The 115,343-nt window shown below is 36.8% G+C and carries 108 protein-coding genes and 1 other annotated feature (2 of these 109 running past the window's edge); of the genes, 79 read left to right on the forward strand and 29 right to left on the reverse strand.

Annotation, left to right across the window (positions count from 1 at the left end; all coding sequences use genetic code 11):
• The 5 genes from addA to MKX57_RS03455 all read left to right on the forward strand — a co-directional run.
• Positions 1–503, forward strand: partial view of a helicase-exonuclease AddAB subunit AddA gene (gene addA, locus MKX57_RS03435; RefSeq protein WP_089986727.1) — the 3' portion only. 3,214 nt of this gene lie to the left of the window's left edge; the window shows 503 of its 3,717 coding nt (coding positions 3,215–3,717); its start codon lies beyond the left edge, outside the window; it ends in the stop codon at positions 501–503.
• 83 nt (positions 504–586) lie between these two features.
• Positions 587–1,750 carry a DUF418 domain-containing protein gene (locus MKX57_RS03440; protein WP_089986726.1) on the forward strand — a complete coding sequence of 388 codons (1,164 nt, stop codon included), beginning with the start codon at positions 587–589 and terminating at the stop codon, positions 1,748–1,750.
• A gap of 127 nt (positions 1,751–1,877) precedes the next feature.
• Positions 1,878–2,780 (forward strand): fumarylacetoacetate hydrolase family protein, encoded by a 903-nt coding sequence (locus tag MKX57_RS03445; protein WP_025116790.1) that lies wholly within the window; start codon positions 1,878–1,880, stop codon positions 2,778–2,780.
• A gap of 186 nt (positions 2,781–2,966) precedes the next feature.
• Positions 2,967–3,335, forward strand: a complete 369-nt coding sequence (locus MKX57_RS03450; protein WP_012292941.1) for a YisL family protein — start codon at positions 2,967–2,969, stop codon at positions 3,333–3,335.
• Positions 3,336–3,534: 199 nt separating this feature from the next.
• On the forward strand, positions 3,535–5,001 hold the full coding sequence (locus MKX57_RS03455) for an alpha-amylase family glycosyl hydrolase (RefSeq protein WP_089986725.1): 1,467 nt from the start codon (positions 3,535–3,537) through the stop codon (positions 4,999–5,001).
• A 101-nt stretch (positions 5,002–5,102) separates the two neighbouring features.
• Here MKX57_RS03455 and MKX57_RS03460 read toward each other — a convergent pair whose 3' ends face one another.
• Positions 5,103–5,960, reverse strand: a complete 858-nt coding sequence (locus tag MKX57_RS03460) for a DegV family protein (protein ID WP_090003096.1) — start codon at positions 5,958–5,960, stop codon at positions 5,103–5,105.
• Positions 5,961–6,104: 144 nt separating this feature from the next.
• Positions 6,105–6,914, reverse strand: coding sequence for a Cof-type HAD-IIB family hydrolase (locus MKX57_RS03465; RefSeq protein WP_342532006.1), 810 nt, complete (start codon positions 6,912–6,914; stop codon positions 6,105–6,107).
• Between the two features lie 121 nt (positions 6,915–7,035).
• Here MKX57_RS03465 and MKX57_RS03470 point away from each other — a divergent pair, with 121 nt between their 5' ends.
• Positions 7,036–7,800 carry a prolyl oligopeptidase family serine peptidase gene (locus MKX57_RS03470; protein ID WP_342532008.1) on the forward strand — a complete coding sequence of 255 codons (765 nt, stop codon included), beginning with the start codon at positions 7,036–7,038 and terminating at the stop codon, positions 7,798–7,800.
• A gap of 53 nt (positions 7,801–7,853) precedes the next feature.
• Complete coding sequence (locus tag MKX57_RS03475) at positions 7,854–8,162, forward strand: metal-sulfur cluster assembly factor (RefSeq protein ID WP_036123413.1); 309 nt, start codon at positions 7,854–7,856, stop codon at positions 8,160–8,162.
• Between the two features lie 59 nt (positions 8,163–8,221).
• On the opposite strand, the gene MKX57_RS03480 is transcribed toward MKX57_RS03475, so the two are convergent.
• Entirely contained in the window at positions 8,222–8,908 is a 687-nt protein-coding gene (locus MKX57_RS03480) for a Crp/Fnr family transcriptional regulator (RefSeq protein WP_342550794.1), read from the reverse strand.
• A gap of 269 nt (positions 8,909–9,177) precedes the next feature.
• On the opposite strand from MKX57_RS03480, the gene MKX57_RS03485 reads away from it, so the two are divergent.
• On the forward strand, positions 9,178–11,304 hold the full coding sequence (locus MKX57_RS03485; RefSeq protein ID WP_107921572.1) for an AAA family ATPase: 2,127 nt from the start codon (positions 9,178–9,180) through the stop codon (positions 11,302–11,304).
• Positions 11,305–11,353: 49 nt separating this feature from the next.
• On the opposite strand, the gene MKX57_RS03490 is transcribed toward MKX57_RS03485, so the two are convergent.
• Complete coding sequence (locus MKX57_RS03490; RefSeq protein WP_025116798.1) at positions 11,354–11,548, reverse strand: YjzD family protein; 195 nt, start codon at positions 11,546–11,548, stop codon at positions 11,354–11,356.
• A gap of 385 nt (positions 11,549–11,933) precedes the next feature.
• Here MKX57_RS03490 and MKX57_RS03495 point away from each other — a divergent pair, with 385 nt between their 5' ends.
• Positions 11,934–12,872, forward strand: a complete 939-nt coding sequence (locus tag MKX57_RS03495; RefSeq protein ID WP_008181752.1) for a beta-ketoacyl-ACP synthase III — start codon at positions 11,934–11,936, stop codon at positions 12,870–12,872.
• Positions 12,873–12,902: 30 nt separating this feature from the next.
• Positions 12,903–14,144: a beta-ketoacyl-ACP synthase II gene (fabF, locus tag MKX57_RS03500; protein WP_090003095.1), complete on the forward strand. Its 1,242-nt coding sequence runs from the start codon at positions 12,903–12,905 to the stop codon at positions 14,142–14,144.
• Between the two features lie 337 nt (positions 14,145–14,481).
• On the opposite strand, the gene trpS is transcribed toward fabF, so the two are convergent.
• Complete coding sequence (trpS, locus tag MKX57_RS03505) at positions 14,482–15,471, reverse strand: tryptophan--tRNA ligase (protein ID WP_008181516.1); 990 nt, start codon at positions 15,469–15,471, stop codon at positions 14,482–14,484.
• Positions 15,472–15,532: 61 nt separating this feature from the next.
• Positions 15,533–15,758, reverse strand: a binding site (T-box leader).
• A gap of 487 nt (positions 15,759–16,245) precedes the next feature.
• Here trpS and spxA point away from each other — a divergent pair.
• From spxA to pepF, 4 genes are all read left to right on the forward strand, one after another.
• Positions 16,246–16,641, forward strand: a complete 396-nt coding sequence (gene spxA / locus MKX57_RS03510; protein WP_025116803.1) for a transcriptional regulator SpxA — start codon at positions 16,246–16,248, stop codon at positions 16,639–16,641.
• Between the two features lie 435 nt (positions 16,642–17,076).
• Positions 17,077–17,745: an adaptor protein MecA gene (gene mecA / locus MKX57_RS03515; RefSeq protein WP_008181512.1), complete on the forward strand. Its 669-nt coding sequence runs from the start codon at positions 17,077–17,079 to the stop codon at positions 17,743–17,745.
• Between the two features lie 179 nt (positions 17,746–17,924).
• Entirely contained in the window at positions 17,925–19,046 is a 1,122-nt protein-coding gene (locus MKX57_RS03520; protein ID WP_342550795.1) for a competence protein CoiA family protein, read from the forward strand.
• A 53-nt stretch (positions 19,047–19,099) separates the two neighbouring features.
• A complete protein-coding gene (pepF, locus tag MKX57_RS03525; RefSeq protein WP_089986716.1) occupies positions 19,100–20,917 on the forward strand; it encodes an oligoendopeptidase F in 1,818 nt (605 codons plus the stop codon).
• 385 nt (positions 20,918–21,302) lie between these two features.
• Here the strand turns inward: pepF and MKX57_RS03530 are convergent, their stop codons facing one another.
• The 4 genes from MKX57_RS03530 to MKX57_RS03545 form a co-directional block, all read right to left on the reverse strand.
• Positions 21,303–22,112, reverse strand: coding sequence for a DsbA family protein (locus MKX57_RS03530; protein ID WP_008181503.1), 810 nt, complete (start codon positions 22,110–22,112; stop codon positions 21,303–21,305).
• The gene (locus tag MKX57_RS03535) at positions 22,105–22,512 is read right to left on the reverse strand and encodes a hypothetical protein (RefSeq protein WP_008181502.1); all 408 of its coding nucleotides are present in this window, start codon (positions 22,510–22,512) and stop codon (positions 22,105–22,107) included. The genes MKX57_RS03530 and MKX57_RS03535 overlap by 8 nt, the downstream gene beginning before the upstream one ends.
• A 216-nt stretch (positions 22,513–22,728) precedes the next feature.
• Entirely contained in the window at positions 22,729–23,496 is a 768-nt protein-coding gene (locus MKX57_RS03540; RefSeq protein ID WP_253734931.1) for a lytic transglycosylase domain-containing protein, read from the reverse strand.
• Positions 23,497–23,524: 28 nt separating this feature from the next.
• Complete coding sequence (locus tag MKX57_RS03545; RefSeq protein WP_008181498.1) at positions 23,525–24,112, reverse strand: CYTH domain-containing protein; 588 nt, start codon at positions 24,110–24,112, stop codon at positions 23,525–23,527.
• A 127-nt stretch (positions 24,113–24,239) separates the two neighbouring features.
• Between MKX57_RS03545 and MKX57_RS03550 the strand changes: the two genes are divergently transcribed.
• From MKX57_RS03550 to MKX57_RS03575, 6 genes are all read left to right on the forward strand, one after another.
• Positions 24,240–24,623, forward strand: a complete 384-nt coding sequence (locus tag MKX57_RS03550) for a hypothetical protein (protein ID WP_036123426.1) — start codon at positions 24,240–24,242, stop codon at positions 24,621–24,623.
• 53 nt (positions 24,624–24,676) lie between these two features.
• Complete coding sequence (locus MKX57_RS03555; protein WP_008181494.1) at positions 24,677–25,348, forward strand: GTP pyrophosphokinase family protein; 672 nt, start codon at positions 24,677–24,679, stop codon at positions 25,346–25,348.
• The gene (locus tag MKX57_RS03560) at positions 25,345–26,139 is read left to right on the forward strand and encodes an NAD kinase (protein ID WP_025116813.1); all 795 of its coding nucleotides are present in this window, start codon (positions 25,345–25,347) and stop codon (positions 26,137–26,139) included. The genes MKX57_RS03555 and MKX57_RS03560 overlap by 4 nt, the downstream gene beginning before the upstream one ends.
• A 1-nt stretch (position 26,140) precedes the next feature.
• Complete coding sequence (locus MKX57_RS03565; protein WP_303622088.1) at positions 26,141–27,049, forward strand: RluA family pseudouridine synthase; 909 nt, start codon at positions 26,141–26,143, stop codon at positions 27,047–27,049.
• A 284-nt stretch (positions 27,050–27,333) separates the two neighbouring features.
• Entirely contained in the window at positions 27,334–28,710 is a 1,377-nt protein-coding gene (mgtE, locus tag MKX57_RS03570) for a magnesium transporter (RefSeq protein WP_089986713.1), read from the forward strand.
• Positions 28,711–28,763: 53 nt separating this feature from the next.
• Positions 28,764–29,168 (forward strand): hypothetical protein, encoded by a 405-nt coding sequence (locus MKX57_RS03575; RefSeq protein WP_258954813.1) that lies wholly within the window; start codon positions 28,764–28,766, stop codon positions 29,166–29,168.
• Between the two features lie 65 nt (positions 29,169–29,233).
• Here MKX57_RS03575 and MKX57_RS03580 read toward each other — a convergent pair whose 3' ends face one another.
• Complete coding sequence (locus tag MKX57_RS03580) at positions 29,234–29,758, reverse strand: CotY/CotZ family spore coat protein (protein ID WP_008174263.1); 525 nt, start codon at positions 29,756–29,758, stop codon at positions 29,234–29,236.
• A 125-nt stretch (positions 29,759–29,883) separates the two neighbouring features.
• Between MKX57_RS03580 and MKX57_RS03585 the strand changes: the two genes are divergently transcribed.
• The 6 genes from MKX57_RS03585 to MKX57_RS03610 all read left to right on the forward strand — a co-directional run bounded on the left by MKX57_RS03585 (position 29,884) and on the right by MKX57_RS03610 (position 32,741).
• The gene (locus MKX57_RS03585) at positions 29,884–30,285 is read left to right on the forward strand and encodes a YhcN/YlaJ family sporulation lipoprotein (RefSeq protein ID WP_225316259.1); all 402 of its coding nucleotides are present in this window, start codon (positions 29,884–29,886) and stop codon (positions 30,283–30,285) included.
• Positions 30,286–30,741: a stage V sporulation protein AC gene (spoVAC, locus tag MKX57_RS03590; RefSeq protein WP_008174259.1), complete on the forward strand. Its 456-nt coding sequence runs from the start codon at positions 30,286–30,288 to the stop codon at positions 30,739–30,741.
• Positions 30,735–31,730 (forward strand): stage V sporulation protein AD, encoded by a 996-nt coding sequence (locus MKX57_RS03595; RefSeq protein ID WP_008174258.1) that lies wholly within the window; start codon positions 30,735–30,737, stop codon positions 31,728–31,730. Before spoVAC ends, MKX57_RS03595 begins: the two co-directional genes overlap by 7 nt.
• A gap of 16 nt (positions 31,731–31,746) precedes the next feature.
• Positions 31,747–32,106: a stage V sporulation protein AE gene (gene spoVAE / locus MKX57_RS03600; RefSeq protein ID WP_008174255.1), complete on the forward strand. Its 360-nt coding sequence runs from the start codon at positions 31,747–31,749 to the stop codon at positions 32,104–32,106.
• Between the two features lie 65 nt (positions 32,107–32,171).
• Positions 32,172–32,354 (forward strand): YjcZ family sporulation protein, encoded by a 183-nt coding sequence (locus MKX57_RS03605; protein WP_012292972.1) that lies wholly within the window; start codon positions 32,172–32,174, stop codon positions 32,352–32,354.
• Between the two features lie 138 nt (positions 32,355–32,492).
• Positions 32,493–32,741 carry a stage VI sporulation protein F gene (locus MKX57_RS03610; protein ID WP_008174251.1) on the forward strand — a complete coding sequence of 83 codons (249 nt, stop codon included), beginning with the start codon at positions 32,493–32,495 and terminating at the stop codon, positions 32,739–32,741.
• A 119-nt stretch (positions 32,742–32,860) separates the two neighbouring features.
• On the opposite strand, the gene MKX57_RS03615 is transcribed toward MKX57_RS03610, so the two are convergent.
• The 3 genes from MKX57_RS03615 to MKX57_RS03625 all read right to left on the reverse strand — a co-directional run bounded on the left by MKX57_RS03615 (position 32,861) and on the right by MKX57_RS03625 (position 34,609).
• Complete coding sequence (locus MKX57_RS03615) at positions 32,861–33,289, reverse strand: GNAT family N-acetyltransferase (RefSeq protein ID WP_008174248.1); 429 nt, start codon at positions 33,287–33,289, stop codon at positions 32,861–32,863.
• Between the two features lie 3 nt (positions 33,290–33,292).
• Positions 33,293–33,808, reverse strand: a complete 516-nt coding sequence (locus MKX57_RS03620) for a YjcG family protein (RefSeq protein WP_008174247.1) — start codon at positions 33,806–33,808, stop codon at positions 33,293–33,295.
• 81 nt (positions 33,809–33,889) lie between these two features.
• Positions 33,890–34,609: an alpha/beta hydrolase-fold protein gene (locus MKX57_RS03625; RefSeq protein ID WP_096363628.1), complete on the reverse strand. Its 720-nt coding sequence runs from the start codon at positions 34,607–34,609 to the stop codon at positions 33,890–33,892.
• Positions 34,610–34,722: 113 nt separating this feature from the next.
• Between MKX57_RS03625 and MKX57_RS03630 the strand changes: the two genes are divergently transcribed.
• Positions 34,723–35,304 carry a phosphatidylglycerophosphatase A gene (locus tag MKX57_RS03630; protein ID WP_008174245.1) on the forward strand — a complete coding sequence of 194 codons (582 nt, stop codon included), beginning with the start codon at positions 34,723–34,725 and terminating at the stop codon, positions 35,302–35,304.
• Between the two features lie 117 nt (positions 35,305–35,421).
• Here the strand turns inward: MKX57_RS03630 and MKX57_RS03635 are convergent, their stop codons facing one another.
• Genes MKX57_RS03635 through MKX57_RS03645 form a run of 3 tightly spaced genes read right to left on the reverse strand, consistent with a single transcriptional unit; the run spans position 35,422 to position 40,186 of the window.
• Entirely contained in the window at positions 35,422–37,233 is a 1,812-nt protein-coding gene (locus tag MKX57_RS03635) for an ABC transporter substrate-binding protein (RefSeq protein WP_096363630.1), read from the reverse strand.
• A 12-nt stretch (positions 37,234–37,245) separates the two neighbouring features.
• Positions 37,246–38,742 (reverse strand): ABC transporter permease, encoded by a 1,497-nt coding sequence (locus tag MKX57_RS03640; RefSeq protein ID WP_342550796.1) that lies wholly within the window; start codon positions 38,740–38,742, stop codon positions 37,246–37,248.
• 13 nt (positions 38,743–38,755) lie between these two features.
• Entirely contained in the window at positions 38,756–40,186 is a 1,431-nt protein-coding gene (locus MKX57_RS03645; RefSeq protein ID WP_342550797.1) for an ABC transporter permease, read from the reverse strand.
• 112 nt (positions 40,187–40,298) lie between these two features.
• Between MKX57_RS03645 and MKX57_RS03650 the strand changes: the two genes are divergently transcribed.
• From MKX57_RS03650 to MKX57_RS03710, 13 genes are all read left to right on the forward strand, one after another.
• The gene (locus MKX57_RS03650; RefSeq protein ID WP_272898254.1) at positions 40,299–42,047 is read left to right on the forward strand and encodes an ABC transporter ATP-binding protein; all 1,749 of its coding nucleotides are present in this window, start codon (positions 40,299–40,301) and stop codon (positions 42,045–42,047) included.
• 644 nt (positions 42,048–42,691) lie between these two features.
• Positions 42,692–43,414: a thermonuclease family protein gene (locus MKX57_RS03655; RefSeq protein WP_342550798.1), complete on the forward strand. Its 723-nt coding sequence runs from the start codon at positions 42,692–42,694 to the stop codon at positions 43,412–43,414.
• A gap of 823 nt (positions 43,415–44,237) precedes the next feature.
• Positions 44,238–45,389 carry a Gfo/Idh/MocA family oxidoreductase gene (locus tag MKX57_RS03660; protein WP_043989712.1) on the forward strand — a complete coding sequence of 384 codons (1,152 nt, stop codon included), beginning with the start codon at positions 44,238–44,240 and terminating at the stop codon, positions 45,387–45,389.
• 18 nt (positions 45,390–45,407) lie between these two features.
• Positions 45,408–46,400 carry an ABC transporter permease subunit gene (locus MKX57_RS03665; protein ID WP_089987225.1) on the forward strand — a complete coding sequence of 331 codons (993 nt, stop codon included), beginning with the start codon at positions 45,408–45,410 and terminating at the stop codon, positions 46,398–46,400.
• A gap of 13 nt (positions 46,401–46,413) precedes the next feature.
• Entirely contained in the window at positions 46,414–47,292 is an 879-nt protein-coding gene (locus MKX57_RS03670; protein WP_036226084.1) for a carbohydrate ABC transporter permease, read from the forward strand.
• A gap of 24 nt (positions 47,293–47,316) precedes the next feature.
• A complete protein-coding gene (locus MKX57_RS03675) occupies positions 47,317–48,927 on the forward strand; it encodes an extracellular solute-binding protein (protein WP_089987233.1) in 1,611 nt (536 codons plus the stop codon).
• A gap of 174 nt (positions 48,928–49,101) precedes the next feature.
• Entirely contained in the window at positions 49,102–49,770 is a 669-nt protein-coding gene (locus tag MKX57_RS03680; RefSeq protein ID WP_237068732.1) for a DUF624 domain-containing protein, read from the forward strand.
• Positions 49,767–50,945: an N-acetylglucosamine-6-phosphate deacetylase gene (gene nagA, locus MKX57_RS03685; protein WP_008174231.1), complete on the forward strand. Its 1,179-nt coding sequence runs from the start codon at positions 49,767–49,769 to the stop codon at positions 50,943–50,945. The genes MKX57_RS03680 and nagA overlap by 4 nt, the downstream gene beginning before the upstream one ends.
• A gap of 69 nt (positions 50,946–51,014) precedes the next feature.
• Positions 51,015–51,746 (forward strand): GntR family transcriptional regulator, encoded by a 732-nt coding sequence (locus tag MKX57_RS03690; protein ID WP_008174229.1) that lies wholly within the window; start codon positions 51,015–51,017, stop codon positions 51,744–51,746.
• A gap of 71 nt (positions 51,747–51,817) precedes the next feature.
• Complete coding sequence (locus MKX57_RS03695; protein ID WP_008174227.1) at positions 51,818–52,660, forward strand: class II fructose-bisphosphate aldolase; 843 nt, start codon at positions 51,818–51,820, stop codon at positions 52,658–52,660.
• Positions 52,657–53,595, forward strand: coding sequence for a 1-phosphofructokinase (pfkB, locus tag MKX57_RS03700; RefSeq protein WP_089987223.1), 939 nt, complete (start codon positions 52,657–52,659; stop codon positions 53,593–53,595). The genes MKX57_RS03695 and pfkB overlap by 4 nt, the downstream gene beginning before the upstream one ends.
• Before the next feature lie 10 nt (positions 53,596–53,605).
• Positions 53,606–54,622: an SIS domain-containing protein gene (locus MKX57_RS03705; RefSeq protein ID WP_239354212.1), complete on the forward strand. Its 1,017-nt coding sequence runs from the start codon at positions 53,606–53,608 to the stop codon at positions 54,620–54,622.
• 99 nt (positions 54,623–54,721) lie between these two features.
• Entirely contained in the window at positions 54,722–55,597 is an 876-nt protein-coding gene (locus tag MKX57_RS03710) for an ROK family protein (RefSeq protein ID WP_090003295.1), read from the forward strand.
• A 293-nt stretch (positions 55,598–55,890) separates the two neighbouring features.
• Here MKX57_RS03710 and ugpC read toward each other — a convergent pair whose 3' ends face one another.
• The 3 genes from ugpC to MKX57_RS03725 form a co-directional block, all read right to left on the reverse strand.
• Positions 55,891–56,988, reverse strand: coding sequence for a sn-glycerol-3-phosphate ABC transporter ATP-binding protein UgpC (ugpC, locus tag MKX57_RS03715; RefSeq protein WP_342550799.1), 1,098 nt, complete (start codon positions 56,986–56,988; stop codon positions 55,891–55,893).
• An 82-nt stretch (positions 56,989–57,070) separates the two neighbouring features.
• Entirely contained in the window at positions 57,071–57,976 is a 906-nt protein-coding gene (locus tag MKX57_RS03720; RefSeq protein ID WP_008174212.1) for a helix-turn-helix domain-containing protein, read from the reverse strand.
• 631 nt (positions 57,977–58,607) lie between these two features.
• Complete coding sequence (locus tag MKX57_RS03725) at positions 58,608–59,480, reverse strand: glycine betaine ABC transporter substrate-binding protein (protein WP_342550800.1); 873 nt, start codon at positions 59,478–59,480, stop codon at positions 58,608–58,610.
• Between the two features lie 242 nt (positions 59,481–59,722).
• Between MKX57_RS03725 and MKX57_RS03730 the strand changes: the two genes are divergently transcribed.
• The 8 genes from MKX57_RS03730 to srtB all read left to right on the forward strand — a co-directional run bounded on the left by MKX57_RS03730 (position 59,723) and on the right by srtB (position 67,471).
• Entirely contained in the window at positions 59,723–60,295 is a 573-nt protein-coding gene (locus MKX57_RS03730) for a manganese efflux pump (RefSeq protein WP_036147235.1), read from the forward strand.
• A gap of 229 nt (positions 60,296–60,524) precedes the next feature.
• A complete protein-coding gene (isdC, locus tag MKX57_RS03735) occupies positions 60,525–61,142 on the forward strand; it encodes a heme uptake protein IsdC (protein ID WP_237068730.1) in 618 nt (205 codons plus the stop codon).
• Between the two features lies 1 nt (position 61,143).
• Positions 61,144–62,568, forward strand: a complete 1,425-nt coding sequence (locus MKX57_RS03740) for an NEAT domain-containing protein (protein WP_089987219.1) — start codon at positions 61,144–61,146, stop codon at positions 62,566–62,568.
• Positions 62,569–62,651: 83 nt separating this feature from the next.
• A complete protein-coding gene (locus MKX57_RS03745) occupies positions 62,652–63,929 on the forward strand; it encodes an NEAT domain-containing protein (RefSeq protein WP_342550801.1) in 1,278 nt (425 codons plus the stop codon).
• Positions 63,930–63,944: 15 nt separating this feature from the next.
• Positions 63,945–64,850 (forward strand): heme ABC transporter substrate-binding protein IsdE, encoded by a 906-nt coding sequence (gene isdE / locus MKX57_RS03750; RefSeq protein WP_090003291.1) that lies wholly within the window; start codon positions 63,945–63,947, stop codon positions 64,848–64,850.
• A 94-nt stretch (positions 64,851–64,944) separates the two neighbouring features.
• Positions 64,945–65,910, forward strand: coding sequence for an iron ABC transporter permease (locus MKX57_RS03755; protein ID WP_089987217.1), 966 nt, complete (start codon positions 64,945–64,947; stop codon positions 65,908–65,910).
• A gap of 5 nt (positions 65,911–65,915) precedes the next feature.
• Positions 65,916–66,686, forward strand: coding sequence for an ABC transporter ATP-binding protein (locus tag MKX57_RS03760; protein ID WP_090003290.1), 771 nt, complete (start codon positions 65,916–65,918; stop codon positions 66,684–66,686).
• 11 nt (positions 66,687–66,697) lie between these two features.
• On the forward strand, positions 66,698–67,471 hold the full coding sequence (srtB, locus tag MKX57_RS03765) for a class B sortase (RefSeq protein ID WP_237068728.1): 774 nt from the start codon (positions 66,698–66,700) through the stop codon (positions 67,469–67,471).
• Positions 67,472–67,611: 140 nt separating this feature from the next.
• Here the strand turns inward: srtB and MKX57_RS03770 are convergent, their stop codons facing one another.
• Positions 67,612–68,049, reverse strand: coding sequence for a VOC family protein (locus MKX57_RS03770; RefSeq protein ID WP_008174192.1), 438 nt, complete (start codon positions 68,047–68,049; stop codon positions 67,612–67,614).
• A 391-nt stretch (positions 68,050–68,440) separates the two neighbouring features.
• On the opposite strand from MKX57_RS03770, the gene MKX57_RS03775 reads away from it, so the two are divergent.
• From MKX57_RS03775 to ssuE, 7 genes are all read left to right on the forward strand, one after another.
• Entirely contained in the window at positions 68,441–68,968 is a 528-nt protein-coding gene (locus MKX57_RS03775) for a YceI family protein (protein WP_008174190.1), read from the forward strand.
• 188 nt (positions 68,969–69,156) lie between these two features.
• Positions 69,157–70,083 (forward strand): NAD-dependent epimerase/dehydratase family protein, encoded by a 927-nt coding sequence (locus MKX57_RS03780; protein WP_008174188.1) that lies wholly within the window; start codon positions 69,157–69,159, stop codon positions 70,081–70,083.
• Positions 70,084–70,184: 101 nt separating this feature from the next.
• Positions 70,185–71,465, forward strand: a complete 1,281-nt coding sequence (locus MKX57_RS03785) for an ATP-binding protein (protein ID WP_342550802.1) — start codon at positions 70,185–70,187, stop codon at positions 71,463–71,465.
• Entirely contained in the window at positions 71,462–72,037 is a 576-nt protein-coding gene (locus MKX57_RS03790) for an RloB family protein (protein ID WP_342532063.1), read from the forward strand. The genes MKX57_RS03785 and MKX57_RS03790 overlap by 4 nt, the downstream gene beginning before the upstream one ends.
• Positions 72,038–72,162: 125 nt before the next feature.
• Positions 72,163–74,244, forward strand: a complete 2,082-nt coding sequence (locus MKX57_RS03795; RefSeq protein WP_175445572.1) for a catalase — start codon at positions 72,163–72,165, stop codon at positions 74,242–74,244.
• 210 nt (positions 74,245–74,454) lie between these two features.
• Positions 74,455–75,792 (forward strand): dihydrolipoyl dehydrogenase, encoded by a 1,338-nt coding sequence (gene lpdA, locus MKX57_RS03800; protein ID WP_090003287.1) that lies wholly within the window; start codon positions 74,455–74,457, stop codon positions 75,790–75,792.
• A 165-nt stretch (positions 75,793–75,957) separates the two neighbouring features.
• On the forward strand, positions 75,958–76,491 hold the full coding sequence (gene ssuE / locus MKX57_RS03805) for an NADPH-dependent FMN reductase (protein WP_090003286.1): 534 nt from the start codon (positions 75,958–75,960) through the stop codon (positions 76,489–76,491).
• Between the two features lie 46 nt (positions 76,492–76,537).
• On the opposite strand, the gene MKX57_RS03810 is transcribed toward ssuE, so the two are convergent.
• Positions 76,538–76,690: a hypothetical protein gene (locus MKX57_RS03810; RefSeq protein ID WP_170844193.1), complete on the reverse strand. Its 153-nt coding sequence runs from the start codon at positions 76,688–76,690 to the stop codon at positions 76,538–76,540.
• 204 nt (positions 76,691–76,894) lie between these two features.
• On the opposite strand from MKX57_RS03810, the gene MKX57_RS03815 reads away from it, so the two are divergent.
• The 6 genes from MKX57_RS03815 (at position 76,895) to MKX57_RS03840 (ending at position 87,231) form a co-directional block, all read left to right on the forward strand.
• The gene (locus MKX57_RS03815) at positions 76,895–78,283 is read left to right on the forward strand and encodes an aldehyde dehydrogenase (protein WP_008174173.1); all 1,389 of its coding nucleotides are present in this window, start codon (positions 76,895–76,897) and stop codon (positions 78,281–78,283) included.
• Between the two features lie 323 nt (positions 78,284–78,606).
• Positions 78,607–80,073, forward strand: a complete 1,467-nt coding sequence (locus tag MKX57_RS03820; protein WP_342550803.1) for a UDP-N-acetylmuramoyl-L-alanyl-D-glutamate--2,6-diaminopimelate ligase — start codon at positions 78,607–78,609, stop codon at positions 80,071–80,073.
• A 135-nt stretch (positions 80,074–80,208) separates the two neighbouring features.
• Entirely contained in the window at positions 80,209–81,786 is a 1,578-nt protein-coding gene (locus tag MKX57_RS03825) for a peptide chain release factor 3 (RefSeq protein ID WP_008174169.1), read from the forward strand.
• Positions 81,787–81,978: 192 nt separating this feature from the next.
• Positions 81,979–85,032 carry an efflux RND transporter permease subunit gene (locus MKX57_RS03830; RefSeq protein ID WP_090003284.1) on the forward strand — a complete coding sequence of 1,018 codons (3,054 nt, stop codon included), beginning with the start codon at positions 81,979–81,981 and terminating at the stop codon, positions 85,030–85,032.
• A gap of 19 nt (positions 85,033–85,051) precedes the next feature.
• Positions 85,052–86,137 (forward strand): SDR family oxidoreductase, encoded by a 1,086-nt coding sequence (locus MKX57_RS03835; protein WP_008174165.1) that lies wholly within the window; start codon positions 85,052–85,054, stop codon positions 86,135–86,137.
• Positions 86,138–86,475: 338 nt separating this feature from the next.
• The gene (locus MKX57_RS03840) at positions 86,476–87,231 is read left to right on the forward strand and encodes a TerC family protein (protein ID WP_008174164.1); all 756 of its coding nucleotides are present in this window, start codon (positions 86,476–86,478) and stop codon (positions 87,229–87,231) included.
• A gap of 76 nt (positions 87,232–87,307) precedes the next feature.
• On the opposite strand, the gene MKX57_RS03845 is transcribed toward MKX57_RS03840, so the two are convergent.
• Positions 87,308–88,665 (reverse strand): IS3 family transposase gene (locus tag MKX57_RS03845; RefSeq protein WP_085961709.1). Its coding sequence is split into 2 segments (ribosomal slippage): positions 87,308–88,212 and positions 88,212–88,665, totalling 1,359 coding nucleotides; the frame shifts between segments, so codons are not numbered across the junction.
• Positions 88,666–89,091: 426 nt separating this feature from the next.
• Positions 89,092–89,388 (reverse strand): hypothetical protein, encoded by a 297-nt coding sequence (locus tag MKX57_RS03850; protein ID WP_342550804.1) that lies wholly within the window; start codon positions 89,386–89,388, stop codon positions 89,092–89,094.
• Positions 89,389–89,538: 150 nt separating this feature from the next.
• Between MKX57_RS03850 and MKX57_RS03855 the strand changes: the two genes are divergently transcribed.
• On the forward strand, positions 89,539–90,894 hold the full coding sequence (locus tag MKX57_RS03855; RefSeq protein ID WP_008174151.1) for a potassium transporter TrkG: 1,356 nt from the start codon (positions 89,539–89,541) through the stop codon (positions 90,892–90,894).
• A 724-nt stretch (positions 90,895–91,618) separates the two neighbouring features.
• Here the strand turns inward: MKX57_RS03855 and MKX57_RS03860 are convergent.
• The gene (locus tag MKX57_RS03860) at positions 91,619–93,358 is read right to left on the reverse strand and encodes a B12-binding domain-containing radical SAM protein (RefSeq protein WP_090002018.1); all 1,740 of its coding nucleotides are present in this window, start codon (positions 93,356–93,358) and stop codon (positions 91,619–91,621) included.
• Between the two features lie 310 nt (positions 93,359–93,668).
• On the opposite strand from MKX57_RS03860, the gene MKX57_RS03865 reads away from it, so the two are divergent.
• Together MKX57_RS03865 and MKX57_RS03870 are read left to right on the forward strand one after the other, a co-directional pair.
• The gene (locus MKX57_RS03865; RefSeq protein ID WP_237068727.1) at positions 93,669–95,036 is read left to right on the forward strand and encodes an ATP-binding protein; all 1,368 of its coding nucleotides are present in this window, start codon (positions 93,669–93,671) and stop codon (positions 95,034–95,036) included.
• A 121-nt stretch (positions 95,037–95,157) separates the two neighbouring features.
• Positions 95,158–95,604 (forward strand): MarR family transcriptional regulator, encoded by a 447-nt coding sequence (locus MKX57_RS03870; protein ID WP_008174146.1) that lies wholly within the window; start codon positions 95,158–95,160, stop codon positions 95,602–95,604.
• Between the two features lie 121 nt (positions 95,605–95,725).
• Here MKX57_RS03870 and MKX57_RS03875 read toward each other — a convergent pair whose 3' ends face one another.
• The 3 genes from MKX57_RS03875 to MKX57_RS03885 all read right to left on the reverse strand — a co-directional run bounded on the left by MKX57_RS03875 (position 95,726) and on the right by MKX57_RS03885 (position 97,368).
• Positions 95,726–96,421 (reverse strand): hypothetical protein, encoded by a 696-nt coding sequence (locus tag MKX57_RS03875; protein WP_342550805.1) that lies wholly within the window; start codon positions 96,419–96,421, stop codon positions 95,726–95,728.
• Between the two features lie 61 nt (positions 96,422–96,482).
• Positions 96,483–97,100 carry a CPBP family intramembrane glutamic endopeptidase gene (locus MKX57_RS03880; RefSeq protein WP_043989700.1) on the reverse strand — a complete coding sequence of 206 codons (618 nt, stop codon included), beginning with the start codon at positions 97,098–97,100 and terminating at the stop codon, positions 96,483–96,485.
• Positions 97,101–97,179: 79 nt separating this feature from the next.
• Positions 97,180–97,368, reverse strand: a complete 189-nt coding sequence (locus MKX57_RS03885; RefSeq protein ID WP_004224583.1) for a DUF2187 family protein — start codon at positions 97,366–97,368, stop codon at positions 97,180–97,182.
• Positions 97,369–97,491: 123 nt separating this feature from the next.
• On the opposite strand from MKX57_RS03885, the gene MKX57_RS03890 reads away from it, so the two are divergent.
• The 3 genes from MKX57_RS03890 (at position 97,492) to MKX57_RS03900 (ending at position 99,111) form a co-directional block, all read left to right on the forward strand.
• Complete coding sequence (locus MKX57_RS03890) at positions 97,492–97,680, forward strand: hypothetical protein (protein ID WP_008174143.1); 189 nt, start codon at positions 97,492–97,494, stop codon at positions 97,678–97,680.
• Positions 97,681–97,772: 92 nt separating this feature from the next.
• Positions 97,773–97,949, forward strand: a complete 177-nt coding sequence (locus MKX57_RS03895) for an aspartyl-phosphate phosphatase Spo0E family protein (RefSeq protein ID WP_008174142.1) — start codon at positions 97,773–97,775, stop codon at positions 97,947–97,949.
• A 295-nt stretch (positions 97,950–98,244) separates the two neighbouring features.
• Complete coding sequence (locus MKX57_RS03900; RefSeq protein WP_043989698.1) at positions 98,245–99,111, forward strand: NAD(P)-dependent oxidoreductase; 867 nt, start codon at positions 98,245–98,247, stop codon at positions 99,109–99,111.
• Positions 99,112–99,177: 66 nt separating this feature from the next.
• Here the strand turns inward: MKX57_RS03900 and MKX57_RS03905 are convergent, their stop codons facing one another.
• Positions 99,178–99,570, reverse strand: a complete 393-nt coding sequence (locus tag MKX57_RS03905) for a DoxX family protein (RefSeq protein ID WP_008174140.1) — start codon at positions 99,568–99,570, stop codon at positions 99,178–99,180.
• A gap of 154 nt (positions 99,571–99,724) precedes the next feature.
• On the opposite strand from MKX57_RS03905, the gene MKX57_RS03910 reads away from it, so the two are divergent.
• The 6 genes from MKX57_RS03910 (at position 99,725) to MKX57_RS03935 (ending at position 108,430) form a co-directional block, all read left to right on the forward strand.
• A complete protein-coding gene (locus tag MKX57_RS03910; protein ID WP_043989697.1) occupies positions 99,725–100,045 on the forward strand; it encodes a helix-turn-helix domain-containing protein in 321 nt (106 codons plus the stop codon).
• A 197-nt stretch (positions 100,046–100,242) separates the two neighbouring features.
• Positions 100,243–101,565, forward strand: a complete 1,323-nt coding sequence (locus tag MKX57_RS03915; protein ID WP_089985199.1) for an MFS transporter — start codon at positions 100,243–100,245, stop codon at positions 101,563–101,565.
• A gap of 65 nt (positions 101,566–101,630) precedes the next feature.
• Positions 101,631–102,533, forward strand: coding sequence for a chemotaxis protein (locus MKX57_RS03920; protein ID WP_008174137.1), 903 nt, complete (start codon positions 101,631–101,633; stop codon positions 102,531–102,533).
• Positions 102,534–102,694: 161 nt separating this feature from the next.
• Positions 102,695–104,248: a Ppx/GppA family phosphatase gene (locus MKX57_RS03925; protein WP_239354224.1), complete on the forward strand. Its 1,554-nt coding sequence runs from the start codon at positions 102,695–102,697 to the stop codon at positions 104,246–104,248.
• A complete protein-coding gene (locus tag MKX57_RS03930; RefSeq protein WP_342550806.1) occupies positions 104,238–106,394 on the forward strand; it encodes an RNA degradosome polyphosphate kinase in 2,157 nt (718 codons plus the stop codon). The genes MKX57_RS03925 and MKX57_RS03930 overlap by 11 nt, the downstream gene beginning before the upstream one ends.
• A gap of 29 nt (positions 106,395–106,423) precedes the next feature.
• Positions 106,424–108,430: a bifunctional diguanylate cyclase/phosphodiesterase gene (locus MKX57_RS03935; protein WP_008174133.1), complete on the forward strand. Its 2,007-nt coding sequence runs from the start codon at positions 106,424–106,426 to the stop codon at positions 108,428–108,430.
• 45 nt (positions 108,431–108,475) lie between these two features.
• Here MKX57_RS03935 and MKX57_RS03940 read toward each other — a convergent pair whose 3' ends face one another.
• Complete coding sequence (locus MKX57_RS03940) at positions 108,476–109,087, reverse strand: TetR/AcrR family transcriptional regulator (protein ID WP_089985203.1); 612 nt, start codon at positions 109,085–109,087, stop codon at positions 108,476–108,478.
• A 235-nt stretch (positions 109,088–109,322) separates the two neighbouring features.
• Here MKX57_RS03940 and MKX57_RS03945 point away from each other — a divergent pair, with 235 nt between their 5' ends.
• From MKX57_RS03945 to fadH, 6 genes are all read left to right on the forward strand, one after another.
• Positions 109,323–110,216 (forward strand): NAD(P)-dependent oxidoreductase, encoded by an 894-nt coding sequence (locus tag MKX57_RS03945; RefSeq protein ID WP_090002009.1) that lies wholly within the window; start codon positions 109,323–109,325, stop codon positions 110,214–110,216.
• A gap of 15 nt (positions 110,217–110,231) precedes the next feature.
• Positions 110,232–111,752 (forward strand): CoA-acylating methylmalonate-semialdehyde dehydrogenase, encoded by a 1,521-nt coding sequence (locus MKX57_RS03950; RefSeq protein ID WP_043989693.1) that lies wholly within the window; start codon positions 110,232–110,234, stop codon positions 111,750–111,752.
• 66 nt (positions 111,753–111,818) lie between these two features.
• Positions 111,819–113,135 carry an SLC13 family permease gene (locus MKX57_RS03955; protein WP_342550807.1) on the forward strand — a complete coding sequence of 439 codons (1,317 nt, stop codon included), beginning with the start codon at positions 111,819–111,821 and terminating at the stop codon, positions 113,133–113,135.
• A gap of 12 nt (positions 113,136–113,147) precedes the next feature.
• A complete protein-coding gene (locus tag MKX57_RS03960) occupies positions 113,148–113,909 on the forward strand; it encodes a 3-hydroxybutyrate dehydrogenase (protein WP_089985208.1) in 762 nt (253 codons plus the stop codon).
• Positions 113,910–113,925: 16 nt separating this feature from the next.
• Positions 113,926–115,110: an iron-containing alcohol dehydrogenase gene (locus MKX57_RS03965; RefSeq protein ID WP_342550808.1), complete on the forward strand. Its 1,185-nt coding sequence runs from the start codon at positions 113,926–113,928 to the stop codon at positions 115,108–115,110.
• Between the two features lie 152 nt (positions 115,111–115,262).
• Positions 115,263–115,343, forward strand: the beginning of a protein-coding gene (gene fadH / locus MKX57_RS03970; protein WP_008174119.1) for a 2,4-dienoyl-CoA reductase. It continues 687 nt past the right edge of the window; 81 of the gene's 768 nt are visible here — the first part of the coding sequence; it begins with the start codon at positions 115,263–115,265; the stop codon falls past the right edge of the window.

Raw genomic sequence — 115,343 nt, forward strand, 5'->3', positions numbered from 1 at the left:
CCGAAATAGGAACGGCTGTCCATACAGTGATGCAGCATATTCCACAGTTTGGCTTTGATGATATTGGAGCTGTAAAAGGCTTTGTAGCAGATTTAGTAGCAAAACAGCTACTGACAGAGGCAGAAGGAAAAGTGGTCCCTATAGCGAAAGTTTTTCATTTCTTTCATACCGAAATTGGGCAACGCTTTAAGCAAGCAAGACAGATTCGTAGAGAAATGCCATTTACTATTAGCAGAGTAGATGAAGATGGGGATGCTCAAATCGTCCAAGGGATTATCGACTGTTTGTTTGAGGATGAATATGGCAACTGGGTCTTGCTAGATTATAAGACAGACCGTATTTTGCCTCATTTTGCAAAGGAGCCCGCTCTGACAAAAGAAATAATGGGGCGTTATGCTGTTCAGCTTCGTGTTTATAGTGAGGCTATTGAGTCCATTTTACAAATTAAAGTAAGCGATAAAGTGCTGTATTTATTCGATAATGAACAAACTGTACAGGCATAAGTTTTTGTTATGGAAAAGCGGAGGATACAATTTTTTGCTTGCTCTGCTTCAACCATAGCTGCTATTTAAGAGGAGGCTATTTTGTGGAGTTCAAACCGACAATGTTGCAGGATCGACTAGCAACATTAGATATTTTACGAGGTATTAGTTTAGTAGGCATTTTGCTCGTAAATATGTATACCTTTTATTTGCCAATGCCACATATTGATTTAGCATCTTGGTTTACAACACCATCCGATATCGTATGGCAAAAAAATTTAGATATTTATGTACAAAGTAGCTTTTACCCACTGTTTGCGATGCTATTTGGATATGGGCTTGCCATGCAGTGGCAAAAAGCACAAAGTCGTGAGCAAAATTTCTATACGCTAGGATTACGTAGACTTTCTGTATTATTTGCCTTTGGTTTCATACATGCCGTGCTAATATGGTGGGGCGATATTTTAATGATGTACGCCTTTTGTGGGATATTTTTAGTGCTTTTACTACGTTTAAGCCCTATTTGGTTAGTGGTTAGTGCAGTTATGATTAACGGTTTGATGCAAGTTTTTATGTTATTTGTCATTGGGATTATGCAATTTAATACGAAGGTGGATGACTATTTAGATATTGTATCTGTAGAGAAGGCGATTACAGCTTACGGTACAGGAAACTGGCTAGATGCTTTTATGCAACGCTTAACAGACTTATCGACACAAGCAGGTATAGGAATGTGGTTTGCGGCATTGTTTACTATTTTACCGTATATGTTAATAGGGGCAGCTGCATCAAAATGGCGACTAGTAGAGCGAGCGAAAGAATTAAAATGGCTATGGCTAGCACTTGCGATTACTGGGGTGATTATAGGTATAACGATCAAAAGTTTACCCATCATGTTTACACGGACGTATTTATTTGATTATTTAAAGGTATACATAGGTGGTCCTATCCTTTCAGTGGGTTATGCCGCGGTCATAGTGCTACTTTGCCTGTTACCAATTGTACCCAAGCTACTTAGTCCTTTTGGTAAAATCGGACGGATGTCGTTAACGATGTATATTATGCACTCCATTATCGGCACGTGTTTATTCTATCAATTTGGCTTTGGCTGGTATGGGAAGATAAGTGTAGAAACAGGCGTACTCATTGCCATTGGAATAATTGTTGTGCAAATGATCATCGCCGAAATTTGGTTAACAAAATGGAAGCAAGGTCCTTTAGAGGCTTTATGGCGTAAATTAACGTATAAGGAAAAAGTAGAAATGTGATAATATATTCCGCTTCACATGCATAATCTATGAAGATATAACAACTTATAAAATTATTGTCGCAAAAGTGAGGCAATTTCTATCATATTGTTGTATCATGTAGAAAAAAGAAGGAGCTCTTTCAATCATGAAAATTTTATCATTCAAATTAGGTGGACATGTAAGCTTTGGACCAAAAGTAAAAAAAGAAGAAGCGGTATGGGATGTACTCGCTATTCAAAATGAACTTCAAGTTCTCCCTTCTTTTTCAAGTTCTATTGTAGATGGTATTGCACTAGGCTTTGATTTCGTTGAACAGATTCGTAAATTAGTAGAAGCAGCTGAAAAATCAGATCGTGCTAATAGTTTTAAACGTGAATTTACAGAAATCGAGTGGCTTTCACCCATTCCACGTACACCCAAAAATATTATGTGTATAGGTAAAAATTATAATGAACATGCCAAAGAAATGGGTGCAGAAGCAGCACCAACGGAATTAATGGTATTTACAAAATCGCCAACGGCTATTGCGGCAGATGGACAAACACTTTCCATTCACGCGGACCTTTCATCGAAAATGGATTATGAAGGGGAGCTTGCGATTGTCATTGGAAAACGTGGTAAAAACATTCCGAAAAACTTAGCATATGATTATGTATTTGGTTATACAATTGCCAATGATATAACAGCTCGTGATTTACAAGAGAAGCATAAACAATTCTTCTTAGGTAAAAGCTTGGAGGGCACTTGTCCGCTTGGACCATATCTTGTGACAAAGGATGAAATTCCCAATCCTCAGGACTTAACAGTAGTCACAAAGGTAAACGATGAAGTGCGCCAAAATGGCTCGACGAAGGACATGATGTTCTCAGTTGAAACTTTAGTATCTATCCTATCTCAGCATGTAACACTTGAGCCAGGGGATGTTATTTTAACAGGTACACCAGCTGGAGTTGGAAAAGGCATGAACCCGCCACAATTCTTAAAGGCTGGAGATACGGTAAAAGTATCTATTCAAGGCATCGGTACTTTAGTCAACCATTTTGAATAATAATAGGGAATCCGCGTGAGTCTTTACTCCGCGGATTTTTTTAATACTTACCGTGTAAGTTGTTTTTTAGGGAGTTTCTAAGTCACAAATGGTGTAAATTATGTGAACACTATTGTAATGTTTGAAACCCTTTCCATCGCATGGTAGGATAGAGTTTGATAGAAAAATGAATGAGGTGGGACAAACATGGGTTTTTTAACTAGCCAAACGCATTTGCATATTACTACTTGGGTAGTAGCTATTGTTATCTTTTTAATCGCTGCGCTAATGGGCAAGCAATCAAAAGGCTTACATATGACATTGCGTCTATTTTATGTACTAATTATCATTACAGGTGGGGCATTATTCATTGAAGGCATGAATTACAACATGGGCATGCTTTACGGCTTTAAATTCATAGGCGGTATTCTAGTAATTGGTATGATGGAAATGGTTTTAGTACGCCAAAAGAAAAATAAACCAACTGGCATGTTTTGGATTTTATTTGCAGTATTCTTATTGATTACATTGTTCCTAGGCTTCAAGCTACCAATGGGTCAAAACTTCTTAGCATAATATTTGGTGAAAGTCGTGAAGTATTTGCTTCGCGGCTTTTATTTTATTAAAAACAGCGATCATACTGAAATGGAAGGGAACGGACACCTTTTTGCCGTAATTCCTTCCGCATTTTCGTAAAATCTTTTGAAAAGATAGCGACGTGACAGTGATATTTGGTAAAATGACGATGGATTGGTTTGAAAGAGAGGGAATAACAGTGAAATTCAAGAAGTGGATAAGTGCGACAGCTGCATCACTTTTACTAGCTACTACATTCGTAAGTACTACACCTGTAGCGCATGCGGATGAAAAAGCGACAACATCGATTGCAGAAGAGAGCATCTATGATTTACTCGTTGACCGTTTCTTTAATGGCTCGGGCACAAACGATTTTGATACAAATACGCAAGACCCTTCGAAATTTGCAGGAGGGGATTTTACAGGTTTACAAGATAAATTAAAATTTATCGATGAAATGGGCTATTCGATTGTTTCCATTGGACCTATTTATTCTACAGAGAAATATGATGGATCCATGCTAACAAGCTATTCTACGATTGAACGCCATTTTGGAACTGCAGAAGAATTCCAAAGTGTTGTAGAGGCTTATAAAGCTAAAAATATGTCTATAATGGTGGATTTTCCACTCAATGATGTAAGTCCTAAACATGAATGGGCAAAGGATGCTGCGAAAGCAGACTGGATTGCTTCTACGAATAATGGACAAGTTCAATGGGATTTAACGAATACAGATGTGCAAGAAGCACTTATTCAATCTGCAATCGATTTTGTTTCTACATATGATATTGGTGGAATTCGATTAACTCATATTTCAGATGCTGATACGGATTTTATTAATAAAATGATAGCGGCATTAAAAGAGTCAAAAGCATCTCTTTATGTCATAACAAATGAAGCGAGCGAGGCTGATTTTGATGCAACCTTCTCACCAGCGACAGCAGAAATTTATCGCAATATCTTTAAGAATGTTGATATGGACTCATCTAAATTGACAGAACCGTTTTCAGGCGAAAAGCCGACGCAAATTATGGTGGATTCTTTAGAAACACACCGTTTTACATTCGATTCTGCGAATGAAAACATGTTCCCACCTACACGTTTAAAAATGGCTATGGGTGCTTTATTTATGATGCCAGGAACTCCAGTTGTCCAATATGGTACAGAAATTGCGATGAACGGGGAAGCTAAACCTGATACACATCAACTTTATAACTTTAAAACAGATGAAGAATTAATTGACTATATTAAAAATGTTCAATCCTTACGAAATCAGTCTGCTACTTTACGTAATGGTGATTTTAACATCATTACTAATGAGAATGGTTTACTTGTCTTTACACGTACTTCGGATGAAGAGCAATGGGTAATTATGGTCAATAATACGAGCAAAACCCAGCGAGTGGACTTAACACCTGAACAACTGGGTGAAGGGAAAATGCTAAACGGGATTTTACATGAGGAAAAAGTTCGTATAAATGAAAAGCAAGTGTATCCAGTCATTTTAGACAGAGAAATGGTAGAGATTTATCAGGTTCGCAATGATGAGGGGCTAAACGTGCCGTATATGGTTGCCCTTGGTTTAGTTTGGGTCATCTTTATTGGCTTTGTTGTAATCATCATTAAACGAGGAAAAGTTCGTCGTCAAGAACAAGACGCTTCTTAATATCTACACAAAAAATAGCATGCTAGGAATCATCCTAACATGCTATTTTTGTTTTCATTTACGGATGCTCCAATAGCTCGGCAATTCCAAGTTATCATAGTTTAGCCTTCATAGCTTTTATTCGTGAAGAAAATCGCGATAGTACCCGGCCCCACATGTGAACCGATGGCTGAGCCAATCATCGTAATTTGAACAGCCTGTGGAGAAAAACGCTCCTGAATGGATGCTTTTGCTTCATTAGCAAAAGCCATATCATCACTATGACTAATACCAACAATTTTATTCGTAAAGTTACCTCCACGCTCCTGCATTAAATCCAGCATACGATTAAGTGCTTTTTTACGACCACGTGATTTTTCTATCGGTACAAGTTTGCCATCTTCTACATTTAAAATAGGTTTAATGCTTAGAAGGCCACCTAAAAAGGCACTCGCTTTTGAGACACGGCCACCTTTAGCGAGGTAGTCCAAATCTTCAACTGTAAATAAATGCTCTATTTGAGGAGCGAAAGCGCTAATTCTAGACGCTACATCTTCAAATGGGGTACCTAAATTTCTAAGCCGAACAGCCTCTTCCACAACAAGACCATGTCCTAGTGATGCACATTTAGAGTCGATAATGACTAACTTCAATGAAGGATATTGTTCTAATACTTGATTACGAATCATTTGAGCAGTACTATATGTGCCGGATAATTCTGATGAAAAGGCAATATAGATACCTTCTTCTTCATTTTTAGCTAAATCTTCAAAGTGCTTCAAAAAAAGCTCTGGCGATACTTGAGATGTTTTGGGTTGGGCACCTTGACGGATTCCATCATAAACCTCTTTGGAATCAATGGAAATGACATCTTCATATTCTTTGTTGTTCAATTGCACTCGTAAAGGGAGTAGCACGACATCATTTTCTTCATAGTAAGACTTTGGTAGATCACATCCACTATCCGTAAAAATCTTCATTCTCTTGTCCCCCTAATTTCAACTTACTTTTTAAAGCCTTTTTAGCTTTATTCAGCCGGTACTCACTTAAATCAACCGGAAGGGGTACCACTGAATAAAGTTAAACTGGTAAAAATGGTATGGTAACTTGAACTTACTACGTAACTATGATAATTTCAAGCGTTCGATGAGTATTTTTGCAATCCCATCATCATTATTTGTAGTAGTTATTTCATTGGCAATATTTTTAAGGCTTGATATACCATTCCCCATCGCTACGCCAAGTCCAGCATATTCGATCATCTCTAAATCATTGTCTTCATCACCAAAAGCAATAATACGTTCACGTGGAATACTTAAATCCTTTGCTACGTGTGCAATGCCTACTGCTTTATTTAAGCCACGTCGAACAATCTCTATAATATGAAGAGGTGCACCCCAACGACGATGTTCAATCACTTCAGCGTGCACTGCCTGTAAGTGGTCGCGAATAATGACAGAATTGGCTTCATTTGCCTGTATCAGTAAACTTGTAGGATTATCTAAGAGATGTGTATATAAATCCCCAAGTGTAATTTTCGGATTACCCATATTAAAAATATTTAAGATGCGTTCATCCTCTGTGTGTACATAGATATCATCCTTCACCTCAGCAATGATATTTTCATACTCGTAACTATTAATGGAATTAACGACATCATGGACAACACTTAAATCAATGGGAGTGTGCATATGCTGCCAAGAGACATTTTTAGGGTGATGCACATAGGCTCCATTAAAATTGACTATTGGTGTTGTAAGCCCAAGCTCATGATAATAAATATCACTGGCACGGTATGGACGGCCAGTTGCAATCATTACTTGATGTCCTTGTTCCTTAGCCTGCAATAATGATTTTTTTGTTTTTGCGGAAATTTGTTGTTGGTCTGTTAATAAAGTACCATCTAAATCCAATACGATTAAATGCGGTTTCATAGCTTGTTGCCCCTTTCCTATAGTTTGAATAGTATCTCTTTGTCTTTCATTCGTCAAAATTTTGTCACAGTGAAAAAAGTTTGCTAACATAAAGATGAGACAAGAGTTGGGAGTGACAAGAATGTTTGTAGAAAAAGAAATGTGGGGAAATATTCCTTTATTACATATACATACAGACAATATGAATGAAGATACCCCGGTAGTGATCTTTTTACATGGCTTTATGAGTGCAAAAGAACATAACTTACACTATGCATATCAGTTGGTGCATAAAGGGGTGCGTGTCCTATTACCAGATGCAAAATTTCATGGTGACCGTAGCGAATGCCTCACAGAGATGCAAATGAACTTGAATTTTTGGGACATTGTTATAAATTCTATTCATGAAGTGGAACAATTATATAATGAATTAAAGAATAAAAATTTATTAGCTCATCATAAAATTGGCATAGCAGGTACGTCCATGGGTGGTATTGTGACATCAGGCTGTCTTAAGCTTTATGATTGGATTCAATCGGCTGCAATATGTATGGGTGCGCCTGGTTTTATAAAATTGGGTGAATACCAATTGCAGCAATTTATAAAAAATGGTGTTAATTGGCCCATGACAGAGGATGATGTGCAAAAGATTAATGAGGTCCTCGCAACCTATGATGTCAGTCTAACTCCTGAAAAATTTGCGGGACGCCCGGTTTTCTTTTGGCACGGTGAATTAGATAAAACTGTACCTTTCCATGAAACCTATAAATTTTATGAAACATTACGGGAATACTATCAAGCAACCCCTGAAAATTTAACATTCATGGTGAATAAAAAGGCTGGACATGCTGTACCACGTGACGGAATGGTAGCAGCAACAGATTGGCTTGCAGAGCATTTGGCATAATATGATGCATCTGCTATGATAAGGTTAACACTATGATGGAAGGAGAAATGAGAATGGATCAAGATATGAAAGATAGCATGTTAGGTGCATTAGAAAACGTAATTGACCCTGAGCTTGGAATTGATATCGTCAACTTAGGTTTAGTATATGATGTAGAATTAGATGATGAAGGTGTAGCGACGGTTACAATGACGCTAACATCGATGGGGTGTCCACTTGGCCCAGTAATTGTGGATCAAGTGAATACAGCATTAAATGAACTTCCAGAAGTGAAAAGTACAAATGTAAACATTGTATGGAATCCACCTTGGTCAAAAGATAAAATGTCACGCTATGCAAAAATGGCATTGGGTGTACGCTAATAGTGGCTATTAAAAATCCCTGCTTATAAAAAATAAGCAGGGATTTAGCATGTAACGAATTAATCGATACGGCATACTTGTAATGGACAATTTTCGCAGGCAATCTCATTTTTTAAAAATTGTAAATCATGAATAGTAATAAAGCCTTTGTCAAAAGTCAAAATGTCATGTTTTTTTAAATCATTCAACATACGATTAATCATTTCACGACTAGTCGCACACAAATTGGCAATTTCCGTATTTGTTAGTTGAAACTCAATAAAAATGGAACCATCCTCTAAAGGTTTACCATACGTGTTAGATAGACGAATGAGTGTTGAAAACAAGGCACCCTTTTTCCCATTTAACACTAAATCACGCAAACGACTCTGATGCTTTAAATTTTCTGTCTGTAGCCACTTCATGTATTCCACCATGATTGTAGGCTGTTCTTCCAGTAAATGTTCTAATGACTTTCGACTTAAAACATATAGCGTAGCAGGTTCTAAAACTTTTGCAGTCATGGAGTTATAGACAAGGTTACAAAATAATGAACCCTCTCCAATGATACTATCAGGACCACATATACGAATCGTCAATTCCTTGCCAGCCTCAGTTTCTTGACTAATCGATATAACACCTGACTTAATATAGTATATTTCCTTTGACCGTTCACCTTCTAGAAAAATTTTATTCCCTTTATTTACTTTGATAAAAACACCATGCTTTTGAAAAAGGTCCATAATTTTTTCAAACATATTATCCATTGAAACCATATCTCCAACACATCGCTTTCTTTTTGTAATAAATGGCGATTATTACAAAAGGACAGTGGATTTTTCGATACTAAAACATAGAAACATACTATTATTATAACGTAAATTTTCATGAATAAGTGTAAAAATTTAGTGCTATTTCTTTGCGAAGAACTGTCGAGTGATGTAAAATAAAGTTAGTCAAAGAAGGTCAAACTTTTAAAAAGAACCAGAATGGGTATAAAAATTATGCGAAATATTAAAGTAAAGGAGTGCTAGTTATGCAATTTCAACAAACAGATAATCAAAAGCCATTAGAGCAATTCGGCCGTAATTTAATAGAAGAAGTTAAAAATGGCAAAATGGATCCTGTCATTGGGCGCGATGAGGAAATTCGAAATGTCATTCGCATTTTAACGCGTAAAACAAAAAATAATCCTGTATTAATTGGTGAGCCAGGAGTTGGTAAAACAGCGATTGTAGAAGGTTTAGCTCAACGTATTGTGAAGGGTGATGTACCAGAGGGCTTGAAAGAGTGCGTGCTATACGAGCTGGATATGAGTGCCTTAATTGCAGGTGCAAGCTACCGTGGCCAATTTGAAGAGCGTTTAAAAGGCGTGTTAAAAGAAGTGAAAGATTCAGAAGGTCAAATCATTTTATTTATTGATGAAATTCATACAATTGTAGGCGCAGGCAAAACGGATGGCGCTATGGATGCAGGAAATATGTTAAAGCCCATGCTAGCTCGTGGTGAATTACATTGTATCGGTGCTACTACATTAGATGAATATCGTATGTATATTGAAAAAGATCCTGCTTTAGAACGCCGGTTCCAGCAAGTTCTTGTACGTGAGCCTTCTATTGAGGATACTGTGTCTATTTTAAGAGGCTTAAAAGAACGCTTTGAATTACATCATGCAGTACGTATTCATGACCGCGCGATTGTGGCCGCAGCTGAACTCTCCAATCGTTATATTACAGAGCGATTTTTACCAGATAAGGCGATTGATTTAATTGACGAGGCATGTGCAATGATTCGAACAGAAATTGATTCAATGCCACAGGAACTTGATGCCGTGACTCGTCGTATTATGCAGCTAGAAATTGAAGAACAAGCGTTGCGTAAGGAAAAGGACGAAGCAAGTAAAAAGCGTCTGGAGCAATTACGAGAGGAATTGGCAAAATTAAAAGAGTCCTCTGAAGGAATGCGGCAACAATGGGAGGCAGAGAAGGAAAAGCTACATGATATTCAGAAAAAACGGGAGACATTAGATAAGTACCGTCGTGATTTAGATGAAGCGGAAAGTAAGTATGATTTAAATAAAGCCGCAGAATTACGTCATGGTAAAATTCCAACACTTGAAAAAGACATTCAAGTGCTCGAAAAAGAATTAGAAAGCGGCGCAGAGTCCCGTATTTTACGTGAAGAAGTGACAGCTGAAGAAATCGCAGCAATTGTTTCTCGCTGGACAGGTATTCCTGTGACAAAATTAGTGGAAGGCGAGCGAGAAAAACTATTACGTTTAAAAGATACATTACATGAACGCGTAGTTGGCCAAGATACAGCTGTTCAATTAGTAACAGAGGCTGTATGGCGTGCTCGTGCAGGCATTAAAGATCCGCATCGTCCAATTGGTAGCTTTTTATTCTTAGGTCCGACAGGTGTTGGTAAAACAGAGCTTGCTAAGGCACTAGCTGCTCAATTATTTGATTCAGAGGATCATTTTATTCGAATTGATATGAGCGAATATATGGAGAAGCATAGTGTGTCTCGCTTAGTTGGTGCTCCTCCAGGGTACATTGGCTATGAGGAAGGCGGTCAATTAACGGAAGCTGTCCGTCGTAACCCTTATTCTGTAGTGTTATTAGATGAAATTGAAAAAGCACATCCAGATGTGGCTAATATTTTATTGCAAATTTTAGATGACGGTCGAATTACAGATAGTCAAGGACGTATGGTCAATTTTACAAATACCGTAGTGATTTTAACATCGAATATCGGCTCTAGTTATTTAATGGAGGCAAAAGATGACGATCCAACCGTTGAAGACTTGGTTATGACTGCTCTCAGACAGCATTTCAAACCAGAGTTATTAAACCGTATGGATGATATTATTTTTTTCCATGCCCTATCAAATAAACACTTTACAGCGATTGCTTGGAAGTATGTAGAGCAGTTAATTAACCGTGTGGCTGAACAGGAAATTACATTAGCTGTCGACCATGAAGTTATTGATTGGGTTGTCCTACAAGGAGCAGATGCTCAATTCGGGGCAAGACCACTAAAACGCTTCGTACAACGACATATCGAAACGGCTGTGGCTAAGGAACTGCTACGAGGCGAGGTATTGCCTGGAGAAACATTGCATGTAAAAATGCGTGATGGCCATTGTATAGTGGAAAAATAACAGAAAAAACCTGTTTCGCATAATGCGGAACAGGTTTTTTCTAGCTGAATTAATGATGGTCTGCAGCCTCTGGTGTAGGATCGTTTGGAATGATTGCTCCAATAATAAAAATTAAGATGGAGAATACAACTGAAACGATTGCCCCTGTCTTAAAATCAAATGGTGCACCAAGTACAGAGCTGACTACATAGTTTAACATTGAAACTAGTAGGAATGACCATACGAACGTTACGATATATTGCATTAATTTCACCTCAACCGAACTTTTTTCATCATAAGTTTTTACTCATATTCATTATCATATCATAACATAAATCGAAAAAAAATGAATCTTTTATGTGAAACATGGCGAATTTGTCACAACAAATACAAGGTTTTGCATTTTATAATTCTCATGTATTTTTTGCGGCATTCATTTTGCCAAAGTATGCAAACCTGAAAAAGGGAATTTGGCAACTCTATAGACTTCACACTATACGGAGTATAAGCCTAAGCTTACTTTCAATAACAAAGAAACGACTCGTTCCATACACAATAATTTTAAATCATCTTGCGTCATTCCTTTACTATGCGTTATAATTATGACCAGTTACTAATAATTGATAGTAAGAAAGCTGAGGGGTTGCTATATGAACGCTGGTATTTTAGGAATAGGCAAATACGTTCCTGAGAAAGTCGTGACAAATTTTGATTTAGAAAAAATAATGGATACTTCGGATGAGTGGATTCGTACGCGAACAGGCATTGAAGAACGTCATTTTGCGGCAGATGATCAGGAAACTTCAGATTTAGCAGTAGCCGCTGCTAAAGAAGCTATTGCAAAAGCGGGTATTACGCCTGAGGAGATTGGGTTAATACTTGTAGCAACTGTCACACAGGATCAAACTTTCCCAAGTGTAGCATGTATGGTTCAGGAACAACTCGGAGCAGTAAATGCTGCGGCGATGGATCAAGCAGCCGCATGTGCAGGATTTATATATAGTTTAGTGACAGCTAAACATTTTGTAGAGGCAAACACTTATAAATATGTCTTAGTAGTAGGTGTTGAAAAGCTGTCAAAAGTCATTGATTGGAATGATCGTAATACAGCAGTATTATTCGGTGATGGCGCGAGCGCAGCAGTTGTAGGGCCAGTATCTGAAGGCAGAGGTATTTTATCATTTGAGCTTGGTGCAGATGGCACAGGCGGTAAAAATCTTTATTTAACAAAACAAGACACGATTGCCATGAATGGTCGTGAAGTATTTAAATTTGCTGTACGTCAAATGGGTGAATCGGCTGTAAGTGTGTTAGATAAAGCAGGATTAACAAAAGAAGACGTAGATTTTTTAGTGCCGCATCAGGCAAATATACGTATTATGGAATCTGCTCGTGAGCGATTAGAGCTACCACCAGAAAAAATGTCAAAAACGATTCATAAATATGGGAATACTTCTGCAGCATCGATTGGTATTTCCTTGGTAGATGAGCTTGAAGCAGGTAAAATTAAAGAGGATGATTTATTAGTCCTTGTTGGTTTTGGTGGCGGCTTAACATGGGGTGCCGTAGCCATGAGATGGGGAAAATAAATAGGAAAAATGCTTGAGGGGAGTATGACAATGAGTAAAAGACGAGTAGTAATTACAGGAATTGGCGCAGTTACACCACTAGGAAATAGCATCGAAGAAACATGGACGAACATTAAAGCTGGTAAATCTGGCATTGGTGAGCTAACACGTTTAAATAAAGAGCTTTTTGCAGCCAAAATTGCAGCAGAAGTGAAAGATTTTGATATTGAAAAATATATTGATCGTAAAGAAGCTCGAAAGATGGACCGCTTTACACATTATGCATTAGCTGCTTCAATCATGGCTATGGAAGATGCACAGCTAACAATTGATGAGGAGTTAGCTCCACGTGCGGGTGTTTGGATTGGTTCGGGTATTGGTGGAATGGAAACCTATGAGCAACAGTTTTTAACATTCCAAGAGCGCGGGGCAAGACGAGTTAGCCCATTCTTCATTCCAATGATGATTCCTGATATGGCTTCAGGTCAAGTGTCGATTCATTTTGGTGCAAAGGGAATTAACTCTTGCTCAGTAACAGCATGTGCTTCTGGAACAAACTCAATTGGAGATGCTTTTAAAGTTATTGAACGTGGGGATGCAGATGTTATGATTTCAGGTGGTGCGGAATCACCAATCGTAACGATGGCTGTCGCAGGTTTCTGTGCCAATACTGCATTATCTTTAAATCAAAATCCACAAGAAGCATGCCGTCCATTTGATAAAAATCGTGATGGATTTATTATTGGTGAAGGCGCAGGTATTGTCATCTTAGAAGAGTACGAACATGCAAAAGCTCGTGGCGCAAAAATCTATGCGGAAGTATTAGGTTATGGTGCAACAGGAGATGCTCATCATATTACTGCTCCAGCTCCAGAGGGTGAAGGTGCGGCACGTGCAATGATGCAAGCATTGACAGATGCTGGTGTAGAGGCATCTCAAGTTGATTATATTAATGCACATGGCACTAGTACGCCATATAATGACTTATTTGAAACACAAGCTGTTAAAACTGCTTTCGGTGACCATGCTTATAACCTAGCTATGAGTTCTACAAAGTCTATGACAGGACACTTATTAGGGGCAGCAGGGGGCGTAGAAGCTATTTTTACCGCTCTTGCGCTTAAAGAAGGTATATTACCACCAACAATTAATTTAACAGATCCAGATCCTGATTGTGATTTAGATTATGTTCCAAATGAAGCGAGAGAAGCAAACATTCAATATGCAATGAGTAATTCTCTTGGTTTTGGTGGGCACAATGCAAGTCTTCTATTTAAAAAATATGAAGCATAAATAGTACATCTAAACTCAAAAAACGTCAGCCAAATTTAAACGGCTGACGTCTTTTTTTATAGTTTTGTGAATAAATGATAAGTAAGAAGAAATAGAAAGGATGCCGTTACATTGTTCCGTCTCTTTTTATTTTTAGTAAGCTATGGTCTCATGATCCTCTCATTAGGGAATCTTATATTGTATTTAAATTACCGTACGCTAGGGTATTCTTGGAAAGTTGTGTTCAAATTTATGTTTCAAACAACGGAATTTTATATGGCGGTTGGTGCTTGTATCATCATATGCGCTGTCGTTCTTGATATAGGCTTTGATCGAACGTCAGATAAGCTATAAATGATTAGCGGCGTGCCCGACCGAGGCCCATTGCCTCTTCCATACGTTTTAATGTGGCACTGGCAATTGCATTTGCTTTTTCAGCACCTTCATCAAGGATGACGTCTAATTCAGAGGATTCTACTAAATGATAGAATTTTTCTTGAATTGGCGTCAGGTGATCGATTACAGCAGTAGCTACACCTTGCTTGAAGCCACCATAACCAATGCCTTCATATTTTTTAACTAGATCATCAATAGAAATACCTGAAATAGCCGATTCAATCGTCAATAAATTTGAAACACCTGGTTTATTTTCTACATCAAATGCTACAATCCCATCAGAATCAGTTACAGCTGATTTAATTTTTTTCTCAATGTCTTTTGCTGTATCTAGCAATCTGATTGTCGCCTTTGTATTGGGATCAGATTTGCTCATTTTTTTTGTTGGCTCTTGTAGAGATTTAATGCGAGCACCAGCTTTTGGTAATTGAATCTCTGGAATTGTTAAAACGTCACCATAACGTTTATTAAAGCGTTCTGCTAGATCACGTGTTAACTCGATATGTTGTTTCTGATCATCGCCTACTGGGACAATATTTGTGTTGTAAAGTAGAATGTCTGCAGCCATCAATGGTGGGTATGTTAAAAGAGCCGCAGAGACACTCTCTTTACCATGAGATTTATCTTTAAATTGTGTCATACGTTCAAGTTCACCGATAGATGCAACACACTGTAACATCCATCCTGCCTGAGCATGTGCTGGCACCTCAGATTGAATAAATAATGTAGATTTTTTAGGATCGATGCCAGTGGCAATATAAGTAGCAGCAAGCTTACGAATACTTTCTCGTAATTCCTTCGGATCTTGAGCGACTGTAATAGCGTGTTGATCGACGATGCAATAGATTGCATCTCCTTCATCTTGAAGGGCAGGGAATTGCTTGAAGGCTCCTAAGTAGTTCCCTAAAGTTACAATTCCTGTAGGCTGTACACCAGAAAAGATGGTTGTCATAAAAATTTCCTCCTCGAATTCAAATAAAAAACATCACGCGTCCTCATTAGACTTTTTCTAATGAAGGGACGAATGATGTTTGAATCCGCGGTACCACCCAGCTTGCCTTAACGGCCACTCAGCTTCGTAACGTGAAGGGACGAGCCTTGCTAGTAGTTTCCATTCATGAAACGTTCACAAAGCTAACTCGGAAGTCCATTCCATATGCCCCACGATCTGTTTTCACCAACCACAGACTCTCTAAACGTGTCATTAACATATGTACTACTCTTCGTCAGCGTTTTTCTCAATTTAACATGAAATTGATTTTATTGCATTGAATTATATTATAAAGATTTCATTGTGTAAAGTCAGACTTTTGGCGGTGTTTTTTTTAGAGAAAAAATTATATGCTTTTTTTGTTGTGTAAATTTGTTATAAAAAGAAACTTTTTTATTAAAATTAACTTGAGGTGTACACGTCGAACTGACAATTTTCTCGTTTATCTTAGGTAAATGAGAACAGCAGAGCGACTTAAAAAGATGTTTAAAATACACTTAAAGTGGGAATAGTAGTAGTAGTTCGAAATGTTGTGAAAAAAGTATATACATTAAAAAGGTATATAAAAAGACAGAAAATTTAGCAAGACGCTCATTCTTTTTTTTATTGGAACTATATTCAAAAACAGCGGAGTGCTGTATAATGGTACTGTGTATTTTACATTACATTAATTCTAATTTAACACACTGGTTTATAGATATGATTACAAAATGAAAGGATGTGTCAGAACGAATGATCGTAACTCTATTTACATCACCAAGTTGTACCTCTTGCCGTAAAGCGAAAGCATGGCTAGAGGAGCACGAAATTCCCTATACAGAACGTAATATATTTTCTGAACCACTAAGTATTAGTGAAATTAAAAAAATCTTACGTATGACGGAAGATGGCACAGATGAAATTATTTCTACACGTTCTAAAATATTCCAAAAATTAAATGTAGATGTGGAAAGTTTACCTTTACAACGTTTATATGAATTAATTCAGGAATATCCTGGTTTATTACGCCGACCAATCATTCTAGATGAAAAACGTCTACAAGTTGGCTATAACGAAGATGAAATTCGTCGTTTCTTACCTCGAAAAGTTCGAGCATATCAGTTGCAAGAAGCACAAAGAATGGTGAATTAATTTTATCTATTCTGAATAAAATAAGTAGTAGATGTTACAGATGTGAGATGCATATTGTGACATCTATTTTTTTATGTTTTACTTATGTAAAACCTTCTATATAAAGTATAATAATTAATAGGGCAAAGTCATATATTTCCGTTAAAGTATGTTAAACTTGATTTAAGTTAAATAGTTTACTACAATTTCAATAATTCAAATATCTTCTGTGAAATGGTGTATATCCTTTTCATTTTATGACAGAACAGCATACAATAGTGTTAGAGACAACTGTAAATAAAAAATTTTAATGTTTGCAGTTCCTCGTGTGGTTTTACTGGTGTGGTCAAAGGTTGAAAAACAAATGCAGTATGAAGGTTAAAAACAAAGAATAAAAGCATACTAATGAAACAAAACTGTTTTTCGACATATGACAGTGAAGGGAGATGAGGTCTAGTGGACATCGAACGTGTAAATGAAAATACACTTAAGCTCTTTATTACGTACAATGATATAGAGGATCGCGGCTATAGTCGTGAAGAAATCTGGTACAATCGAGCAAAGGGTGAACAGCTTTTTTGGGATATGATTGATGAAGTAAATACGGAGGATTATTTTGATGTAGAAGGTCCGATTTGGATTCATATCAATGCATCTGAAGTAGGCTTAGAAATCATTGTCACACGTGCACATATCTTAAAAGACGGTGAAACATTAGATGGTCATTCGAATTTTGATGAACACAAAGAGATGTTTGCACCATTCGATGAAGTTGGGGACGATCTTCTTAGCCAACTAACTCAATTTGGTGACATGGATGAATCAGAATTATTTATGGATACAGACATTTATGTATATAAATTTAAAGATATTGATGAGTTAATCCCTGTTGCAAAACGAATGACGGACGAATTAGTGGATTCCTCATTATTTAAATATGAAAATTGGTACTATTTAGTGGTTGATTTCGGTAATGCAGATGAAGAGTTAAACCGTCACGATCGAAATGCGGTCATCAAAGAATTTTTAACGCCATCTAATTTTACGATTCATCGTTTAGAGGAGTACGGCGAAAAAATTATGGAATTTAATTGCTTTGAGACAGTTCGAAAATACTTTGCTTAAGCATATGTTTACTTGATTTTTTAGACTGTAGTGAACTCGGTAAATTTATCGAGATTCACTACAGTTTTTTATACGAAAAGCTCAGTAGTGTGGCATTTCATAAATTTCAAGAAAAAACAGCTTTTAATTTGTGATAGCTAATAATTTTTACTATAGTTGGCCAAAAAGGAGCTGATTATATGCTAATTGCCTATAATAATTTACAGCAGCTTTTTCACGCATATCAATATACGAGAAAAGCATTGCAGACATATAGGCGCCAGATGACATTTTTTTGTCCTCAATGTCTAGAACCAGTTCATTTAAAAATTGGTTCCTATAATATCCCGCATTTTGCACATCATACGCAAAGTCAATGTCCGAAATTATTTGCTGAAGGTGAATCAAAACTTCATTTACAAGGTAAAATTCAATTGTTTGAATGGCTACAAAAGCTTGGATATAAAGTGAAGTTGGAGCCCTATTTAACAGAGCTTTCTCAGCGTCCAGATTTGCTTGTTGCTTTAGAAACTAACAACGTCGCACTGGAATTTCAATGTAGCCCACTATCTCATCATAAATGGCAGGAGCGGACAACAGGCTATGAAAAAAATAACTTTCAAGCCATTTGGCTCTTTTTAACGCCTCAAAGATACGAAGCAATCAATGGAATTCGAAAAATAAGTATTCCTCCATTACTACAAAAGTCATTCATGACCACTTCAACAGGCCTTCCTTATTTAATGACCTATAATGCCAAAACAGCCCATTTTGAATATTGGACGAATCTCCTTCATGTGCATGGGCATACTTTTATAGGGAAAGTCCAAAAAATCCCCTTAGATAAGCAACGCTTTCCATTTTATTTACCAACTTGCATTTCCTTAGAAGAATTTCAACAGTATTGGCAGCTATATAAACATGCTTGCCAGCAATTTGCAAATAGGCGCCTCCTACATAGTAAACAAGGCGTGCAGGATACATTTTTACGATATTGTTATGAGTTGAATTTTTCTATTTCGGCAATGCCCTCTTATATCGGAATTCCGGTAAAAGATGGGACAGCAATTTCACTATTTGCAAGTGAATGGCAAACGATGCTGTTGCATTTTAGTCAACAGTTACGTTTAGAGCCATATGAATTAAAAAAACACCATATTCAAGATTTTCTCATGCAGTCTCATTTAGAATATACCGGGCAGGCAGTAAAAGCTGTTCAACAATATAGCCTCATATTGAATGGAATAGAACAAGATCAGAAACTACAGGATATTTGTGAGATCGTGTACGCACAATTATTTGCAATTGCCGCAATATACTGAGAAAATATGAGAGTATAGGGAAAAAAGCACATATAAAGGGGGCTGGCATGCACATGGCTAGTAACAGTAATCAAATTTTGGTACGAAATGAAGTACCTGAAGAATTAACATGGCGATTAGAGGATATTTTTGCATCCGATGCACTTTGGGAAGATGAGTTCAAGGAAGTTGCAGAGCTTGCTAAAAAAGCATCTAGTTTTGCAGGTACTTTAAATAATGGAGCACAAGCATTATTAGCAGCTTTACAGTATCACGATCATATTTATGAACGTGCAATGAAGCTCTACACATATGCTCATATGCGCTATGACCAGGATACGACAAATAGTTTTTATCAAGATATGAATAGCCGTATTCAAACATTAGCAACGAGTATTTCTGCTGGTCTATCATTTTTAACGCCAGAAATTTTGGCATTAAATGAAGAGACAATCGAAAGCTATTTAGCTGAAAATCAAGACCTACAATTGTACAAGCAATCATTAAAAGAAATAACAATGGCACGTCCACATGTCTTACCAGCGGAACAGGAAGCATTACTCGCTCAAATGTCTGAGGTAACTGGCACTGCCTCTAATACATTCAGCATGTTAAATAATGCGGATTTGGAATTCCCTTACGTGAAAAATGAAGATGGGGAAGAAGTACAACTTACACATGGTAACTATATCAAGTTTTTAGAGAGCAAAGATCGCTCAGTTCGTGAAGGTGCTTTTAAAGCCATGTACGCAACATATGGCAAGTTTAAAAATACGTTCTCGTCAACGCTAACAGGGAATGTGAAAAAACATAATGTGAGTGCTCGTATTCGTCATTATGACTCTGCACGCGAGGCAGCAATGTCTAATAATTTCATTCCTGAAAATGTTTACGATCAACTAGTAGAAACGATTCATAAGCATTTACCTGCGATGCAGCGCTATATTTCTTTACGTAAGAAGCTTTTAGGTGTTGATGAATTGCATATGTGGGATTTATTTGCACCTCTTGTAAAAGAGGTGGAAATGAAGGTTACTTACGACGAAGCTAAAGATATTTTAGTGAAGGCTTTAGCGCCATTAGGTGAGGAATATCAAAACATTGTTCAAAACGGACTAGATAACCGTTGGGTAGATGTTTTAGAGAATAAAGGGAAACGAAGTGGTGCATACTCATCCGGTGCTTATGGAACAAATCCTTATATTCTAATGAATTGGCAAGATAATGTGAATAATCTCTTTACGTTGGCACATGAATTTGGTCATAGTGTTCATAGTTATTATTCAAGAAATAATCAGCCATTTGTTTATGGGGATTACTCTATTTTTGTCGCTGAGGTTGCTTCGACATGTAATGAAGAGCTATTAAATGACTATTTACTTAAAACCATTGATGACCCTCAACAAAAAATCTACTTGCTAAATCATTGGTTAGACGGTTTCAGAAGTACAGTTTTCAGACAAACAATGTTTGCTGAATTCGAACACCTAATTCATCAAATGGATAAGAATGGTGAATCCTTGACAGCCGATCGATTGACTGAAGTGTATTATGAACTTAATAAAAAATACTTCGGTGATGATATGGTTGTGGATGAGGAAATTGGTTTAGAGTGGGCACGTATTCCGCACTTCTATTATAATTACTATGTTTATCAATATGCGACAGGTAAATCGGCAGCTACAGCATTGAGTAAACAGATTTTAGAGGAGGGTGAACCGGCTGTAGAACGTTATATTAATAACTTCTTAAAAGCAGGTTGCTCGGATTTCCCAATTGAAGTATTAAAGGCAGCGGGTGTTGATATGAACGTCGCGAAACCAATAGAGGATGCTTGTAAAGTATTTGAAGAGCGTTTAATTGAATTAGAAAAATTATTGTTGAATAACTAATTTGTTGGGCTATAGGATTATTCCTATAGCCTGTTTTTTTTATAGACAGCTTTAATTGAATGGAAAGAATAATGACTTTTTTTGATTTATAAATACTTTAAAAGAGTGCATCTTGGAAAAATACTGTTTGAAATCGCTTTCTATTTGACAAATTTGTGAATCTAGTATTGGATTCATTGCTAATTATATTATTCCATGATAGAGTAATTCTTGTGAAATAAATCACAAAACAAACATACACCCCTTTGTTTGAACGTGAACATTTCTCCCATCCCCTTTGTGAAAAAGAAGCGTCTCTATCGGTCGAGGATAGAGGCGTTTCTTTGTTTTTATGTAATAAAATAAGGACTCAACTAATGATCATTAGCTAAGTCCTTAACGTGTATTATTTAAGACGCCATAATGTAGCGTGAGTTGTCTGGATTCGTTCAATCTTTTGTTGCAGCATACGTTTCTTTAGTTCACGTTCGGCTGCTTGTTCTGTTAATGAATAGATAAATGCTATTTCATTTGTAGAAAGTGTATGGAATTTTGAAAATAAGTCCTCTATTGATGGTAAAGGCTGACGTACAAGCTGCTCATTGAGCATTTCTTCTAAAATATGTTCATAAACTTCATAGGCATAGCTACCACTAACCTTTAGTCCCTCATCTTCTATACATTCATTGAAAAATACGATACTTGGGACTTCGTCAACTTCCATTTCACGTTTAATGTATAAATCACATTGGAAAGCTCGTGCTGCTTCCTTTGAGCCGAAGTCAACGGTAAATTCATTCATATCTAGTTGAATATCCTCTGCGATCTTTAAAAGAGTAGCATAGGAGTTTACATCTTGATGGCTTAGTAATACATATTCTTGTAATTTCGATAAATATCGTGCACCTGCGCGTTTGCCCTGTAATTCGGCCGCTTTAATAGCGATAGAAGGTAATACAGGATGATTAATATCTAGCTCTATGCCTGATATACAACCCTTTACACGCTTGCTTAAGCAGTTTAAAGAAGTAAGCTCAGTGCTTAGAACAAAACGCCAAGTGAAGTAATGGTTGTATTCAAGCTGTAATTTACGAAGTACAGCTTGCATACTAAAAGCTTCAGGACAAAGTGGATCTACGAAAATATACAATTCAATAGGCTTATTGGCAGTAGAAATCGTTGGCGTTGGTTCTTGTAGCATTTGAATATTATTCACGTAACAATTCCCCCTCATCGTCATTAGGCGTATTAACCATGTGATGAGCTGTTAATACTAAACGTTGATAATAAGTTTCACGGAACTTCCCTTCCAAACCTACTTCATCCATAGCTTCTGACATACATTCCAGCCAAGCTTGTGCGCGATCTGGTGTAATCGGAAAATTCATATGACGTGCACGCATCATTGGATGTCCATGTTCTTCAGTAAAGAGATTTGGTCCACCTAAATACTGTGTTTGAAATTGAATTTGCTTACGGGCTGTCTCTGTTAAATCCTCTGGAAAGATTGGAATAAGATCAGGATGCTGAGCAACTCTTTTATAGAATGCATGAATAAGCTCTGCCAGTTTTTCAGCCCCCAGCTCCTCATAAGGAACAGTGTATTTTCGACTCATAAGTTATATGCTCCTTTAATTCTTTATATCGTAAAGTACCATTTACATACTCCGTCATTAAAATGTGAATTTCTTGTGACTACCTTCATTCTATCAACGTCTTTTCGTTTTCACAAATAAAGAGCTCTTTCGAATTGTTGTTCGCTATAAAAGCACAAATTTCACCACAGAGGGTGAAATTTGTTGGAAAATAGATAGATAGTAAGAATAATGCGATTACACGGTGAAGTAATTCATTACTTTTTTGACATAATTCTGTGTTTCTTTGAAAGGAGGGATGCCTCCATATTTTGTGACACGAGAAGCGCCAGCATTATAGGCTGCTAATGCTAGTGTAGGATCATTATTAAACTTATCTAGCATTTGGCGCAAATATTTTGCCCCAGCCATAATATTTTGTTCTGGATCAAAAGCATTGGTAACTCCTAGATACTGTGCTGTTTGAGGCATTAATTGCATCAAGCCTTGGGCTCCTGCATGACTAACTACAGATGGATTAAAATTAGATTCTTGTTTTATAACGGCTGCAATAAGCTTCTCAGGTACACCATAGGTTGCTGAGGCCTTTTCGATAATAGCAGCATATTGATCTGCTCCTGCCAAGGAGTTTGCATAGGCAGTTGAGCCAATCACATTATCTGAAACATAGGAATCAAGTTTTGTATGCTCATAAGAGCTTGTTAATGCCTGCTTAACGGATTCAGGAATGTACACAGCATTAGAACCTTTGTATAACAATGATTCAAGCGTGCCTTCTGAAGTATTAGCTAACTGATTGAAGATATCAGCGTTTGCTGTGCCTAAACCTAGTAAGCTAGAAAGCTTGGCATTGCTGGCAGTTGAAGCATCCCCTAATAATTCATTCATCATGTCAGAGAAAATAGATTGATTGTCTGTCAAAGCGTTTGTGGATGAACCATCTGTCGATCCAAGTGTTTGTAATGCTTGAATCTCCATTAAAGATCTTAGTGATTGAATATCCAAGAAGTTAGTCACCTTTCTTTTTATACTATTATAAATTTTGCTGCTGTAAAGCCTTCATAAAGCGGGCGATTTTCTTATCAGTTTCCTGCTTTGGAATACCATATTGTTGTAAAAATTCGTCGAAGATTGCTTTTCCTTTTATGGCATCTTTTGCTTCATATTCTACCTCATAATCGTCGCACTGCAAATAGTAAGAATGGTCAAAAACAAGAAGCCCCTCTTTATATGGAATTTCGACACGATCTGTAGTAAGTGAGCCAAACACCCGTAATTGGTCTAAGGGAATGCCATGAAGGGCAAGTTTTTTGGCAACCTCTTGAGCAAAAAAGCCTTCGCCCTCCAGCATTTTCTGAGCTTGATCTGCTGTTAATGGGTCCGTAGTTTCAAGGTGAGCATGCTCAGCATTTTTTTCTTTCAGTGTACATTCATAATATTCACCGATTTGCCTAATGCGCAGTCCACTTTGTAGCTTGCGAATCGCATGAGTAGGTGTGTCGAAATAATGATTTGTTTGACGATGAATAGCATTATTACGAATGTGGAAATCTTGTAATAGTTGCTCGTATTGATGTTTAGTTAGGAGATTTTTAAACTCGATTTCAATTTCTTGTGTCATTTATATTCACCTATTTATTTTTTTATTTTTCATTCGCTGTTTCGCTTGATTTAACATTTACACACTGCAACTATTTACCCTCTGTGCTAAAATAAGAGGAAGAGTACAACGAAAAGGGGAACCGCACGTGCGTAAAATTTATACAATAGAAACATCGAATTTTGAACAAGATCAACTTCATTTTAGTTTAAACGACAATGAAGTAAATTTACAGTTAAAACCTGCTGGACAACTTATTGCAGATTCAGATGATTTTGCATTTATTTATCTACTGGATGCAGGCGAAGACTATCATTACTTGCGTTTTCCACCGAGTAGTTGGGAGAATCTTGTACATATTTTACAAAAAAAGAAAGATCCAATACTACGAATAAGTGAAGAAGCAATCGAGCTTACAAATTTCTACGATGAATTGGAAATGCTCGTGTATAATATTGAAGGAAATTACAATTACGGGGCAGAATTTGTCCAAACAGTGGAACAACACTTCAAGGCAATTCTCGCTGAATAGAAAGACAAAACGAACAGACGGTGTTCGATACCGAATGTCGGGAGGTTTTTGTGATGGGACAATGGGAAATATTTTTAAGTCCTTATAAACAAGCAGTAGATGAACTAAAAGTAAAATTAAAGGGCATGCGTTCGCAATTCGGTATTGTTAATGCCAATTCACCTATCGAATTTGTAACAGGTCGTGTAAAGCCCTTAGCAAGTATATATGATAAAACATTGGAAAAAGGGTTAGCTTTTGAGCCATCTAAACAACTTGGTGATGAACTCGGTGATATTGCCGGTCTTCGAATTATGTGTCAATTTGTTGATGATATTGCTACAGTAACGGAGCTTATTCGTCAACGAAAAGATATGCGTGTAGTGGAAGAACGCGATTATATTACACATAATAAGCCAAGTGGTTATCGCTCCTACCATATGATTGTTGAATACCCTGTTGAAACGATTCAGGGGAAAAAGGTAGTGTTAGCCGAAATCCAAATACGAACACTCGCTATGAATTTTTGGGCATCTATTGAGCACTCTTTAAATTATAAATATAAGGGCATGTTCCCAGAGGAAATAAAAAATCGCTTGCAAAGTGCGGCTGAGGCGGCATTTCGCTTAGATGAGGAAATGTCATCTATTCGTAGTGAAATTCAAGAAGCACAGGCGTATTTCAGCGAATACAAGGAAGCATCGAATCCTAATTTACTATCGGAGAAGGAGCGTGACTCACAATGAAATTTGCGATTCAATCACGTCGAGATGCACAATCCAATGAGCTAATGGAGCTAGCTAAAACCTACTTACAGGATTTTGGCTTAACGTATGATGAGGAAGCACCAGAAATTGTTGTCTCTATAGGTGGAGATGGAACGCTTTTACATGCCTTTCATCGATATTCTCATTTATTAGATCAAGTGGCATTTGTCGGCATCCATACAGGACACCTAGGTTTTTATGCAGACTGGAAGCCTTCAGAATTAGAAAAATTAGTTTTGTCCATTGCTAAAAAGGATTTTAATGTGGTGGAATATCCGCTGTTAGAAGTGAAGGTGGAGCATCATAATGCAGAATCAAATACGTATCTAGCTTTAAACGAGGCAACAGTTAAATCGCCAGATGTCACACTGGTAATGGACGTTGAGTTAAATGGCAATCAATTCGAGCGTTTCAGAGGAGATGGTCTTTGTGTGTCAACTCCTTCTGGAAGTACAGCCTACAATAAAGCGCTTGGAGGAGCAATCATCCATCCAACTTTAGCAGCACTTCAAATTACAGAAATTGCATCGATTAATAATCGTGTATTTAGGACAGTTGGTTCTCCATTAATTTTACCCGCCCACCATCATTGTGTTTTACGTCCAGTAAATGAACAAAACTTTAATATGACTGTGGACCATTTACAAATTACACAGGGTGATGTAAAGGCAATTGTATTTAACGTGGCTAATGAAAGGGTACGTTTCGCACGTTTCCGTCCATTCCCATTTTGGGAACGTGTGCATGAATCTTTCGTTGCAAATGAGTAAGATGGATACAAGATTTACATTGCGCTTTATGGCTAAGAAAGAAGGCCAATTATTACGAGAAGCTCTACAAGAATGGCGTATATCTAAGCGAGCATTAACAGCTATAAAGTTCGATGGGGGATTATTAACGGTGAATGGGATCGAACGTAATGTGAGATATGCTCTTCAAGTTGATGATTGTGTGGAAGTGACATTTCCTCCTGAGGAAAAGAGTGAGGGGCTCATGATCGAGCATGGCGATTTGGCTATTGTATATGAAGATGATACAATCTTGGTGTTAAATAAACCAGCTCACCAAAGTACGATTCCCTCACGTGAACACCCAACCAATAGTGTTGCCAATCTAGTTTGTGGCTACTTTGAGCAGCAAGGATTAGCGTCCACTGCTCATATTGTAACGAGACTTGACCGAGATACTTCAGGTTTACTCTGTATTGCCAAGCATGCACATATTCATCATTTAACAGGCTTGGCTCAGCGTAATGGGGAGATTTCAAGGCAATATGAGGCAATTGTCCACGGACATGTTGACCAGGATAGCCAATCAATCGTGGCACCTATTGGGCGTAAAGCAACGAGCATTATTGAGCGAGAAGTACGTGAGGATGGGCAATATGCTCATACAGATGTAACCGTCATCCAACGTTTTTATTTAGGGGATGAACCGATGACACATGTAGCTCTTAAATTGCATACAGGACGTACACATCAAATTCGTGTACATATGTCGTCTTTAGGTCATCCACTTGTTGGTGATGAACTTTATGGAGGAAGTCGACTTCATATGGACCGTCAGGCACTACATTGTGTGTCCTTAAATATGACACATCCCTTAACAAGTGAACATTTGCAGTTCACAAGTATGCTTAATGAAGATATGCAAAATTTGCTTAAAGGATCTTCCGCTTAATATTATGATAAGGAGATGTTCGCACGACGGGCATCTCCTTATCATTTTTGATAGTAAATAAAGTGTTCTTTACACCTTGTTCATTTGACAAGTACAAATATAGGGTATAGTGAAAACGTCACGTTTTTTTAGGAAGGAATACCATTATATTGAAGGGCATGTAAATCCTCGTGGAAATAAACAAAAAGGGTTTGCAGAAGGGTATAATTCGCTCTATTATATAGAAGGTAGATTTACGGCATTGCCCGTAATAATGATGGATAGCTCGGAAGGAGGGGACAAGCATGATAGAGGATAGAAATGAAAAGGATGATGTGCAATTTGACGAAGCACATTTACGAGGCATGCTCGAAGCACATAATATTGACGCATTCCGTGATGAGTTTTTAGAACTTCATCCATATGATCAGGCAACGTTTTACGAAAAGGTGGAACCTGATATAAGGAAGATCATCTATTCGTTCTTGTCTCCAACAGAAATGGCTGATATTTTTGAGGCAATCGAGATTGAAGATGATGAGTATAAAGCATATCTAGCTGAAATGGATCCATCTTATGGGGCAGAAATGCTTTCTCATATGTATGCAGATGATGCAGCCGATGTTTTAAATGAACTGGATATGGAACAACGTGAAAGTTATCTGGAAATGATGGATGAGGAAACGGCTGAAGAAATTAATGAGCTACTAAGCTATGATGAATATACAGCTGGGTCCATTATGACAACTGAATATGTCGCTATTCCAGAAAACTCTACAGTGCGTTCAGCAATGGCCATTTTACGTAAAGAGGCACCGGATGCTGAGACCATTTATTATATTTTCGTAGTAGATGAAAAGCACCGTTTGACGGGTGTTATTTCATTAAGAGATTTAATTATTGCCGAAGAGGATACACTTATTCGTTCAATTATGAATGAACGTGTCGTTATGGTACATGTAGGAGATGACCAAGAGGAAGTTGCACATATAATGAAAGATTATAATTTCTTAGCGACACCTGTTATTGATGATAAAGGTGAATTACTTGGGATTATTACCGTCGATGATATTATCGACGTTATTGATGAAGAGGCATCTGAGGATTACTCTAAGTTAGCCGGTATTTCCGATATGGATAAATTTGATGTCACACCACTCCAAGCTGCCAGAAAACGTTTGCCATGGTTGGTGGTACTCCTGTTTTTAGGTATGCTAACAGCCAATTTAATGGGGCAATTTGAGGATACTTTAGATAAGGTGGCCTTATTGGCAGTCTTTATTCCGTTGATTTCAGGAACATCGGGGAATAGTGGAACACAAGCTTTGGCCGTAGCTATTCGAGGTATTGCTACAGGTGATGTAGAAGAACATAGTAAATTAAAATTACTGCTACGAGAAGCGGGCACAGGCTTAATGTCAGGAATTGTTTGCGGCTTAATTGTCATTGGTATCGTTTATTTTTGGAAACAAGAACTAGTACTTGGGATGTTAGTAGGTGCTGCACTTTGTGGCTCGATTTTAGTTGCGACATTAGCTGGTTCATTTATACCTTTGTTAATGCACCGTTTGAAAATTGACCCAGCTGTTGCCTCTGGCCCGTTTATTACAACTTTAAATGATATTACAAGTATTTTAATTTATTTAGGTTTAGCAACAGTTTTCTTAAGTCAAATAGGCTAAGAACCAATTTACTTACTTTCGCATATTGTATGGAAAAAGGGGAAGTGAGTATTGTGGGTCAAGAACCACGCTTGTTTATAAAATCACCATCGTATTTTTTAAATATTTCTAAGGTGTTGCATGAACTTGATTTAGATGAAAGTACATCTGTATACGTCAAGGACAATACTTATGTAGATGAAACGGTTGACGAAGAAGAAGAAGAAGTTGTAAAAGATGTGGAAGTGGATCCGCATTTACTAAAACAACTTCAATTTTTAGAAAAGCCATTTCGTCAGCGAGCCTATCAGCCGCTTCTAGTTTGTTTAAAAGATGGTAGAAAATTAACTGGTTCTGCTTCAGATGTACAAAATGATTCTTTAATGCTTACCTCACTAGAATTAAAAACACAGGAAATCATTTATTTTGAAGATATAAAACAAGTCCTTTGGCGAGGAAGACAATTACCATCATTATAAAAAAAGTGTACAGCAGAGGATGCTGTACACTTTTTTTTATGTGTGTGTGTCAAAGGTGAAAGAAATTAGTCACAAATCCCTAAGTCAACATCAGCGATACATTGTACAGCGCAGAAGCAAGATAAGTCTACAGTAATACAGCTATCTGTTGAGTTCCAATCATCCACTTTACAGATCTTCTTCATATTTACGCAACAGCCGTCACGACTTAATAAATCTACTGTACTTTCACTAGAATCGAATGTACATAGAGGTTCTAAAACACGTAAAGTCGCACAACACTCATCAAACATATCTTCAACGCGGAAGAATACGGATGTACAAATACAAGGATCTGCAGTTGGGGAATTAAAGAATGCTTTGAAAGGAGTACCATCTTTTGTAATTAACATAAATACACGTGTATCTGCTTGAGAGCGAGCAGGACTAACAATCCCGCCTAGTGGTTCTAAGAAACAGTTTGCTGTACATGGAGAACACTCATCTCGCACCGCTTGATTTTGAATATCTAAAATAGCGCGCACTACGTCACAAACGCAGCCTGCTGAATGGATTGGTCCAATAGGATTTGTTGGCTTACCACAACCCATATTGTCACCTCCTTTCCTTGTTACTACTTCTACAATATGTGCTTTTCAAATTTGGACTCGGGCTATTGTATCTATGAATAGTTTTTTTATGTGTGGAGAAACTTTAAAGAAAAGGAGGGTAAAACTTGAGGCTACTTGGAATGACGTTACCTCTCTTAGTCGTTTTGCTGTTAAATGGTTGTGCTGAAAAAGAAAAATTTATCGTCTACGGTCCATCCCAAAATGGAAGTGAAGTCGAAGCCCTTATAAAAGAAGAGGACTATGTGGAACGATCAACCGTTATCCATTATGACGATAGTATGCTTGTTGCAGTACAAATTAAACCATGGGAAAAGTGGAAAAAGACTAAGTTAGAGAAAAAGTTGCAGAAAAAATTTGATGAGAAATATCCAAATAAAGATGTTTTTGTCTCAGCTGATTATAAAATTTTTTATGAAGCCAATAAAATAAAAAAGGATCAGATTGAAGATAATAAATTGAGCGATAAAATTAAAGAACTTAAAGAGCTAGCAAAGGAGAAGACATAAATGGAAAAAGAGCAATATCAGCAGTTGGAGCAAAATGTGACACCAAAGCCTCCATATATAAAGAATATAGCAAAGGCGTTTTTTGTCGGCGGTCTTATTTGTACAATTGGCCAAGCTGTGTCCCTTTTTTATATTATATTCTTCAATTTTACAGAAGCGACAGCCGGTAATCCAACCGTAGCTACAATGGTATTTTTTGCTATGTTGCTAACGGGGCTTGGTCTATATAAAAGAATGGGTCAATTTGCTGGGGCAGGTTCATCAGTGCCAGTAACTGGATTTGGTAATGCCGTTATTTCCGCAGCCATCGAGCATAGATCAGAGGGCTTAGTATTAGGAGTTGGCGGTAATTTATTTAAGCTAGCAGGGTCAGTGGTTTTATTTGGTGTAGTAGCAGCGTTTTTCGTAGCACTTATTAAATATATCTTCGTGATGATAGGAGTGGTTTCATGGTAATCGTTTTTCAATCGAAACCATCCCTATTAGCAGGTGGAGTTGTAGCAGGCCCATTAGAGAACCGAAGTATTTTTAGTCAGTATTTTGATGCTGTGTATGATGATGAACGTTGGCAAATGAAAACCAATGAACAGGGGCATCGTAAAATGATTGAAGAAGCATGTGATGCGGCTATGAAGAAAATGAACGTACAAGGTGGAGATATTGATTATTTAATGGGTGGAGATTTGGTCAATCAAATGACACCGACCAATTTTGCAGCAAGGGATTTAGAAATACCATTTATTGGACTATTTTCTGCGTGTGCCACCTCTGTTTCTTCCGTCATTATTGCTTGTCTTTTAACAGAATTAGGTGCTGCTAATTATTCATTAGCCGGTGCGTCAAGTCAGCATAATGCGATAGAACGTCAATTTCGTTATCCTATCAATTACGGTGCACAAAAGCCACAAACTGCTCAATGGACTGTAACAGCGGCTGGCTATGCGCTAATCGGTAAACACCGTGAAGAGTATCCTTCCATCGAAGCTGCCACAATTGGAAAATCTGTGGATTACGGCATGGATGATCCTTTCCATATGGGTGCTGCAATGGCACCTGCGGCCTTTCAAACGATTCAATCTCATTTACAACAACGAAATCAAAAAATTTATCATTACGATTTAATTTTGACGGGCGATTTAGGTCAGCTTGGGTTAAAGCTTTTGAAGGGAATGCTTGTTGAAAATGGTGTGAAAAATGAGGAACTAACTCTTTTACGCGATGCAGGTGCTGAGTTTTATGGGCAAGATGAATCCTTTCAATCAGGGGCAAGTGGTGCAGGCTGTTCAGCAGCTGTTTTTTTTAGTTACGTTCTTCAGCAGATGCGAGCGGGTAGCTATAAGCGTGTATTACTAGTGGCAACTGGGGCATTATTGTCTCCATTATCGTTTCAACAAGGTGAGACGATTCCATGTACGGCACATGCCATCGAAATTACAATGAAATGAGGCATAAATTATGGTAATGACATTTGTATTTGCATTTATTGTTGGAGGCATTATTTGCGTCATCGGCCAATTATTAATGGATGTCGGTAATTTAACACCGGCCCATACATTAAGTACACTCGTTGTCCTCGGTGCTATATTGGATGGTATGGGGTTATATGAGCCATTAATTAATTTTGCTGGCGCAGGAGCTACCGTACCCATTACCTCTTTTGGTAATTCTCTAACACACGGGGCAATGGCTGAGGCAGAAAAGCATGGACTGGTTGGCGTCTTAACAGGAATGTTTAAAGTAACAAGCTCAGGTATCAGTGCTGCTATTGTTTTTGCTTTTATTGGTGCATTAATTTTTAAGCCTAAAGGAAATATCGACTAGACGAATACCCCTCCCATTTCTACAACCCAAACATATTATAGGTTGTAGAAGGGAGGGGTGCTTTTATGGGATATCAAGGCTGGTCCTCACAACCGTATGGAAATAATGTTGGTGGGTGGAACAATAGCTATTGCGGAGGCAATAACTATAGTTATTGTGGAGGCAACAACTCTGGCTATGGTTCAACATTTGTTCTAATTGTTGTTCTATTTATTCTTTTAATTATTGTTGGCGCTACTTACATCTAATTTGATGAACATATTGTAAAGGCTTTAACTCTTATTTAGAGGGTTCACATACCTAAATAAAGTTAAGGCCTCCACCATTTGTGAATGCTTCGGGCAAGTCGCAAGGTCAAATTGAGTTTTAATGATAGGAGGGAAAACATGCATCGCTCGTTATTTAATTCAATTGAGCAAAAAACAGGTGTTTCGATGGATGAAATCTTCGCATTAGCCAATGCCATTCAACATGCGGATTTTACAAGTGAAAAACAAGTAAGAAAAATCGTACGACGTGTTGCTAAGATATCTAACAGAACGATTACACAAGAGTTAGAAGATAAATTAGTACAATCTATTATTCAAGATGGAGCATCACTAGATTTCGATAAAATCACTAGAATGATGAAGTAGCGCATGGCATATCTACTTGGCAAAGCAGCTTGTTACGATAGAGTAGATAAATGGTGGCAAGCGGATTTTGGTTTAAAAAAGGGTGTTACGACATTGAACAATATCGTAACACCCTTTCATTAAATTTTTTTCTCCATTGCTCGATGCGGAATACCAGCATCCAGAAATTCTGGAGAAGTTACCGCATAGCCAAGCTTTTCGTAAAATGGAATTGCATGGCTTTGCGCGTGAAGCTTCAATGTTTCTTTTGGGATAGAAATGGCGTATTTCTCCATTTCCTTCATTAGTAAAGCCCCTAATTTTTTACCACGTTGAGATTGTAAAATACAAACACGTTCAATTTTTGCTGTATTGTTTTCAATACTACGTAAACGCGCTGCTCCTACAGGCTCATCGTCCTCATACATAATAAAATGCGTTGCAGTTGCATCTTCAGCATCACATTCCAAATGGAGTGGAACGCCTTGCTCTTCAACAAAAACTTTTTTTCGTACAGTAAACGCATCATCATGTTCTTGCTTTGTTTCAACAATCTTAACGTTATACAATCATCACTCAGCTCCAGACAAACGGAATGTTTCGTATGTTGTCCATGAACCGTCTTCTAATTGATATAGAAGATGAATGCGATCAATTGTATCTTTTTCATCTACACCAGTCATACGTAATTGACCAAAGATGTCGTCATGCTCAGAATCCGACATTTTTTGAGCGATTGTAATATGAGGTACAAATACATGTTTCGTTTCCCCATAAGAAATATTTTCTTGGATTTCATGTTGGAAAGCAGCTAATTGTTCAGTTGGTTCAATGCGGAAATAAATGGCATTGGTTGTAGGGAAAAACGAACTGATGCGTGATGCATGAATGTTTAAAGGCGCATATTTAGCAGCAAGCTCATCCAATTGCTTAACGATGGTTTGAATTTCTTCTTCAGACGCATCAAAGCTGTCTTTTAACGTCATATGCGGTGTAATCTTCGCAAAATGAGGATCATATCGTTTGCGATAAGTGTTCGCTAAATCTTGCAATTTTTTTGATGGAAATGCCACAATACCGTACTTCATAGTCCATTACCTCCCGTAAATAAACAATTTTTCTATTTAAGTATATCAGAAAATCCAATTTTCGTAATTTAATCACTCACATTAATTAAAATTTTCAATTAATGCACGTCGAAGGTCTGGTTTCCAATATTTCCATGTATGATTGCCATCAAACTCGTCATAAAATATAGAGAACCCTTTATGGATCATAAGATCATGGAGCTGACGATTAGGTGTTAAAAAATCCTTCACAGATTTATCCATAGTCACTACTTGGTCTTCACCCTTACCAACTATATGGTATATAGAAATGGCTGCTGGATCTTTGAAATTTTCGACTGCCTTCAAAACGTCATCATCCACGTATGGTGATTGAAGAATGACCTTGCCAAAAATACTGGGATACTTTAATGCGGCCATTAAGGAAGCTGTAGCAGCCATCGAATCTCCAATTACTCCACGACTCATACCCATTTGATACGTGGAAAACTCGTTATCTAAATAAGGTACTAGCTCATGTGCTAAAAAGCGGAGATAAGCTTCATGCTGCTCACCACTAGGAATATATTTATGACGTCGATCGTTAATATCTTTGTATGGAACAAAAGCAATAATTAAATTTTCGATTTCATAGTCATCAATCAGTTCATCAGCTAGCTTTGTAATACCACCAAGCTGGAAATAATCTTTACCATCTGATGCGATTAGAATGTTGTATTTATATAGTGGAGAATAATTTGCAGGAACATAAATATAGAGCTGTAATTCTTCCTGTAATGCCTCACTATAGAATGCTAAATCCTGTACTGTTCCCTTATCCAATGATGACACTCCTTCTTATGTTTGTAACAAAATTGTACCATATTACGAAAGTAAAGGTATAATAGGTTGGGCTAGCACTATACTAGCAATAAAATCGAAATGAGGGGTAGCTTATGCATAATAAAAGTATTCGTGTGCACTCTGATGAAGTAGCGAAGGCAGCACATGCCGCGTTAATTCGTAGAGGTGTGGCGATCGAGGATATCGCAAAAATTGTTTACGAAATGCAAAAAACCTATAATGAAGGTTTAACACTGGATCATTGTGTTCATTCGGTTGAGCGTGTACTGCGTAAACGAGAAGTGCAACATGCACTTTTAGTAGGAATTGAATTAGATGAGCTAGCTGAGAAAAAATTATTATCATCACCATTACAGCAAATTATAGAATCTGATGAAGGTTTATTTGGTGTGGACGAAACAATCGCACTAGGATCTGTTTTTACATATGGCAGCATTGCAGTAACCACATTTGGTCATTTAGACAAGCAAAAAATTGGCATTATTAAAAAATTAGATACTGAGCCTGGGCATCATGTTAACACGTTTTTAGATGATTTAGTTGGCAGTATCGCGGCTTCTGCAGCATCACGAATTGCTCACCGTATGCGTGATTTAGAGGAAGAGGGCGAGACATTTGCGGATATCGAGCCAGAAGAGCTAGGACCAAAGCCAAAATCACATAATGAAATATAAAATGAGTTTCTACTATAAAAAATAACTTTCTCAAATATGGGGAAGGATAGACAAAGCCATCGAGAATTTTTACTCTCAATGGCTTTTGTCATTTTATTCTTTTAAAAAATCCCTTTATTACTTTTTATCGTTATAGGCTTTTAAAAATTCTTTTACTTTTTCGCTATCGGCTTCAAGTTTTAACCCAGTGTCAACTAAAGGAGATACAGTTGATACAGCAGGTTTCTTATTGCCTTGGTAATAGCTAATGAACTCGTCTTGGTTGATGGAGTACAAAATCGCTTTACGTAAGTCAGCTGAATCTGAAACTGCGCGACCAGATGTATTCATTTGTAAGTAAGAAACAGCATTGCTATCGGCAGTATTTAAAGTTAATTTATCGTCAGATTTCACAATATCCAGTTTTGTTTCTGGAACTGTTTGAAGAACGTGAATTTCTCCATTACGTAATGCTGATAAAGCACTGTCAACATCAGAGATGAAACGAACATTGATTTTCGAAATTTTTGGTTCATACTCACTACCAACACGGTAGGCAGGATTTTTCACAAATTGTGCTTCATAATCATTTTTCTTTACTAAAATATAAGGACCACTTGCATAAAGTTGATTGTTGAAAGTTGCTGATCCTTCAGTGATTGTAGCTTGATCACCATAGGCAATATCTTTGTCAGGGTCATAGTTAGCTACATCATACGTATTAATACTTGTTACTTGTTTTTCAGATACAATACCACCAGATTGGTGTGCTAAATAGTTTAACACTTGCGGGAATGGTGTTGGTGTTGTAATTTTAACAACTTGGTATGAACCAGAAGCATTGTTAACAGACCCTTTGTCTTTTGCTAATTGCGCTACAGATGCAGGGAGGTTTTGTGATAATGCTTCCAGAACTGTTTGATCAGAGCCAGATACTTTTTTATTTTGTAATTCAGCTAAATCTGAAACAATCTCTACTGTTTCAATATTTTCATGGATACTATAAGTACGGTGATCTGGTACTGAATTAGCATCTTTAGCACGGTTTAATGAGAAGACCACATCTTCAGCAGATACTAGATCACCTGTATCAACAGCTGCGCCATCTTTCACTGCGGCGAAATGAATATCATCGCGTAAAATAAAGTAATAGTCTTGATTGCCTTCTGCCATTACATGGTTATAAGATAATGAACCATCTGAAACAACGTCATCCGTGTTTGTTAAATTAACAAGACGAACATACATATTTGTATTTAATGTGTTGATGGAACCATCATTTCCTTTAATCGGATCTAGCGAAGTAAGAGAATTAATTGTTTGGTGTAAAATTAATGGTTCAGTTGCATTTTTAGCAGAATCATTAAATTCGATTTTTTCCCATACTTGCGCACGAGATTTTGGTAAATGTACAGTTTTAGGATTTACTAACTCCGAGTAGATCCCTTGATACTTATTGGAAATATATAAAGGCGCAATATAAGCTTGATCGAATACTAGTAATTGCTCTAAATCTTTATATTTAGCCGCTGCTTCTTCACCAGTTAATGTACTCGCCTCATCGATTAGGGCATCTAATTTTGAATCTGCAACAACACTGTAATCTCCACCCGTTTTAAATAATCCACGAACAGCATAGTCCGGGTTTCCTGTTACTGTCGTCCAGCTTGAAAGGGCAAGATCGTAGTTGCCCGCTTCTTTTTGGGCCGAGAATGAACCGTAATCTGGTTGAATATTAAGCTTTACATCAAAGCCGTTTTTTACTAATTGGTCTCGAACAATATTCATATCTTCTTCAGAAGCTGCCATGCCTAATACTTCAATGGCTACTTTGCCATTGCTCTTGTCACTATCTTTTGAATCTTTACTTCCTTCTACGTCAGTTTTCGTCTGTACACAGCCAGCTAAAGCTAATACTGCGACGAATAATAATACAAGTAATTTCTTCATAGGTACCTCCAATTAATTTGTTTTTGGATCTAAAGCATCTCGTAAACCATCTCCTAAGAAGTTAAAGGAGAGGACAAGAAGCATAATACAAAGACCTGGGAAAATCGCAACATATGAATGAGTTTCCAGGTACGTACTACCAACCTTTAAAATATTGCCCCATTCGGGAATGTGTGGCTCAATACCAAGCCCTAAAAAACTTAAACTACTTGTTGAAATAACAGCTCCACCAATCGTAAGTGTTGCTTTAACAATCATAGGTGCTAATGAATTAGGAACAATGTGCTTGAAAATAATGGCCGCATCAGATGCCCCCAAAGCTCGGGCGGATTCCACAAATTCAAAATTTGCTAGCTGCATGACATTCGCCCGCATTGTACGTGCATAGGTTGGAATTGCCCCAACACTAAGTGCAATAATGAGATTGATCGTATTAGCACCGAATGCAGCAATAATAGCAATGGCTAACAGAATGCCCGGAATAGCATATAAAATATCTAGGCTTCGCATGATGACATTGTCAGTTGTTTTTCCGTAATAGCCGGAAAATGCCCCTAACGCGCCTCCGACTAACGCAGGAATAATCGTTGAGAAAAATCCGACGATTAATGAAATGCGTGCCCCAAATACAATACGGGAAAATAAATCTCGCCCGTAATTATCTGTGCCTAGAGGATATTCTAATGATGGTGTTTGCAGCAGGGCACCGTAGTTATTTTCTGTAGCAAAGTCATAGTCAAAAGTCCAAGTACTTGTGACGGACAATGAAAACATAAAAATAATGAAAAATAATCCGAATACAGCCATCGTATTTCGTAAAATCTTTTCCCATATTTTTTGCCACTTTTCAATAGAAGAAGGGTTTGCCTTTCTAGCCTTTTGAATAAGGCTATAACCTAGTAATGTAGCAAATAGATTACCAGTGAAAGTAGCCAATAGTAATAAAATACCAGGGATAAGCATCCATCTTGGAGCCGCTGTTGGTGTGACAAACTTAACGCATAAAATGGTCATCACGATATAAATAAGCGCAAGTATGAAGAAAACACTCATCGCCAGTAAAAAGGTATCTGTTACATAAGGCTTAAATAAATTTAATGCTGCAATACCAATGATGAATAATTGCGTAATAAAGGCATAGGCAGCAAACGTATATTCGGCAGTCTTTCTAGTGGACACAAGCATAAACGCAAATGATGTAGAAAAAATATTGCCAGAAAGAACGGTTAATAGTAGAGGATAGCCGAAAATACGAGTACCTCTTTGAATCTCCCCAAACTTTGCTAAATCTCTTTTTATTCGTAAATTTACAAAAGCCACATAGATCGCAGTAATGGCATAAATAACAAAGAATAGTATAACAATTGGTCGCCAGCTATGGGTTGAAAAATTATAGCTATAGGCTAGAAACAATAAAGAAAACAGTAAGGAAAAGACAAAGGTAAAATGAGAATTGACATATTCCTGTGTAATCTTCAAAAGTAGTTTGACATGTAAGATGTTTTTCACAGGTGATCCTCCTTTAAGACTTCTTCATTTTCGAGCGAATGCGTGGATCAAAAAAGGCATACATGATATCAATCAATAAATTGACAATGGAGATCGTAATAGCGATATAAACAACGCCTCCAAGGATTGCGGGAATATCAGGAATAAATTGTTTATCAACAATATAGCTACCAATCCCACTAATATTGAATACCTTTTCTGTAACAGATGCGCCTCCCAACATACCTCCAAAAAGAAGTCCTATCACCGTAATAATCGGAATCATGGCATTACGAATGGCATGTTTTGAAATTACTTTAAATTCATTCAAGCCTTTTGCTTTAGCTGTAATAATGTAATCCTCGTGGATCACCTCAAGCATACTCGACCTTGTCATCCTAGCTATGGATGCCGTAATGGATGTCCCCAAGACGATAACTGGCATGATAAGGGATAACCAATTTTGGGGGTTATAGGTCGCTGGAAACCATTGTAGCTTTAATGCGAACGTTAAAATAAAAATTAAACCTTGCCAAAAGCTTGGAATGGATAAACCAATTAAAGCAATAAACATAAATGTATAATCCAAATACGAATTAGGACGAACCGCTGAAATAATACCGACTGGAATGGCGATAGCAATAGCCATTAACAGTGATAATACGGCTATTTCAAGTGTGACAGGAAATTTATTTGTAATGCTGTGCGTAATATCTTCTTTACCTGCAAAGGATGTGCCTAAGTCAAAAGTAAATAGGCCAGATAGTGAATGCCATAATTGAGATAAATAAGGTTGATCCAAACCATGAATGCGATTAAAGTTGGCTATTTGCTCTGCTGTCGCCTCAACGCCAAGTAAGTTTCTGGCTGGATCGAAAGGTGATAGATACAAAATTGTAAACACTAACGTTGCCACACCAACAATCACAATGAAGCTTTGTAAAATTCTTTCAATGATAAATTGCAAAAACGGGTTCGCAAATAAAATTAGCACTACATAAAATAAAACAGCTGGTAGAAAGGTAAGAGCTACAAAATATTTGTTTTTCAGTTGCTGATTAAAAAATTGATCATAAGTTAATGGTTGTATACCTTCATTTTGTAAATCATGATCTACTTGCTGTTGAAGCCTTTTCTTGGCTAATTCATTAGCAGTTTGCTGTATTCGCGATGATGATACAGCTTCTTGAAAAAATGAAGCTTTTGCTATTTCTTGCTGTTCAAAAGATTGCTGCCATTGGGCAAATAAACCATTCTTCAAGTAATACTGACTACGCAATTCAAAAGCCAGGTCATAAGTATTTGAATGTTTCTTTTTCCGATAGATAAAGTATGTAAATGGATGAACCAAAATACTTAAAAGAAAAAGTAGTATATTATAAGGCTTTTGGTGCATTAGTTTTTGATAAACCATAGAAAAGAACGTAAATTCCTTTGGTTTTAAATAATTTTTTGAAGTAACCATGCATTTCCTCCAAGCGTTAATAAAATATTCAACACTATATTGTATAATTCCTATCAGTATTGTAAAGTATGGATTATACATGAAAGTAAGTCAATCACAAATTTTAAAAAGGATGATTCGAATGAGCGAAAAGCTTTTAGAAATCAATAATCTTCGTGTTTCCTTTCTTACCGGGGAGACAGAGTTTGAAGCTGTAAAAGATGTAAGCTTCCATCTAAATAAAGGTGAAACACTCGGAATTGTAGGTGAGTCTGGGAGTGGGAAAAGTGTAACAGCACGCTCCATTATGCGCTTATTACCATCTCCACCTTCATTTTTAAAATCTGGCACTATTAAGTTCAAAGGTCAGGAGTTAACGGAATTAGTAGAAAAACAAATGGAAACAATTCGTGGAAAAGATATTAGCATGATTTTCCAGGATCCTATGACGTCTACAAACCCTACCATACGAATAGGAGATCAAGTGGCTGAAAGTTTAATCAAGCATCAATCCATGTCAAAGACGGAAGCCTATACGCAAACCATTGAATTATTAAAACTTGTTGGCATTCGGGATGCAGAAGAGCGTTATCGACAATATCCACATGAATTTTCAGGTGGTATGCGACAACGTGTAATGATAGCTATGGCACTTGCATGTAATCCGTCACTGCTGATTGCGGATGAGCCAACGACAGCATTGGATGTAACTATTCAAGCCCAAATTTTGAAATTGATGCGAGATATGCAAAAGAAAATGGGCACATCTATTATTTTAATTACACATGATTTAGGTGTCGTTGCTGGTATGTGTGATCGTCTCATTGTCATGAAAGAAGGAGAAATTGTTGAACAGGGTACGACGGAAGAGATTTTTGCGAATGCGCAGCATCCATACACCCAAAAATTATTGAATGCGCTACCAAAGCTACATGAAAAAAAGCAGCCAAAAGAAATTTCTACTATCCAACCAGGTATTGATCCAAATAAACCTTTGATCGAAGTCACACATCTGTCAAAGGAATTTTCATTAGGAAAAGGCCAAACATTAAGAGCTGTCAATGATTTATCATTCCATATACTCCCAGGGGAAACTTTAGGCTTAGTAGGCGAATCAGGATCAGGTAAATCTACCACTGGTCGAACAATTCTACAGCTTCATCAGCCTACTAATGGAGAAGTTTTATACCAAGGGATTCCTGTAACGAGACTAACGAAAAAGCAGTTAAAGGCGATGCGTCGCCATATGCAAATAATTTTCCAAGATCCCTATTCATCGTTAAATCCTCGTAAAAAAATCTTAGATATTATTGGGGAAGCACTTGATATTCATGGTCTAGTGAAATCACATAGTGAAAGACTAGGACGGGTAGAGGAACTGCTTGAGCTTGTTGGTTTGAAGAAAGAACACGCTATGCGTTATCCACATGAATTCTCAGGAGGTCAACGACAACGTATTGGGATTGCTAGAGCATTAGCGGTTGAGCCTAATTTTATAGTTTGTGATGAACCTTTGTCAGCCTTAGATGTATCCATTCAAAAACAGATTGTGGATTTACTAAAGGAATTACAACAAAAGCTTGGGTTGACGTATTTATTTATTGCACATGATTTATCGATGGTGAAGCATATTAGTGATCGGGTAGCAGTTATGTATGCGGGGAAAATTGTAGAATTAGCTGAAAGTGAGGAGCTATATGCTAATCCTCAGCATCCCTATACACGTGCATTATTACAGTCCATACCAATCCCCGATCCAGCGATTGAAAAGCAGAAATATAGTGATGCGGAAAATACAGACGACGTGAAAGTTCACTACGAGGTAGAAAATAGCCAGCTTGTAGAAGTTTTTCCAAATCATTGGGTTGCCGTTTCAACATGATGGCTGCCATATTATAGTACAATAGAGACATTTGGCAGGTTTCCGCTGAAAATGAACAACCTTTAATTAAACTATATTAGAGCCTAGATGGAATATCTACATTATTTATTTTGCATAAATAAAATGTAGTTGCATATAATGGAAGTCTTTTAATACATTCAAAGAATTATAGAAAAATATATATTTGTTACAAGGGGATTATGTAGTTACTGTACATAATCTTTTTGTTTAGAATAATTTTGAATCTATATAAAAAGGGCTAGGACATGTTATGATTAGTGTAAATAAATAGCTGAGGGAGATAAAAGTGAAACAATCAGATATTAAAACGCTAATAACTAGTGGAACAATTATTTTGGCTGTTGTTTTATATTTAATATTTAAATAAATATATGTATAAAAGTCTTCAGTTGTTACAATGACTGAAGGCTTTTCATTCGTTACAGGAGCAATCTTGCAATGGGAGAAGGAAACCATTTATGAAAAAATAATTAGTTAACTCCGGAGATTTTTAATTGTAGGGGATATAAATTAGAAAGTAGAGTGTAAATTTGAAGAAAATTATTTTTGTTTTATTCATTTCTATATGGGTTCTGAGTGCATGCACAGAAGAAACTAGTACGAATAGTATTAAGACTGGAGATATGGGAGATCTAATATCTTCAACGATAGAAAACGCAGAGAAACACGATGTAAGTAAGTTTGAAGAATATGAACTAGAAAGTGTAATTGACGGGGACACAATAAGGATAAAATATAACGGTAGCTCTGAAAAAGTTCGCTTTTTACTTGTGGATACCCCGGAAACTAATCATGAGACATTAGGAGAGCAACCGTACGGACCAGAAGCTAAAGAATTTACTAAGCAACTATTAGCTGGTCTGGATACAGTCTATTTAGAATTTGACGTTTCTTATCGTGATAAATATAAAAGACTACTTGCCTATATTTATACGAAAGAAGGTATAAGTGTTCAGGAGCAGTTATTGAAAAATGGATTAGCACGAGTGGCCTATATATATGATCCAAATACGAGGCATGTAGATTGGTTTAAATCCATTCAAAAAACTGCACAACAGTCGGCTATTGGGATATGGTCAGTTGAAGACTATGTAACAAATCGTGGATACGATAAAGATGTATATTATGCTGCTATAAAAAATGGAAATCAGTCTAACATAGTTGAGGATAAATCGAATACCAATAACAACAAGGGCAGTTGCGAAATCAAAGGAAATATTAACTCCAAGGGTAATAAAATTTATCATATGCCAGGGCAACGGGACTATGAGAATACAATAGCAGAAGAGATGTTCTGTACGGAAGAAGAAGCGAAAGCCGCTGGGTTTATTCCTGCTAAGCAATAAAATCAGGCATTACATACTTCTAGCGGCATGTTCAGTGTTTACGCTAAGAAGTATGAACGAGCACCAGGGAAAACGTAAGTGAAAAAAGGAAGATGGTTTCTATGTTGAGAGAAACCATCTCCCTTTTTTTGTGTTATTTGTCTATATAATACAATTTTATGACTTCGACTGCGGGAATGGGTTTATCAAAAGGAAAAAACGGCTATAAACTTCTTTGAAATTAATATCTCCTTCAAATTTATCAGCAGTTTCTAAGGGATCGAGAATTAATACCTCAATTTATAGTAAAGTCCTTGATACAAGCTTCTTAATTTCTTTAAGCTTAAAAATTATATTAACTTTATCGTTCAGTTAAAGAAGCTCAAGATACAGGCTTTAAGGTGGATGAAAGATAATGTTCCTACTAAAATATCTGAGTCAGGTCAACTCCTGAACTCAGATAATTTTTTGCTTAGGTCAAACAGGGGTGATTGTATCTAAAATAGCTAGGGTACCGCCGAAGAACTTGGCATGTCAGAAAAAAATTTAAACAAATGGAGTGGTAGATTGAGCTCTTGAAGAAGCGGTATATGTTCTAAATTTTAGGATGGGTCAACTCATGTTGATAGCAGTTGGTGCATACAAGCAACCATAATCTAGGGTATTGACATACTAAGTATTGGAATTATATATTTATTCCAGTTAAATTTTTTGAATATTCATTATATATTAACTTGTACCTACAACGTGTTGACGTGTAGTCGTGTTGTTTTGGGTAATATAAGTTTTGTTGCAAATGTTTAAGAAATACAGAGGCACAAGGATGAAACGAGGGGGAACTAACATGAAGAAAATACGGATAGGTGTGATTGGAGCTGGCTTAAGGGGGGGATTGGCACAATACTGGCATAAACCTAATGGGGAATCAGAAATAGTAGCACTAGCCGATATTTCTCAGGAACGTTTAGAAAAATTTCAGGAAAAATTTGATACACCCTTATTTTTAACAAAGGACTATAAAGAGTTATTAACAAGAGATGACATCGATGCCATTGCGGTTTTATCGCCAGATTATTTACATGAGGAGCATATTATTACTTGTTTACAAGCGGGTAAGCATGTGTATGCGGAAAAACCATTAGCTATTACGGTGGAAGGCTGCGATCGAATATTAGATGCTTGGGAAAAATCAGGAAAGCATCTGATGGTTGGCTTTAATATGCGTTATATGAGTATGTATCAAACGATGAAAGGCATAATTGATTCAGGGGCCATTGGAGAATTAAAGGCAATATGGGTGCGTCATTTTGTTGGATTCGGTGGTTATTTCTATTACCACGATTGGCATGGTAATTCAAAAAATACAACCTCCTTACTACTTCAAAAAGGCTCACACGATTTAGATGTCATTCATTGGATTTCAGGGAAATATACACAGAAGGTATCTGCATTTGGAAGCTTAGATTATTACGGTGGAAATCAACCTAATACGTTAACATGTCCAACCTGTGATCAGAAAAAAACTTGTCCAGAATATGTTGCCCATACATTTACGGAATGTGCGTTCCGTGAAGAAATTGATGTAGAGGATAATAATATGGTCATGATGGAGTTGGAAGGTGGCATAAAGGCTTCTTATTTACAATGTCACTTTACACCTGACTATTCGCGAAATTATACATTTATCGGTACGAAGGGGCGTCTCGAAAATGATGATATCAATAATAAAGTTTATTTAAAAACACGGAAATCAAATTCTTGGGAGGAATTGAGTGATGTTGTGTACGAAATGAAGCCTGAGGAAGGTAGCCATGGCGGAGCTGACCCGAAAATTGCCCAAGATTTTGTAGAACTCATCCTCTACGATAAAAAACCTTTGACAACGCCATTTGCAGGACGTATGAGTGTCGCAGTGGGCTGTGCAGCAACAGAATCTATTCGTAACGGAGGTAAGGTTATTGAGATTAAGCAGGAATCTACCATTCTGCAACATTGATAAATAGGGGGTGTAGTTATGACGCTTTTAGATAAAACAACTGTTGAGGAAAAATCATCTAAAACAAAACGTTTTTTCAAAAAGCAATCAAAGGTAAAGAAAAATCACCTGGTAGAGTGGAAAAAATCTATCAAAAAAAATTGGGAGCTTTATTTTTTACTAGCCCCTGTTATACTTTACTTTTTGATTTTCCATTATTACCCACTGTATGGGTTGCAAATTGCCTTTAAAGATTTTATTGCTACAAAGGGAATTATGGGGAGTCCGTGGGTAGGATTAAAGCATTTTGAACGTTTTTTTGATAGTTATTATTTTTGGCGTTTAATCAAAAATACAATTGGGATTGGCGTATTCACGTTACTTATATCTTTTCCAGTACCAATCATTATTGCATTGCTATTAAATGAAGTGAAGAGTCTTCGCTTTAAGAAATTTGTACAAACAGTCATTTATGCCCCACATTTTTTATCAACAGTAGTCGTAGTTGGGATGCTATTACTATTCTTAAAATCGGATGGGATGATCAACCAAATCATTATGTTGTTTGGGGGTACACCCATTGATTTTATTTCAGAACCTGCCTGGTTTAAATCCATATATGTACTGTCTGATGTTTGGCAAACGATGGGATGGAGTTCCATCATATATATTGCTGCTTTGGCTGCCGTAGATCCGGCACAGCATGAGGCGGCAATGATAGATGGGGCATCAAAATTTCAAAGGATTATTCATATTAATATTCCTGCGATTATGCCGACAATTATCATTTTATTCATCTTAAATGTTGGTTCTGTCATGGCTATTGGATTTGAGAAAGTATTTTTAATGCAAAATGACTTAAATATGTCGGCATCAGATGTTATATCCACTTTTGTTTATCGTAGCGGAATTTTAGAAGCACAGTATAGCTTTTCAGCAGCAGTGGGCTTCTTCAACTCTATCATTAATTTTATCCTCCTTATTATGGTTAACAGAATAGCCAAAAAAGTGAGTGATACAAGTTTATGGTAAAGGAGAGATTGACATGAAAGAATCAAAGGGCGATCGTGCATTTACTATCTTTAATTATATTTTTTTAGCAATCGTAGCAGTTGTTGTTTTGTATCCACTTATTTTTGTTTTAAGTGCTTCTCTTAGTAATCCCGAGTACGTCATTTCAGGGGATTTATGGCTATGGCCAAAGGAATTTACAGTGGAGGCTTACGAAAAAGTATTCCAAAATCCAGATATTATTAATGGATTTATCAATACTTTGAAATACACATTCTTTGGAACATTACTAAATATCGTGATGACCATTTGTGCAGCTTATCCTCTTTCACGTAGAAACTTAAAAGGGAAGGGCTTTATTATGGCATTTATGGTATTCACCATGTTTTTCAGTGGGGGACTAATTCCTACATATCTATTAATCCGTGATTTGGGTATGATAAATACATTTTGGGTCATGATTATTCCGAATGCGGTAGCTGTATGGAACATCATCATTATGCGGACATTTTTCCAATCCATTCCTTATGAGTTAGAGGAATCGGCCATGATCGATGGTGCAGGGAACTTCCGTATTTTATGGAGTATCGTTCTACCACTATCATTACCTGTTATGGCAGTCATGGTTTTATTTTACGCTGTAGGGCATTGGAACTCTTATTTCCAGGCATTGATCTACTTGCAAGACCAAGATAAGTTTCCACTACAACTTATCCTGAGGCAAATATTAATTCAAGGACAAGCTGACGATATGATTCAAGCGACGTCAGAAAGCTTTTTAGCTCAAAAACTTAGCGTTGAAGGGTTAAAATACGCAGTTTTAATCGTTGCTAACCTACCAATGTTAATGCTTTATCCATTCTTACAAAGATATTTTGTAAAAGGTGTCATGATTGGTTCATTAAAAGGTTAAAGAATAGGAGCGATTTAAGTGGAAATGAAAAAAAAGCGTGTTTATGGTGTCGTAACAAGCCTAATGTTAGCTGCAAGTTTGCTAGGAGCATGTTCGGATGATAAAGCAACCGGTGGAGTGAAAAGTGATAATATTGATAATTTGAATGCGACCGATATGCCGATTACAAAGGAGAAAATTGAAGTAGATGGTTTTGCAGCAAAGTTTTTTGCATCTCAGGACTGGAATCAACTAATGTTGTGGGAAGAATACGAGAAAATGTCTAATATCCATATAAATTGGACAACTGTTCAGACGGAGGTATTAGCGGACAAAAAGAACTTGCTTTTAGCTTCAGGAAATTATCCAGAAATATTTTTTGCATCGGCATTTTCAAAAACAGATTTAATCAAATACGGTCAACAAGGTGTATTTTTACCGTTGAATGAATACATCGATCAATATGCACCCAATTTTAAAAAGCTATTAGAAGAATACCCATCTGTCGAGCAGGGTGTGACGATGGCAGATGGAAATATTTATGGCTTCCCAACAATTTATGATCCAAAATTTTCATCACTTCGCGTTGGAGCGCCGTGGATTAATCAGGAATGGCTTGATCATCTAGGCTTGCCATCACCAGAAACAACAGATGATTTGTACAAAGTACTAAAAGCATTTAAAGAAAATGATCCGAATGGTAATGGTTTACAAGATGAGCAAGGCTGGGGAACTGGTTATGGTGTGAATCAAATTATTAATTACTTAAGAGGATCATTTGGCTTGAACAAACAAGGAACGATGAATCTGAATTTAGATTTTAAAGAAGGTACTGAGGAATTCCGATTTGTGCCAACGACCGACGAATATAAACAATTACTTGAATATTTAAATAAGCTTTATAAAGAAGGTTTAATTAATAAGGATGTATTTACGACAGAGCCTCAAAAATTTGCGGCAGAAGCAGCTAAAGGAACGTTTGGCATTCTTAGTGAAGTAGATCCTAAAGAATTATTTAAACTAGATGGTTATACGGGTGCACAAGTGTTAGAAGGGCCAAATGGGGATCGACAATATACTGCGATGTCTAATGGTCTTGGGAATCTAGGGATGTTTGTAGTAACAGATAAAGCAAAAAATCCTGAAGCAATGGTTCGTTGGATTGACCATTTATATGGTGATGAGGGAGCTAAAATGTTCTTTATGGGCTTTGAAGGTGTCACTTACGAAGAAAATGAGGATGGAACAATTCAATATATCGACAATATTACTAATAATCCAGATGGCAAAAATTTAGACCAAGCAATAAGTGATTATTTAACATGGCCTGGTGGTTATTATCCTGGGATTGTAACGCAAAAGTATTTCCAAGGGGCAGAGGCTAAGGAAAACTCTCTTAACAATGCCAAGCAAGTCATGCCATATGCTTTGAAGGATGAAGATATTATTCCAGGCTTGAATTTCACAGTGGAAGAAAATGATCGAGTGTCCGCTGTTTTAACAGACATTCAAACCTATGTAAATGAAATGACAGCAAGCTTTATAACAGGAAAAGAAAGCTTCGATAAATGGAATGACTATAAGAATACAATTGAAAAAATGGGTTTGCAAGACTATATGGAAGTAGCACAAGGGGCATATGACCGTTCCAAATAAGGAGGTTCAATTTCTTCAAACTTAACAAGTAGAAGGTCACATAAGCTGAAAGATTACCATTCAACTAGGCTTATGTGACGCACGCTTGTTGAACCTTCTATTGATGGATGTAGCAGAGTGTAAATGCAAAAAATGTATAGATAGTAATATGTGAATCGTAGGGAGGTAATGGGCATGGAATTGGAAGGATGGAAAGGTAAACTATACTGGTTTGTAGAATGGATCACATTATTAGCAGTATTACAGTTACTATGGACAGGTTTAACTTTACTTGGACTTTTGCTATTTGGAGTAGCCCCAGCGACTGTTGCCATGTTTACTACTTTACGGAAAAGATTACAAGGAGAAGATGACTTAAAACGATTAGTCAAAATCTATTGGAATACATATAAAGTTGAATTTATTCCATCAAATAAAATAGGTATGATCTTACTGAGTGTTGGCTACTTTGTAACGATTAATTTTCAAATAGTTTCATCGTTACATGGCTTACTAGGCTTACTATTACTCACAGTGTTTATTTCTATTAGTATACTGTTCGGTATGATTGTTGTGAATATATTTCAGCTATACGCCCATTATGATTTACCAATATTGCGCTACTTTGCTGCTTCCATCATATTTAGTATTGCGTATCCATTACAAATGATTAGCAATATTGTTGGGCTTATAATTCTTTATAAACTATATAGCTGTTTTCCAGGCTTAATACCGTTTTTCGGTGTTAGTTTAGCTGCCTTATTTTTAACGTGGATGTCATCCCATATATTTAAGAATGATAGAGAAGCAGACGAACATACTAATCTACCATATTACTCTGCTGGGAGAGGGATCACCTCATGAATAAAAAATGGATTATTAATGCGAATATCGTAATGGAAAATAAAATTATTACTAACGGATTTCTAGAAATGTCGGAAGGAAAAATTACAGTAATTGATCAAATGGCAAATTGCCCTTCATTCGCTTTAAGAGAGAATGTAATAGACTGTCAGCAAAAAGGCTATATCATCCCTGGAATGATCGATATCCATATACATGGTGCTGTAGGTCATGATTTTATGGATGCGAACCATATTTGTTATTCGAAAATAGCCAAATACTTAGCAAGTGAGGGCGTAACTGCTTTTTTGGCTACAACGATGACAGGTCCTATGTCTGAGATCGAATCTGCTGTTGAGGCACTTGCCTATTATTATAAAAACCAACCAACAGCAGTGCCTGAGATGTTAGGAATTCATTTAGAAGGTCCATTTATTAGTCAAGCTAAAAAAGGGGCTCAATCCGAAGCTTTTATTTTAAAACCAAATGTTCAACAATTTAATGATTTGTATGATAAGTCTCATCATTCAATTCGTCTTGTCACATTTGCACCGGAGGAAGATACCGATTTTGAATTACTACACGAATTAACTAATAAAGGGGTTATTGCATCTATTGGTCACTCTGACGCTGACTATGATACAGCGCAACATGCAATAAAAGCTGGTATTACCCATGTAACACACCTATTTAATGGCATGAGTGGACTACACCACCGTGATCCAGGTGTTGTGGGAGCAGTACTTCTAGCGGAAGATGTGTATGTGGAGATAATTCCAGATAATGTACATTTTCATAAAGATCTACTACCAATGGTTTACAAGATGACGGGCTTAAATCGTTTGCTCATCATAACAGATGGTATACGTGCAAAGGGGATGCCAGATGGTTTGTATCAATTAGGTGGTAATGAAGTAGAAGTCATGAATAATCAATGTATTCAACGCAAAACGGGATCCTTAGCAGGAAGTGTGTTAAATATGAATACCGCAAGGAAAAACATAGGAGAGTGGCTTACACTTTCACTTGTTGAGCAAATACGTATTGTTTCTTTAAATCAAGCAGAGCATTTAGGCATGGACAATCGGAAAGGGTCTATTGCACTAGGAAAGGACGCAGATATCGTTTGGTTGAACGAAGAAGGAGAAGTAGAAAAAACTTTTTGCTTAGGGAATTTTGCCTTTGAAAAGGATTGATATATCAATAGGCATCCTATTATATAGATGGTATATTGATTACAAAACCTAGAGAAGGAAGGAAAAAAGATGCATTTATTAGATCAATCTAGTGTAATCCCATTATATCATCAATTAAAACAAATTTTATTTGGGAAAATTCAATCAGGTGAATGGAAACCAGGAGATAAAATTGACTCGGAAAATCAATTGATGGAGATGTTCCATGTTAGTCGAAATACAGTAAAAAAAGCAATCGAGGAATTAGTAAAGGAAGATAAATTATATCGTATTCAAGGAAAAGGAACCTTTGTTTCCAAGCCAAGACTTGAACAATCTCTTGGAGGGTTTTATAGCTTTAGTCGCATGATTCAAGAAAAAGGATTTAATCAAAAAGATGAAGTACTAGAAATACAAAAGGTGTATCCCTCAACTAAAGTTAGATCGAATTTAGCATTAGAGGAAAATGAACAAGTTGTAGAAATGAAGCGTTTACGATTTGCCGATAATGAGCCGATTATTTTGGAATCATCTTTTTTACCTTTACGCCTTATTAAGGATATTGAAATTTTACGAGAAGTAACGTCTTCATCTTTATACAGTTTATTAGCCGAACGTTTTAACATTATTGTTGTAAGGGCGAGAGAAGCCTTCGAACCGGTCCTTATTAATAAAGACGAAGCACCTTTATTGAAAACAGATGCTGGAAAACCAGCTTTATTGCTAGAAAGGACTGCGTTTGATACCTCAGGAAAACCAGTGGAATTCTGTATTTCAATTGTAAGAGGAGATCGTTGCCGTTTTTATACGGAATTAAATTAAAATCTAATCGTTTGCTGCATTTATTTTTGTTTTAAATTATACCAACAACCCATTGAGGGAGGAATTCTATTATGCCATTAGTGACAACTAAAGATATGTTAGAAGACGCTTATAAAAATAATTATGCAATCGGTGCTTTTGGAGCACATAATTTAGAAGTGATTAAAGCTGTAATTGCTGGGGCAGAAAAAGTGGGGGCACCTGTAATTTTGCAAACAACTTCAAGCACGTATAAATATGTAGAGATGCCTTATCTAATTGCACTGGCAAAAACAGCAGCGGAACAGGCAAAAGTACCGGTGGCATTACATTTGGATCATGGCGAATCTTATCATACTGTTATGGAATGTTTACGAGCAGGCTACACCTCTGTAATGATTGATGGATCTTCCTTACCTTATGAGGAAAATATTTTATTAGTAAAAAAAGTAGTTGAAGCTGCAAGTGCGGTAAATGTGCCTGTTGAAGCAGAGCTTGGGACAATTGGTGGTGTCGAGGATAGTGTAAGCGTAAAGGAAGAGAATGCATTCTTTACTGACCCAAAGCAAGCGGAGCATTTTGTGAAAGTAACAGGAATTCATTCATTCGCCCCTGCTTTCGGTACAGCACACGGTAAGTATCAGCAAAAGCCAAAATTGCTATTTGAGCTTTTACAAGAAATCCATAGCTCTACTAATATTCCATTAGTCATGCATGGAGCCTCTGGGGTGCCAGAAGAGGATGTACGTGAATCTTTGAAGTATGGAATTGCAAAAGTGAATTTTTCTACCGAGCTTAAAGACTTATTTGCTGAAGAATTAAGAGCATATTTTAATGATCATCCAACAGAAAATGATCCAAGAAAGTATTTCCTTCCTGCACGTGAATCTTTAATTAAATTAGTAGAGCAAAAGATTGTGATGTTACAAAAATGATTACTACATTAACCTTAAACGCAGCCATTGACCAAGTATATGAGCTGGACTCTTTAATGATTGGTCAAACAAATCGTGTATTGCAGAAATCACAACAAGGTGGTGGGAAAGGGGTTAACGTAGCTCGTGTAATTGCATCACTTGGTGGCGAAGTGAATATTGGCGGTTTCGTTGGTGGATTAAATGGAAGTAAAATAGTCGAGCTTTTACAGGAAGAAAATCTCCAAACAGAGTTCATACAAATAGAGGAAGAAAATCGCATTTGTTTAACGATTATTAATCAGCAAACGAAGGAAATGAGCGAGCTGTTAGAGGTAGGGCCAACCATTCATGAGCAAGAATGGATAAACATGTTAAATTGGATTGAAACTAAAGCAGAACATGCTACCTATTTTGTATTGTCAGGGAGCCTTCCTCAAGGTATACAAAAAACGGCATATGCAACGATTATCCATTTATTAAAGGAAAAAGGTATTAGAGTCGCACTTGATACAAGTGGCGAGGCTTTGAGAAAAGGTATTACAGCAATACCTTTCATTATTAAGCCAAATGAGGATGAAATTACTCAATTAATCGGTAGACCTGCTTTAACTCATGAAGACTTAGTTCAGGTGGGTATAAAATTTCAAAAATTAGGCATTGAGCATGTATGCTTTTCATTGGGCGAGCAAGGCGCTCTATTTGTTCATCCGTCAGGGATTTACAAAGTAAATGCACCACGGATAAATGTGGTCAATACAGTAGGAAGTGGTGATGCCTTTTTAGGAGGTCTTATTTATAAGCTCTCACATGGTGCAGACCATACAGAGGCATATAAATGGGCTGTTGCATGTGGCTCAGCGAATGCAGCACATAAAGAGATTGCAAAAGTCCAAAGAGATACAGTGGAAAAACTCTTAGAGGAGATACAAATAACTAAAATAAAAGAGAAGTAGGGATTTGTTTATGTACACTTACAATGAGATTATGGCACAGGGACAAAAGTTAGAAAGAACAAAAGATATTGTGCAATTAATGACTTTTAATGAAGATGCTGTAGATGTAGTGCTTTTCACAGGATGTGGAACATCCTATTATTTAGCGATTGCAGCAGCGCGTTATTATCAAACTGTTACTGGAGCGTTTGCCATTGCTGTACCCGCATCTGAGTTATTTTTACACACAGACACATTTATTTTAACGCATAAAAAGTATCTGATTATTGGAATTTCCCGGTCGGGGACAACTTCGGAAATTATTATGTCCTTAGAGCATTTGAATGGTGCGAAAAATATACGTACTATGGCAGTAACATGTAATAGTGACACACCTATGGCAAGATTAACAAATGAATTGATTGCCTTAAATGATATATCAGAAAAAAGTGTGGTCATGACACAATCATTTTCTAATATGCTATACGCCTTGCAATTATATGCTGCGAAAATTAGTGGACGCACGGATATACTGGAACAGTTAGAGAAAATCCCCGCTCTTGTTCAATCAGCATTAGGCAATGGACAACAATTAACGCAGGTGACGGAAGATGCTTCAAAAAAGCGCTTTATCTTTTTAGGGTCAGGTGCTTATAATGGGTTGGCTAAAGAAGCAACATTAAAGCTAAAAGAAATGACTCAAACGGAATGTGAAAGTTACTCAAATCTGGAATTCCGACATGGACCAATTTCTATTGTTGATAAAGAAACGGTTGTTATTATATTTACACAAAATGAAACGAAGGAATATGATCAGGCATTAGTGAAGGATATTCAAAAGCTTGGAGGCTTCGTTGTTATTATTGGTATAGCTTCAGAGGAGTTAGAAGCAGATTTAATTTTTAAGCTATCAGCAGAAGTAGATGATTTAAATCGCCTTGTTGAAGCGGTCCCTTACTTTCAACTTTTAGCTTATCAACATGCAATATTTAAAGGGCGTAACCCCGATAAACCACGTAATTTAACACAAGTCGTTAAACTTTCATAATAAAAACCTATTCAATAAGTAATAGATATTATTCCACTTATTACTTTCTGATAATTTTGAATTTAAATAAATTCTGTGGGGAGAACTGGTGATGTAAGGATGAGTCATATTTTAGTAGCAGATGTTGGTGGAACAAAATTAGCCACGGCTTTATTCAACCAACATCAGCATATTTTAATTAAAAGAGAGGTACCAAGTGATATTTCCACAAAAGAAGCTTTATTCCATTGTTTAATTGATAGCTTTGAAATACTCTGTATGGAGAAGAAGCTCTCTTTTAATGAAGTTTCTAAGGTATGTATTGGTGTACCTGGTATTGTTGATGTTCAAAAGGGTCTAGCCGTCTACCAAAATAATATACCGTGGAGTAACTTTCCTATTTGTGAACGATTAACTGAATTTTTTCCCCATGCACAGATTATGATGGATAACGATGTGCATATGGCTACTTGGGGAGAGTATAATGCTAGAGGATTTCGGAAGGAAACGATGGTATATATAACATTAAGTACAGGGATATCCTGTTGTACCATTGTTAATGGTGATTTTTTACGAGGAACAGGATTAGCTGGTGAAATAGGTTTTAATATTGTCGGTCAAGCTGGTGAAACTTTAGAAGAAAGTGTCGCAGGGCCAGCTATAGAAAAGCTGGGAAGAACATTACTGGGAAATTCAAATATCCGATTAAAAGATATGATGGAGCTCTATTACAAGGGTGACCCTATTATGGTGAAAGTATTGCAGCAAATCATTTATTGCATGGAAAAACAGTTACATCAAATGATTTTAATGCTTGATCCACACTGCATAGTATTAGGCGGAGGCTTTTTTAATCATCAGCCGAAAATCATTGAACTGATTAAAGACGGAATTCAGCAGCGCCTGTTGAATACTCCTTTTGAAGGGAAAGAGCAAATTATAGAGAGTAGTATTCATAAAGGTGAGACGGGACTGTATGGTGCAGCATTGAAGTAATCAAAAACAGTGGCGTGATGAGGAAAATGGAAAATTACAGCGATAAAAATTTCATACAAAGACCCAACTTCTATATATAGCTTATATTGAGAAATTGGGTTTTTTTCGTCAACATTTTGATTGACGTAAGGTAGCGGAGGATGGCGAACTGTTAGGAAGATAAATGTGGTTGTTCCCAATGGGGAAACACTAATCGCCTTCTAAAATGGGATCAAAATAGCTAAAAAACCAATGTTGAACTGTAAAAGGGAAACAGACTTGTTATCTGAATCCCTTTCAATAAAGCTTTTACTCTACCGAATACGCTGCTCTGATTCTAAGTCAAAGAAATGAGCGCGTGACATATCAAATAGTAGGTTTGCTACCTGACCCTGAGTTATTCGAGTATCAGAGTTTACACGTGCAATATAGGGCTGGCCATTTAACTGTGCATGTAACATCAGCTCAGCCCCTGTTAATTCGGATACATCGATATCTGCTTCAATAGCTGAGAAGAAGGGGTCTGAATTGACAGAAGAATTTTCATAAATATGTTCAGGACGAATGCCCAAGATCAGCTCTTTTTGTAAATAACCTTTTTCTACTAATAATTTGGATTTTTCTGCAGGAATGGTTAGTGAAATAGGTCCTATTTGAATCCCTTCTTCATGGAAAATCCCTTTAAAAAAGTTCATCGATGGTGAGCCTATAAAACCACCAACGAATTTATTTTCAGGTAAACCGTATACTTCTTCAGGAGTACCGACTTGTTGAACAATACCATCTTTCATGACGACAAGACGTGTTGCCATTGTCATGGCTTCAGTTTGGTCATGTGTTACGTAGATTGTCGTTGTTTTTAATCGTCGATGGAGCTTAGTAATTTCTGCACGCATTTGCACCCGTAGTTTTGCATCTAAATTGGACAATGGTTCGTCCATTAAGAAAATATTCGCATCTCGGACGATTGCTCGACCAAGGGCAACTCGTTGTCTCTGACCACCTGATAAAGCTTTAGGCTTACGATCTAAATACTTTTCTAAATCAAGTATGGCTGCAGCATTGTGGACACGTTCTTGGATTTGTTGTTTTGAAAACTTACGGAGCTTTAAGCCAAATGCCATGTTGTCATAAACTGTCATATGTGGATAGAGAGCATAGTTTTGAAAAACCATCGCAATATCACGTTCCTTAGATGGCACATCATTCATTTTCTTGTTATCAATTAAAAAATCACCTTCCGAAATTTCCTCTAACCCAGCGATCATACGTAATGTTGTTGATTTTCCACAACCTGAAGGACCAACAAGTACTATAAACTCTTGATCCTGAACAGTTAAATTAAAATCAGATACAGCTGTTACACCGCCATCATATATTTTATAAATATGATTAAGTACTATTTTCTCCATGTTTAATCCCCTTTGTTCTTTTATTCAGTGTAAATAAAGTAATGAAGAAAACCTATGTTTAATGTGCATAATTTTCAGTTAATTATTTTTGTGCATGTTGTAAAAATGACCAAAGATAACTAGCAAAGTAAACAAGAATAACACCATCTAAATTTTTGATATGAATATTGGTGATTTCTTGGAACTTGGATAATCGATAGGTAAGCGTATTACGATGCATATGTAATTTTTTTGATGTCAAAGAAATATTGAAACCACATTCACAAAAGGTTTTAACCGTTTCCAATAATTCCTTGTCAGATTTTAAAGGTATAATAATTTGCTCCTCGATAAATGTAAGAATAGAAGTGGGCAATTGTTCTGTTAGTAAAATAGGGAATATCGTTTGAAATGAATAATAAGGTTCAGCAAATCTTAAATGTAAGCATTCCTTGAACCATTGTGCTTCCCTTTGGAATTTAACCGAAAAATCTTGATTGATTGTATAAAATTCTCCCAAATATAAATGGATGCGAACATAAAAATCGGCTTCTATCGTACGGATAAGGGCAATGAAATCTTCCTTCTCACGTATTGAATGTTTTTCAGGTTCAATAAGTAAAAATTGATTTTTAGCAACTTGAAGGAATACCGTATCCTCCTGAAAAAAATTATAAAGCGCTTCTTTTAAAGCTTCTAAAGGAGGGTTTTCGTTAATAAACGTTATTTGAATAACCCGTGCTTTGTTAAATTTTAATTTGGGCGGCATGTCACCATTCGAATAAATAAATTCATACCATAAATCTGATGCCTGAACTGGCGAAGAGGTAACTTCAGTATAAAAAACCGTCAACCATTCGTAGTCCCGCTGTGAAACCTCATGCTTGGAAATAGAAAACCATTCCTTTGTTTCGTGATGATAAAAAATATGAGAATCATAGGATAGTTGAGTTGGCTTTGAACGAAAATAACGATAGGAAGGAAACAATGCTTTGAGATTTAAGTTCATGAAAGACTCCTTTTCTTTCGATATATAGTAAAAGATGTAACTGAAAGGTTGTGCGGGAAAAAGCTACATAAAAGATGATGATCAAAAATATGCTTTAAAATTTTCTATCATTACTAGTAATAATAAATGTTGAGGTTAAAAAAGTTAAGAAATATAAGTAAATTCACTGATATGAAGATAATAATTCGTGGAGGCCCATATGAGTGAAAAGAAAGTTTATATTCATTCGTGTCACATGGTGAAAAACGAGGAAAAATAGTTAACATTATTGAGTTGATTGTTTCTTCATGAATCCCAATAATGTTTGAACGATGTAAAAATTGTCTAACATTTCAATGTTGTAGACAAACTCTAATAATTTTTAGTTGTGTTTTACTATAGGAGTAGATGCCGCCTTCGTTCCAATCAATTTACCTAAGTTCGCTATTTACTATTTATTGTTGAGGGCTATTAGTTATTGGATTTAGGACCAGTTTGTTGAGTTATACAGTGACGGAGTAACTTGAGCGAAAATGCATGGTGCAAAATTAAAAACTAGCCTCAAGATGATCACTTCTAAAAGGAGGCTTCCAGTTAGAAGGTTAATGAAAAATATCCATTTACTAATCGCTAGTAAATGGATATTTTTCATTTATGGTGTCTTTACATCTTTTGTCCATTCAGCTACTTTATCTTGGTTATTGTTAATCCATTTTTTTGCAGCGTCCGTGGCACTCATACCTTCCATAAAATCAAACATCACACTTTCAATATCTTCGGCGGTCCAATGGAAACGATTTAGGACATCATATGCCTCGGAAGCATCTTCCTTTAATCCTTTACGGGCAAATGTACCAATATATTCTTCCGTACCATATAAATCTTTTGGGTCTTCTAAATATTTTAAATCGTAGGCATTAAAGATCCAATGGGGTGACCAACCTGTAATGATGATTTCTTCATTATTTGAAATGGCTTGACTAAGGGCTGCGGTCATGGCACCGGCAGAAGAGGTTAGTATATTCCAGCCTTCTAGATTGTGATATTCCTTATAGGCATTTTCTGTTGTGGCCATCATATTAGCTCCTGGTTCAATACCTGTAATTGTTTTATTGGCTTGATTTGTTAAGTCTTCAATGGAATTAACGTCCATATAACTTGGAACGACTAAGCCAATTTTAGCACCAGTAAGGTTTTCGCCTAAATTCTCAATTTTATCTTTGTATTTCTCTACTTGCGGAGCGTGTGTTTGGGGTAACCAGGCAGATACCATACCGTCAACCTCACCGTTCGCAAGTGCCTCCCACATAATGCCATTGTCTAATGGTGTGAGCGTCACATCATATCCCAAATTCTCTAAAACTTGTCCTATAACATGGGTAGAAGCAACCTCTGTATCCCATTCCACATACGCCAAGTTAATTTCTTTTTTATCTTTTGTACCCGCATCAGCAGAACCACATGCAGCTAATAGTAGTAGGCATGATAAAGCAAATCCTATCTTCCATATTTTTAAATATCTCATCAAATTCCCCTTTCAATAATTACTTACATCCTAGTGAAAATTAATAAATATTAACAAGTAACAACTTAATTTTATATAGAAGTTGTTACTTTTGTCAAATTGATGATTCATGCAACGCATGCAATAAAATGGGGGCTTCATTACGGAAAAGGTTCTGAATAGGGTTCTAAAATGCCCATAGATTTTTAACACGATTACATATGATAGGTGAAAATGGAGACTGGGTTTTGAGGAGGCTTAGTATGCACTGGATTACTATTATTCTAATAGGAATTGCTGCAAATCTAGATAATTTGGGGATTGGCCTAGCCTATGGTGTCAAGCAAGTTAAAATTCCTATTTTATCGAATGCAGTGATCGCTGGCATGTCAATGATTGTCACATATGTCGCAGTAACAGCTGGCAGCACTGTTGTTGAATATATTTCACCGCATACTGCCAATTTATTAGGAAGTTTACTATTATGTGTTATTGGTATATGGACCTTGATGTCCAATAACTTTTCTAATCAACGCATAGCAGGTAACCCTGAGCTATTTGATGAAGATAAAAATTTAGTCATCTCAACTCGAGAGGCAATGGCACTCGGATTTGTATTGTCAGCTAATTGCTTAGCAGGAGGTATTGCCATCGGTGCTAATGGCATTTCTGCAATATGGACAGTAATTTCCATTGGTGTCTTCTCATTTGTTACGGTGGGGGTAGGCAGTCAATGTGGTGCATTGCTCTCCAAAACGTTTATTGGGAGGCATTCAACAGCCATTTCAGGATGGCTTTTATTGTTGATCGGTATTTTAGAGATTTTTGCAAAATAAATTAAGAGCGAGAATATCACCAAATTTTGGTGATATTCTTTTTATTAGGAGGAAAATTTGACATATTGAGGACGAATTTGGATTAACGGTTGACATTGACTGGCAGTAACGATTATTCTTGGGAGTAGAATCGTAATTGAGAATTATTTTCGTTTACATGAAAGTGCTTTCGTGGAAGTGAATCTATCAATTAGGATGTTTTATTATGACTAAGGGAGGCGTGCAACACATGAAGAAAATGCTCATGTTGATCATGCTTGTTAGTATTTTTGTCGTTAACTTCGGCTTAACACAAGCATCTGCTCAACTAGCTGATGGCACTCATTCGATAAAATATCAGGTCAATAAACCTGAAAGTAATTCCGCATCAATTGCTAATGATTATTTTGTAAAACCTGCGAAAGTTACGGTGAAAAATGGCACTGCAGTAGTACAAATTACATTAAAAAACAGTGCATGGATTACGAAATTTCAACCACCAGGTGGAGCAACTGTAGTAAGTGAAGATCAAGCAGCAGATACACGAACTGTACAATTCACCGTTAAAGACCTAACAAAACCTGTAGTAACAGCGATGAAAATTGATATTGATGATATCAATTATCATCATGAATACAGTGTATCACTTGTATTTGATGCCACATCAATCGCAAGCTCAGCATCTGCTTCTACTCAAAAAACAGAATCCAGTAAATCACAACCAACTTCTTCAGCAACTACAACTGAAAGTCAAGTGCCCAATCCACAAACAGATGATGCAACACCTTATCTATTAATAGTTGCATTAGTGGGGTCAGCATTTTTACTTTATAGAAAAAAACTACAAACAAAAACGGAGGGTCAATAAAATGGCTAAAAAACGTCAATCACGCGCAACTAAAATAGTACTAGCTTCATTGTTAGCAGCATCTCTTACAGTTCCTTCCTTTGCATCTGCGGCAGAATTAGCAACAACAAATACAGAAGTGAAAGCAGAAACAACGAAAGCTGCTAAAACAGATTCAGTTATTAATTTCCAAATTTTTAAAACAGGTACGACAGAAGCACAGCCTGCAATTAGTTCTCATTTAGTACCACAAGGAACAATTGTTGAAAAAGACGGTAAATTTGAAGCTCAATTAACAATTACAGCTAAATCTGCACCAATGATTGCAGGTCTACAAACAAAACAAGGCGATACATTTGTAGATGCTAAAGAAGTAAAAAATAGCGATGGTACAATTACATACAGTTTCCCTGTTGTTGTTGATGAAGTTAAATCAGCAAAAATTCATGTAGTCGTTCCGTCCGCAAATATGGATAAATGGTATGACTTTGATTTAAAAGCAGTGAAAGAAGTAAAAGAAGAAGTGAAAGTGAATGAAGTAGCTGTCACTGTTTACAAAGATGGTACAACAGAAGAGTCGATGATGAAACAGTATATCGCACCAAAAGTAGGGATTACTGTAAAAGACGGTAAAAATGTTGTAACAATGACATTCCCTCAAGGTCAATATGTAAAAGGTTTCACTGTAGAGGGTAAGGAAGCAACTTTAGTGAAACAAGATGATACAACAAATTCACGCACATATTCATTTGAAGTTGCAGATTTGAAGAAACTGGTAAATGCTCAATTACACATCGTTGTAAATGAACCAGCACAAGGTGTGAAGTATGATTCGAATCATACAGTACAATTTAGCTTTGCTGTGGAAGGTGCAGTGAAGCCAGTTATTAATCCATTTAAGGACATTAGTAAAGATGCGAATAAAGATGCCATCCTATCACTTTACAGCTTAGGTATTGTGAAGGCACAAGATAATTTTAGACCAAATGACAACATTACACGTTCTCAATTTGCTTTAATGGTAGCACGTTCATTGAACGTAACTTCTACAAAAGATGCTGGATTTAAAGATACAGGCAAGCTTAGTGCGGAAGCTGTTCAAGCTATTAATGCATTAGCTGAAGCTGGGATTGTTAAAAAAGCTACAAACTTCAATCCAAATGATACACTTACTCGTCAACAAGCAGCTGTAATGATTTATCGCACTGTAACACATGTAGCAGGAAAAGAAATGAGCTTTGGTGATACAAGTCTTTCTTACTATGCTGATGGAGCAAAAGTGAAAGATGAAGAAGCAAAAAAAGCCTTTGCCCTTCTATATGCAGGTAAAGTAATGACTGGCTCTCCAACTGCTGATGGTAAGACAGTTATTGATGCAAATAGTCCATTAAAACGTTCACATATGGCGAAAATTTTAAATGGCTCTTTGCAATACATGAATAAATAATAAGAATTTTTACAGCAACTTCCTTTCTCATATTTTATGGGGGAGGAAGTTCCTATGTGTTTAAAATGGGAGGAGACTATGCAATGACAATCATAAAAAAGCACATTTGTATTTTGGCTGTTTTGGCAGTTTTATTGCTTGTTTTTCCTCCATCCATTTTTATGCAAGCAAAAGCTGAAAACCTTGGCATAATAGATGGTAGTTATCAAGTTGAACTAAGTTTTTCTCCTATTGAGGGCTTTGAAGAAAATCTTTTTAAACATAAAGCAACTCTCACCGTAAAGGATGGACAGTATCAATTAGCTTTGGCACTTGAACAGCCATATTCTGTACGTGATATACATATCGAACAGCTTGGTAATGAAATTTCTTGGACTCAAGATATAGAAAATTTAGTTCAGTTTGATGTTTTGACATTACAAGACCCTATTGTTATAAAGGGCAATGTAGAGCTTGCAGCTGAAGAAACTTATTTTTCATTCACTCAAGAGCTACGAATTGAAATGGCGGGACTTATACCGACCGTTCCTCAGGAAGAAAACAAGACGGATGATGCTGAAAACGTAGTTGTAGAAGAAACAAAGGGTCAAGAATGGGCAGTGGATTATGTATTATTAGCGGATGGTAAAAATGAACCTTCTATTATGAATAACTATGTGAATCCAACCGCAAAGGTGATTGAAAAGGATGGTAGATACTATGCGCAAATGACCATTTTACAATCAGCTTGGGTGACAGGTCTACAAGTAGATTATAAGGGAAATCAGATTGAACCGAAGCAAGTTTCACTTTTAGACAATGTACGCATTGTGGAATTTGAGGTTGAGGACTTAACACAGCCGTTACGAATGTGGGTGAAAATCGATATTCCTGACATTTCATATCATCATCAATACTATGTTCAGCTAGCATTCAATCAAAAACAGGTCGCATTGCTTTTACAAAAACCTATCAACGAAAAACCTACTACGCAAGTTGTACCTGACAAGTCAGTGGAAACGGTTAAGGAGCAGGTACAAAAGCCACAAGCACTAATAAGTAGAGAGAGTGTATCTAGCAAAGCTACACAGACATTACCAGCTATTCAATCACCATTGCTTATACCATGGGAAGAAAAATTAACATTTGATCGTACACTTGATGAACCAACTGATGAAACTTTAGATGAAACATTAGAGGATAGCCAAACGATGGAGGAGACTACGGACAATAAAGTAGTGAAAAATACGACTGCAGAACAGCCAATTGAACCGTTAAACATCGTAAAAATTATTGGGCTAATCGTTATATGTCTCGTATCAGGCTGGCTACTTATTAAGCGTATTAGAAAAAACAAAAATGAGACGACTGAGCAGAAATAAGTGGGGGATGACACAATGAAAAAAGATTGGAAACTGAAGTTACTGTTGTTGACATTACTATCACTAATTCTCGCTGCATGTAGTAGCAGTGATCAAGCAGAAAAGAAAGAGACAGTTACTGATAAAGAACAGGTAACAGAAGATAATGAGCAACGTATCATTGCGGGGACGGTAGTTATAGCAGATATCCTAGATAAGCTGGAGCTTGACGCAATTGCTGTACCAGAAACAGAAAAGCAATTAGCAAAGCGTTATGATGGTCTGCCAACAATCGGTAATGCGATGGAGCCGGATATGGAAATAGTTAAGTCATTAAATCCGACAGAAGTATTATCCGTTTCAACTTTAGAATACGATTTACAGGATAAATTTAAACAACTTAATATTCCTGTTGATTTTCTTAATTTCCAAAGCGTTGATGCCATGCTGAAGGAAATAACATCGCTAGGAGAACGCTATAATCGTCAATCCCAAGCCGATGCATTAGTAAAAGATCTACAGAAGAATATCGAGGCAGTCCAAAGTGTAGCTGCGAATAAAGAAGGTCCTCGCGTATTAATTTTACTAGGTATACCAGGGAGTTATTTAGTAGCAACAGAAAATTCATATGCTGGGGATCTTGTGAAACGAGCAGGAGGTATCAATGTAATGGAAGGACAGGATGCAGAATATCTATCTTCTAATACGGAATATCTCCATAATAGTAATCCGGATATTATTTTGCGCTTATCACATGGTATGCCCGATGAAGTTGTGAAAATGTTTGATGAAGAATTTAAAACAAATGATATTTGGAAACATTTCGAAGCAGTGAAAAACGATAAAGTCTATGATTTAGAGGAAGAATTATTCGGGACGACATCCTCCTTGCAGGTACCACAGGCTTTAGGGCAGCTGATGGAAATTTTCTATCGTAAATAGTAACTTGAATGTCGCTCGTATGATCAGTATTTTACTCGTCATAGAGCGTTTTTCTTATCCTATATGGAATAAAAAAAGAAAAAGGAAGTCCGATATGACAAAAAGAATCGTCAGTTTTTTACTTGTAATTTTTCTATTACTTGTGACAGTTATTTATTCAGCCACAACAGGTAGCATTAAAATGGGCTTTTTTGAGTTTATAGGGGCATTATTTGATGAAGGAAATAGTCAAATGGAGGCGATCCGTGATTTACGCTTCCCACGTATCATCGTCGCATTATTTGCAGGTGCCGCACTTTCAGTTTCTGGGGTGCTTTTACAATCGGTGATGCGTAATCCATTGGCAGATGCAGGGATTATCGGAATATCTTCGGGTGCAGCATTTGTTCAATTATTTATTGTTGCCTTTTTCCCCACATTATTTTTTATGACACCCGTTTTAGCATTTATGGGCGGAGCCTTAGCCTGTATGCTTGTCTTTGCACTATCTTGGAAATCTGGCCTAAGCCCTCTCAAATTGATTTTAGTAGGGATAGCGATTAACGCTATGTTTACAGGCTTAACCGAGGCTATGATTAGCTTAGGTGGCTCCTTAAATATGTCCGCATCTAGTGTGATTGGTTCTAATCTAACAATGCGAACATGGAAAGATGTTTCCACAATTGTGACATATGGTTCAATCGGATTAATAGGGGCTTTTGCTTTATATAGTTGGTGTAATTTACTCGTATTACAAGACAAAACTGTTAAAAGTTTAGGATTTCAAGTTGCGCGAGCACGGTTATTAATTGCAGCCGTGGCTGTTTTATTAGCAGCCGTTTCAGTTGTTGTTGCAGGTGTTATTTCATTTGTGGGACTATTAGTACCTCACATTGCTCGCAGATTGGTTGGTCATGATCATGCTGTGCTTATTCCGTTTACAGCACTGGCAGGAGCTTTATTAATTTTAGTAGCAGATACAATTGGACGTACAATTGTTGCACCACTTGAAATTCCAGCGTCCACAATTATGGCAATTATCGGTGGACCCTTCCTCATATTCTTATTACGAAAAGAGTGACAAACATGGATATACAAGACATCATTGTATCGCATGATAATACACGTAACCATCTAAATGGCGTTTCAACATCCATTACAATGGGCAAAATTACAACAATTATTGGCCCGAATGGCTGTGGGAAATCAACTTTATTAAGTGTTATCTCTCGTCTTCATTTACCTAAATCAGGGAATGTCCTGTTAGAAAATAAAGACGTACTAAACTATAAGCCTAAGGAATTCGCTAAAAAACTAGCGATAGTGTATCAGCAAAACGATATACCGAAAGATTTAACAATTGAAAAATTAGTCGGCTTTGGTCGTCTTCCCCATCAAACATTGCTGAAAAAAGACAATGAAGGAGATGCAAAAGCCATTGAATGGGCATTGGCTTGTACAAATTTACAACAAAAGAGTACAACAAATTTAGAGGCGTTATCAGGTGGCGAGCGCCAACGTGTCTGGATTGCTATGGCTTTGGCACAACAATCTGAAATACTATGCTTGGACGAGCCGACAACGTATTTGGATATTTATTATCAATTAGAATTATTAGAGCTAGTCAAAACATTAAACGAGCAGCACGGCTTAACGATTATCATGGTGCTTCATGATATTAATCAAGCTATTCGCTATAGTGACCATATTATTTTAATGAAGGATGGTCAACTATTCGCAGAAGGTGCTCCACGTGATGTGATCACAAAAGATGTTATTAAAGAGGTTTATGGAGTTGACGCGGTATTTAATGAAGATAAACAACTTGGCTATTATATGATGCCAATAGGGATATGATTGGTGATAGGATGAAAAAGAAGGCGTCAAAGTTAGTCACATTTCTATATTTAGTGATATTTTTATTTTCTGCATTTTCTCTGGCAAAGTATCTATATACGTACTATGAGACATCAAAATCACTGAAGGAAGTGCAGGATATATATCAAGCTACATTAAGCACTATTGAGGATCAGCCAGTAAGTCAAGAGGAAGAAACTCAAGCTCCTTCAACGATAAGACCTCAATTCCAAGATTTATTAGCAATGAACCGTCAAATTGTGGGATGGATTTCAGTGGATGGAACAAAGTTAAATAATCCAGTACTACAAGCTGACAATAATGAGTTTTATTTAAATCATAATTTTAAAGACGAGGAAAGTCGTGCAGGAAGTGTCTTTATGGATTATCGCAATAATATTCTTTCTATGAATCAAAATACAATTTTATATGGTCATGCTATGAAAAACAATACGATGTTTGGTAGTCTAAAAAATTATTTAAAGCAAGACTACGCGGATGACCATCCAATTATTTATTTAGATACCCTATATGAAGGGTATGATATCGAGGTATTTGCTGCATATGAGACAACTATTGATTTCTATTATATTGAAACGGACTTTACAAGTGACGGAGCTTATCAGCAATTTCTAGAGGACATTCAGAAGCGCTCATCCATACAAATGAATGTCGCTATAAGTCCCAGTGATAAAATCCTGACATTGTCTACTTGTAAGGATTCAGTGATGAGTGACGATCATCGCTTTGTTGTGCAGGGTAAATTAGTAAAACGTGGAGAATAAGAATAGTAGGGAAGTACGAAAAGTTCGACACCCTTTTATGGAGGAGAACCATTATTGTCAAGGTTCTCCATTTATTTTTTAAGCCATAATGACTACTCTCAATAAGCGGGTGTCTACGTTTACATTATTTCAGTTTCTTTTTATTTGATTTTCTCTCCCAGCTCTAAAATAATTCCTTCAGGACCACGAACGTAACATAATTTATAACTATCTTCATATTGCTGTATCTCACTAAAAATTTCTGTACCCCTTTTTTTCAATTTAGCAATAATACCGTCAATATCTTCAACATTAAAGCAAATATGTCGGATTCCTAGCGTATTGGCAAGAGGTTGCTGAATATCTTTGTCATCTGATGGCGAATAAAATTTCACTAGCTCTATCCATGTCTGACCATCAGGCATCCCCAAACCTACACATGCCGTTTTAGCATGATTAAGCCCAACTATTCGGCTTAATTGTTCTCCTTCCAATTCCCATTCTGCTTTTACTTCAAGTCCTAACTCAAGAAAAAATGCTTTAGCCTCTGAAAGATCATTTACGTTTATACTCACATGATCCATTCGATTGATTTTCATATGTTATACCTCCTTGAAATCAAGTGTTCTTCGCAGAATTATACAACAACCTACTATTTTAAGTATCTGTAAAAGTTTCTTTACCGTCATGCTTTTTTTGCTACTTCGGCTATGGAAAAACGTATACATGTTCAGAGGAATAGGATATCAGTTTTCAACATGAACATTAAATAAAAAAACAATTTAATTACTTGACGTAATTAGATTATTAATATATAGTAGGTTACATAAAGTAATCAATTACTTTTTATAACTAAAGTAGTAAAAAAAGATAAGTAACTACAAATGTTTATCCTAAATAATGTTGGGTAACATAATTACTGTAGTTGCTTCATATTTTAAAATATATCTCGAAATCGAGATAAAATCAACTTATTGGAGGAATTATAAAATGGCAAAATGGAATATTGATTTAGGGCACTCAGCAATTAACTTTCAAGTAAAACACATGATGGTATCAAAAGTGAAAGGTGTATTTGACAAATACACAGCGGACATTGAGGCGGCAGATCTTGCAGACTTAACTACTGCTAACATCAGCTTTACAATTGATCCAGCAAGCATTAATACACGTAGTGAAGATCGTGATAACCATTTAAAAGCAGAAGATTTCTTTGATGCTGAACAATATCCAACAATTACGTTTAAATCAACAAATATTACAAAAAAATCTAGCGATGAATATTCAGTAACAGGTGACTTAACAATTAAAGGTGTAACAAAATCAGTAACATTTGATACGGAGTTTAACGGCAAAGGCACAAATCCATGGGGGCAAGAAGTATATGGTTTTGAAGCTGAAACAACGATCAATCGTGAAGACTTTGGTTTAACTTGGAATGCTGCCTTAGAAACTGGTGGAGTTCTTGTAGGTAAAGATATTAAAGTATCAGTTGAGTTAGAAATTAACCCAGCGTAATAAAGAGATTTTTCCTTGCATGCTTGAAGTAATATTCGAGCATGCTTTTTATATGTCCCAAAATAGGCATGTGCTTATCATATATTCTAGTAATGATATTCTGTAAAAAAATCCCACCAAATAAGTTTCTTGCATATTTTTAGCAAATACTGCATATAAATCATCATATTGTTTTTGGGGGCGATAGGATGAATGTATTAGTGACAGGTGGCTATGGTTTTATTGGCAGTGCAGTAGGTAGGCGTTTTTTTGAAGAAGGAGCATCGGTTTATATTATTGATAATTTAAGTACGGGTCACTTACGAAATGTTGACTTTGAGCATAAATCTTATCTTTTAAATGTGGAAGATGAGGTTTGTGAGCACCTTTTTAAAGAAACACATTTCGATGTGGTGATTCACTGTGCAGCGCAAACAAGTGTTCAACAATCCTTACAGGAGCCAGTAAAGGATATTTTGACGAATATTGTTGGGCTAAGTCAAATGCTCTTTTTATCATCTAAATATAAGGTAAAGCATTTTGTTTTTGCCTCCTCAGCTGCTGTGTATGGAAATAGTCACTATCCGCCACTAGAAGAAACAGATGTCTGTGAACCGATATCTATGTATGGATTAAACAAGAGCATTGGAGAAACCTATTGTGAGAAATGGCAAAAGGATTATCGGTTACCTATTCTTATTTACAGATTCGCCAATGTTTTCGGTCCAAGACAACAAATGCAAGGTGAAGCTGCTGTCATCCCAAGCATGTTAAAAAGTAGTATGGAGGGAAAACCCTTTACGATTTATGGTGATGGTGAACAGACACGTGACTTTATTTACGTCGATGATATTGCAGACGCCATCTATGCCGGTGTCCATGCACGATTGCAGGGTATCTATAATGTGTCCACAAATGAAGCCTGGTCACTTCATCAAGTTATTTTGCTACTTCAGCATTTAAATCATCCACTTGAAATTCAATATGCCCCCGCGCGAGAAGGAGATATTGAACATTCATTTTTAAATAATGACAAATTAGCTAATGCAATTGGTTGGAGACCCAAAATTTCTTTTGCAGAGGGAATTGAACGTACGCTGAATGCTTTACAAGTTGATAAATTAGCGGAAATTTAACGATATAGAGGATTTGGCATATTACACTGTGTAATATGTCTTTTTCTATGTCTATAGTATAATAATTCATTAAAGAAATGGATGTGGACGGAGGCTTACATATGCTTGTAGATTTTAGAGTAAACAATTGTCTAAGCTATAAAGAGGATACATTATTTTCAATGGTAGCGGGAAGTCGTCTGCGAAAATGGAAGGATACCCATACCATGCAATTGGATGATTCACTGCGTGTAGTGAAAAGTGCATTTATTTTTGGGCCAAATGGAAGTGGTAAATCTAATCTATTTACCGCAATTAAGGTTTTGCGGTCCTTACTTTTTAACTTTGAAAATTTAAACAATATTAAACAATTACGTCTACCTTATCAACCATTTAAGCTAGGAAGTCAGCAGGGCAAACCAACAGAATTTATGATTTCCCTATTTTTGGACGGAGCTTTGTATGATTATGAAATTCAGTATAATGCTTCCTTAGTTTTATATGAGCGCCTTCACAAGACAACAAATAATTTGAAGGAAGAACTTTTTGTCCGACGTTGGGATGGTGTGGACTATTCGTATGACACAGCTCATTCGACGGCACAGGAATTAACAAAATATACACGTAATAATACAGCCTTTTTATCAGTGCTCCATGTTTTTAATGATTCAGATGCGTTAAAGGTATTCGATTGGTTTTTACATAAAATCCTGTTTCTCGATGAAGCGAATCGGTTATCAAGTCATCCCCTTATTCGTAAACTTGAAGAAGAGCCTTTTAAAAAAGAGGTCATCAAACTTCTTAAAATTGCCGATTTTTCGATTCAAGATGTCACAGCAAGACGTGTGGAACGCAGAGAAAAAAATACCATTAGCTACGAATTTGACACCCCTGAGATCATTCAAGAAGTTGATATCGATCTGCATTATTTATCATTCGATGAAGCAGGTGCCCCCATCGGGACAGAGACGATCAATTGGACGATGGATTCTAAAGGTACTGTGCGCATGTTGCATTTAGCTTGTGTGATGGTAGATGCTTATAATAAAGGAAAAACTATTTTTATTGATGAATTTGATACAGCTTTTCATGTGTCAATTTGTGAATTTCTAATGGCAATCATGAATAGTAAACGCAATACGAGTAATCAATTTGTCGTGACGAGTCATGAAATAGAATTATTGGATCAGCCATTGCGGTCCGATCAAATTTGGTTTGTTAATAAAACCTTTAAAAATGAATCTGAGCTTTATTCTTTATTTGATTTTGCAGACCTGCAAAAAAAGCGTGGCGACCTTTCATATGCAAAACGTTATTTAAAAGGAGAATTTGGCGCAACTCCCGTTATTAATGAATATTTATCTGAACAATATTTAGATGAAGCGGAGGTATCTGAGCAGTGAGAGTACGACAACAAGGAAACCGAACACTGCGGAAAACTATTTTAATTTATTGTGAAGGTGAAACGGAACGTATTTATTTTGAGCAGCTACGTATTTTGAAGCGCTCTAAAATGGTGAGTGTGAAAATAAAAAACGTTAAACGTTCTGCAATTAAGCTTGCTCAACATGCTTATCGGGATTCAAGTTATCAATATTTTGACGAGGTCTGGATTGTTTTTGATAAGGATGATTTAACTGAAAAGCAATTGGAGGAAGTAAATCAATTTTGTGAGGAAAAAGGGATTCATATTGCTTATTCAAATGAAGCTTTTGAATTGTGGTTACTTTTGCATTTTGAAGAAGTGGATAGCTCGGAAAAATATCCACGAGCTGTCTTAAATGACAAAATGGAACAACATCTTGGCGTGAGTCGATATTTCCGTCATAAGGCTGACGAGTCTCTTATTGCCCCTATTGCATTACGACATGAGGTAGCGATTAAAAATTGTACGGACATGATGGCTCCTCGTAGTACGGAGAGCCGTGACAACCCCTACTGTAACATACATGAAATGATACGATACATATTTTAAGATTGGTAGGTTCTTTATGTTATATAGGGAACCTACTTTTTACTTTAGCGGAGATAGATTGTCAAATAAATGCATGTTTATTCCAAACAAACATATAGTGTCTATTGAGCGAAATCAGTAATAGTATGAAAGGGGATTGCGTGGATAAGCCAAATTCGAATCAACGCAAAAATATAGAGGATAATGCCAAGGATCAGCAACTAGAGCCGTTTCGTGTTGAGAATGAAGGCACAAAAATGACTACGAATCAGGGTCTTAGAGTGTCTAACGATGAGGATTCCTTAAAAGCAGGAGTCCGCGGTCCGACAATTATGGAGGATTTTCACCTTCGAGAAAAAATTACACATTTTGACCACGAACGAATTCCAGAAAGAGTCGTACATGCTAGAGGTTTTGCAGCGCATGGTGAATTCGAATTATATGAGTCAATGAGAGAGTATACGAAAGCGAAATTTTTGCAAGACCCGAAAAAGAAAACACCAGTGTTTGTTAGATTCTCGACAGTGGTAGGTAGTTTAGGCTCGATGGACACAGCTCGTGATGTACGGGGGTTTGCAACAAAATTTTACACGGATGAAGGAAATTATGATTTAGTAGGCAATAATATTCCAGTCTTTTTTATTCAGGATGCTATTAAGTTTCCAGATTTAATTCATGCTGTAAAGCCAGAGCCGCATAATGAGATGCCGCAAGCAGCCTCTGCCCATGATACGTTTTGGGATTTCGTTGCGAACAATCAGGAGATAGCACATATGATTATGTGGCATATGTCTGATCGAACAATACCTAGAAGCTTCCGTATGATGGAAGGTTTCGGGGTGCATACATTCCGTTTTGTTAATGACAGAGGACGATCGAGATTTGTGAAGTTTCATTGGAAGCCTGTACTAGGTGTGCATTCACTAGTTTGGGATGAAGCACAGATAATTGCAGGGAAAGACACAGATTTTCAGCGACGGGATTTGTGGGAGGCCATCGAAATTGGAGATTATCCAGAGTTTGAGTTAGGGGTGCAAATACTTGAACCGGAAGACGAATTTAAATTTGATTTTGATATTTTAGATGCCACTAAGCTTTGGCCAGAAGAACTAATACCCGTAAAGAAAATTGGAAAAATGACCTTAAATCGTAATGTGGATAATGTATTTGCTGAAACTGAGCAAGTTGCCTTCCACCCAGGGAATGTTGTACCAGGCATTGATTTTACTAACGATCCACTGTTACAAGGTCGACTCTTCTCCTATTTAGATACACAGTTAATTCGTCTCGGGGGACCAAACTTTGCGGAAATCCCTATTAATCGCCCTCTTTGTCCTGTGCATAATAATCAACGGAATGGTTTTAGTCGACAGGCAATTAATCTAGGTAGAGTGAGCTATCATAAAAATTCATTGGCCAATAATACGCCTGCAACATCTACTGCAAGGGAAGGGGGATACGTTCATTATGAAGAAAAGGTTGAAGGGCGAATCACAAGAGCACGTAGTAAATCCTTTGACGATCACTTTTCGCAAGCTAGGCTCTTTTGGAACAGTATGTCCCCACCTGAAAAACAGCATATTATAGACGCTTTTAGCTTTGAGGTTGGAAAAGTAAAAAGTAAATCGGTGCGACAACAAGTTGTGGATATGTTTGTTCGTGTGGATAAAGCAATGGCTACAACTGTGGCTGAAAATGTTGGTGTTAACCCTCCTAGTGGGGAACAGTCCAAGGTAACAGCTTCTTCACCTGCACTTAGTCAAGCCAATACCATTAAATTGCCTTATACGCTTAAGGTGGGTGTTTTAATTGGTGATGGATTCGATTCCAATGAGGTAGGCGAAGTATTGAAATATTTAACAAGGCAAGGTGTGCGCTACAGCATTATTTCTGATCGACTAGGTGTTGTAACAGGGAATAATGGTGTTCAATTAACGGCAACCGACACATTTATTACAACCGATGCCGTTTTATTTGACACGTTATATGTGGTGGGGGTAAAGGCAAGTAATCAAGCTAAATTTAATACACATATCGTGAATTATATTAATGAGGCATATCGCCATTATAAACCTATTGGGTTTGCTGTTACAGGTACAACGTTTTTCAATATGTCAAATGCGAATGTGGGACCAGGCATTGTTTTAGCAACTGGTAATAAGGATTTTGCTAAAAAATTTGTAGGCGCGATTGCACAACAAAGATTTTGGCAACGCAATATTTATTAAGCATAGGAAAATATAAACGTATAAGGCTTAGACTGTGGACAAAAGCTATCGAGAAGTTCTTTCTCTCGGTGGCTTTTGTAATTTTCATTTTTAAGCTTTTCGAATTGTTCTACTTGATGGGCATTTCTTTAAAAAACCCTCTCTAAGACATTCCTGATAATATTGCATTCAATTTTTCCAAATGATAAGGTGTTACATGAGGTGAGAAATATGGAAAATTTTGATATAGCGATTATTGGCGCAGGGCCAGGAGGTTATGTAGCGGCCATCCATGCGGCGAAAAATGGCAAAAGGGTTGCATTGATTGAACGAGATAAATTAGGAGGAGCCTGCTATAATGTCGGCTGCATTCCATCTAAAATTTTATTGGAGCATAGTAAACTAGTACAGGCAATCAATCAAGGAAATAATTGGGGAATAGAAACGGACAATGTGCGAATAAATTTCCCTCGATTGATGCAAAGAAAAGATACAATTATTCAAGAGCTTCTAACAAATATTGAGCACTATATCATCAACAACGATATAACTTTATATCGTGGTGAAGCCACATTAACTAAAGACTTGCTGATAACAGTTGGAAATGAAACTTTGACAGCCACGGATATTATATTGGCAACAGGCAGTCATCCATTTGTCCCACCATTTCAAGGTTTAGAGACTGCTACCTACTATACAACAGATACATTTTTCAATCTTAAAGAGCTACCAGCACAGTTAACGATTATTGGTGGTGGTGTCATTGCAGTAGAAATGGCCTTTAGTTTAGCACCTCTAGGAACGAAAGTTACAATGCTTAATCATAGTGAGGATATTTTACAAACGGAAGAACCAGAGTCGAGACCTCTTATTCGAGAAAAGATGAAGAAACTTGGTATTGAACTTGTAACAGATTTCGAATTCGAAAAATTTGAAGGCCATACTATTCATACAACTAAAGGTACATATACATATGAAAATCTTCTATTTGCCACAGGGCGTCGTCCTAATACAGAGATCGCTCAGCATTTAGGGCTAGCATTTGAAGGACTTTTAATTGCCGTCAATGACCATTTACAGACGAGTCAGCCCCATCTGTATGCAATTGGTGATTTGGTCGGTGGTTATCAGCTAGCACATTCAGCAAGTGCAGAAGGAATCTATGCTGTAGATTATATTGTGGGTAATCAACCAGCATCAATTGACCAAGCATCTATCCCACGTTGTGTCTATACACATCCTGAGATTGCCACATTTGGTTTACTAGAAGAACAGGTAAAAGTGCCTTACACGATGACAAAAATGCCTTTAAAGACAAATCCAAAAGGTTTAATGGAAGGCAATACAGAAGGCTTTGTGAAGCTAATTACAGAAGAGGGTAGCGGTCAAATTCTAGGTGCTTGTGTTGTAGGAGATGGTGCAACAGAAATGCTGAATGCGATATTGGCGGCAAAAAATGCAGGTGGTACAGCTCTTTCATTAGCACAAATGATTTTCCCACATCCGACTGTATGTGAGCATATTGGAGATGCAGCCAAAGCCGTTTTTGGAAAAGCTATTCACCAATAAAAAAGCTATTGACTTTAAAGGAATATATGTTAGATTAATTTTATAAGAATACTTGGTTTTGAAGTTGACTAGGCATCTAGAGGCTTCTATTTTACAAGGCGGTTTCCGTTTGATTGTAAAATAGAAGCTTTTTTAATGGCTTAAAAAAATAAAAGGAGTGGGGAAATGACAAAAGCAGTAATTATTAATGGAAGTAACTCGAAAAGCTCTAGAGTTACGGCAATTCATGAAAAGGTTGTAAATCATCTAATGGCACAAGGAGTAGAAGTCCATTCTAATTATGTTCATGAGCTACCAGCAAAAGATTTAATGACAGCCAATTTTGGGAGCGAAAGTATCCAGCTAGAGAATAAATGGGTCGAGGAAGCACAAATAGTGATCATTTTAACCCCAATATACAAAGCATCCTTTACAGGGATATTGAAGACTTATTTAGATGTACTACCCCAGAAAGCTCTGCATGAGAAGGTCGTACTACCTATTGCTGTCGGAGGTTCTATTGGTCATTTATTAGCATTAGAGTATGCTTTAAAGCCCGTTTTAGCTGTACTCGGGGCGACCACAATATCACATTCAGTTTATATTGTGGATAAACAAATTATTCGTCTGGATGAAGGAGGCTTTGCCATAGAAGAAGAAGCAATCAAAAGATTGGAAGCAGAGCTAAAGCAGTTGCAACGAGTATTAATTGCTAATTAAATATGAAAAAAGCGCATTATAGGGGTATCCTATAATGCGCTTTCTTTTAATTTACTTCAAGATCTTCTTCTGTTTCTACTGGTGCTGTAGAAAGATATAAGAAAGCCTCATCTTGCAAAAGCATTAATTTTTCTTCACAAATCCCATGCGATAATGGTCCTGAAAAAATAGACTCCCACCATGTCGTTGTTGTTGTCATTCATCTACGCCCCCGTTTTAATTAATATGTAGTTGTATATTTCCCGAGATAAAAAAACTAAAACATTTTATATACTCAAATTTCATCCTCCCTGATGTAGAAAGAGGATTTTTCCCTCCTGATGTTGTATCGTATAGACAATGATAGTTTGTTTCGAAATGAAAAAACTATGTATGCCATTTTTGAAAAAGGGGTGTTTTATTGATGAATTTTACGTCTCAAGATGTGGAAAATATGATAACAGAGCAGCGTCAATTTTATTTTTCTCGTGCCACTAAAAGTGTCAAGTTTCGAAAAGAGCAATTAAAAAAACTAAAGAAATCCATTTTGAAATATGAAAAGGAAATTCTGAACGCTCTATACTTAGACCTTCGGAAAAGTGAGTTTGAAGCTTATGCAACTGAAATTGGCATTGTCTTAGATAGTATTTCTCATATGGTGAAGCATGTGGAAGAATGGATGGCGCCAGAAGCTGTCAAAACACCTATTCAATATCAGATGGGTAAGAGCTTTATTGTTCGTGAACCGTATGGTGTTACATTAATAATTGGACCTTTCAATTACCCATTTCAATTGGTCATGGAACCACTGGTAGGTGCTATTGTTGGCGGTAATACAGCTATTGTCAAACCGTCAGAAACATCTGTACACACTGCAGCCATCGTAAAAAAAGTAATTGAAGAAACATTCCACCCGTCCTATGTACGTATAGTGGAAGGGGAAAAAGATGAGGTTACTGCCTTAATCCATGCTTCCTTTGACTATATCTTTTTTACAGGAAGTGTTGCAGTCGGCAAAGTGGTAGCTAAGGCAGCAGCAGAACGACTAACTCCTATTGCTTTAGAACTTGGAGGGAAAAGTCCAGCTATTGTCGATCAAACAGCGAACCTAGAAGTAGCAGCGAAGCGGATTGTATGGGGTAAATTTACAAATACTGGGCAAACATGTGTGGCACCAGATTATTTACTTGTTCACAAAGATGTGTATGATCGCTTTATGAAAATTTTAAAAGAAACAATACGTTCTTTTTATGGGAAGAACCCATTAAAAAGCCCTGATTACGGACGCATCGTGAATCTTAGACAGTTTGATCGTTTACAGCAAATTATTAAGGAAGAGCGAGATGCTATAACATTTGGCGGGCGGATAGATCGAGATGATTTATATATTGAACCAACAATCATCGAATATGTAAAGTGGACAAGTCCATCGATGCAGGAAGAGCTTTTTGGTCCTATCCTACCTGTTATGATGTATAACGATTTACCACTAGCTATCCATCAAATTCGCCAATTGCCGAAACCACTAGCGGCATATTTCTTCTCAGAGCACGAAAAAGCGACTCAATACTTTTTAGAGGAATTGCCATTCGGTGGAGGATGTATTAATGATACTATTACACATGTTGGTAACTTACATTTACCATTTGGAGGTGTTGGTCCTTCAGGTGTGAAAGCCTATCATGGTAAAGCGAGCTTTGAAAACTTTACACATTCGAAATCCATTTTAAAGAAATCTTCTAAGCTTGAGACGAATGTACTTTTTCCACCCTATAATCAAAAAGTGAAAATTGTACGCTCTATTATGAAATAGTAAAATGGGGGGATCTTTTTTCAAATGAAGATACCCTCATTCTAAAAACTCCCTCCTTTGTATAGAAAAATGTTCCCAAAAATCCTATCCTAGACGTGTCGAAAAATGCCGATTTGTGATTATTTATGAAAATTTCGAAGAAAACGTGTTTTTTGTTCAAATGTAAGCGTTTTCGTTGAAAAAACAGCACAGAGACATTTTATTTATCACGAAATAAGTAGTAAAATAAATTCAATAGAACGTGGGGGGATTCATATTGTCGTTTTTTGTCGGATAATAAAAAATGATGACGTGAGTGTAGAGATTGATTGGAGGACTATGAAATGTATGCAGAGGAATTGTTAAGTGCATTACCTTTGAAAAAAATAATTGGCATGTTGCCAGACCAAGTAACTGATATCGTAGTGGATTCAAGAAGTGTACAGCCAAATAGTATGTTTGTTTGTATTAAAGGTTATACAGTGGATGGACATGATTATGCTCAAAAGGCTGTAGATGGCGGGGCTACGATTGTTGTAACGGAGCGAGAATTACCACTAGGTGAGACTATTGCTCAAGTAATTGTGAAAGACACGGACCGTGCAGTAGGCTTATTAGCCGCAAAGTTTTTTGATTATCCTTCAAAAGATATAACGATGATCGGGGTAACGGGAACGAATGGTAAAACATCTGTGACGGGTATTATTCAAAATATCATGCATGGTATGGGTGAAAAATCGGCCCTATCTGGCACAATTGGCTTTAATTTAAATGGAATTCTATATGAATCTGCCAATACAACGAGTGATGCGTTATCGACGCAACAAATGATTTTTAGAGCAAAAATGGAAGGCTGTCGTTTAATGACGATGGAGGTTTCATCCCATGGCTTAGCACTTGGACGTTTAGCAGGTGTTGACTATGATATTGCTATTTTTACAAATCTAACGCACGATCATCTTGATTTCCATGGTACGATGGAGGAATATGGCCATGCTAAAGGTTTATTATTCTCCCAGCTTGGACAAGATTTAGAAAAAAATAAATTTGTTGTGCTAAATGCCGATGATGCGTGGTCAGAGCGATACGCAGCTATGACACCATTTCCAGTGTGGACATATGGTTTAAAAAATGAAACAGCAGATTTCCGTGCCATTAACTGTAAATATTACGATTATATGACATCCTTTGATGTGGAGATGTCAGAAGGAATTTATCGTGTGAAAATGAATTTACTAGGTGAATTTAACATTTATAATGTGTTAGCAGCGATAGTGGCATTTTATGGTCGTGGCTATACTATGGAAGCCATTATTGAGCAAATCGAGCAACTCCCACCAGTTAAAGGTCGTATGGAAAAAGTATGCTCTGACCTACCTGTTCAAATGTTTGTTGATTATGCACATACACCTGATGCCATTGAAAAAGCGATTGAAGCAGCACAACCATATAAAAAGGGCAAACTTATTTTCTTAGTTGGGACAGGTGGTAACCGCGATAAATCAAAACGTCCTGCAATGGCTGAGAAGGCGTCGGCAGCAGAGTATGTCATTCTGACAACAGATGACCCACGCTATGAGGACTATAATAGTATTACAGGTGATTTAGCCAAAGGGATGTTACATGACAATTTTGCTTGCATCGGGGATCGTGCAGAGGCAGTCCGACATGCCATTGAGGTTGCTGAACCAGGCGATATGATAATTTTTGCTGGTAAAGGCCATGAGGATTATCAAATTATTGAAAATACAAAATTTCCACATAGTGATGCAGAAATAGCAATAGAAGCTGGCCGATTGAAATTTGTTTGATGGAATATAAGATCTTAGGAAACCCTTTTAGATAGTACTAAAGGGTTTTCTTTTTGGCGATTTCATGTAAAAAGGTTGTACGAAAGGCAAGTCTTCTTTTATTATTATTAAGTATGAAAAAAGGAGAATGACGAGATGAATTCAAATTTAGAAAAAGATATACAATCGCGTCGTACTTTTGCCATTATCAGTCACCCTGATGCTGGGAAAACGACGATTACAGAAAAGCTTTTACTTTTTGGTGGCGCCATTCGTGACGCAGGAACAGTAAAAGGGAAAAAAACAGGTAAGTTTGCAACATCTGACTGGATGGAAATCGAAAAGCAACGTGGTATCTCTGTAACTTCTTCCGTGATGCAGTTTGACTATAATGGCTCACGTGTAAACATCTTGGATACTCCTGGGCACCAAGACTTCTCAGAAGATACGTATCGTACACTAATGGCAGTAGATAGTGCTGTCATGGTAGTGGATGCTGCTAAAGGGATCGAGGCACAGACATTAAAGCTATTTAAGGTTTGTAAAATGCGCGGTATTCCAATTTTCACTTTTATTAATAAATTAGACCGACAAGGGAAAGAGCCGCTTGAGCTAATTGAAGAGCTTGAGGAAGTACTAGGGATTAATGCGTATCCAATGAACTGGCCGATTGGTATGGGGAAAGAGTTTCTTGGTATTTATGATCGTTACAATAAGCGTATTGAGCAGTTCCGTACGGATGAGACAGAGCGCTTTCTACCAATAGATGAAAATGGTGAACTTGCTGTAGAACATCCAATGAAAGTCACTTCTTATTATTCTCAAGCAATGGACGATATTTTACTATTAGACGAGGCTGGTAATGAATATTCGGAGGAAAAAATTCGTCGTGGCGAATTAACACCAGTGTTCTTTGGTTCAGCTTTAACAAACTTTGGTGTACAAACATTCCTAGAAACTTACTTACAATTTGCACCAATACCACAGCCTAGAATTACGGAAGATGAGCAGTTTATTGATCCGCTTGAACAAGAAGAATTTTCAGGATTCATATTCAAAATTCAAGCTAATATGAATCCTGCGCACCGTGACCGTATTGCCTTTGTACGTATTGTTTCTGGTAAATTTGAGCGTGGCATGAATATGACATTGTCTCGTACAGGCAAATCCTTTAAAGTTACGCAATCTACGCAATTCCTAGCTGATGATCGTGAGACTGTAGATGAAGCGGTTGCTGGAGATATTATCGGGTTATATGACACGGGGACTTATCAAATTGGAGACACAGTTGTGGGTGGTAAGAAAACATTCCAATTTGAAAAATTACCACAGTTTACACCAGAGTTATTTGTCCGTGTAACGGCTAAAAATGTAATGAAATCGAAGCAATTCCATAAAGGTATTTTACAATTAGTACAGGAAGGTGCTATTCAATATTATAAAACACTGCACACAGAGGAAGTTATTCTTGGAGCAGTGGGTCAACTGCAATTTGAAGTATTCGAACATCGTATGAAAAATGAATACAATGTGGAAGTAAGAATGGAGCCAATTGGTTCAAAAATTGCACGTTGGATTGAAAATGAAGAGGATGTTAAAGAGTCCATGTCCTCTGGTCGTTCAATGCTGGTGAAAGACCGCTTTGACAACCTTGTGTTCTTATTCGAAAATGAATTTGCCATGCGTTGGTTTAACGATAAAAACGAGAACATTAAACTTTATAGCCTTCTTTAATAGTCAAACACGAATCGACAATTTTGCGATTCGTGTTTTTTTTCAAGGAAATTTGACACTGACTGTAGAATATATAAAGTATTAGGAAATTTAAGATTGCCATCGCTAGATGGTAGAAAATTAGCCTATTTATAAAATAATCCCCTTTTCGGCTATCATAGAAAGGAAGAGGCAGAAAAAGGAGTTTATCATATGAACATTAGTAATTTTTCAATTAAAAGACCAGTCTTTACAATTGTAACGATGCTTTTTGTCATTTTATTAGGCGGTGTATCGTTATTAAAAATACCAATTACTTTAATTCCGGAGTTAAATCCTCCGATAGGTGTAGTAGTCACCTCCTATCCTGGAGCAAGCCCTACAGAGGTGAATGAGAGAGTAACGAAGCCTTTAGAGGCAACACTAGCCACCTTACCAGGCATTAAGAAACTACAGTCAACCTCGCAAGAAGGAAGCAATTTAATCGTCCTTGAGTTCAATTGGTCCACCAACCTAGAAGATGTCCAACTTGATATTTTACAAAGAATTGATATGACACCTCTTCCCAATGATTCGGGCAAGCCAAGCTTTTTAAAGTTTGATCCATCTCAATTTCCAATTATTCAGCTATCATTGCGCGCAGAAAATGAAAATGTTGATGTGCGCTTATTAGCAGAGGATTTAGAAAAAGAGCTTCGACGGACAGAGGGTGTCGCAAGTGTGAATGTTTCGGGGAAGCTTATAGAGGAAATACAAATTACATTAGATGAGGGAAAGCTAGTCGAAAAAGGCTTAACACAGGCAGATATTATTCAAATCGTTCAAGCGAACAATGTATCACTTCCTGGTGATCCGGTTTTAACTAATGATGGAAAAATGTTAACAACACGGATTGTTAGTACATTAACCTCCCCTGAAGATATAGCCAATTTAATCGTTTCTGTGAATCCTTTAACAGGTGAAGCGTTAACAGTTGGCAATCTCGGCTCTGTTAAAAGGGCAGAACAGCCATCTGTAACGACAACTCGTGCCAATGAGCATGCAGCAGTTCTTATGTCTGTCATACAGGAGTCGGGTGCGAATACTGCAGAAGTGTCAAAGGAGTTTCAACAAACCTTAAATGATCTGCTAGAGAAAGAGCAATACAGGGGAATAACAGCAGACATATTAGTAGATCAGGGCAACTACGTGGATGTTGCTATCAGTAATATCGGCTCTTCCTTAATTTTAGGAGGATTGTTTGCAATGTTCGTCCTTTTTGTGTTCTTACGCAGTATAAAGAGCCCTATCATCATTGGTATCGCTATCCCCTATTCAGTTATAGTGACATTTGTATTGATGTTTTTTGCTGATTTTTCACTCAATATTATGACTTTAGGTGCTCTAGCTTTGGGTATTGGCATGCTAGTGGATAATGCAATCGTTGTTATTGAAAATATTGAAAGACACTTAGGGCTAGGAAAAGATCCTATTACAGCAGCAATGGAAGGGACAAGGGAAGTGGCTCTTGCTATCACAGCTTCAACACTAACAACAATAGCTGTCTTTATTCCTGTTATGTTCATCGAAGGATTGATTGGACAAATTTTCACAGAATTTGCTCTCACAATTTCATTTAGCTTAATTGCCTCTTTAGTAGTTGCCCTTACAGTAGTGCCGATGCTAGCGAGTCGTCTTTTAAAAATGAAAAGTATTAACGTTTACGAGCAGCGTAGTCAATCTCAATTTTATAAGCGATACAAATCGTCTATTGTTTGGGTTCTGAAGCATCGTATGCTCATACTAATTTTCACAGTAGCTTGCTTTGGCCTATCATTATTCGGATTGACTAGAATTGGTACTGAATTTTTACCACCTACCGATGAAGGATTCACAACCATTAGCGTCAATCTTGAAAAGGGTGTAGCTGTATCTGAAACTGAAAAGGTTGTCAGGAAGATCGAGGAACGTTTAAAGCAGGAAAAAGATGTAGATGTTTATGTTAGTTTAATTGGTGGCACACAACAATCTCAATCACGTGGACAAACTAGCCCGAACCAAGCAGAAATGTATGTAAAGCTAGTGCCTTTAGTGGATAGAGAACGCTCAATTTTTGAATTTGTCGAAGAGTTAGAGCAAGAATTACAGGGAGAGTTAGGAGATAAGACTGAGCTGACATTTAACGTATCGACAGCAACTGGCTCATCACCACATACTTTAACGTTTAGATTAACTGACTCTGATGAAGGAAGGCTCCAACAGGCTGTTAATAAAGTGCAACAAGAGCTACAAGCGATTGAAGAAGTGACGAAAGTCTCCACAGATTTAGATAATACTGTTCAAGAAATTCAAATTGAAGTCAATCGAGAGAATGCAAAAGATTATGGTTTTGTACCGGCCCAAATTGCACAGTCTGTCAATCAAATGACAAGAGGACAATTAACGTCCCAATTAATCGCAGAGGATGGTGCTGTGTTACCTATCTACACAGGTTTCGGACAGACCTTCAACGATAGTGTGAATTCACTAAAAGCAATGCAACTTCGTTCACCTGCGGGCTTGTTTGTGAAATTAGAGGATGTTGCTACAGTTTCTATAGAAGAGGGTCCCATCTCTATTCGTCGTTCTGATCAGGCTGCAGCAGTGGCATTTTTTGTTGAATATGAAACGAAGGAATCTTTAGGCGGAATGTCAACAAAGGTAGATAAAGCAATAGAGAGTGCTCATTTATCACCTACTACGCAAATTGTATTTAGCGGTGATCGAGAGCTTTATGATAGTGCAATCGATGATATGCTACTAGCCGTTATTCTGGCAATTATATTAGTTTATATTGTGATGGCTGCTCAATTTGAATCATTCAAATATCCGTTTGTCATTATGTTTACGGTGCCATTAATGATCATAGGTGTAGCAATTGCCATGTTTGCCACAAATACATTAATAGGTGTGACATCTGTAATCGGAATTTTAGTGCTTGTAGGGATTGTTGTAAATAACGGTATTGTGTTAGTTGATTATATTAACCAGCAAAAAGCGAATGGTATGTCAGCGTATGAAGCCATTTTACTGGCTACTCAGGATCGTCTCCGTCCAATCTTAATGACCGCGTTAACGACTATTTTAGGATTGCTTCCACTTGCACTTGGCATTGGGGAAGGAACAGAGATGAATCAACCGATGGGAATTGCAGTGATTGGAGGACTTGTGACGTCCACGTTACTAACACTATATATTGTACCGATTGTTTATAGTTTAGTGGATAAGGAAACAAGAAAGATGCGTTAGAATCGAGGGGGAATGGGAGATGAAAGTTCATTTTTTTACTGGTTTTCCTGGTTTCATTTCAAGTCAATTAATTAGGACATTGTTCCAAAAAAAACAAACACAACAGGTTATAGCAATCGTATTAGCTGGCGAAACCATTAAGGCTCATCGAGAAAAAGATAAAATATTAAAGGAGTTTCCTAATGGATCGATTCGTATTGTTGAGGGTGATATTACCTTGCCGAACCTCGGTTTAGATAATCAAGTGATTGAAGAAATCGTACCTCAAATTGAAGTGCTCTGGCATTTGGCAGCTATATACGATTTAGCTGTACCCCGTGATATTGCTTGGAAAGTGAATGTACATGGGACAACAATGGTGAATGAATTTGTGCGCACTTTACCCCATTTAAAACGCTATATGTACTTTAGTACGGCATATGTGGCTGGTACACGTGAGGGGGTACTGCGTGAAAATGAACTGATTCGACCATTCGCATTTAAAAATTATTATGAAGAGACAAAATATGAGGCTGAGCTCCGAGTAGAAGATTTAAAATCCGAAATTCCATTAACAATTATTAGACCTGGCATTGTGAGGGGACATTCGGAAACGGGTGAAACTATTAAGTTTGATGGCCCCTATTTCTTTTTAAATTTAGTAGAACGTTTAAAATGTTTACCTATAATTCCTTATATTGGAAAATCTACATCTACGATCAATGTAGTACCAGTAGATTATATATTAAATGCCTCAACTTTTTTGGCATCAGAACAAGAGGCTGAAGGCAAGACCCTTCATTTAACAGATCCAAATCCTCACCCTGTACAGGAAGTGTATCGTACTATGGTGAAACTAGTAACAAATGCTTATCCGAAGGGACATTTACCGTTTGCGTGGGCAAAGCTATCCTTGCAAATTCCTTTTATTCGGAGAAAGCTAGGGGTGGAGCAGGAGACATTAGATTATTTAACATGGAATGCCACATTCGACACGACTGAAGCCCAGCAAATTTTACAAAAAGGTGGAATTACATGTCCTGATTTTATTCGGACGATGCCGCGAATGATTGATTTTTATTTAGCACATAAAGAAGATAAGAGCTACCAGATACAAATTAAGTAATGAAAAAACCATATAGATATTTTTGTAAGCTGTAAATGATAGTGCTATAATGTTTGAAAGAAGATACCTTCGACACTTTGTCAAAGGGGAGTAGCTAACAGGTTTTGCAATTATTTTACCTGGTTTCACATTCGTCAAGACATGGTTTTACCATCGGGTGTGATAGTGAATGGCTCTATGCGTAAAATGATGACTGATGACGTGTAGATTGATGTACCGATAAGGTACTAATTTACTTAGCGAGACCTTTGCCTACATAAGGCAGGGGTTTTTTTCTTTTGTACTTTAGTGGAACTAGTCATTTGGGTATTTAGAGCTTAGAGGAGGCACTAGCATAAATGGAAGCAATAATATTACAATACGGCTGGGTTTTAATTGTCCTAGTTGTATTAGAGGGATTACTAGCAGCTGATAATGCAGTAGTAATGGCTGTAATGGTCAAACATTTACCGCAAGAACAACAAAAAAAGGCGTTATTTTATGGACTATTTGGCGCCCTGATTTTTCGATTTGCTGCTCTTTTTGTCATTACAGTTTTAGTAAACTATTGGCAAATACAAGCAGTAGGTGCGGCTTACCTGCTATTTATGTCTGCGAAAAATATTTATGATTTACGTAAACATAAAGATGATGAGGAAGAGACGAGTGAAAAAGCTGGGAAAAAGGGTTCTGGATTCTGGTTAACGGTACTCAAAGTAGAAGCTGCAGACATTGCATTTGCTATTGATTCCATGTTGGCTGCAGTAGCTATCGCTGTCACATTGCCTCATTTGGGGAATTTTGATATCGGTGGCATTAATGGTGGACAATTTATCGTCATGCTCCTTGGTGGGTTTATCGGGGTTATTATGATGCGTTTTGCTGCCCAATGGTTTGTCAAAGTATTAAATGATTATCCTTCACTTGAAACAGCTGCATTTTTAATTGTAGGCTGGGTAGGTGTGAAGCTTGTTGTCTTAACATTAGCCCACGAAAAAGTAGGGATATTACCTGCAGAATTCCCACATTCCACTGCATGGGAGTTAACATTCTGGATTGTCTTACTCGGCATAGCATTTGTAGGTTATCTAGTAGGGGTTCGAAATAAAAAATAGCTTAGATTGAATTATCCAGCTGTAGTCAAAAGCCATCGAAAGTATGATCTGACCCAAAAAAGTTAGACATATTTAGTTAAGCAACTGCTAAGACCTGAGTTCGGTACTCCACCGGGCTTAGGTCTTTTAATTTTTCTTTCATTCGTTTGTGATTGTAGTAGTGAATATAGTCATTGAGCTCCTGTTCAAAATGTGCCATAGATTCAAATTCTTGTAGATACAGGAGTTCAGATTTTAATAAGCCAAAGAAATTTTCGATGACTGCGTTGTCCAAACAATTACCCTTACGGGACATACTCTGCGTAATACCATGTTGCTTTAATGTTTGTTGATACTTTTTCATTTGATAATGCCAACCTTGATCTGAATGAAGAATAACTTGATCACTTGATTCAAGGCGCTCCAATGCTTGTTCTAACATATTATGGACTAGTTTATACACTGGACGCTTCATAACCGAGTATGCAATGATTTCGCCATTACATAGATCAAGGACGGGTGATAAATAGCGTTTCTCACCAAATAGATGGAACTCTGTCACGTCTGTTACCCATTTCTCGTTCATTTTTTCCGCTGTAAAATCGCGTTGTAATATGTTTGGGGCAATTTTTCCGACGTTACCTTTATACGAACGATATTTCTTCATGCGGACTTCACACTTTATGCCAATGGCATTCATCAAGCAGTTAATCGTTTTCGGATCATGATGAATACCAAATTTTTTTAGTTCTTTGGTGATCCGACGATAACCATAACGTCCCTTATGTTCATGATAAATGGACTGAATTGCGACTTTCACATCAGCGTATTTATCATGACGATTCAAACGCTTTTCCCAGTAATAATACGTACTACGTGGAATATCAGCGACTTTGATTAATTCCACTACTTCATAGATTTCCTTTAGTTCATAAATTACTTGCGCTTTGATTTGATTGGTAATTTTTCTTGCATTTGAACTAAAGTATTCAACTTTTTTAAGTACGCATTCTCCATTTCTAATTGTTTGATTCGTGCTTCTAACGCCTCAACAGATCCTTCAGCTGGTGTTGATTTCGTTGTTCTTTTTGTCTCTTTTTTCATAGATAGATGCCCCTTTTTCTTAGAAACAAGAGCATCATAACCACCAACTTCAAACTTCAACTTCCAATTCCGAATCATGCCAGGAGATGAAATATTGAATAGTGCAGCTGTGTCTCTCGAAGATGTACCTGTCTCGTTCATATAATTAAGTACATTCATTTTATAGTCAGCTGAATAGTTTGTATAGGACTTTAAGAAAGTCTCTACGCCATTTTTTTGATAACGGCGAACCCATTCACTGACAATCTGAGCTGTAACACCGATATCATTCGCAATTTCGATCAAAGTTTCATTTCCATTTAAATATCGTTGAACTGCTTGAATACGTTGTTCAACACTTACTTTTGTCATAAAAAAACCCCCGTAAAAGTTAGATTAATGTCTAACTTTTACGGGGCAGTTCAGTATATGATCGATGGCTTTTGGTATTTTCTTTTTCTATGATATTTTACTACTAAATCTAATCTCACTTTTTCGGCTTAAATCTTGGAGAGCTTACGTCATGAATGTGATTTTTCGTCAACATTGTTTGTCACTCTAAGGATTTACTTTTCAACAATAAAAAAATAGCTTAGAATCAATCGGAGTGACTGTTTATAAAGTATAGCCGTTAATCTCCACTACGGGCTGACGTTTCCACTGGCGGGGCCGAGCTGCTTCCCTCGCTGCGCTCAGTCCAGGATCTCGACATTCCCACTTAGTCGCCACCCTACGATCCGATCAACTTCTACATTATCACTCCACCTACATACTTCGAGCTTTTTTGAGCTAAACTCATTAACCCATTTTGCAGTGAGAGAAAATCTTTACCTGTGTATGTTCGATAGGCAAATCATAGTGAAAATACTCAATAGAAGATATAAAATTTTCTTCGCAAAATGCTTCAACACCAGAAATTTCGTATGTCATAGTTGGATAGTTTGCTTGTAAAAGTACCTTTGCTTCTTCATATTCATCTGGATGTAATGTAGCCTTAAAATGCAAAAAAAGCAAAATACTCCCAATTATTAGTAATACTAATAATCCGCCGATTGTAAAAATAAATATACTCCAAGCCTTTAACCACTTATTCAAAACTTCACCTCCAAAATAAAAAGCATTTTAGTTCAGATATCGTCCATTTTCAAAAAGTATAGTAATAACTATTCCTCTTTCTTTTTTCTTGTATTTTTTCTATACTATAATCTATCTAGTTGGGCATCATATGTAGGAGGGGTTGTTAAAGTGCCTTGGAAAAAATCTTCCAATAGACTTGTCACACCATTTCAGGTACTTGTTTCTTATTATTTTATAGCTATAGCGATTTCCTTCCTGTTATTACGGCTTCCAGGCGTTCATCAAGAAGGGGTAAAGGTATCCTTTTTAGATAGTCTATTTACGGCAGTAAGTGCAGTAAGTGTAACTGGTTTAACAACTATTAATATTTCTGAAACGTATACGAAATTTGGACTTGTGATGATTCTTGTTATTTTGCAGTTAGGCGCAATTGGTATTATGTCACTGGGTACCTTTGTGTGGCTCTTAGTCGGGAAAAAAATAGGGATGCGTGAGCGTCAGTTAATTATGATTGACCACAACCAGTACAATTTGTCTGGTGTTGTGAAATTAATACGTGAAATCTTAAAAATCTTAATTGGTATTGAGGTAGCAGGTACGTTTATTTTAACTTTACATTTTACCAATTATTTTGATACGTTAGAAGAAGCATTCTTACACGGAGCATTTGCTTCAATTTCTGCTACGACCAATGGGGGATTTGACATTACGGGAATGAGCTTATTGCCATTCCATGATGATTATTTTGTTCAACTGGTGACAATGGTACTTATTGTGTTAGGGGCAATAGGTTTCCCTGTCTTAATTGAACTAAAAACTTTCTTACTCAAACGTCATGCGAATTTTCGATTTAGCTTGTTTACAAAAATTACTACGTCTACTTATGCCATTTTATTTGTTGTTGGTGCTCTGGTCATTTTACTTCTCGAATCTTTCCATTCTTTCAAGGAAATGTCCTGGCACGAAGCGCTTTTTTCAGCGATGTTTCATTCTGTATCCACAAGATCTGCTGGGCTTACAACTTACGATGTGACGACATTTAGTGAGGCGACAGATATTTTTATGAGTTTTCTCATGTTCATAGGTTCTTCTCCAAGTTCAGTGGGGGGAGGAATTCGAACAACCACTTTTGCCATAGCTATTTTATTTTTAATTACATTTGCAAGAGGGAGAGAGGATATTCAAGTGTTTGGGCGAGAAATTCATTTAATTGATGTTTTCCGCTCCTTCGTTGTCATCTTATTAGCCTTTTTCATGGTTTTAATTGCAACGATTATTTTGCTTATTACAGAGCCACATGCCTCCCTTATTCAAATTATTTTTGAAATCACCTCTGCGTTCGGTACTTGTGGTATGTCGTTAGGAATAACTTCAGATTTATCGGTTATTGGTAAAATTATTATTATTATTTTAATGTTCATTGGTCGAGTTGGTTTAATATCCTTCCTGTATACGCTAGGTGGTGGTGGACGAGGAAAGAAATCGAAATTCCATTATCCAAAGGAACGCGTAATAATTGGGTAACGCTCACAGAACACAGAACATTGATATATAAGGATTTGTTGAGGGGTAATCATGATATTGCCCCTTTTTTCTGTCAAAAGTGTTAAGTAAAAATGTTTTTGTTTGGTAGCTACATAGCCGAGTGAGCTTGCATTTATAAATTAAAACTGTCATACATGAAACAATCTTCTTTTCGAAAGCCAGAAATAGCATAAAGAGTAATTGACTTTCTTCTATTATATAGGGTAAAAAGAGATAAAATTGTCGAAAGTTGTCATTACAACTGTATATACATTAAAAACATCTATACTAATTCTATACATTTTTTAGAAAACGAAAATTAACTATTGAAATGGAATAGGTAGTTCCAATAAAATAAAAAATACAACTAGCAAATAAACGTAAAAATTATGAACAGAATAAGATGTCTGATATAGGATAAGAGGGCTCCATTTGTTACTAAAACGCCTAAATGTGTAAGTTGTCACAAAATATTCGGAAAATTTAAAATTTAATTTCCCGAATGTGAACATTTTAAGTGGGTATATTTTCAACGTATAGATTGTTTGTTTTTAAGAAATTTGCCCTAAACTTTTTAAAATGGCTATGAATACTTGACTAATAGATTAAGCAGGCAGAAACGCTATAAAACAGCTACCCGTTTCTTTTTCAGTGCATCTTTAAGAATTGTTTAAGACATAAAAAAAGCTAGTCCTGATCGCTCATACAGGACTAGCGTTTGTTATTAAAGTGTGGGGATTGTTGCAAAGTAAGGTGCTTGACCATGACGGAAATAAGTTAATAGGTAGCCATCTTTTTGTACAATTTTGCCATTCAAGAAATCATCATAATTGAGAGCATGTGGGATTACCAAAGTATGCTTAAACAGCTCTTTCTCAGTAAGTTTAAAGTCTGCAAATTCCTCACCAGCGATAGCCGGATTTTCACGTAATGTCTGGTAGATTGTTTTTTGTTGCTCTACTGTTGGGCGTTCCTTCCACCATAGTTTACGTGGCTGGAATTGCTGAGCCGTTAGATAATCTAGTTGCATTAAGCTTTGTATAATGTTTAAATTCGCGCCATCTACAGTTTCTAAGAACATTAGTAAACGACGGAATAAATCTTCTAATTGATGGCCAATACGGGACCATCCCTTAGTTTCCCAATACGTACCGAAGCTTTGGAAAAAGTCAAATGGTGTATCGAAGACCTCGGTTACTAAATATTCGATTGTATGATCCATACGATGATCATTCCAATATTTCTCCAGAACATCCTCTGCATGTTTAATGCGAACTATGTCATCAAATGTGAGGACATTATTAGAAAAGATTTCATAAGGCGCTAGATCGACGTAAGTATAACCAAACTTCTCAGCCTCCACTCGAAGCCCTGTACCGCGTAAAAGCTTTAAAAAACCAAGTTGAAGTTCTTCTGGTCGCATGGCAAAAACATCATTAAAGGTTTGACGGAAGCTTGCGTAATCCTCTTCAGGTAAACCTGCTATTAAGTCTAAGTGTTGATCGATTTTTCCGCCATCTTTAACCATTGTCACTGTTCGTTTTAGTTTTTCAAAGTTTTGGCGACGCTGTACAAGTGTATTGGTTAAATCGTTTGTAGACTGAACACCAATTTCGAAGCGGAACAAACCTCTCGGCGCATTGTCATTTAAAAATTGGATAACTTCCGGACGCATAATATCGGCAGTAATCTCAAACTGGAATACAACACCTGGTTTATGTTCATCAATTAAAAACTGGAACATTTCCATAGCGTAGCTACGGCTTATATTAAACGTTCGATCCACGAATTTTATAGTTCTAGCGCCATTATCCATTAAGAAACGAATATCTTCCTTAATTTTTTCTCGGTTAAAGTATCGAACACCAACCTCTATAGAAGATAAACAGAATTGACAGCTAAACGGACAGCCTCTACTTGTTTCAATGTACTGAATACGTTTCCCAAGGTGAGGAAGATCCTCTTCAAAGCGAAACGGACTCGCTAATTCACGCAAATCTATCTTAGGTGGTTGAGCGTGAATCTTAACTTTTCCGTCCTCTAAATAGCAAATTCCAGGGACATCCTCCAGTAATATCTCACCGTGTAAATAACGTAACAATTGCTTAAATGAAGTTTCTCCTTCACCCATCACTATGAAATCTACTTCAGGTATACGGCGTAGCCAATGGTGAGAATCGTAAGAAACCTCAGGACCTCCAAGCAAAATTTTAACATCTGGACAGACCGTTTTTAACATTTTAATAACATGAATTGTTTCTTCAATATTCCAAATATAACAGCTAAATCCAACGATATCAGGTTTTTTTTGGAACAAATCTGATACAATATTAAAAGCAGGGTCTTTAATTGTATATTCTGCTATAATTGGATTAAATTCGGGTGAAGCGGCACCTTTTAAATAGCGCAATGCTAGATTTGTGTGTATATACTTTGCGTTTAAAGTAGTTAAAATAGTATTCATACAATAATCTTCCTTTCAATATCTAATTGTATCAGTCAAGTATTTGACATACAATATAATTCTTTTTACCTATTTATTTTGTGAACAGTTCGTGAAATAATTTAAAATACTTAAATTTACTAAATTTTGTAATAATAGAATCGTGCTGTCATAATGTATAGTAAAGGCTCAAAATTCGATTTAGAGGTTTTTTACTCTTTTGAAAGGTTCGGTGAGAAAGTTGAAGCAAAATGATATTAATCAATGTTTTGGAAATCTTATGAAAAGTACTTCGTCACCAACACTTATACTCAATAAAGCAGGGAAAATTTTGAACGTCAATGAGGCTGCTATCCAACTATTTAATCTTAATTTAACGTATATTGGCAATTTGGCTATGGACGAGCCATCTAAATTTAAATGGGCGAAGTTCGTCCAACAACTACAAAAGGATTTACGATCGGAAGAAATTTTCAACATTCGCACAGTAGGAAATGAGTACGAAATGTTATCATTTAAATGTTTCTACGACCCAAATGCAGAAGAAATTGTTGCACAAATTTCAACATTAAATGAAGATGTTGCCCATAAATTATACGTTAGTCAAGAGCATGAAAGATCCCAATCTTTTAATGCATATGATTACTTACCTTATGCTGTTATTGTAAGTGATGCTAGCGGTATTATTCTTGGGCTTAATAAGTATGCAGAAATGTTTCTCAAAGTAGAAAGCTCTCAGCTACTCCATAAAGCTCATCAGCATATATTTGATCTATTTACATTGAAAAAAGGGCAAATTACATCCTACCTTTCTAAATTAATGGGTGACAAACATGCAAGTCTTCACGTTGTCGATGAAACACAAGTAAGTAGAACTTGTTATTATGAAATTTCCAGTATTTTTGATGAATACAATAATATTATTGTCACAGTTATTAATGATGAAACAGAGAAGAAGCAACTTCAACATAAAGTGGAGCATCAACAAGCTTTGAATGTTGTTGGACAAATGGCTGCGAGTATTGCGCATGAAATTCGTAATCCATTAACTTCTTTAAAGGGTTTTACTGATTTATTAAAAATAAATGCTGACGATGAATCACGCATGTACCTTTCTGTCATTGATAGTGAGCTTCAACGAATGGAACAAATTTTATCAGAGCTTTTAGTTTTGTCCAAGCCATCAACTATGAAAGTGGAGTTATTGGAACTAGATCATATTGTAAAACAAGTCATTGAGTTCATGTTACCAGATGCACTCATGAAAAATATTATGATTCAGTACATTTCAATTCCAAATCAAGTTTATATTGGTGGAAGTGAAAATCGTTTAAAGCAAGTATTAATGAACCTCATTAAAAATGCGATGGAATCCATGAATAACGGTGGTACGATTACTGTAGAAATGACAACAAATGACTGCGCGATTGTTGAACTTACAATTAAAGACGAAGGCGTTGGAATGGATAGCACAACCCTTCAAAACCTATTCCAGCCTTTTTACACGACAAAATCAACAGGGACAGGACTGGGCCTTGCATTCGTGAAAAAAGTTATCGAAGAGCACGATGGAGTTATAGGTGTTAATAGTGAATTACAGAAGGGGACATGCTTCCATCTACAGTTCCCAATCTATACATTTAACCAAGTGGATACAATGGAAGTATCCACAAAAGATTCTGCCTATTTAGTAACATAAAGAGAGTAAAAATGGTTGGATAACAACAATATAACCTTCTAAATCGGATAATGCTTTTGACAATGCTTTTCTAATATCGCTATAATGTCAAGTATAAAGAGCGAAGTGAGAGGAAAAGAATATGACGTCAGAAGACTTAAAACAATCTTTAAAATTATATATTGTATTGTCACGTGCACTTAAAGCTATCAATGAGACAACACATCAATTATTTCAGGATAATGGTTTAAACCCAACTGAATTTGCTGTTCTCGAGCTTCTTTATCATAAAGGAAGACAGCCATTACAGCAAATTGGCAATAAAATTTTACTTGCCAGTGGCTCTATTACGTATGTCATTGATAAGCTTGAAAAAAGAGGCTATTTATTGCGTGTATCCTGTCCTTCAGATCGTCGTGTGACATATGCAGAAATCACGGATGAAGGCGAAGCATTTATGGGGGAACTATTCCCAAAGCATGAGCAGCATTTGCATGAAATAATGAGCGTATTATCTTCAGAAGAAAAAGAGCAAGCTATTACGTTATTAAAGAAAATGGGCCTTTCTATTAAAGATTTATCTTATTAAAAAAGTTGTCTCATTCATTTGAGACAACTTTTTTAATCATGTGGATAAAGAAAGATCTCAAATATACATAGAAGGACGATAGACAATGCCTTGTCTATCGTCCTTCTTGTATTACAAATTATTATTTTTTAGAAATAGTTGCTGCCATGTTCATCATAGCATTCGTTAAATCTTGCTTATCATTATCGTGAATCGTTAATTTTGTAATGAGACCATCATTTTCAAAAACAACCCCGATTACTTTCTCTGTGTCAAAGTCTACAACATAACCTTCAATATTTTGAACATCCTTAAATGCAGCTAATTCATCAGTAGTTAAAGCTACTGTTTCACCTACAGCATTCATATAATCTTGCATAGCTGTTTTTACTTCGGTAAAGCTTGATTGTGATGCTTCAATTGTTTCAATACGCATAAACACTTCGTCATCATCATTAGATACTAGCATATCTTTACCTGGCTCTTCTTGCGTTAATGTGAATCCTGGAAGTTGTTGTAGCTTATAGCTTTGGTCAACACTTTTAGATTCAGTTGCCTTTTCTGTTTTATCTACACCATTTTGTTTGTAAGTCACATCTTGTTGTGGCTGTTTAGAAGTATCCTCAGTATTTGTTTCATTTGATGCAGGTGTATCTGTATTCTCTTCCTCTTGTGCTTCACCTGCTGTATCATCGCCAGATGGTTTTTGATCGGCAGCAGTATCAGACGGCTCATTTTGTTGAGTATCTGAATCCTCTGTTTTTTCAGAGGTATTACAACCTACAACTAGTACTGCTGTTAATAATAATGCAAGAATTGAAAATAATTTTTTTTGCATAAAAAACCCTCCTTTTCTAAATTAAACGTTAGTAAAGCTAAAATGTTTCCAAATAATAATGTTATGATGTTAAAGGTAACACTAAAAATAATAATAGTACAAAAACAACATGAGCTACAATAACAAGTGGCATACTTTTCCGCCATTCATACAAGAAGCCCCAAATAATACTTGTCACCAGTGCAGCAACCACGCCTAAAATAAAACCACTGAGGGCAATGGAGATTGCACATAAAACTGCCGTCACTAGGATAGCCAGAGTAGGGCGCATAAATCGTTTTAATTGTTGCTGAACATAACCACGCCAAAATAATTCTTCGCCGATGGCAACAATAAAAACAAGTAATGCATAGTGCCAAATATTTTGTGGTCCATAGTTGGTTAAAAATTTATGAACAGATTGTACTAAGTTATTATTAATAAATGGAGCAAGCCAATAACCGAAGCGAATAATACCATAAGTGATGGTACCGTATCCAATCCCAAAGAGTAAAAATTGCCATGTGGGTAATTGATCTTCAATAGAACCAGCTAATATGGCAATGGCAATACATACTAGTAAAGTAAATGCATACATGTACCAAAATACAGCCTGGTTAGCAAAGGTAAAGGCAAGCATGCCATAAACGAATAATAGAGAAAGGAGTAATAGTACTGTTTGTTTTGAATTTGTTAGCATATACGACCTCCATGCTTTAATTTTATCAAAAAAAAAGCCCCATATCATCTATAAAGACAAATAGGGACTATTCAGACTATTAAGCTTCATTCGTATATAAAATTTTGTAACGTTTATGATTGACGACCGTTTTCTCTTCAATTTCAAGGGAATCAAAATTCTCCATATATGTTAAGTTAACGATCACCGAATTTTCATTTACCTTTTCGACAATACCTTGGAGACCATTTTTAAACTCGATAATATTTCCAACTTCAGCTATTTTCACAGACAGTCAGCTCCTTCATCGACTAATAATATACAGTTTGCATGAAAAAATGGAAAACGTAAAGCTTTTTTTAAATAATTCATAATTTATTACACAAAAGATGAAAAGAAAGGAATAAAACTAATGGAAAAATACGAAAATATGCTTAAACAATTACAAAATGGGGAAATAGGAAGTATTGAAATTCAAAAGGAAGATTTTTACGAATTTCGAGAAATTCTTGTAGGGCATCCTTTATTTAAACATTTCAGAGGTGAGGCCAAGCAAAATGGACGAATTATCTATACTTATAACGAAATACCTAGGAGTTAATTTGTCGAACATTGTCGTAAGTTAATGCTGTAAGAAATGAAATATAAATGTATAATAATGGTATGATTATTTGTGTGTGGAGGGTTGTATGAATGGTCAATCTACTCTTGAAACAAATGGAACAAACTCGTGAGTTGATGATTCGCTCTGGTGTTGAAAACGGGTTACAAAATGCAAAAACCATTCAACTGAGTCGCAGATTAGACCAGTTAATGAATACCTATTATAGACAGACAGCATTTGATGAAGAAAAAGACCAAGACGAATAAAAAGATTGTTCCAGTATTCAGAGTAATAACATTTAAAAAATAGATGTTTAAAATGCATTTTAATGGGGAATAACTTACTATGAACACAGCAACATTCTCATTTCCCCCTTTAGAGCAGTGATCCCCCAATCACTTGCTCTCTTTTTTTTGCTTATTCGGTATATATGCAAGTTATCTAATTATTAGTACAAGTTATAGGAAGAGTTTGAATTATTTTATTTATTCGCCTAAACTGAAAACATCAAGTCACGTAGGTGAAAGAATCCTAACTTTTATGACAAAGGAGTATGTACATATGAAAAAGCAACGTATTGCATTTATCGGAACTGGTGTAATGGGGACAAGTATTATTAAACACTTATTGAAAAATGACCATGAGGTGACGGTGTACACTCGTACTAAAGAAAAAGCAGAGCCGCTAGTAGCTTTAGGAGCATTATGGGCTAGTTCGCCAGCAGAAGCATTTAAACATCAAGACATTGCTTTTACAATGGTTGGCTACCCCTCAGATGTTGAAGAGGTTTATTTTGGAGATAATGGTCTTTTCAAAACAGCTGAACCTGGCAACCTTATCATTGATATGACGACTTCAGAGCCATCTTTGGCTAAGAAAATATATGAGCATGCACAAACTATTGGTGTAGAGTCTTTAGATGCACCTGTATCAGGTGGTGATATCGGTGCGCAACATGGTACATTGTCGATTATGGTCGGTGGCGATTTGACAACTTACGATAAGGCTTTACCGCTGATGAAGCATTTTGGAGAAAATATCGTTTATCAAGGTGAGGCAGGGGCTGGTCAACATGCAAAGATGTGCAATCAAATTGCCATAGCTTCAGGCATGATTGGGGTATGCGAATCGCTTGCTTACGGTCTCAAGGCAGGGCTAGATTTACCAACCGTATTGCAGTCCATTGCATCAGGTGCGGCAGGTTCTTGGTCTCTAAGTAATTTGGCACCACGCATGATCAAAGAAGACTTTGCACCAGGTTTTTATATCAAACATTTTGTGAAGGATATGAAAATAGCTTTGGATGAATCCAAGAAAATGGGAATTACTTTGCCAGGATTGGCGTTAGCCTATGAAATGTATGAAAAATTGATCGAAGAGGGCTATGGTGATAATGGTACACAGGCTCTTCTTCAACGTTATAGATAATAAAAATCCTATTTGGATAAAAGAACCTGAAGTTTCTTCATTTTGGAGAGACTTCAGGTTTTTTTGTTACTCTTTCCCAAAAAGTTGGGCGTCTAATGAAAAGCTAGAAGCACCAGCTAGAGTGAAGTATAGTGCAATTGCACCCAAGGCTAAATCTAATTCGTATCCCGCTAAACCATCAGCTCCAATAAAGCCAATACTTAGCTTAGCTGTGAAAATGGCTACAATCATAGTCATTGTTAGTAATGCGCCAAAAATTCTTGTTGCTAAACCTAAAATAAGGGCAATACCTCCCACTAACTCAATAATTGCAACGATATACGCCATAAATCCTGGTATACCTAAACTATCAAAGAAGTCTGCCGTGTAGCTAATGCCTCCTTGAAATTTTTGAAAACCATGCACCGCAAAAATAATGCCGAGAACGACACGTAAAATAGTTGAACCAATGTTTTGCATTATAAAATATCTCCTTTTCTTTAACTTACAATTCGTAACCTAGTTTATTTTTAAAAATAACTTTTGTCAAGTAACTAAATGTGCTTTAAGAACTGAATATTGAAAGAAGTGTTATACTGTTGTATATGAACTACTAACAATGGAGGCTTGTAACGTGGATCAAAAAAAAATTTGTCCTCGATTTGAAAAGGCGCTAAAAATAGTCAATCATCGCTGGAATACTTTACTCATTTTTCAATTATTAGATGGTCCTCAGCGGTATTCAGTTATTAAAAATCAGTTAAATATAAGCAGCCGCGTCTTAACTGAGCGATTAAAGGAGCTAGAAATCGAGGAAATTGTATTACGTACTGTCATTCCTTCTACCCCAGTCGTCATTGAGTATGAACTTACTGAAAAGGGATACGCACTTGCACCCGTACTAAAAGCAATTGAACAATGGTCTTCTGAATGGGTAGCAATAACAGAAGAATAATAAAAAAGATATTCAAGCGAGGGGGCTTGGATATCTTTTTTTGATTGAAGAAAGCATTATTTATCGATCTTTTAGCAGTTATGTTTCAATGAATTTACTGTTATATTGTAAATAATATTAATTTTCTTTAAAAAAAGAAATTTTTCATTACGGAAAGAAATTAATTGATTATTATAGAGAATGTAAGGGAGGGTTTTATGAAAAAGAGTTCAGCAATAGACGTCCAGCATCGAAGTCAGTTAGCGATTTACTTATCATTACCAATACTTTCATGGGCTTTCTATGATTTTGCTAATACAATTTTTTCTTCAAATATTAATACCATTTTTTTCCCGTTTTATATGGATGAGGTATTAGGAACAAATGAAGTTATGCAACAAGTAGCTAGTACATTTATTTCGTATGCGAATGCCATTGCTAGCTTATTACTTGTAGTATTTTCTCCACTTTTCGGAGTGTGGATTGATAATACTGGCTATAAAAAAAGATTTATTGTCTGGTTTGCTTCTATTTCCATTCTTTTTACTTTTATGATGGGGATATTTGCGGATTTACAGATAACCACTCATTACTCAGGCGTACCCCTTAGTTTATTTTTAGTCGTGGCAAGTTTTGTCATTGCAAAGTTCTTCTTTAATTCAAGTCTAGTATTCTATGATTCTATGATGGCAGATTTAGGAACGAAAGAAGAAATGCCACTTATATCTGGCTATGGCGTTGCAATTGGGTATTTGGGTACACTTTTTGGTCTTCTCGTTTATTTGTATGTTGGCAACAGTGATTTTCATCGTGCATTTATTCCTACTGCAATTTTATATTTATTATTTTCACTGCCTTTATTTTTGATCAATAAAGATAAGCCAATTCCAAAAGCACAGAGGAAGTCTTTAAAATTTTTAGATGGCTATAAAGAAATTATTCAAACCTTTAAGGATATGAAGCAATATAAGGCGATCTTTACTTTTATGATTGCTTATTTCTTTTTGAATGATGCTATCGCTACTACGATTGCAATGATGGCCGTTTACGCGACGGCTATTGTCGGTTTTAGCTCGGGTCAATTTATCATTCTTTATTTAGTCTCTACTGTATCCACGATAATTGGGTCTTTGGCATTTGGCTATATTACAAAATCAGTAGGCGCTAAACGCGCGATTACTATGGTAGCCCTCATTATGATTGTCGCTTTAGTGTTTGCTGTATTTGCGACAGCACAATGGATGTTTTGGCTTGCAGGTAGTCTTTTTGGTATATCACTTGGCTCTATGTGGGTAACGTCTAGGACCTATATTATTGAATTGTCACCAGATGAGAAACGTGGACAGTTCTTTGGCTTGTTTGCTTTCTCTGGGAAAGTATCATCCATTATTGGGCCAGCCGTATACGGAACAGTTACATTATGGATGAAGGATTACGGAACACTAGCTAGCCGTGTTGCACTATCGACGCTAATCGTCATGACAGTCATTGGCCTATTGGTACATCTAAAAGTTAATGATAAAAATGGAAATAGCAAGTAGGAGAAATGTATTGCCTATGATACAATTGAATTATAAATTGAAGTAGAGAAAGGAGCGGGGTTGCATTGGAACATAAAGGAATATTATTAGAAAGTGGCACAAATGAGCTAGAAATCGTTGAATTTGAAGTAGCTAACAATAAATTTGGTATCAATGTAATTAAAGTAAAAGAAATCATTCAACCGATTCCAGTAACATTTATTCCACACGCGCACCCGCATGTAGAAGGAATCATTCAATTACGAGGTGAAGTATTACCAGTTGTGGATATGCTACGGGTACTTGGAATTCAGAGTACTGAGCGTAACCCGCAACAAAAATATATTGTTGCTGAATTTAATAAGCAACGTGTTGTGTTCCATGTGGATAACGTGACACAAATTCACCGTATATCATGGAATCAAATTGAAAAGCCTTCAGATATGTATCAAGGCGGAACATCACAAGTTATAGGTGTTATTAAACAAAACGAGCAAATGATTCTACTACTCGATTTCGAAAGAATTATGGTGGATATTAATCCTGAATCAGGCATAAGTGTGGAATCTGTTAAAAAGCTGGGTAAACGTGAACGTACCGGTAAACGTATTTTAATTGCAGAGGATTCACCATTATTACGGAAGTTATTATTTGATACGATGAATGAAGCAGGCTATGACAATGTAGAGTTCTTTGAAAATGGCCGAGATGCATATGAATACTTAGAAGGAATTGCGAAGAGCGGTAGTGATATCGCAGAACATATTCAATTAGTCGTAACAGATATTGAAATGCCACAAATGGATGGGCATCATTTGACAAGAAAAATCAAAGAGCATCCTGATCTTCAAAAACTTCCAGTTATCATATTCTCAAGTCTAATTACGGATGACCTTCGTCATAAAGGTGATCAGGTAGGAGCAGAAGATCAAATTAGTAAGCCAGAAATTGCAGAGCTCATCCTACGTGTTGACCAATTAATTCTGTAATAGTTGTGCTTTACATGATACTTCACAATTTTAATAATGGGTATCCTGAAAGTATAAATAAATGAAAGTAAAGTCGGATGCCTTTAAAGTATCCGACTTTTTTGTATAGGTCTACATATTGTGAACAAAATAATTAGAAGATGCTTGAAGGATGTGATTATTTGAATGAACTTAAAACAGCCATTATTGATATCGGCTCCAATACTATTCGTTTAGTGTTATATCAGTACAACAATGAAGAGGGACTCCATGAACTAGGCAATATTAAAACGGTGGCACGTTTACGTACATATATACAACCCTCTGGTGAGATGTCTGAAGAAGGAATCTATGTGTTAGCCGAGACATTACAAACATTTAAAGCGATGTTAGAAGATTTTGAAGTGACAGATGTGAAAGCGGCGGCAACGGCTGCTATCCGCCAAGCGTCTAATCGTGACCAAATAATTGCAGAAATGAAAGTACGAACTGGTATTCAAATTGAGCTTTTATCAGAAGAAGAAGAAGCATATTTTGGCTTTGTAGCTGTTGCTTATTCCAGTGGAACCAAATCGGGAGTTACGATTGATATTGGTGGTGGTAGTACCGAAATTACGCTGTTTGAAAACAAAGAAATTCTGCAATCACATAGCTTTCCATTCGGGACAGTTTCTTTAAAGCAACGTTTTGTGAAGGGCGACATTATGAATAGCGGTGAAAGAAAGGTGCTTATTGCCTTTATAAAAGAGCAATTTCAAACATTATCATGGATTCAAAATAGTGGTTTACCAATTATTGCAATTGGGGGGAGTGCACGTAATATTGCACAGATTCATCAACAAAAACATGATTATCCCATTGCTAGTGTCCATGGATACGAAATGACAAAAGAAAATTTAGATGAATTAAGCTTATTTTTAGGTCAATTAAGCTTCCAAGAATTGAAGCAGCTAGATGGCCTGTCTTCAGACCGAGCTGATATTATTTTACCTGCCTTAGAAGTATTTAGAGTGTTAATGGATACTGTAGGAACCAAGTCATTTCAGCTTACGAAGAAGGGTTTACGTGAGGGACTGATTATTAAAAAGATTTTGCAAGCAGATAGCAATGCCTTTGATAAATATAATGTGTTTGAAGGAAATGCCAGAAGGCTTGCACGACAGTATGGTCGAACAGAAAAAGAGGTTGATTATTTGATGCATTTAGCTGATCAATTGTATCGCGAATGTTGTCATTTAGGCTATTTAACATATAATGTAGAAGATTTGCAGTTAATAAGAAAAGCAGCGAAGGTTTTTAATATCGGTGAATATATCGAATTAAGCTCTGCAAGCCAACACACCTTTTATTTGATTGCGAATCAATCTATTGATGGTTTAAATCACCCAGAAAGAGTCAAACTAGCCCTTCTAGCCTCTTATAAAAACAAAGATTATTTTGAACGATTTGCTGCCCCGTTCTCCACTTGGATGAATCGTGAGGACTATCGAAAAATACGAGATTTTGGAGCGTTATTAAAATTTGTCTATGCTTTAAATGTCTCAAAGCGAAATGTTGTACATGCAATTGAGATGCATCCAGAGGAAGATTATGTACAGCTCAATATTTATGTAAAGAACAATGCAGCAGCTGAAAAGTATCAAGCTAATCGACATAAAAAGCATTTAGAGCGAGCATTAAAAATCCCAATGACAATCAATTTTATTGAAGAAGGATGGAATACGGATGACAACTGAAATAACTAATAACGAGCTGAATGAGGAAGAGTTTTTAAAAAATCATAGTCAATTATTAGAGGAGATTGCGAAGCCTCAATACTATAATAATCGAGAGTTAAGCTGGCTTGCTTTTAATGAACGTGTATTAGAGGAAGCGGAGGATGTGAATAATCCTCTGCTCGAACGTTTGAAATTTTTAGCTATATTTAGCTCAAATCTCGATGAGTTTTTTATGGTACGTGTCGCTGGCTTACAAGATCAAGTTCGCGCAGGGTTCCATAAAGCTGAGAATAAATCTGGGTTAACACCAAAGGAACAATTAGCTAAAATTGCAGAACGTACACAGGCTTTAGTGCGTCGACAAACTGAAGTATACCGCCATTTAATCTATGATTTATTACCACAGCATAATGTACATATTGCAGACATGAAAGATTTAAATAGCACACAAAAAGCTTTTATTAATGAAATGTTTGCAGAAACTATATTCCCAGTTCTAACACCTGTAGCAGTAGATGCGTATCGTGCATTCCCTACATTGCTAGGGAAAACACTCAATTTACTTGTCCTTTTAGAGCAGGATGAATCGGATCTTGAAAGTCGCGAAAAAGTGGCAATCGTTCAAGTGCCATCTGTTTTAGATCGTTATATTAAAGTGCCCACTGAAGAAGGTAAAACGGTCGTTGTATTGTTGGAAGATGTCATTGTAGCGCATATTGAAAAATTATTTTATGGCTATAGCGTAAAATCAGCACAAGCCTTCCGTTTAACAAGGAATGCAGATTTAACGATCCATGAAGAGGGAGCAAGGGATCTTCTCGTTGAAATTGAAAAAGAATTGAAGAAACGTAAATGGGGAGTAGGAAGCCGTTTAGAAGTTCGAGTTGGAGAAATGAATGAGGAAGTACTTCTCTACTTATTAGATGAATTTGAAATTGAAGAAAATGACGTTTTCCATATTGATGGACCTTTAGATTTAACCTTTATGTTCTCTTTTGTTAAAGGTATAGCTGTTGGTCGTGAACATCTGGAATATGAAAGTTTTATTCCACAGCCACCTTTAGATTTACAATCCGATGAAAATATTTTTGAAAAAGCATTAACACAAGATATCTTTTTCCATCATCCATATGAATCATTTGCACCAATCGTTGATTTTATCTCTGAGGCAGCCGTAAATCCCAATGTCTTAGCAATCAAACAAACATTATATCGAGTAAGTGGTAATTCACCCATTATTCAAGCACTGAAGCTGGCAGCAGAAAATGGTAAACAAGTAACAGTTTTAGTTGAATTAAAGGCCAGATTCGATGAAGAAAATAATGTGCATTGGGCAAAACAGCTAGAACAAGCAGGCTGTCTTGTTATTTATGGGATGAACAATTTAAAAACACACTCCAAAATCACATTAGTCGTTAGTCGTCGGAATGGCAAAATTGAACGCTTTGTTCATCTTGGCACAGGAAATTATAATGATGCCACTGCAAAAATTTACACGGATATGGGCATAATAACGACAGATAAAGAATTTGGTATTGATGCGACAAACTTCTTTAACTATTTAAGTGGCTATACAGAAAAACCTACATTTAATCATTTAGTCGTGGCACCTTTTGATATTCGAGATGAATTTATTCGATTAATGGATGAAGAAATTGCTTGTCATAAAAAATACGGGAATGGTTTTATTCGAGCTAAAATGAATTCATTGACAGACAAAGATCTTATGATGAAGTTATATGATGCTTCGATTGCTGGGGTAAAGGTAGAGCTTATCATACGTGGTATTTGCTGTATTAGACCTGGTATCCCTGGCATTAGTGAAAACATTACAGTAACAAGTATTGTCGGTCGTTTCCTTGAACACTCCCGAATTTATTGGTTCCATCATAATGGAGAGAATAGAGTATATTTATCTTCAGCTGATATGATGACACGCAATATGATTAAACGTGTAGAAATTTTATTCCCTGTATATGCAAATGAAGCAAAAACTCGTATTATTGACATAATGAATACACAATTAATGGATACTGCTAAGGCTCGTATTCAAGATTCCAATGGTAAGTATCATTATAAAGATTTTGATCGTAGTGAAGATCCATTGAATAGCCAGGAGATTTTCTTACAAGATGCATTAAAGCCTACGCTAGACGAAGAATAGAGCAAACACGATACTTAGTGAGGGATAGAATGAAAAATTATAGAGAGAGTGTAGCGCCATTTGCAGATTATCAACAACTCATTCAAATGAATCCGTTTGATGCAGTCATTTGTTTGAGAAAAGTTGATAAAAAGGTGTTCGAGGTCGTTGATTTTAATGATAAGTTATTATCATTTATGGAGCTGCAAGATAAAGCAGCGACGAACGCTGAACGTTTTTTTACCAAGCAATGCTGGCTGCAGTTGTCGAATTTTCTAAACGAAGAAGACCATACACAGCATGTCCTGAAATTAGGTACCGGTTATTATGAACGAGCATTTGCTATTCATGTACAACACTTTTCTAAATCCATGGTTGCGGTTATTTTGAGAGAAACACAGATAGAAGATAAACCTTATTTACAATACGTGGAACAACATGTGAGTCCTGTGCTAACGGTCGATTTACAAGGCCGAATTATTCATCAAAATATGGCCGTTACGTCAGCACTTTCTAGAGAGCAGCAATGTCTAATAGGACGAGATATTTTTTCATTATTGGAAAGTAAATATATGAAAGAATTTAAATTATTATTTGCTAAAACTATTGAAGGCTCAGCTTTTGGTATGCCGAAATGCTTGTTTAAGAACCAATTGCTAAGTAAAGAGCCTTTTTACTTAAGAACACACCCTACCTATTATAATGGTGAGGTTATAGGTGTCCATTTATTTGTAAAAGATGCAAATTCATTTATGAATGATCATGAGGCATTTTATTACCTAGCGCTAATGGATGAATTAACAGGTATTTGGAATCGTAAGGCATTCAAGGAGCATTGGCTACATCATCTAAACGATAAAAAACAAGAGCATAAGCAAGCAGCCCTTATTTTAGTGGATATAGATCGTTTTAAAAAATTTAATGAATCCCTAGGTGAAAGTAAGGGGGATGAGCTTATGCGTATGTTTAGTCAAAGGCTTAATGAACTGTGCTATTCAAAATGTGCCCTTTTTCGTTATAACAGTGATGAGTTTATCTTTGTGCTAAAAGATGCGACTATTCAAAAAATTGAACATACCGCTAATGCCATTTTGGAAGTTTTAAAGCAGCCATTTATGATAGAAGGACAGGAATATTTTATTAGCGTTTCAATCGGTATCTCCCTTAGTCCAGCAGATGGCAAGGATTTAGAGACACTTGTAAGGAAAGCTGATAAGGCTTTATTTTCTGTTAAAGAGCATGGACGATCTCACTATCGTTATTATCGTGAAGATATGACGGCAATTTTCCCGAATGAAGCTTTAATGGAAGCGCATTTACGACGTGCTATTGAATTTAATGAACTTAGTTTGCATCTCCAGCCACAGATGGACCTAACAAATAATAGCATCAATAGCTTTGAAGCTTTATTGCGATGGAATAACCGTAAATTTGGTTTTGTGTCACCAGCACAATTTATACCTATTGCGGAGGCTTCAGGATTAATTATTGAAATTGGTGATTGGATTATTGACGAGGTTTGTCGTCATCAAAATGAATGGCAATCCAAAGGGTATCGTCCTGTAAGAATAGCCGTCAATATATCACCAAAACAGTTCAGAAAAGAAAACTTCGCACGAAAAATAAAAGCGGCATTAAAGAAATACGAGGTGCCTCCAGAACTTCTGGAGGTAGAGATTACCGAAAGCTCTATGACAAATGTTCATGAGACATTTTCGATTCTTACGGAATTGAAGCAATTAGGGGTTTATGTGTCAGTAGATGACTTTGGAACAGGCTATTCTTCATTAAGCTATCTAAAGCGTTATCCAATCGATATTATAAAAATCGATCAATCGTTTATTAGAGATATCGCTAAAGATGACAAAAATGAGGCCATCATTAAAGCTATCATTTCGATGTCTCATAACCTAGGGCTAGAGGTAATTGCTGAAGGAATCGAAGAGCCCACACAAGTTGATTTCCTTAAACGTCATCATTGTCAAAAGGGACAAGGTTATTTGTATAATAAACCTTTACCCGTTGAAACAATTGTACAGAAATATTTCGTCAGCTAGTTAAAAAAGTAGCACTCATCATCATAGGATGAAGTGCTACTTTTTTTATTTGACGCTTTTGAGGCCGTTTAACACAATAGCTGTAAATCGATTCATCTCAGCGGCCAAGTCAAAGTCTTCACCGTGAATTAACCAATCATAAACATTGGCACGCATACAACGTTGTATGATGGCTTGCACTTCATGAGCTGATACATCATGTCTTAGCTCACCTTGTTGTAGCCCTTCCTCAATATATGTATTCATTATTTGAAAAATCTTGCGCTCGGGATTAATTAAGTAATGATCCTGTTTTACCTGATTTGTCATTGCAGCAGTATACACAGTGCGTAACAGGTCCTTTCCTACAACATTCGTTAAGTATTTCATTTGTTCTTGATACACGAATAAAATTTTTTCACTTGCCGGTAATGTAGGGTCGATATTTTTTTCTACAGTGCTATAAAAGTGATCCAGTTCTTTAAATTTTTCTAAAATAACATCATATTTAGATGGGAAATGTGTATAAAATGTACCCTTTGAGACATGACAAGCCTTTGTAATTTGTTCGACAGTAACATGTTCAAATCCGAATTTGTTGAATAGATCTAATGATGTTTTTAATAATTTATCACGAGTTTCTAATGCCTTCTTTTGCCTGTTAGTTAGAGATTCCATAGTGAGATTACCTCCGATATTAAGTATTGTAAAATATTTTCTAAATTAAAAATTCTGAAAATATAAAATTTTTAATTGACGAGATGGATTTATTTTGATTATGATTTAATTGACCGTAGTCACTGACCGAGGTCAATTAAAGGTATCTCGTTATTAATGTTACGATAAAAAACTGTAGTTGGCTAGTGACCATCCAGCACTATTGCTGAATTTTCAAGAATTGGGGGATATCCATATGGATAGAAAATTAGGTTTTATCGGGTTAGGAAATATGGGGTTACCAATGTCTATTAACTTATTAAAGGCAAACTATGAGGTGTATGGCTTTGATACAAATGCAAAGGCAGTGGAGCTATTTACAGAAGCTGGCGGAATAGGTCTTGCATCAGCAAAGGATGTTGCAAAGCAATGTGATGTGGTAATGACTAGCCTACCAACTCCTCAAATTGTAGAAATGGTGTATTTATCAGAGGAGGGCATTATACATCATGCTAAGAAAGGTGCCTTACTGGTTGACTTTAGTACGGTCAATCCTGACTTAAATGATTCGTTACATAAAGAAGCAAGTACGTTGGGATTACGATATTTAGGGGCACCTGTAAGTGGAGGGGTCATAGGAGCTGTAAATGCTACCTTAACGATAATGGTCGGTGGTGGCAAGGACGATTATGATAGTGCAAGTGAAATATTCGGAATAGTCGGTAAAAATATTTATCATCTAGGTTTATCCTCAAGTGTAGGTACACGTCTTAAATTATTAAATAATCTAATGATCGGGTTTTACACAGAGGCTGTAGCTGAAACGATTGTGCTTGGTGAAAAAATGGGGATTGATGCGGATACGCTGTATGAAGTATTAAGTAATAGCTACGGTCAAAGTCGGATTTATGAGCGTAACTATGTGGAATATATGAAAAATAATAATTATGCACCTGGTTTTTCAACGAATCTATTATTGAAAGATTTGAAGTTAGCAAAGGGCATGGCTGATGAAGCTGGTGTATCTCTACGTATTGGGGAAAAATTGGTGGAACTTTATAGTGAGATTGCTCAGCAGGGCTATGGTGAAAATGATATGTCTGCAGCTTATTTAAGCTTAAAGGATACATGTAAAATAAAACAATTATAAGAGGAGGAAATGATGATGACGACAGCTCAAGAGGTAAAAACATTAACGCATTTTATTGGTGGACAGTTAGTTGAAGGGAAAAGTGGCAGATTTGGCTCTGTATACAATCCAACTACGGGTGATGTCATTGCTAAAGTGCCACTGGCAACAGTAGAGGAGACAAAAGAGGCAATCGAGCAGGCTCAAGCAGCCTTTCCATTATGGCGTAATACATCTGTGGCTAAACGTGCAGAAATCGTCTTAAAGTTCCGCAATCTTATGACAGAAAATATGGAAAAGCTACTACAAATTATTTGTAAGGAAAGCGGAAAAACGTTGGAAGATGCCAAAGGTGAAATTACACGAGGTCTTGAATCTGTCGATTTAGCCATCGGTGCCCCACATCTCATGAAAGGTGAGTACTCCGTTAATGTTGGAGGTCAAATAAACGCTTATTCCGCAAAATATCCACTTGGTGTGGTAGCGGCCATTTCACCCTTTAACTTCCCGATCATGGTGCCTTTAGCTCAAACGAGTATGGCCATTGCGGTCGGAAATGCTGTGATTTTAAAAGCATCTGAACGTGTACCAATGACTGCTTTATATGTTAGTGAGCTATGGAAAAAAGCGGGCTTACCAGATGGAATTTGGACAGTGGTGAATGGTGATAAAGATGCAGTCAATGAACTTTTAGAGAACCCAACTGTGCAAGCGATTTCATTTGTGGGCTCAACACCAGTGGCCAAGTATATTTATGAAACTGGTTCTAAGCATGGGAAACGTGTAACGGCACTTGGCGGTGGAAAAAACAATATGGTTGTCATGCCAGATGCAGATCTTGAACAAGTTGCAAACGCCTTTATAGGGGCAGCCTATGGAGCAGCATCTCAACGTTGTATGGCGATATCCACAATCATGCCTGTAGGAAAAGATACTGCTGATCGTCTAGTGTCGATTTTAAAGGAAAAAATTACTAATCTAAAGGTGGGTCCATATACAAATCCAGATTCAGACTTTGGTCCAGTTATTTCTCAACAATCAAAAGAAGCAATACTCGCTGCCATTGATCGTGGAGAGTCTGAGGGAGCCTCCATTATTTGTGATGGTCGTGAGTTGGATATTGTTAAAGAGTCAAAAGGTTTCTATGTAGGTCCTACATTATTAGATCATGTAAAGCCAGGTATGGAAATTTATGAGCAAGAAGTATTTGGACCTGCTCGTAATGTTGTACGCGTAGATTCTCTGGAGGAGGCTATTGAACTAATTAATAAGCATGAGCTAGGAAATGGTGTCACTATCTTTACAAATGATGGATTAGCAGCTCGTAAATTCACAACAGAAATAGACGTCGGCATGGTAGGAGTGAATGTACCAATTCCTATTCCAGTAGGTTACCATAATTTTGCTGGTTTTAAAGGGTCTCGTTTTGGTGAAGGGCATATGTTTGGTCCAGATCAGGCGCGATTTTTTACAAAGACAAAAACCGTTTCAGAACGCTGGATGGTAAGTGATACATCAATTGCATCAACATTTGCATTCCCAAGCAATAACGATTAGTACCAACAAAGAGCTGTAGCGATATACAGCTCTTTTTCCAAAAAAAAGGGGAGGGGAGGGATGTACATGTTGGCGTACATTGGTCTTTTTGGTAGTTTAGCATTATTAGTGTATTTAACAATGAGAGGCGTTAATTTACTTATTTCAGCACCGTTAACTGCACTGTTAGCTGCTTTAACTAATGGTCTTGCGTTTTTTCCACAAACCGCTAATGAAAATCAAGCTAATTTTCTAACGAGCTATATGGATGGATTTACTGGTTTCGTTGGTTCTTGGTATTTAATGTTTATGGCAGGTGCTATTTTCGGGAAAGTTATGGAGGATACAGGAGCAGCTGATAGTGTTTCTAAATGGATTGTTGAAAAAATCGGGGTGAAATATGCAACATATGCGGTTGTATTAGCCGCAGCGGTCCTCACATATGGGGGTGTTTCTGTTTTTATCGTTGCATTTTCTGTTTATCCAATGGCCATCAGTTTATTCAAACAAGCGAACTTTCCACGACGCTTTATCCCCGCTGCACTTGGTCTAGGCTCGGTCACTTTTACGATGACGTCAGCTGGCTCACCTGAAATTCAAAATTGGATTCCAATTCAATACCTTGGAACGACACCCTATGCAGGATGGCAAGTTAGTATTGTTGTCGCTATTTTTATGGCTGTTGGTGGTTCACTTTGGCTGAATTGGATGATTAAACGAGCTGTGAACAATGGGGAAATATTTATTGAACGCTCAACAGATCCAGTGGTTGATGAAACGCAGAAGCTTCCTAGTCCACTACTTAGTCTAATACCATTACTAGTCGTTTTAGTGATTTCTTTTGCTTTCCATAATTCTCTTGGAACTTCTGCTTTAATTGTCGCTTTGACAAGTGGTTGTATTGTCGCCTATTTAGTGAGTTACAAGTATGCCAAATCCGTTGGAGCGACATTAGCAGCGGGAGCAATGGGTGCCATTATTGCTATTGCTAATACAGCGGCTGTAGTAGGCTTTGGTGGTGTCGTAAAAGCAACGCCATCCTTTTTGGCTACAGTAGATGTCATGACAAATATTCCTGGTAGTCCATTAATTGGGGGAGCCCTAGCGATTGCTGTCATTGCAGGTTTAACAGGTTCAGCATCGGGTGGTCAAACAATTGCGATGCCTTTGCTTGCACCCCACTATATTGATATAGGGGTAGATACAGAGGCATTGCACCGGACAATTGCCATTGCATCAGGATCACTTGATTCTTTGCCACATGGTGGTTATGTTGTCACTACCATTAATTCAGTCTGTAATGAAAAGCATAAGGACGCCTATATGCCATTTGGAGCGTTGACGGTTATGATTCCAACCATCGGTACAATAATTGCCATTATATTATTTTCAATAGGGATGTAGGAGGAATGTTGTATGCAAGGAAAAACAGTATTCATTACTGGAGCAGCTCGTGGTATTGGTCTTTCCATGGCACAAGCATTTACCGAACAAGGAGCCAATGTCGTAATTACGGATAAAAATGAACAGCTTTTAAGAGAGGCCGTTGAAAACAATCCTTCCTTAACGGCTTATACATGTGATGTGTCAAATGAAGAAGTCATACGAGAGGCAATTGAATGGACAATCGATCGCTTTACAACGTTAGATATTTTAATTAATAATGCAGGATTTCAACATGTCTCCCTTATTGAAGACTTTAAGACGGAAATTTTCGAAGACATGCAAAAAGTAATGGTCGTTGCACCATTTATTGCGATGAAATATGTATTACCTCATATGAAGAAAAATCAGTTTGGTCGTATTATCAATATGGCCTCCATTAATGGTGTGATTGGATTTGCAGGTAAGGCAGGTTACAATGCGGCAAAGCATGGAGTCATTGGTTTAACGAAGGTAGCTGCGCTGGAAGTAGCAAAGGATGGAATTACGGTAAATGCGATTTGTCCAGGATATGTTGATACCGAACTAGTGCGCCATCAATTTAAAGATTTAGCGAAAACTAGAGGAATTCAAGTAGAAGAAGTACTTGAAGAGGTGCTCTATCCACTTGTACCTCAAAAACGCTTACTTGATGTATCGGAAGTTACAGGGCTTGCATTATATTTGGCGAGTGATTTAGCTAAAGGATTAACGGGTCAAGCTATTCTTTTAGATGGTGGGTATACAGCTCAATAGTGTAGGAGGGAAAAAGATGATTCAAACAAAAACAAGCTTTACCGTTCATTCACCTGGAACGATTGTGTATGGGCGTGATTCCTTTGAAGAGGTGGGCGAGTATGCTAAAAAACTCGGCACTAAAGCACTTATTATTAGTGATCCAATTATGGACAGCTTAGGCTTTGTAAAGCAATGTAGAAGTTTGTTAAACACATATGGAATAGAAGCGGTTCCATACTTAGGGGTAGTAACTGAACCAGATGACACGTATGTAAAGGAAGGGCTACATCTTCTTCAGCAGGAAGGTTGTGATGTTATCATTTCTGTTGGAGGTGGAAGCTGTATTGACACAGCAAAGGCGATTGCAGTGGTGGCTACAAACGGTGGCTACATAGGAGATTATATGAAAATGGCAAAAATGGCAGAGCAAGTGCCAATCCCACATATTGCTATTCCAACGACAGCTGGAACAGGTTCAGAGGCAACAGATGCCACTGTTATTACCAATACAAAGAGTGAAGTCAAAATGATGATTAAGCAGCCTGCCTTTATGCCAACGGTTGCCATTGTTGATCCTATTTTAACGATTACATCACCACCTGCGATTACTGCAGCTACAGGGATTGATGCCTTAAGCCATGCCATTGAAAGTTATTTGTCCCGTTTAGCCCATCCATATTCAAATGTACTTGCTCTTTCTGCCATGGATTTAACCGTCCATAATATTTTGAGAGTTTATGAGCAAGGGGATGATGTAGATGCGAGAGAAGCTATGTCATTAGGCTCCATGCAGGCAGGTCTATCTTTTTCTAATGCCTCGGTTGCATTAGTACATGGAATGTCTCGTCCAATAGGTGCGTTATTCCACGTGCCCCATGGTATTTCCAATGCTATGCTTTTACCAGTGGTTTTAGAATTTTCTAAAGAAGCTTGTATAGATCGGTTAGCAGTTTTAGGCCAGTTCTTTCATGAAAAGAATGAAACTCTATCACAAGAAGACCTTGCTCAGTTAGCTATTTCTTCCATTAAAGAAATGTGTAAACGAATGAATATTGGGAATTTAAAACAGTGGGGGATAGAGGAAGGCGCGTATTATAAGGCCATCCCTAAAATGGTCGAAGACGCAATTGCAAGTGGTAGTCCTAGCAATAATCCAAAGATACCAACAAAAGAGGAACTAATGGAGTTATATCATACAGCTTATACTTATGAATTCTAAAAAATTTCCGAGCTATTCATTCATGTGGATAGCTCTTGTATGTTTTTATAGAAAATAAAAAGTGCAATTGACAGAATTAAAATGACAGTTTCGAGAAAATATAGTAAAATTTTAATGAATAACCATTCATTTTTGACAAAGGGGGAAATGGAATGTTGCAGGGGAAGACAATTATAATTACAGGTGGATCAAGTGGAATGGGTCTTTATATGGCGAAGCAATTTGTTGCCGAA

The sequence above is a fragment of the Lysinibacillus sp. FSL M8-0216 genome (assembly GCF_038595555.1).
Lineage (GTDB): Bacteria > Bacillota > Bacilli > Bacillales_A > Planococcaceae > Lysinibacillus > Lysinibacillus fusiformis.

What these genes read in the sequence shown, in the direction of transcription:
- MKX57_RS03445 (WP_025116790.1), top strand. Translation starts at nt 1,878, where the DNA reads ATGAAAATTTTATCATTCAAATTAGGTGGACATGTAAGCTTTGGACCA.
- MKX57_RS03450 (WP_012292941.1), top strand. Translation starts at nt 2,967, where the DNA reads ATGGGTTTTTTAACTAGCCAAACGCATTTGCATATTACTACTTGGGTA.
- MKX57_RS03460 (WP_090003096.1), bottom strand. Translation starts at nt 5,960, where the DNA reads ATGAAGATTTTTACGGATAGTGGATGTGATCTACCAAAGTCTTACTAT.
- MKX57_RS03465 (WP_342532006.1), bottom strand. Translation starts at nt 6,914, where the DNA reads ATGAAACCGCATTTAATCGTATTGGATTTAGATGGTACTTTATTAACA.
- MKX57_RS03470 (WP_342532008.1), top strand. Translation starts at nt 7,036, where the DNA reads ATGTTTGTAGAAAAAGAAATGTGGGGAAATATTCCTTTATTACATATA.
- MKX57_RS03475 (WP_036123413.1), top strand. Translation starts at nt 7,854, where the DNA reads ATGGATCAAGATATGAAAGATAGCATGTTAGGTGCATTAGAAAACGTA.
- MKX57_RS03480 (WP_342550794.1), bottom strand. Translation starts at nt 8,908, where the DNA reads ATGGATAATATGTTTGAAAAAATTATGGACCTTTTTCAAAAGCATGGT.
- MKX57_RS03485 (WP_107921572.1), top strand. Translation starts at nt 9,178, where the DNA reads ATGCAATTTCAACAAACAGATAATCAAAAGCCATTAGAGCAATTCGGC.
- MKX57_RS03490 (WP_025116798.1), bottom strand. Translation starts at nt 11,548, where the DNA reads ATGCAATATATCGTAACGTTCGTATGGTCATTCCTACTAGTTTCAATG.
- MKX57_RS03495 (WP_008181752.1), top strand. Translation starts at nt 11,934, where the DNA reads ATGAACGCTGGTATTTTAGGAATAGGCAAATACGTTCCTGAGAAAGTC.
- fabF (WP_090003095.1), top strand. Translation starts at nt 12,903, where the DNA reads ATGAGTAAAAGACGAGTAGTAATTACAGGAATTGGCGCAGTTACACCA.
- trpS (WP_008181516.1), bottom strand. Translation starts at nt 15,471, where the DNA reads ATGACAACCATCTTTTCTGGTGTACAGCCTACAGGAATTGTAACTTTA.
- MKX57_RS03520 (WP_342550795.1), top strand. Translation starts at nt 17,925, where the DNA reads ATGCTAATTGCCTATAATAATTTACAGCAGCTTTTTCACGCATATCAA.
- pepF (WP_089986716.1), top strand. Translation starts at nt 19,100, where the DNA reads ATGGCTAGTAACAGTAATCAAATTTTGGTACGAAATGAAGTACCTGAA.
- MKX57_RS03535 (WP_008181502.1), bottom strand. Translation starts at nt 22,512, where the DNA reads ATGAGTCGAAAATACACTGTTCCTTATGAGGAGCTGGGGGCTGAAAAA.
- MKX57_RS03545 (WP_008181498.1), bottom strand. Translation starts at nt 24,112, where the DNA reads ATGACACAAGAAATTGAAATCGAGTTTAAAAATCTCCTAACTAAACAT.
- MKX57_RS03555 (WP_008181494.1), top strand. Translation starts at nt 24,677, where the DNA reads ATGGGACAATGGGAAATATTTTTAAGTCCTTATAAACAAGCAGTAGAT.
- MKX57_RS03560 (WP_025116813.1), top strand. Translation starts at nt 25,345, where the DNA reads ATGAAATTTGCGATTCAATCACGTCGAGATGCACAATCCAATGAGCTA.
- MKX57_RS03565 (WP_303622088.1), top strand. Translation starts at nt 26,141, where the DNA reads ATGGATACAAGATTTACATTGCGCTTTATGGCTAAGAAAGAAGGCCAA.
- mgtE (WP_089986713.1), top strand. Translation starts at nt 27,334, where the DNA reads ATGATAGAGGATAGAAATGAAAAGGATGATGTGCAATTTGACGAAGCA.
- MKX57_RS03580 (WP_008174263.1), bottom strand. Translation starts at nt 29,758, where the DNA reads ATGGGTTGTGGTAAGCCAACAAATCCTATTGGACCAATCCATTCAGCA.
- spoVAC (WP_008174259.1), top strand. Translation starts at nt 30,286, where the DNA reads ATGGAAAAAGAGCAATATCAGCAGTTGGAGCAAAATGTGACACCAAAG.
- MKX57_RS03595 (WP_008174258.1), top strand. Translation starts at nt 30,735, where the DNA reads ATGGTAATCGTTTTTCAATCGAAACCATCCCTATTAGCAGGTGGAGTT.
- spoVAE (WP_008174255.1), top strand. Translation starts at nt 31,747, where the DNA reads ATGACATTTGTATTTGCATTTATTGTTGGAGGCATTATTTGCGTCATC.
- MKX57_RS03605 (WP_012292972.1), top strand. Translation starts at nt 32,172, where the DNA reads ATGGGATATCAAGGCTGGTCCTCACAACCGTATGGAAATAATGTTGGT.
- MKX57_RS03610 (WP_008174251.1), top strand. Translation starts at nt 32,493, where the DNA reads ATGCATCGCTCGTTATTTAATTCAATTGAGCAAAAAACAGGTGTTTCG.
- MKX57_RS03620 (WP_008174247.1), bottom strand. Translation starts at nt 33,808, where the DNA reads ATGAAGTACGGTATTGTGGCATTTCCATCAAAAAAATTGCAAGATTTA.
- MKX57_RS03630 (WP_008174245.1), top strand. Translation starts at nt 34,723, where the DNA reads ATGCATAATAAAAGTATTCGTGTGCACTCTGATGAAGTAGCGAAGGCA.
- MKX57_RS03635 (WP_096363630.1), bottom strand. Translation starts at nt 37,233, where the DNA reads ATGAAGAAATTACTTGTATTATTATTCGTCGCAGTATTAGCTTTAGCT.
- MKX57_RS03645 (WP_342550797.1), bottom strand. Translation starts at nt 40,186, where the DNA reads ATGGTTACTTCAAAAAATTATTTAAAACCAAAGGAATTTACGTTCTTT.
- MKX57_RS03650 (WP_272898254.1), top strand. Translation starts at nt 40,299, where the DNA reads ATGATTCGAATGAGCGAAAAGCTTTTAGAAATCAATAATCTTCGTGTT.
- MKX57_RS03655 (WP_342550798.1), top strand. Translation starts at nt 42,692, where the DNA reads ATGGGAGATCTAATATCTTCAACGATAGAAAACGCAGAGAAACACGAT.
- MKX57_RS03660 (WP_043989712.1), top strand. Translation starts at nt 44,238, where the DNA reads ATGAAGAAAATACGGATAGGTGTGATTGGAGCTGGCTTAAGGGGGGGA.
- MKX57_RS03665 (WP_089987225.1), top strand. Translation starts at nt 45,408, where the DNA reads ATGACGCTTTTAGATAAAACAACTGTTGAGGAAAAATCATCTAAAACA.
- MKX57_RS03670 (WP_036226084.1), top strand. Translation starts at nt 46,414, where the DNA reads ATGAAAGAATCAAAGGGCGATCGTGCATTTACTATCTTTAATTATATT.
- MKX57_RS03675 (WP_089987233.1), top strand. Translation starts at nt 47,317, where the DNA reads ATGAAAAAAAAGCGTGTTTATGGTGTCGTAACAAGCCTAATGTTAGCT.
- MKX57_RS03680 (WP_237068732.1), top strand. Translation starts at nt 49,102, where the DNA reads ATGGAATTGGAAGGATGGAAAGGTAAACTATACTGGTTTGTAGAATGG.
- nagA (WP_008174231.1), top strand. Translation starts at nt 49,767, where the DNA reads ATGAATAAAAAATGGATTATTAATGCGAATATCGTAATGGAAAATAAA.
- MKX57_RS03690 (WP_008174229.1), top strand. Translation starts at nt 51,015, where the DNA reads ATGCATTTATTAGATCAATCTAGTGTAATCCCATTATATCATCAATTA.
- MKX57_RS03695 (WP_008174227.1), top strand. Translation starts at nt 51,818, where the DNA reads ATGCCATTAGTGACAACTAAAGATATGTTAGAAGACGCTTATAAAAAT.
- pfkB (WP_089987223.1), top strand. Translation starts at nt 52,657, where the DNA reads ATGATTACTACATTAACCTTAAACGCAGCCATTGACCAAGTATATGAG.
- MKX57_RS03705 (WP_239354212.1), top strand. Translation starts at nt 53,606, where the DNA reads ATGTACACTTACAATGAGATTATGGCACAGGGACAAAAGTTAGAAAGA.
- MKX57_RS03710 (WP_090003295.1), top strand. Translation starts at nt 54,722, where the DNA reads ATGAGTCATATTTTAGTAGCAGATGTTGGTGGAACAAAATTAGCCACG.
- ugpC (WP_342550799.1), bottom strand. Translation starts at nt 56,988, where the DNA reads ATGGAGAAAATAGTACTTAATCATATTTATAAAATATATGATGGCGGT.
- MKX57_RS03720 (WP_008174212.1), bottom strand. Translation starts at nt 57,976, where the DNA reads ATGAACTTAAATCTCAAAGCATTGTTTCCTTCCTATCGTTATTTTCGT.
- MKX57_RS03725 (WP_342550800.1), bottom strand. Translation starts at nt 59,480, where the DNA reads ATGAGATATTTAAAAATATGGAAGATAGGATTTGCTTTATCATGCCTA.
- MKX57_RS03730 (WP_036147235.1), top strand. Translation starts at nt 59,723, where the DNA reads ATGCACTGGATTACTATTATTCTAATAGGAATTGCTGCAAATCTAGAT.
- isdC (WP_237068730.1), top strand. Translation starts at nt 60,525, where the DNA reads ATGAAGAAAATGCTCATGTTGATCATGCTTGTTAGTATTTTTGTCGTT.
- MKX57_RS03740 (WP_089987219.1), top strand. Translation starts at nt 61,144, where the DNA reads ATGGCTAAAAAACGTCAATCACGCGCAACTAAAATAGTACTAGCTTCA.
- MKX57_RS03745 (WP_342550801.1), top strand. Translation starts at nt 62,652, where the DNA reads ATGACAATCATAAAAAAGCACATTTGTATTTTGGCTGTTTTGGCAGTT.
- isdE (WP_090003291.1), top strand. Translation starts at nt 63,945, where the DNA reads ATGAAAAAAGATTGGAAACTGAAGTTACTGTTGTTGACATTACTATCA.
- MKX57_RS03755 (WP_089987217.1), top strand. Translation starts at nt 64,945, where the DNA reads ATGACAAAAAGAATCGTCAGTTTTTTACTTGTAATTTTTCTATTACTT.
- MKX57_RS03760 (WP_090003290.1), top strand. Translation starts at nt 65,916, where the DNA reads ATGGATATACAAGACATCATTGTATCGCATGATAATACACGTAACCAT.
- srtB (WP_237068728.1), top strand. Translation starts at nt 66,698, where the DNA reads ATGAAAAAGAAGGCGTCAAAGTTAGTCACATTTCTATATTTAGTGATA.
- MKX57_RS03770 (WP_008174192.1), bottom strand. Translation starts at nt 68,049, where the DNA reads ATGAAAATCAATCGAATGGATCATGTGAGTATAAACGTAAATGATCTT.
- MKX57_RS03775 (WP_008174190.1), top strand. Translation starts at nt 68,441, where the DNA reads ATGGCAAAATGGAATATTGATTTAGGGCACTCAGCAATTAACTTTCAA.
- MKX57_RS03780 (WP_008174188.1), top strand. Translation starts at nt 69,157, where the DNA reads ATGAATGTATTAGTGACAGGTGGCTATGGTTTTATTGGCAGTGCAGTA.
- MKX57_RS03785 (WP_342550802.1), top strand. Translation starts at nt 70,185, where the DNA reads ATGCTTGTAGATTTTAGAGTAAACAATTGTCTAAGCTATAAAGAGGAT.
- MKX57_RS03795 (WP_175445572.1), top strand. Translation starts at nt 72,163, where the DNA reads ATGAAAGGGGATTGCGTGGATAAGCCAAATTCGAATCAACGCAAAAAT.
- lpdA (WP_090003287.1), top strand. Translation starts at nt 74,455, where the DNA reads ATGGAAAATTTTGATATAGCGATTATTGGCGCAGGGCCAGGAGGTTAT.
- ssuE (WP_090003286.1), top strand. Translation starts at nt 75,958, where the DNA reads ATGACAAAAGCAGTAATTATTAATGGAAGTAACTCGAAAAGCTCTAGA.
- MKX57_RS03810 (WP_170844193.1), bottom strand. Translation starts at nt 76,690, where the DNA reads ATGACAACAACAACGACATGGTGGGAGTCTATTTTTTCAGGACCATTA.
- MKX57_RS03815 (WP_008174173.1), top strand. Translation starts at nt 76,895, where the DNA reads ATGAATTTTACGTCTCAAGATGTGGAAAATATGATAACAGAGCAGCGT.
- MKX57_RS03820 (WP_342550803.1), top strand. Translation starts at nt 78,607, where the DNA reads ATGTATGCAGAGGAATTGTTAAGTGCATTACCTTTGAAAAAAATAATT.
- MKX57_RS03825 (WP_008174169.1), top strand. Translation starts at nt 80,209, where the DNA reads ATGAATTCAAATTTAGAAAAAGATATACAATCGCGTCGTACTTTTGCC.
- MKX57_RS03830 (WP_090003284.1), top strand. Translation starts at nt 81,979, where the DNA reads ATGAACATTAGTAATTTTTCAATTAAAAGACCAGTCTTTACAATTGTA.
- MKX57_RS03835 (WP_008174165.1), top strand. Translation starts at nt 85,052, where the DNA reads ATGAAAGTTCATTTTTTTACTGGTTTTCCTGGTTTCATTTCAAGTCAA.
- MKX57_RS03840 (WP_008174164.1), top strand. Translation starts at nt 86,476, where the DNA reads ATGGAAGCAATAATATTACAATACGGCTGGGTTTTAATTGTCCTAGTT.
- MKX57_RS03860 (WP_090002018.1), bottom strand. Translation starts at nt 93,358, where the DNA reads ATGAATACTATTTTAACTACTTTAAACGCAAAGTATATACACACAAAT.
- MKX57_RS03870 (WP_008174146.1), top strand. Translation starts at nt 95,158, where the DNA reads ATGACGTCAGAAGACTTAAAACAATCTTTAAAATTATATATTGTATTG.
- MKX57_RS03875 (WP_342550805.1), bottom strand. Translation starts at nt 96,421, where the DNA reads ATGCAAAAAAAATTATTTTCAATTCTTGCATTATTATTAACAGCAGTA.
- MKX57_RS03880 (WP_043989700.1), bottom strand. Translation starts at nt 97,100, where the DNA reads ATGCTAACAAATTCAAAACAAACAGTACTATTACTCCTTTCTCTATTA.
- MKX57_RS03890 (WP_008174143.1), top strand. Translation starts at nt 97,492, where the DNA reads ATGGAAAAATACGAAAATATGCTTAAACAATTACAAAATGGGGAAATA.
- MKX57_RS03895 (WP_008174142.1), top strand. Translation starts at nt 97,773, where the DNA reads ATGGTCAATCTACTCTTGAAACAAATGGAACAAACTCGTGAGTTGATG.
- MKX57_RS03900 (WP_043989698.1), top strand. Translation starts at nt 98,245, where the DNA reads ATGAAAAAGCAACGTATTGCATTTATCGGAACTGGTGTAATGGGGACA.
- MKX57_RS03905 (WP_008174140.1), bottom strand. Translation starts at nt 99,570, where the DNA reads ATGCAAAACATTGGTTCAACTATTTTACGTGTCGTTCTCGGCATTATT.
- MKX57_RS03915 (WP_089985199.1), top strand. Translation starts at nt 100,243, where the DNA reads ATGAAAAAGAGTTCAGCAATAGACGTCCAGCATCGAAGTCAGTTAGCG.
- MKX57_RS03930 (WP_342550806.1), top strand. Translation starts at nt 104,238, where the DNA reads ATGACAACTGAAATAACTAATAACGAGCTGAATGAGGAAGAGTTTTTA.
- MKX57_RS03935 (WP_008174133.1), top strand. Translation starts at nt 106,424, where the DNA reads ATGAAAAATTATAGAGAGAGTGTAGCGCCATTTGCAGATTATCAACAA.
- MKX57_RS03940 (WP_089985203.1), bottom strand. Translation starts at nt 109,087, where the DNA reads ATGGAATCTCTAACTAACAGGCAAAAGAAGGCATTAGAAACTCGTGAT.
- MKX57_RS03945 (WP_090002009.1), top strand. Translation starts at nt 109,323, where the DNA reads ATGGATAGAAAATTAGGTTTTATCGGGTTAGGAAATATGGGGTTACCA.
- MKX57_RS03950 (WP_043989693.1), top strand. Translation starts at nt 110,232, where the DNA reads ATGACGACAGCTCAAGAGGTAAAAACATTAACGCATTTTATTGGTGGA.
- MKX57_RS03955 (WP_342550807.1), top strand. Translation starts at nt 111,819, where the DNA reads ATGTTGGCGTACATTGGTCTTTTTGGTAGTTTAGCATTATTAGTGTAT.
- MKX57_RS03960 (WP_089985208.1), top strand. Translation starts at nt 113,148, where the DNA reads ATGCAAGGAAAAACAGTATTCATTACTGGAGCAGCTCGTGGTATTGGT.
- MKX57_RS03965 (WP_342550808.1), top strand. Translation starts at nt 113,926, where the DNA reads ATGATTCAAACAAAAACAAGCTTTACCGTTCATTCACCTGGAACGATT.